The organism is Streptococcus cristatus (assembly GCF_003943505.1).
Lineage (GTDB): Bacteria > Bacillota > Bacilli > Lactobacillales > Streptococcaceae > Streptococcus > Streptococcus cristatus_E.
On record NZ_RJPS01000002.1, the window covers coordinates 114,381 to 229,723 of the forward strand.

General features: G+C 41.8%; 115 protein-coding genes, 1 tRNA gene, 5 pseudogenes and 1 other annotated feature (2 of these 122 cut by a window edge). Of the genes and pseudogenes, 68 read left to right on the forward strand and 53 right to left on the reverse strand.

The genetic code is table 11. The features are described 5' to 3' along the window. From D8792_RS02620 to D8792_RS02665, 9 genes are all read left to right on the forward strand, one after another. Positions 1-290 carry the 3' portion of a PoNe immunity protein domain-containing protein gene (locus D8792_RS02620; RefSeq protein WP_125372771.1) on the forward strand. It extends 376 nt beyond the left edge of the window, so the window shows 290 of its 666 coding nt (coding positions 377-666); the start codon falls outside the window, past its left edge; its stop codon occupies positions 288-290. Positions 291-344: 54 nt separating this feature from the next. Continuing rightward, positions 345-815 carry a hypothetical protein gene (locus tag D8792_RS02625; protein ID WP_125372772.1) on the forward strand — a complete coding sequence of 157 codons (471 nt, stop codon included), beginning with the start codon at positions 345-347 and terminating at the stop codon, positions 813-815. 520 nt (positions 816-1,335) lie between these two features. Then, positions 1,336-1,782, forward strand: a complete 447-nt coding sequence (locus D8792_RS02635; protein ID WP_125372774.1) for a hypothetical protein — start codon at positions 1,336-1,338, stop codon at positions 1,780-1,782. Positions 1,783-1,791: 9 nt separating this feature from the next. Then, complete coding sequence (locus D8792_RS02640; RefSeq protein WP_125372775.1) at positions 1,792-2,238, forward strand: hypothetical protein; 447 nt, start codon at positions 1,792-1,794, stop codon at positions 2,236-2,238. Between the two features lie 288 nt (positions 2,239-2,526). Next, positions 2,527-3,951 carry a hypothetical protein gene (locus tag D8792_RS02645; RefSeq protein WP_260470172.1) on the forward strand — a complete coding sequence of 475 codons (1,425 nt, stop codon included), beginning with the start codon at positions 2,527-2,529 and terminating at the stop codon, positions 3,949-3,951. A gap of 220 nt (positions 3,952-4,171) precedes the next feature. Then, a complete protein-coding gene (locus tag D8792_RS02650) occupies positions 4,172-4,777 on the forward strand; it encodes a nitroreductase family protein (protein ID WP_015605041.1) in 606 nt (201 codons plus the stop codon). A 75-nt stretch (positions 4,778-4,852) separates the two neighbouring features. After that, a complete protein-coding gene (pepV, locus tag D8792_RS02655; protein WP_125372777.1) occupies positions 4,853-6,253 on the forward strand; it encodes a dipeptidase PepV in 1,401 nt (466 codons plus the stop codon). 55 nt (positions 6,254-6,308) lie between these two features. Then, positions 6,309-6,893 (forward strand): uracil-DNA glycosylase family protein, encoded by a 585-nt coding sequence (locus tag D8792_RS02660; RefSeq protein WP_048763270.1) that lies wholly within the window; start codon positions 6,309-6,311, stop codon positions 6,891-6,893. Between the two features lie 12 nt (positions 6,894-6,905). Continuing rightward, the gene (locus D8792_RS02665; RefSeq protein ID WP_125372778.1) at positions 6,906-7,394 is read left to right on the forward strand and encodes a prolyl-tRNA synthetase associated domain-containing protein; all 489 of its coding nucleotides are present in this window, start codon (positions 6,906-6,908) and stop codon (positions 7,392-7,394) included. A 172-nt stretch (positions 7,395-7,566) separates the two neighbouring features. Here the strand turns inward: D8792_RS02665 and D8792_RS02670 are convergent, their stop codons facing one another. Together D8792_RS02670 and D8792_RS02675 are read right to left on the reverse strand one after the other, a co-directional pair. Continuing rightward, positions 7,567-7,986, reverse strand: coding sequence for a DUF6556 family protein (locus D8792_RS02670; RefSeq protein WP_125372779.1), 420 nt, complete (start codon positions 7,984-7,986; stop codon positions 7,567-7,569). A gap of 166 nt (positions 7,987-8,152) precedes the next feature. Then, positions 8,153-8,431: pseudogene (locus D8792_RS02675) on the reverse strand (putative PEP-binding protein); the annotation flags it as partial. 9 nt (positions 8,432-8,440) lie between these two features. On the opposite strand from D8792_RS02675, the pseudogene D8792_RS02680 reads away from it, so the two are divergent. The 10 genes and pseudogenes from D8792_RS02680 to D8792_RS02725 form a co-directional block, all read left to right on the forward strand. Continuing rightward, positions 8,441-8,539 (forward strand): annotated as a pseudogene (locus tag D8792_RS02680) (phosphoenolpyruvate synthase regulatory protein); the annotation flags it as partial. 120 nt (positions 8,540-8,659) lie between these two features. Next, positions 8,660-9,802 carry a cysteine desulfurase family protein gene (locus D8792_RS02685; RefSeq protein WP_125372780.1) on the forward strand — a complete coding sequence of 381 codons (1,143 nt, stop codon included), beginning with the start codon at positions 8,660-8,662 and terminating at the stop codon, positions 9,800-9,802. A 3-nt stretch (positions 9,803-9,805) separates the two neighbouring features. After that, entirely contained in the window at positions 9,806-11,020 is a 1,215-nt protein-coding gene (gene thiI, locus D8792_RS02690) for a tRNA uracil 4-sulfurtransferase ThiI (protein WP_125372781.1), read from the forward strand. Positions 11,021-11,129: 109 nt separating this feature from the next. After that, positions 11,130-11,696: a hypothetical protein gene (locus D8792_RS02695; protein ID WP_260470190.1), complete on the forward strand. Its 567-nt coding sequence runs from the start codon at positions 11,130-11,132 to the stop codon at positions 11,694-11,696. Between the two features lie 105 nt (positions 11,697-11,801). Then, positions 11,802-11,889 (forward strand) — a sequence feature (ribosomal protein L21 leader region). Positions 11,890-11,925: 36 nt separating this feature from the next. After that, on the forward strand, positions 11,926-12,240 hold the full coding sequence (gene rplU / locus D8792_RS02700; protein WP_125372783.1) for a 50S ribosomal protein L21: 315 nt from the start codon (positions 11,926-11,928) through the stop codon (positions 12,238-12,240). Between the two features lie 15 nt (positions 12,241-12,255). After that, entirely contained in the window at positions 12,256-12,600 is a 345-nt protein-coding gene (locus tag D8792_RS02705) for a ribosomal-processing cysteine protease Prp (RefSeq protein WP_005590407.1), read from the forward strand. A 17-nt stretch (positions 12,601-12,617) separates the two neighbouring features. Further along, positions 12,618-12,911: a 50S ribosomal protein L27 gene (gene rpmA / locus D8792_RS02710; protein ID WP_005590406.1), complete on the forward strand. Its 294-nt coding sequence runs from the start codon at positions 12,618-12,620 to the stop codon at positions 12,909-12,911. Positions 12,912-13,040: 129 nt separating this feature from the next. After that, positions 13,041-13,346: a rhodanese-like domain-containing protein gene (locus D8792_RS02715; RefSeq protein ID WP_125372784.1), complete on the forward strand. Its 306-nt coding sequence runs from the start codon at positions 13,041-13,043 to the stop codon at positions 13,344-13,346. Between the two features lie 17 nt (positions 13,347-13,363). Further along, positions 13,364-15,016 carry an FAD-dependent oxidoreductase gene (locus tag D8792_RS02720; RefSeq protein WP_125372785.1) on the forward strand — a complete coding sequence of 551 codons (1,653 nt, stop codon included), beginning with the start codon at positions 13,364-13,366 and terminating at the stop codon, positions 15,014-15,016. After that, positions 15,013-15,306, forward strand: coding sequence for a rhodanese-like domain-containing protein (locus D8792_RS02725; protein ID WP_125372786.1), 294 nt, complete (start codon positions 15,013-15,015; stop codon positions 15,304-15,306). The genes D8792_RS02720 and D8792_RS02725 overlap by 4 nt, the downstream gene beginning before the upstream one ends. Positions 15,307-15,506: 200 nt before the next feature. Here D8792_RS02725 and D8792_RS02735 read toward each other — a convergent pair whose 3' ends face one another. Next, complete coding sequence (locus tag D8792_RS02735) at positions 15,507-15,761, reverse strand: metal-sensitive transcriptional regulator (RefSeq protein ID WP_015605027.1); 255 nt, start codon at positions 15,759-15,761, stop codon at positions 15,507-15,509. A 269-nt stretch (positions 15,762-16,030) separates the two neighbouring features. Between D8792_RS02735 and D8792_RS02740 the strand changes: the two genes are divergently transcribed. From D8792_RS02740 to D8792_RS02755, 3 genes are all read left to right on the forward strand, one after another. Then, positions 16,031-17,995, forward strand: coding sequence for a peptide ABC transporter substrate-binding protein (locus D8792_RS02740; RefSeq protein WP_125372787.1), 1,965 nt, complete (start codon positions 16,031-16,033; stop codon positions 17,993-17,995). 272 nt (positions 17,996-18,267) lie between these two features. Further along, a tRNA-Arg gene (locus D8792_RS02750) sits at positions 18,268-18,339 on the forward strand. A gap of 58 nt (positions 18,340-18,397) precedes the next feature. Beyond that, a complete protein-coding gene (locus D8792_RS02755; RefSeq protein ID WP_125372788.1) occupies positions 18,398-18,754 on the forward strand; it encodes an NUDIX hydrolase in 357 nt (118 codons plus the stop codon). A 104-nt stretch (positions 18,755-18,858) separates the two neighbouring features. Here the strand turns inward: D8792_RS02755 and D8792_RS02760 are convergent, their stop codons facing one another. Then, on the reverse strand, positions 18,859-19,845 hold the full coding sequence (locus D8792_RS02760) for an L-lactate dehydrogenase (RefSeq protein ID WP_005591942.1): 987 nt from the start codon (positions 19,843-19,845) through the stop codon (positions 18,859-18,861). Between the two features lie 206 nt (positions 19,846-20,051). On the opposite strand from D8792_RS02760, the gene gyrA reads away from it, so the two are divergent. The 3 genes from gyrA (at position 20,052) to radC (ending at position 24,093) form a co-directional block, all read left to right on the forward strand. Then, complete coding sequence (gene gyrA, locus D8792_RS02765) at positions 20,052-22,502, forward strand: DNA gyrase subunit A (RefSeq protein WP_221763067.1); 2,451 nt, start codon at positions 20,052-20,054, stop codon at positions 22,500-22,502. Between the two features lie 7 nt (positions 22,503-22,509). Further along, entirely contained in the window at positions 22,510-23,256 is a 747-nt protein-coding gene (locus D8792_RS02770) for a class A sortase (RefSeq protein WP_125372790.1), read from the forward strand. Between the two features lie 153 nt (positions 23,257-23,409). Further along, positions 23,410-24,093 carry a RadC family protein gene (radC, locus tag D8792_RS02775; protein ID WP_125372902.1) on the forward strand — a complete coding sequence of 228 codons (684 nt, stop codon included), beginning with the start codon at positions 23,410-23,412 and terminating at the stop codon, positions 24,091-24,093. Here radC and D8792_RS02780 read toward each other — a convergent pair. The 6 genes from D8792_RS02780 to D8792_RS02805 all read right to left on the reverse strand — a co-directional run bounded on the left by D8792_RS02780 (position 24,090) and on the right by D8792_RS02805 (position 28,656). Then, positions 24,090-24,782 (reverse strand): gamma-glutamyl-gamma-aminobutyrate hydrolase family protein, encoded by a 693-nt coding sequence (locus D8792_RS02780; protein ID WP_125372791.1) that lies wholly within the window; start codon positions 24,780-24,782, stop codon positions 24,090-24,092. The two genes, radC and D8792_RS02780, sit on opposite strands and share 4 nt — an antisense overlap. 24 nt (positions 24,783-24,806) lie before the next feature. After that, a complete protein-coding gene (locus D8792_RS02785; protein WP_062005325.1) occupies positions 24,807-25,454 on the reverse strand; it encodes a redox-sensing transcriptional repressor Rex in 648 nt (215 codons plus the stop codon). A 133-nt stretch (positions 25,455-25,587) separates the two neighbouring features. Further along, positions 25,588-25,935 (reverse strand): DUF1831 domain-containing protein, encoded by a 348-nt coding sequence (locus D8792_RS02790; RefSeq protein WP_125372792.1) that lies wholly within the window; start codon positions 25,933-25,935, stop codon positions 25,588-25,590. 1 nt (position 25,936) lies between these two features. Continuing rightward, positions 25,937-27,049, reverse strand: a complete 1,113-nt coding sequence (locus D8792_RS02795; protein WP_125372793.1) for a cysteine desulfurase family protein — start codon at positions 27,047-27,049, stop codon at positions 25,937-25,939. 11 nt (positions 27,050-27,060) lie between these two features. Then, positions 27,061-28,017 carry a ribose-phosphate diphosphokinase gene (locus D8792_RS02800; protein ID WP_081105361.1) on the reverse strand — a complete coding sequence of 319 codons (957 nt, stop codon included), beginning with the start codon at positions 28,015-28,017 and terminating at the stop codon, positions 27,061-27,063. A 78-nt stretch (positions 28,018-28,095) separates the two neighbouring features. Further along, positions 28,096-28,656 (reverse strand): CYTH domain-containing protein, encoded by a 561-nt coding sequence (locus D8792_RS02805; RefSeq protein ID WP_125372794.1) that lies wholly within the window; start codon positions 28,654-28,656, stop codon positions 28,096-28,098. A 95-nt stretch (positions 28,657-28,751) separates the two neighbouring features. Here D8792_RS02805 and yjbM point away from each other — a divergent pair, with 95 nt between their 5' ends. The 5 genes from yjbM to mutY all read left to right on the forward strand — a co-directional run bounded on the left by yjbM (position 28,752) and on the right by mutY (position 33,487). Beyond that, on the forward strand, positions 28,752-29,423 hold the full coding sequence (yjbM, locus tag D8792_RS02810; protein ID WP_125372903.1) for a GTP diphosphokinase: 672 nt from the start codon (positions 28,752-28,754) through the stop codon (positions 29,421-29,423). Next, positions 29,407-30,225, forward strand: a complete 819-nt coding sequence (locus D8792_RS02815) for an NAD kinase (protein WP_185758386.1) — start codon at positions 29,407-29,409, stop codon at positions 30,223-30,225. Before yjbM ends, D8792_RS02815 begins: the two co-directional genes overlap by 17 nt. Beyond that, positions 30,222-31,115, forward strand: a complete 894-nt coding sequence (locus D8792_RS02820) for an RluA family pseudouridine synthase (RefSeq protein ID WP_125372796.1) — start codon at positions 30,222-30,224, stop codon at positions 31,113-31,115. The genes D8792_RS02815 and D8792_RS02820 overlap by 4 nt, the downstream gene beginning before the upstream one ends. Positions 31,116-31,134: 19 nt before the next feature. Continuing rightward, positions 31,135-32,109 carry a phosphate acetyltransferase gene (pta, locus tag D8792_RS02825; protein WP_125372797.1) on the forward strand — a complete coding sequence of 325 codons (975 nt, stop codon included), beginning with the start codon at positions 31,135-31,137 and terminating at the stop codon, positions 32,107-32,109. 214 nt (positions 32,110-32,323) lie between these two features. Beyond that, positions 32,324-33,487, forward strand: coding sequence for an A/G-specific adenine glycosylase (mutY, locus tag D8792_RS02835; RefSeq protein WP_125372798.1), 1,164 nt, complete (start codon positions 32,324-32,326; stop codon positions 33,485-33,487). A 790-nt stretch (positions 33,488-34,277) separates the two neighbouring features. Here the strand turns inward: mutY and D8792_RS02845 are convergent. From D8792_RS02845 to D8792_RS02865, 5 genes are all read right to left on the reverse strand, one after another. Continuing rightward, complete coding sequence (locus D8792_RS02845) at positions 34,278-34,625, reverse strand: DUF6568 family protein (protein WP_125372800.1); 348 nt, start codon at positions 34,623-34,625, stop codon at positions 34,278-34,280. 111 nt (positions 34,626-34,736) lie between these two features. Further along, entirely contained in the window at positions 34,737-36,455 is a 1,719-nt protein-coding gene (locus D8792_RS02850; RefSeq protein ID WP_125372801.1) for a phospho-sugar mutase, read from the reverse strand. Positions 36,456-36,649: 194 nt separating this feature from the next. Then, the gene (locus tag D8792_RS02855; protein WP_125372802.1) at positions 36,650-37,213 is read right to left on the reverse strand and encodes an ECF transporter S component; all 564 of its coding nucleotides are present in this window, start codon (positions 37,211-37,213) and stop codon (positions 36,650-36,652) included. After that, positions 37,197-37,748 carry a phosphopantothenoylcysteine decarboxylase gene (coaC, locus tag D8792_RS02860; protein ID WP_125372803.1) on the reverse strand — a complete coding sequence of 184 codons (552 nt, stop codon included), beginning with the start codon at positions 37,746-37,748 and terminating at the stop codon, positions 37,197-37,199. Before coaC ends, D8792_RS02855 begins: the two co-directional genes overlap by 17 nt. Next, complete coding sequence (locus D8792_RS02865) at positions 37,745-38,437, reverse strand: phosphopantothenate--cysteine ligase (RefSeq protein ID WP_125372804.1); 693 nt, start codon at positions 38,435-38,437, stop codon at positions 37,745-37,747. Before D8792_RS02865 ends, coaC begins: the two co-directional genes overlap by 4 nt. A 207-nt stretch (positions 38,438-38,644) precedes the next feature. Here D8792_RS02865 and D8792_RS02870 point away from each other — a divergent pair, with 207 nt between their 5' ends. From D8792_RS02870 to D8792_RS03045, 35 genes and pseudogenes are all read left to right on the forward strand, one after another. Next, entirely contained in the window at positions 38,645-40,315 is a 1,671-nt protein-coding gene (locus D8792_RS02870) for a formate--tetrahydrofolate ligase (RefSeq protein ID WP_125372805.1), read from the forward strand. 133 nt (positions 40,316-40,448) lie between these two features. Next, on the forward strand, positions 40,449-40,991 hold the full coding sequence (locus D8792_RS02875) for a hypothetical protein (RefSeq protein ID WP_125372806.1): 543 nt from the start codon (positions 40,449-40,451) through the stop codon (positions 40,989-40,991). Beyond that, positions 40,991-41,599, forward strand: a complete 609-nt coding sequence (locus D8792_RS02880) for a DUF5052 family protein (RefSeq protein WP_185758387.1) — start codon at positions 40,991-40,993, stop codon at positions 41,597-41,599. Before D8792_RS02875 ends, D8792_RS02880 begins: the two co-directional genes overlap by 1 nt. A gap of 3 nt (positions 41,600-41,602) precedes the next feature. Continuing rightward, positions 41,603-42,256, forward strand: a pseudogene (locus tag D8792_RS02885) (DNA alkylation repair protein). A 391-nt stretch (positions 42,257-42,647) separates the two neighbouring features. Beyond that, the gene (locus D8792_RS02895; protein ID WP_125372809.1) at positions 42,648-43,724 is read left to right on the forward strand and encodes an aspartate-semialdehyde dehydrogenase; all 1,077 of its coding nucleotides are present in this window, start codon (positions 42,648-42,650) and stop codon (positions 43,722-43,724) included. Between the two features lie 79 nt (positions 43,725-43,803). Continuing rightward, positions 43,804-44,739 carry a 4-hydroxy-tetrahydrodipicolinate synthase gene (dapA, locus tag D8792_RS02900; protein ID WP_125372810.1) on the forward strand — a complete coding sequence of 312 codons (936 nt, stop codon included), beginning with the start codon at positions 43,804-43,806 and terminating at the stop codon, positions 44,737-44,739. A 53-nt stretch (positions 44,740-44,792) separates the two neighbouring features. Beyond that, on the forward strand, positions 44,793-45,392 hold the full coding sequence (locus tag D8792_RS02905; protein WP_125372811.1) for a hypothetical protein: 600 nt from the start codon (positions 44,793-44,795) through the stop codon (positions 45,390-45,392). A gap of 91 nt (positions 45,393-45,483) precedes the next feature. Beyond that, the gene (locus tag D8792_RS02910) at positions 45,484-45,984 is read left to right on the forward strand and encodes a GNAT family N-acetyltransferase (RefSeq protein WP_125372812.1); all 501 of its coding nucleotides are present in this window, start codon (positions 45,484-45,486) and stop codon (positions 45,982-45,984) included. 15 nt (positions 45,985-45,999) lie between these two features. Continuing rightward, positions 46,000-46,338, forward strand: a complete 339-nt coding sequence (locus tag D8792_RS02915; RefSeq protein WP_005590355.1) for an ATP cone domain-containing protein — start codon at positions 46,000-46,002, stop codon at positions 46,336-46,338. Between the two features lie 302 nt (positions 46,339-46,640). Continuing rightward, positions 46,641-47,849: an acyl-CoA dehydrogenase FadE gene (gene fadE / locus D8792_RS02920; protein ID WP_005590354.1), complete on the forward strand. Its 1,209-nt coding sequence runs from the start codon at positions 46,641-46,643 to the stop codon at positions 47,847-47,849. A 94-nt stretch (positions 47,850-47,943) separates the two neighbouring features. Continuing rightward, a complete protein-coding gene (locus D8792_RS02925) occupies positions 47,944-48,792 on the forward strand; it encodes a 3-hydroxybutyryl-CoA dehydrogenase (protein ID WP_125372813.1) in 849 nt (282 codons plus the stop codon). Between the two features lie 17 nt (positions 48,793-48,809). Then, positions 48,810-49,988, forward strand: coding sequence for an acetyl-CoA C-acetyltransferase (locus D8792_RS02930; RefSeq protein ID WP_125372814.1), 1,179 nt, complete (start codon positions 48,810-48,812; stop codon positions 49,986-49,988). Positions 49,989-50,271: 283 nt separating this feature from the next. Beyond that, on the forward strand, positions 50,272-51,051 hold the full coding sequence (locus tag D8792_RS02935) for an enoyl-CoA hydratase/isomerase family protein (protein ID WP_005590351.1): 780 nt from the start codon (positions 50,272-50,274) through the stop codon (positions 51,049-51,051). 16 nt (positions 51,052-51,067) lie between these two features. Then, a complete protein-coding gene (locus D8792_RS02940; protein WP_005590349.1) occupies positions 51,068-51,793 on the forward strand; it encodes a CoA transferase subunit A in 726 nt (241 codons plus the stop codon). A 1-nt stretch (position 51,794) separates the two neighbouring features. Continuing rightward, on the forward strand, positions 51,795-52,448 hold the full coding sequence (locus D8792_RS02945) for a 3-oxoacid CoA-transferase subunit B (RefSeq protein ID WP_061422823.1): 654 nt from the start codon (positions 51,795-51,797) through the stop codon (positions 52,446-52,448). 184 nt (positions 52,449-52,632) lie between these two features. Then, a complete protein-coding gene (locus tag D8792_RS02950; protein ID WP_185758388.1) occupies positions 52,633-53,547 on the forward strand; it encodes a LysR family transcriptional regulator in 915 nt (304 codons plus the stop codon). Between the two features lie 12 nt (positions 53,548-53,559). Further along, positions 53,560-54,672 carry an acyl-CoA dehydrogenase family protein gene (locus D8792_RS02955; protein ID WP_125372816.1) on the forward strand — a complete coding sequence of 371 codons (1,113 nt, stop codon included), beginning with the start codon at positions 53,560-53,562 and terminating at the stop codon, positions 54,670-54,672. A 3-nt stretch (positions 54,673-54,675) separates the two neighbouring features. Then, positions 54,676-55,590 (forward strand): MBL fold metallo-hydrolase, encoded by a 915-nt coding sequence (locus tag D8792_RS02960; RefSeq protein WP_125372817.1) that lies wholly within the window; start codon positions 54,676-54,678, stop codon positions 55,588-55,590. Positions 55,591-55,695: 105 nt separating this feature from the next. Next, positions 55,696-56,547: a ribosome biogenesis GTPase YlqF gene (ylqF, locus tag D8792_RS02965; protein WP_125372818.1), complete on the forward strand. Its 852-nt coding sequence runs from the start codon at positions 55,696-55,698 to the stop codon at positions 56,545-56,547. Next, positions 56,534-57,298 (forward strand): ribonuclease HII, encoded by a 765-nt coding sequence (gene rnhB / locus D8792_RS02970; RefSeq protein WP_125372819.1) that lies wholly within the window; start codon positions 56,534-56,536, stop codon positions 57,296-57,298. The genes ylqF and rnhB overlap by 14 nt, the downstream gene beginning before the upstream one ends. 19 nt (positions 57,299-57,317) lie before the next feature. After that, positions 57,318-57,881, forward strand: a complete 564-nt coding sequence (locus tag D8792_RS02975; protein ID WP_125372820.1) for a sugar O-acetyltransferase — start codon at positions 57,318-57,320, stop codon at positions 57,879-57,881. Between the two features lie 261 nt (positions 57,882-58,142). Beyond that, on the forward strand, positions 58,143-58,985 hold the full coding sequence (gene dprA, locus D8792_RS02980) for a DNA-processing protein DprA (protein WP_125372821.1): 843 nt from the start codon (positions 58,143-58,145) through the stop codon (positions 58,983-58,985). Between the two features lie 84 nt (positions 58,986-59,069). Next, positions 59,070-61,163 (forward strand): type I DNA topoisomerase, encoded by a 2,094-nt coding sequence (gene topA, locus D8792_RS02985; RefSeq protein ID WP_125372822.1) that lies wholly within the window; start codon positions 59,070-59,072, stop codon positions 61,161-61,163. A gap of 38 nt (positions 61,164-61,201) precedes the next feature. Continuing rightward, complete coding sequence (locus D8792_RS02990; RefSeq protein ID WP_125372823.1) at positions 61,202-61,696, forward strand: phosphoribosylanthranilate isomerase; 495 nt, start codon at positions 61,202-61,204, stop codon at positions 61,694-61,696. Positions 61,697-61,789: 93 nt separating this feature from the next. After that, on the forward strand, positions 61,790-63,124 hold the full coding sequence (gene trmFO / locus D8792_RS02995; protein ID WP_125372824.1) for a methylenetetrahydrofolate--tRNA-(uracil(54)-C(5))-methyltransferase (FADH(2)-oxidizing) TrmFO: 1,335 nt from the start codon (positions 61,790-61,792) through the stop codon (positions 63,122-63,124). 115 nt (positions 63,125-63,239) lie between these two features. Beyond that, positions 63,240-64,064: an alpha/beta hydrolase gene (locus D8792_RS03000; protein ID WP_062123128.1), complete on the forward strand. Its 825-nt coding sequence runs from the start codon at positions 63,240-63,242 to the stop codon at positions 64,062-64,064. A gap of 26 nt (positions 64,065-64,090) precedes the next feature. Beyond that, positions 64,091-64,831, forward strand: coding sequence for an esterase family protein (locus tag D8792_RS03005; protein ID WP_125372825.1), 741 nt, complete (start codon positions 64,091-64,093; stop codon positions 64,829-64,831). Between the two features lie 27 nt (positions 64,832-64,858). Next, the gene (locus D8792_RS03010; protein WP_125372826.1) at positions 64,859-66,064 is read left to right on the forward strand and encodes an ATP-grasp domain-containing protein; all 1,206 of its coding nucleotides are present in this window, start codon (positions 64,859-64,861) and stop codon (positions 66,062-66,064) included. A 327-nt stretch (positions 66,065-66,391) separates the two neighbouring features. Beyond that, positions 66,392-67,360: a thiamine pyrophosphate-dependent dehydrogenase E1 component subunit alpha gene (locus D8792_RS03015; RefSeq protein ID WP_125372827.1), complete on the forward strand. Its 969-nt coding sequence runs from the start codon at positions 66,392-66,394 to the stop codon at positions 67,358-67,360. A gap of 18 nt (positions 67,361-67,378) precedes the next feature. Continuing rightward, positions 67,379-68,371 (forward strand): alpha-ketoacid dehydrogenase subunit beta, encoded by a 993-nt coding sequence (locus tag D8792_RS03020; protein ID WP_125372828.1) that lies wholly within the window; start codon positions 67,379-67,381, stop codon positions 68,369-68,371. A 329-nt stretch (positions 68,372-68,700) separates the two neighbouring features. Then, the gene (locus tag D8792_RS03025; protein ID WP_125372829.1) at positions 68,701-69,744 is read left to right on the forward strand and encodes a dihydrolipoamide acetyltransferase; all 1,044 of its coding nucleotides are present in this window, start codon (positions 68,701-68,703) and stop codon (positions 69,742-69,744) included. A 72-nt stretch (positions 69,745-69,816) separates the two neighbouring features. Further along, positions 69,817-71,520 (forward strand): dihydrolipoyl dehydrogenase, encoded by a 1,704-nt coding sequence (gene lpdA, locus D8792_RS03030; protein ID WP_125372830.1) that lies wholly within the window; start codon positions 69,817-69,819, stop codon positions 71,518-71,520. 14 nt (positions 71,521-71,534) lie between these two features. After that, entirely contained in the window at positions 71,535-72,524 is a 990-nt protein-coding gene (lplA, locus tag D8792_RS03035) for a lipoate--protein ligase (protein ID WP_125372831.1), read from the forward strand. Between the two features lie 159 nt (positions 72,525-72,683). Further along, on the forward strand, positions 72,684-74,693 hold the full coding sequence (locus D8792_RS03040) for a DUF1430 domain-containing protein (protein WP_125372832.1): 2,010 nt from the start codon (positions 72,684-72,686) through the stop codon (positions 74,691-74,693). A 1-nt stretch (position 74,694) separates the two neighbouring features. Beyond that, a complete protein-coding gene (locus D8792_RS03045) occupies positions 74,695-75,327 on the forward strand; it encodes an ABC transporter ATP-binding protein (RefSeq protein ID WP_125372833.1) in 633 nt (210 codons plus the stop codon). 77 nt (positions 75,328-75,404) lie between these two features. On the opposite strand, the gene xerS is transcribed toward D8792_RS03045, so the two are convergent. The 6 genes from xerS to D8792_RS03075 form a co-directional block, all read right to left on the reverse strand. Continuing rightward, complete coding sequence (gene xerS, locus D8792_RS03050) at positions 75,405-76,475, reverse strand: tyrosine recombinase XerS (protein WP_125372834.1); 1,071 nt, start codon at positions 76,473-76,475, stop codon at positions 75,405-75,407. 189 nt (positions 76,476-76,664) lie between these two features. After that, positions 76,665-77,108: a MepB family protein gene (locus tag D8792_RS03055; protein WP_125372835.1), complete on the reverse strand. Its 444-nt coding sequence runs from the start codon at positions 77,106-77,108 to the stop codon at positions 76,665-76,667. A gap of 53 nt (positions 77,109-77,161) precedes the next feature. Beyond that, positions 77,162-77,950: an alpha/beta hydrolase gene (locus D8792_RS03060; protein WP_125372836.1), complete on the reverse strand. Its 789-nt coding sequence runs from the start codon at positions 77,948-77,950 to the stop codon at positions 77,162-77,164. Between the two features lie 60 nt (positions 77,951-78,010). Further along, positions 78,011-79,579 carry a signal recognition particle protein gene (ffh, locus tag D8792_RS03065; RefSeq protein ID WP_125372837.1) on the reverse strand — a complete coding sequence of 523 codons (1,569 nt, stop codon included), beginning with the start codon at positions 79,577-79,579 and terminating at the stop codon, positions 78,011-78,013. Between the two features lie 55 nt (positions 79,580-79,634). Continuing rightward, the gene (locus tag D8792_RS03070; RefSeq protein WP_005590307.1) at positions 79,635-79,967 is read right to left on the reverse strand and encodes a putative DNA-binding protein; all 333 of its coding nucleotides are present in this window, start codon (positions 79,965-79,967) and stop codon (positions 79,635-79,637) included. Between the two features lie 116 nt (positions 79,968-80,083). Next, the gene (locus D8792_RS03075) at positions 80,084-80,782 is read right to left on the reverse strand and encodes a GntR family transcriptional regulator (protein ID WP_125372838.1); all 699 of its coding nucleotides are present in this window, start codon (positions 80,780-80,782) and stop codon (positions 80,084-80,086) included. A 241-nt stretch (positions 80,783-81,023) separates the two neighbouring features. Here D8792_RS03075 and guaA point away from each other — a divergent pair, with 241 nt between their 5' ends. Continuing rightward, entirely contained in the window at positions 81,024-82,583 is a 1,560-nt protein-coding gene (gene guaA / locus D8792_RS03080; RefSeq protein ID WP_125372839.1) for a glutamine-hydrolyzing GMP synthase, read from the forward strand. 60 nt (positions 82,584-82,643) lie between these two features. Here guaA and D8792_RS03085 read toward each other — a convergent pair whose 3' ends face one another. The 18 genes and pseudogenes from D8792_RS03085 to udk all read right to left on the reverse strand — a co-directional run bounded on the left by D8792_RS03085 (position 82,644) and on the right by udk (position 98,667). Next, positions 82,644-83,624 (reverse strand): DUF1002 domain-containing protein, encoded by a 981-nt coding sequence (locus D8792_RS03085; RefSeq protein ID WP_125372840.1) that lies wholly within the window; start codon positions 83,622-83,624, stop codon positions 82,644-82,646. Between the two features lie 169 nt (positions 83,625-83,793). Continuing rightward, positions 83,794-84,645: an alpha/beta hydrolase gene (locus D8792_RS03090; RefSeq protein ID WP_125372841.1), complete on the reverse strand. Its 852-nt coding sequence runs from the start codon at positions 84,643-84,645 to the stop codon at positions 83,794-83,796. Between the two features lie 208 nt (positions 84,646-84,853). Continuing rightward, positions 84,854-85,435 carry a GrpB family protein gene (locus tag D8792_RS03095; protein WP_125372842.1) on the reverse strand — a complete coding sequence of 194 codons (582 nt, stop codon included), beginning with the start codon at positions 85,433-85,435 and terminating at the stop codon, positions 84,854-84,856. Positions 85,436-85,508: 73 nt separating this feature from the next. Next, a pseudogene (locus tag D8792_RS03100) lies at positions 85,509-86,245 on the reverse strand (DUF3307 domain-containing protein). Then, positions 86,242-86,909 (reverse strand): annotated as a pseudogene (locus tag D8792_RS03105) (SatD family protein). The pseudogenes D8792_RS03100 and D8792_RS03105 overlap by 4 nt, the downstream one beginning before the upstream one ends. 69 nt (positions 86,910-86,978) lie before the next feature. Next, positions 86,979-87,296 carry a TfoX/Sxy family protein gene (locus D8792_RS03110; RefSeq protein WP_125372843.1) on the reverse strand — a complete coding sequence of 106 codons (318 nt, stop codon included), beginning with the start codon at positions 87,294-87,296 and terminating at the stop codon, positions 86,979-86,981. 150 nt (positions 87,297-87,446) lie between these two features. Then, entirely contained in the window at positions 87,447-88,967 is a 1,521-nt protein-coding gene (locus tag D8792_RS03115; protein ID WP_125372844.1) for an ABC transporter permease/substrate-binding protein, read from the reverse strand. Then, positions 88,960-89,688, reverse strand: a complete 729-nt coding sequence (locus tag D8792_RS03120; protein WP_125372845.1) for an ABC transporter ATP-binding protein — start codon at positions 89,686-89,688, stop codon at positions 88,960-88,962. The genes D8792_RS03115 and D8792_RS03120 overlap by 8 nt, the downstream gene beginning before the upstream one ends. A gap of 14 nt (positions 89,689-89,702) precedes the next feature. After that, the gene (locus D8792_RS03125) at positions 89,703-90,467 is read right to left on the reverse strand and encodes a nuclear transport factor 2 family protein (RefSeq protein ID WP_125372846.1); all 765 of its coding nucleotides are present in this window, start codon (positions 90,465-90,467) and stop codon (positions 89,703-89,705) included. Positions 90,468-90,470: 3 nt separating this feature from the next. Continuing rightward, the gene (locus tag D8792_RS03130; protein WP_125372847.1) at positions 90,471-90,908 is read right to left on the reverse strand and encodes a MarR family winged helix-turn-helix transcriptional regulator; all 438 of its coding nucleotides are present in this window, start codon (positions 90,906-90,908) and stop codon (positions 90,471-90,473) included. A gap of 189 nt (positions 90,909-91,097) precedes the next feature. Then, on the reverse strand, positions 91,098-91,877 hold the full coding sequence (locus D8792_RS03135; protein WP_125372848.1) for an L-threonylcarbamoyladenylate synthase: 780 nt from the start codon (positions 91,875-91,877) through the stop codon (positions 91,098-91,100). Positions 91,878-91,976: 99 nt separating this feature from the next. Further along, positions 91,977-92,567 (reverse strand): 3-isopropylmalate dehydratase small subunit, encoded by a 591-nt coding sequence (leuD, locus tag D8792_RS03140; protein ID WP_002909937.1) that lies wholly within the window; start codon positions 92,565-92,567, stop codon positions 91,977-91,979. A gap of 9 nt (positions 92,568-92,576) precedes the next feature. Continuing rightward, positions 92,577-93,959 carry a 3-isopropylmalate dehydratase large subunit gene (gene leuC / locus D8792_RS03145; RefSeq protein ID WP_125372849.1) on the reverse strand — a complete coding sequence of 461 codons (1,383 nt, stop codon included), beginning with the start codon at positions 93,957-93,959 and terminating at the stop codon, positions 92,577-92,579. Position 93,960: 1 nt separating this feature from the next. Then, entirely contained in the window at positions 93,961-94,227 is a 267-nt protein-coding gene (locus D8792_RS03150) for a DUF1294 domain-containing protein (protein WP_002904327.1), read from the reverse strand. Continuing rightward, positions 94,224-95,261, reverse strand: coding sequence for a 3-isopropylmalate dehydrogenase (gene leuB, locus D8792_RS03155; protein ID WP_125372850.1), 1,038 nt, complete (start codon positions 95,259-95,261; stop codon positions 94,224-94,226). Before leuB ends, D8792_RS03150 begins: the two co-directional genes overlap by 4 nt. Positions 95,262-95,273: 12 nt before the next feature. After that, positions 95,274-96,839, reverse strand: coding sequence for a 2-isopropylmalate synthase (locus D8792_RS03160; RefSeq protein WP_125372851.1), 1,566 nt, complete (start codon positions 96,837-96,839; stop codon positions 95,274-95,276). A 483-nt stretch (positions 96,840-97,322) separates the two neighbouring features. Further along, positions 97,323-97,991, reverse strand: a complete 669-nt coding sequence (locus D8792_RS03165; protein WP_125372852.1) for a YoaK family protein — start codon at positions 97,989-97,991, stop codon at positions 97,323-97,325. A 40-nt stretch (positions 97,992-98,031) separates the two neighbouring features. After that, positions 98,032-98,667 carry a uridine kinase gene (gene udk / locus D8792_RS03170; RefSeq protein ID WP_185758389.1) on the reverse strand — a complete coding sequence of 212 codons (636 nt, stop codon included), beginning with the start codon at positions 98,665-98,667 and terminating at the stop codon, positions 98,032-98,034. Positions 98,668-98,771: 104 nt separating this feature from the next. Between udk and D8792_RS03175 the strand changes: the two genes are divergently transcribed. Both D8792_RS03175 and D8792_RS03180 read left to right on the forward strand, forming a co-directional pair. After that, a complete protein-coding gene (locus D8792_RS03175; protein ID WP_125372853.1) occupies positions 98,772-99,752 on the forward strand; it encodes a Gfo/Idh/MocA family protein in 981 nt (326 codons plus the stop codon). Beyond that, the gene (locus D8792_RS03180) at positions 99,745-100,833 is read left to right on the forward strand and encodes a DEAD/DEAH box helicase (protein ID WP_312023813.1); all 1,089 of its coding nucleotides are present in this window, start codon (positions 99,745-99,747) and stop codon (positions 100,831-100,833) included. Before D8792_RS03175 ends, D8792_RS03180 begins: the two co-directional genes overlap by 8 nt. A gap of 82 nt (positions 100,834-100,915) precedes the next feature. On the opposite strand, the gene D8792_RS03185 is transcribed toward D8792_RS03180, so the two are convergent. The 14 genes from D8792_RS03185 to D8792_RS03250 form a co-directional block, all read right to left on the reverse strand. Continuing rightward, a complete protein-coding gene (locus tag D8792_RS03185) occupies positions 100,916-102,313 on the reverse strand; it encodes a polysaccharide deacetylase family protein (RefSeq protein WP_125372855.1) in 1,398 nt (465 codons plus the stop codon). An 89-nt stretch (positions 102,314-102,402) separates the two neighbouring features. Then, on the reverse strand, positions 102,403-102,789 hold the full coding sequence (gloA, locus tag D8792_RS03190) for a lactoylglutathione lyase (RefSeq protein ID WP_125372856.1): 387 nt from the start codon (positions 102,787-102,789) through the stop codon (positions 102,403-102,405). Between the two features lie 74 nt (positions 102,790-102,863). Continuing rightward, the gene (locus tag D8792_RS03195) at positions 102,864-104,243 is read right to left on the reverse strand and encodes a sensor histidine kinase (RefSeq protein ID WP_125372857.1); all 1,380 of its coding nucleotides are present in this window, start codon (positions 104,241-104,243) and stop codon (positions 102,864-102,866) included. Next, positions 104,233-104,907: a response regulator transcription factor gene (locus D8792_RS03200; RefSeq protein WP_045497279.1), complete on the reverse strand. Its 675-nt coding sequence runs from the start codon at positions 104,905-104,907 to the stop codon at positions 104,233-104,235. Before D8792_RS03200 ends, D8792_RS03195 begins: the two co-directional genes overlap by 11 nt. A gap of 120 nt (positions 104,908-105,027) precedes the next feature. After that, a complete protein-coding gene (locus D8792_RS03205; RefSeq protein WP_125372858.1) occupies positions 105,028-105,465 on the reverse strand; it encodes a hypothetical protein in 438 nt (145 codons plus the stop codon). 217 nt (positions 105,466-105,682) lie between these two features. After that, positions 105,683-108,226: a M1 family metallopeptidase gene (locus D8792_RS03210; RefSeq protein ID WP_125372859.1), complete on the reverse strand. Its 2,544-nt coding sequence runs from the start codon at positions 108,224-108,226 to the stop codon at positions 105,683-105,685. Positions 108,227-108,450: 224 nt separating this feature from the next. Then, on the reverse strand, positions 108,451-109,104 hold the full coding sequence (phoU, locus tag D8792_RS03215; RefSeq protein ID WP_125372904.1) for a phosphate signaling complex protein PhoU: 654 nt from the start codon (positions 109,102-109,104) through the stop codon (positions 108,451-108,453). Between the two features lie 11 nt (positions 109,105-109,115). Next, a complete protein-coding gene (gene pstB, locus D8792_RS03220; protein ID WP_045497249.1) occupies positions 109,116-109,874 on the reverse strand; it encodes a phosphate ABC transporter ATP-binding protein PstB in 759 nt (252 codons plus the stop codon). 27 nt (positions 109,875-109,901) lie between these two features. After that, complete coding sequence (pstB, locus tag D8792_RS03225) at positions 109,902-110,705, reverse strand: phosphate ABC transporter ATP-binding protein PstB (RefSeq protein WP_045497247.1); 804 nt, start codon at positions 110,703-110,705, stop codon at positions 109,902-109,904. A gap of 10 nt (positions 110,706-110,715) precedes the next feature. Further along, the gene (gene pstA / locus D8792_RS03230; protein ID WP_125372860.1) at positions 110,716-111,600 is read right to left on the reverse strand and encodes a phosphate ABC transporter permease PstA; all 885 of its coding nucleotides are present in this window, start codon (positions 111,598-111,600) and stop codon (positions 110,716-110,718) included. Beyond that, positions 111,590-112,507, reverse strand: coding sequence for a phosphate ABC transporter permease subunit PstC (pstC, locus tag D8792_RS03235; protein ID WP_125372861.1), 918 nt, complete (start codon positions 112,505-112,507; stop codon positions 111,590-111,592). Before pstC ends, pstA begins: the two co-directional genes overlap by 11 nt. Continuing rightward, positions 112,504-113,382 carry a phosphate ABC transporter substrate-binding protein PstS family protein gene (locus D8792_RS03240; RefSeq protein ID WP_125372862.1) on the reverse strand — a complete coding sequence of 293 codons (879 nt, stop codon included), beginning with the start codon at positions 113,380-113,382 and terminating at the stop codon, positions 112,504-112,506. Before D8792_RS03240 ends, pstC begins: the two co-directional genes overlap by 4 nt. Positions 113,383-113,479: 97 nt before the next feature. After that, positions 113,480-114,793 carry an RsmF rRNA methyltransferase first C-terminal domain-containing protein gene (locus tag D8792_RS03245; RefSeq protein ID WP_125372863.1) on the reverse strand — a complete coding sequence of 438 codons (1,314 nt, stop codon included), beginning with the start codon at positions 114,791-114,793 and terminating at the stop codon, positions 113,480-113,482. Position 114,794: 1 nt separating this feature from the next. Further along, positions 114,795-115,343, reverse strand: the 3' portion of a protein-coding gene (locus tag D8792_RS03250) for an inositol monophosphatase family protein (protein WP_125372864.1). The gene runs 222 nt beyond the window's last position; only the last 549 of its 771 coding nucleotides appear in the window; the start codon falls outside the window, past its right edge; the stop codon is at positions 114,795-114,797.

Consider the following 115,343-nt stretch of genomic DNA (forward strand, 5'->3'; position numbering starts at 1 on the left):
AATACTACATGGTTTATCTATTCCATGATAAGATAGTCCCTTTCCATTCGATTTTAGAGTATCAAAATATGATTGAGGACACTTATGAGAGTGTAGCCAAGGCGCAGGAGTTCTGGTATTATAGTCATTCTGATGAACCTTGGTATGGAACACATAAGTATGACAATAGAGGTTATGATGGCTACTGGAGTTTTGACACCGCCGCAACCTGCAAAATCAAAGGGATTTTCGACGAACGCTTGAAGGATTTGGAATATTTTCCCTATGATTTGTTGGTGCAGGGAGAATAGAAAACGAAGCTTTTTATCTGAAAGAATAGCTTGATTGCTAGAAAGGGGATAAAGATGAAGATCCATTCAGATGTAATAAATGAATTAATAAATATAGACTTTTTGAAGGAAGAAAGAGAAACAAGTCTACCGATTACTCAGTTAAAGACAGTAAAAGAAGCAGAAAAGAACATTAATAGTTTAAAATGGGAGAATTTTGTCTTAGAAAAAGATGGTGACTTTAGTGTTTATCTTTTTAAAAATCATAGTGACATTTATAAGCACTGGAATGAACTGGCAAATAATGCAAAAGAGGAAATCATTCCTGAAATTGAAGCACGATTAGACAACCTGATTGCGGAAAGTAAACTGGTAGTATCCATGAAAGATCAGATTAAATTTGATATCATTAGCTTGGCCATCTACTTGACCATCAAAAAAGAGCTTCCTCAAGCTGAGTCAACATTTTTCGATGATTTGTATGCTTTATACCAAGCGGGCTACATTCCTTGTGGTTTTGCTAAGGGATGCTATAAGGTTTTATAAGGGTATTTTTTCCATAGAAGATGGAATGTTCAAGAATGAAATGAATCTTTTGAGAGAAAAAGATATAAAAGTGAGGATTTTTAGGAATATTTGGAGTCCTTAGAAATGAGCGAACAATACTTACCAATAAGAGATAGTTTAGGTTATCAGAATGTCAAGCAAGCTTTAGAGAAAATTTTTTCGATTNATCTTGATACGATTNCNATTNATGAAGGAGAAGATGAAAATTTTAATTTTCCGTTCGTGTATAATGGTTATCATATGACAATAGGTATTTCATCAACAGGTAACAATACGCAATTGGAAGCGGGAGAGGGTGGATTATTTAACATTTGGTTTACTCAAACTGATGGAGAGAAATTTTCAGTCACATTTTTATCCAAGCTTATTGATGATAAGAGTATAAGAAGAGTGTATGGTTGTAATAAAGATTCTATTGAACATACTTTGCATATACTGAAAGATTTTCTAAACTCAGACAAAGCGGAAGTTTTATTGAAAATATAAAAGGAATGTAACAATGACACAATTTGAAGATAAATTTATGGAAGTTCAGGCTAGTATGATTTCACTAGCAATGGAATATGTGCAAAATCAAGCAGAAAAAGCATATATTTATTGCATTTCTGAAGAAGCATTACTTTCTTTTGATGTTTTTTACAAAATTAATGGAGTTTTTGTTAAATTACACAGAGTCAACACTGTTTTGGATACTAAAGTAGATGATTCTGATAATATGATGTTTTCAGTATTACGATATGGTCTTGAAGATATACAGACAATGCTTGATATTTACCAAGAATATGACCGCGAACATCCAACTGAAATGTGGTTGATTTATGATGCTCAGAAAAATAGTCTTGATAGTCGCTATAGCTATGAAGGGCGTTATGACAAGGATGAAGAATTGCTTCCACGTTTAGAGTTTGAAAAATGGTTTGAGGAAGTGAAAAGCAAGCAACTGTAGGAGAATAAGATGACACAATTTGAAGATAAATTTATGGAAATCCAGATTGATATGGTTTCATTAGCTATGGAATATGTCCAAAATCAGGCAGATAAAATTTTTATTTATTGTGTTGCTGAAGGTTTTTATAGCTTTGATGTATTTTTTAAAACGAATAATCATTATCTGGATAGAGATGAGATTGCTGCTTTCCTTCCTAATGAAATAGATAGTTCAGATGAAATTCAGTTTAGTCTATTAACAATAGGGGCACAAGATATAGAAAGAATGGTTAAGCTGTGCCGAGAATACAATCGTGAACACCCAACTGAAATGTGGTTGATTTATGATGCACAGAAAAACAGCCTTGATAGTCGCTATAGTTATGAAGGACGTTATGACAAGGATGAAGAGTTGCTTCCACGTCTAGAGTTCGAAAAATGGTTTGAGGAAGCGAAGAACAGTACTCAAGCTTAATGCTTGCGACAATCTCTAGTTGAATGATAGAAAAGCAGAGGCAAAAAGCTTTCCATGCGACCAAGTGTGTGGCGGGACTGTTTTTGAAAAGTAAAACAAAAAGAAAGTTGAAGACATATGGGGCTGAATTTTGACAAGCATAAAGAACATTTGGAGAAGGATATCCGTGCAGAGCTCCAGAAAAAATTTGGAACTGCTTTTGAAATAGAAGGAATCTCTGATATTGTCTTGAGTTCATATTGTCCGACTTTTCTCTTTAAAATCAATCTAGAAAATTATAAAGAAAAGTTGGATATTTTAGTAGACGGCAGCGATTTACACTTGAAGTGGGGTGAAAAACCTACATACGGGATACAATACAAGTATCTGCCAGAAACCTTGGAGGAAGGACTGGGAAGAATAAAAACCTACCTAGATCAGCCAGAACAGATTTTTCTTGAACCTCTTACTCCCGAAAATGATTATCTTAAGATACGAGCTATTGAAGCAATGATTGAAAATATTTTCGATGGGAAAACGGAAACGGATAAGTGGGAAAAACCTGTCGAAAAGGGCGAAAATTATCGAATCATTATTACAAGCATAATACCTAGCTACAAAGCTTCTTTTACTCTGGAGCTGCTAGAACAAGATTTCATTGTGAGAGATATTGTCCCCTTAGATGCTAGTGCAGGAAGTCAAGAATTGCTGCTTGATTGTCCAGTCCAGTTAAATTCCTCTAATTTATCCTCTTTTCTAAGCAAGTGTAAGACTTATTTAGAAGAACATTTAGAAAAAGACAAAACTGGCATGAGTCTTTCTACGGCTTCTATGTCTGATTTGGAGCTGATTTTAAAGGCTCCTCTGAGTCTGGATACGGTTGATACAAAGGTTTTAGAAATACAGAAAATTATAGAAGAGCTGTTTTTAGGTAAGATTGAATTTGACAAAACGACGAAGGAAATGGATGGCGACTACCTTTATAGGGCCTATTTCTTTGTAAGATCTAGATTTTATCGGGTTTCTTTCACGATTACGTTGATTGGACAGCACTTTTACATCATGGTGTCACTTCCAGATCATCCAGAACTAAGAAAGAAATGGCCGTTACGCGGGTATCCCTACAAACTAACCGAAGCAAATCTGAGGCTAGTCTTAAAAGAAGTGGTGGCGTATGGTCTAAAACATAAGCCACAGACTGAAAATGAGGTGGTTCAGGAGATTCAAGCAAGTCAAGAAGTAACTGAACCTACAGCAAAAATTCAGACTCAAGAGAGAGAAGCTAAAGACGGTGGCAAAGAGCAGGCAGATAAACGGGCTTACTTAGGATTGAGAAAGCTCTGGAAACTGCAGGTCTTTATTTTCTTTATCTTGATGATTATAGCTTTTGGCTTAGAGGTTTATATGGCTGGAGCAGGTTATAAAGCCTTTAAAATGAGGATTCAGTTTAGTTGGGTATCTATGCATAGTTTTTCGTTTCTCTTTCTTACCATGTATGGTTTTTTGACACTCTATCCCAATGGGATGAAGATAAATGAATTTTTGCAGCAGTATCCTCGTTGGAAAGGTTTCCCAACCAAAGGAGTCCCTCTTCCAGAAAAAGAGACTTTGTGGACGATATTTGTCTTGTTGCTGGTTCTACTGTTTGCAGCTATTGATTTTTCCGTGCGGAAACCTGAACCAAAAGTTGAAATTCATAAGTTAAATCAAGAACTATATAGAGACTTTGAGTAGTAAAGAAACTCAAGTTGTAGTGATTTGATCAAGTGTTGCAGAGACTCAAGTAGTCAGAATGGAGAAAGTGAAACTTCTACCAGGGAATAATCTTATCAAGTGGCAAGGACAGAAAGCTTTATTTGATAGAGAATGAAAAAATCCTTTGTGAAAAACCTCTGCAAGCTCTTTCAATTTGTGGTAAAATAAGAGTAACAGAAATTAGAAAAGGAAATCAATTATGAAATTTCTTGAATTAAACAAAAAGCGTCATGCGACTAAGCATTTCAATGACAAACCGGTAGATCCTAAGGATGTCCGTACAGCTATTGAGATTGCGACCTTAGCACCAAGTGCTCATAATAGTCAGCCTTGGAAGTTTGTAGTAGTGCGTGAGCGAAATGAAGCTTTAGCGGGCATTGCTTTTGGCTCCAACCAAGATCAAATCAAGGAAGCTCCAGTGACAATTGCCCTCTTTACAGATACGGATTTGGCTAAGCGGGCACGAAAAATTGCGCGTGTCGCTGGGGTAAGAAATTTTTCTGATGAACAGCTTCAGTTTTACATGCAGAATTTGCCAGCTGAGTTTGCTCGCTATAATGACCAACAAAAGAGTGATTACTTGGCCCTTAATGCTGGCTTAGTAGCTATGAACCTTGTTTTGGCCCTGACTGACCAAGGTATTGGCTCAAATATCATCCTGGGATTTGATAAATCAAAAGTTAACGAAGTTTTGGAGATTGATGAGCGTTTCCGTCCGGAACTCTTGATTACCGTTGGTTATACAGATGACAAGCTAGAGCCTAGCTATCGTTTACCAGTTGACGAGATTATTGAAAAGCGTTAATAAAGTAAGATTTCAATACTTTGATTTAATTCAAATTATTACTTTTAAATCAAAGTGTTTTATAGAGGTGAGAAAATGACAATTGATTTTAAAGCAGAAGTTGAAAAACGTAGAGAAGCTCTGTTGGCGGACCTGTTCAGCCTTTTAGAAATTAATTCAGAGCGGGATGATTCTAGAGCAGATAAGGAGCATCCTTTTGGACCTGGTCCGGTAAAGGCCTTGCATAAGTTCTTGGAAATTGCTGAACGTGATGGTTACCCGACTCAAAATGTGGACAATTATGCTGGTCACTTTACTTTTGGTCAAGGAGAAGAAGAACTGGGTATCTTTGCCCATATGGATGTGGTACCTGCTGGAAGTGGTTGGGATACAGACCCTTATACACCGACGATTAAGGATGGCCGCCTCTATGCCCGTGGTTCTAGTGATGACAAAGGACCAACTATGGCATGTTACTACGGCTTGAAAATTATCAAAGACTTAGGCTTGCCGGTTTCTAAGCGCGTGCGCTTTGTGGTGGGGACAGATGAAGAGTCTGGCTGGAAAGATATGGAGTATTACTTTGCTCATGTAGGTCTGCCTGAGCCGGATTTCGGCTTCTCGCCAGACGCTGAATTTCCGATTATCAATGGTGAGAAAGGTAATATCACAGAGTACTTGCATTTTGCTGGTGAAAATGCTGGCGTAGCACGCCTGCATAGCTTTACTGGTGGCTTGCGGGAGAACATGGTGCCTGAGTCTGGCACAGCTGTCTTGTCAGGTCACTTGCCAAATCTAGTTGATAAATTGGAGCAGTTTGCTAAGGAAAATGGGCTTGACTTTACTTATGAAGAACTAGCTAGTGGCCAAGTCACTGTGACCATTATCGGTAAGTCTGCGCACGGTGCTTCTCCTCAGTCTGGTGTCAATGGTGCAACTTATTTAGCCAAATTCCTAACGCAGTTTGACTTTGCTGGCCCAGCTAAGGATTATCTAGATGTGGCTGGAAATATTCTCCTAAATGACCATGAGGGTAGGAACTTGAAGATTGCTCATGTGGATGAGAAGATGGGAGCTCTGTCAATGAATGCGGGCGTTTTCCGTTTTGACGAAAACAAAGCTGATAATACAATTGCCCTCAATATTCGCTATCCTAAGGGAACTAGTCCAGAAGCCATTCAAAATATTTTAGAGCAGTTGCCAGTGACCAAAGTGACCTTGTCTGAGCATGGACATACTCCTCACTATGTACCGATGGAAGATCCGCTAGTACAGACCTTACTAGCTGTTTATGAAAAACAAACTGGACTTAAAGGTCATGAGCAAGTTATCGGTGGTGGTACTTTTGGACGCCTCTTGAAACGTGGTGTTGCTTATGGCGCGATGTTCCCAGACTATATCGACACTATGCACCAAGCCAATGAATTTATCGATGTTGAAGATCTCTTTCGCGCGGCTGCAATTTATGCTGAAGCCATTTACGAATTGATCAAATAAAATAAGAACTCATTTGGCTATGCCAGGTGAGTTTCTTTTCAAGGGAGGAAATATGATGCAGACAATAGAAGATATTACCAAGGCCATTATAGCTGACCCACAGAATAAAGCTTTCACAGAACAGGGGATCACTCCACTCTTTGCGGCGCCTAAGAATGCTCGGATTAATATTGTCGGTCAAGCGCCGGGGCTGAAAACCCAGCAGGCGGGGCTTTACTGGAAGGACAAGAGTGGTGACCGGCTGAGAGAATGGTTGGGTGTTGATGAAGAAACTTTCTATCAGTCTGGATATTTTGCGGTTCTGCCCATGGATTTTTATTTCCCAGGGCATGGTAAGTCTGGAGATTTACCGCCTCGTAAGGGCTTTGCTGAGAAATGGCATCAGCCGATTTTAGAGCTCCTACCAGATATTGAGTTGACTATCTTGATTGGCCAGTATGCTCAAAAATATTATCTGCATCAAAAAGGTACTGTCAAGCTGACCGAGACGGTTCAGCATTATCAAGACTATCTGCCAGACTTTTTTCCATTGGTACATCCATCGCCCCGCAACCAAATTTGGATGGCGAAAAATCCTTGGTTTGAGGCAGAAGTGGTGCCAGAATTGCAAGCATTGGTACAAAAGATTATCCATCAATAAAGGAGGAAAACTATGGATGCTTATCAACAAGTAGCTAACAAGTTGCAAGAGTTGGGGATCACCTTTGATGTGGTGGAGCACCCACCTGCATTTACGACAGAGCAGGCAGATGGCTATATTGAAGGCATGGAAGGTGTTCGGACTAAGTCTATGTTTTTGACCAATAAGAAGAAAACTCAGTATTATCTGTTGATTATGGATGACAAGAAAAGTCTGGATATGGACTTGTTTAAAGACTTGGTCTCAGCCAACCGCATTCGCATGGCTTCAGCGGAATCCCTCTTTGAAAAAATGCAGCTGCCACCAGGAACGGTATCACCTTTTGGTTTGTTAAATAATGAAGAAAAAGACATTCTAGTTTATTTTGATAAGGACATTGTATCAGAGGATATCATGACTTTCCATCCCAATACCAATGAAAAGACGATTTTTGTCGCAACCCAAGATATTTTTAAGTTCTTGACTCATCTGGGTTATGATTATCAAATTTTGGAACTTTGATTCTGGAAAAGCCGTGGGTTTTCTTAACCTCACAGTTTTTTTGGGCTCCAAAAATTAGAGAAAGGCCCAGAATTTTTCTCAAATAGTAAAAGAAGGCTGGCAATGAAAAAAGCCTGAGTGACATTCAGGCTTTTTTGGACAGATTGGATAAGGGTCACTCTTCCAAATGTCTCTAGTTGGATGCTTGAGTGCTGGACTCTGTTGTTGTATGCTGATCTTGGCTTGTCGAACTGCTATCAGTGGAAGGAGTTGTATGGCTCGTATTCGTTTCTGCGCTTGAGGAGCTTGATGATGTTTCGGTCTCAGTAGCAGCAGAAGTTTCTGTTGGAGTCGAGCTAACAGATGTAGACTCTTTTTCTACCTCTTTGATGATGGTAGTAGTTGTTGTCGAGCTACCTGTGTCAGTTTTTGATTTTGAGTCATTGTTGTTCATGAGGTTCATGATGGTAAAGCAAGCAATGACGATTGAAAGAAGACTGGCAATTGTAGCAATAGTCTTTTGTAGGGCAGAAAAGCCAGTTTTAATATGCTGACTAGCTGGTTTTCGATTTGAAGTGCTGTTATTTTTTTCTTTGCGAGAATAGTTTTCCATGTAAAAGTCGCTCCTTTTCGTTCTTAATTTATTATACGTCTTTTATTTAGAAAAGTCTTCCAAAAATCTGAATTTTTTAAATGAAAACGCACACAAAAGAATGAAGAACAACAGCTCTAAAAGGCGGAGAGATAAGCCTCTTAGAGCTGTTTGTTTTATTAAAATGTTAGAGCTGCTTTGGTGTCCTTTCAGAGTTAAGGGCAGCTTGGGCCACAGCTAGCCGAGCTGCTGGGACTCGATAAGGGGAGCAGGAGACATAAGTGACTCCTATTTCTTGTAAGAAAGGAATGGAAGTCGGATCACCTCCAACTTCGCCACAAACTCCGATGGACAAGGTTGGATCTACTTGGCGAGCTTTTTCAATGGCCAATTTCATCAATTGGCCGACACCTTTCTGGTCAAGGCTTTGGAAGGGATCCTGCGTCAGCAACTTTTTCTCTTTATAATCTATCAGACGGAGGTCATCAATATTACAGATAAATCAATTGAAGAGACAGCTTTCCTGATTGAAGATTATTTCAAAAAATTAGATATGATTGGCGAGGCGAAGTAATCGTCTTCAGGGCTGGTTCCTAAATTTATCAGGTAGGAACTGCGCCCTTTTCTTGTTCCTAGGCTCGTTTCGTGTTACAATAGGAGTATTGATTTTTACTGATAAATACAGAGGAAAAAGATGATTTATTTAGATAATTCAGCGACAACCAAGCCTTATCCAGAGGCGCTGGCTACCTATACAGAAGTGGCTTCTAAAATCTGGGGTAATCCTTCTAGCCTGCATAGTTTGGGCAGCCAGGCAACCCGTCTCTTAGAGGCTTCTCGCCGTCAAATAGCAGAGCTTTTAGGCAAGTCTTCGTCGGAGATTTTCTTTACGTCTGGAGGGACAGAAGGGGACAACTGGGTGCTTAAGGGAGTTGCTTTTGAAAAGATTCCTTTTGGCAAACACATTATCGTATCTAACATCGAGCATCCAGCGGTTAAAGAATCAGCCCTCTGGTTGCAGAGTCAGGGATTTGAAGTCGATTTTGTTCCAGTTGATAAGGCAGGCTTTGTTGAGGTAGACAAACTAGCGGAGCTGATTCGATCAGACACCACTCTGATCTCCATCATGGCTGTCAATAATGAAATCGGCAGCATTCAGCCCATTCGGAAAATATCCGAACTGCTAGCAGACAAGCCGACCATTTCCTTTCATGTGGATGCTGTGCAGGCTGTTACGAAGATTCCGACAGCTGCTTATCTGACGGATCGTGTGGATTTTGCGACATTTTCCAGTCATAAATTTCACGGTCTTCGGGGCGTAGGATTTGTCTATATCAAGTCTGGCAAGAAAATTAGTCCACTTTTGACCGGTGGTGGCCAGGAGTCGGACAAGCGCTCCACGACGGAAAATCTAGCAGGTATTGCAGCGACAGCCAAAGCTCTGCGATTGTCCATGGAAAAGCAAGAAGTATTTGTCCAGCGGACGGCTCAGATGAAGCAAATTCTCCTTGAAGAGCTGCAGAAGTATCTAGAGGTGATGATTTTCTCAGACATGGAAAATTTTGCGCCCCATATACTAACCTTTGGTATCAAGGGAGTACGAGGTGAAGTCGTTGTCCATGCATTTGAAGACTACGAGATCTATATCTCGACGACCAGCGCTTGCTCTTCTAAGGCCGGTAAGCCAGCAGGTACGTTGATTGCTATGGGGGTCGAAAAGTCTCTCGCTCAAACTGCTGTCCGTATCAGTTTGGATCTTGACAACGATATGAGCCAGATGGAGCAGTTTTTAACAACTTTTAAAATTATTTACGAAAAAACCAGAAAAGTAAGGTAAACAATGCAATATTCAGAAATTATGGTGCGCTATGGTGAGCTGTCTACTAAGGGCAAGAACCGCATGCGCTTTATCAACAAACTCAAACGCAATATTCAGGCCGTTTTGTCAGTCTACCCACAAGTCCATGTCAAGGCTGATCGTGACCGAACTCATGTCTATTTGCATGGAACAGACTATCAGCCTGTCGCTGAGTCACTCAAGCAGATTTTTGGGATTCAGAATTTTTCACCGTCTTACAAAATCGAAAAGTCTGTACCAGCCCTAATCGAAGCTGTCCAAACCATCATGAAGGAAGTCTATCAAGAAGGTATGACCTTTAAGATTTCCAGCAAACGCAGTGACCACAGCTTTGAATTGGATAGCCGCGAGCTGAACCAGACGCTTGGAGATGCTGTCTTTAAGGCCATTCCAAATGTTCAGGTCAAGATGAAAGCGCCAGATATTGACCTACGTGTCGAAATTCGTGAAGAAGCAGCTTATATCTCTTATGAGACCATTCGTGGTGCTGGGGGACTGCCAGTCGGAACTTCAGGCAAGGGCATGCTCATGCTGTCTGGTGGGATTGACTCACCGGTGGCTGGTTATCTGGCTCTCAAGCGTGGTGTAGACATCGAGGCGGTTCACTTTGCTAGTCCGCCTTATACTAGCCCAGGTGCGTTGAAAAAAGCTCAAGATTTGACGCGAAAATTGACCAAGTTTGGCGGCAATATCCAGTTTATCGAAGTGCCTTTTACAGAGATTCAGGAGGAAATCAAGGCCAAGGCTCCAGAAGCATATCTGATGACACTGACTCGTCGCTTTATGATGCGCATTACAGACCGGATTCGAGAGGAGCGGGGCGGTCAAGTCATTATCAATGGAGAAAGTCTTGGTCAGGTGGCGAGTCAAACCATCGAGAGTATGCAGGCTATCAACGCTGTAACCAATACACCGGTTATCCGTCCTGTCGTGACGATGGATAAGCTGGAAATCATCGATATTGCAGAAAAAATCGATACTTTCCAAATCTCTATCCAGCCATTTGAAGACTGCTGTACTATTTTTGCGCCTGATCGGCCTAAAACCAATCCAAAAATCAATAATGCTGAGCAGTATGAAGCTCGCTTAGATGTTGAAGGTTTAGTAGAGCGTGCCGTTACAGGCATCATGATTACAGAAATCAGACCACAAGCAGAGACTGATGAAGTTGATGAGCTGATTGAGGACTTGTTATAAGAGTTTACGGAGTATCTTTCTGCTAAAAGAATCTGGAAGCTATTTCCATTGATGCTGAAGATAAAAGGGGATATTTATGAACGAGTGGGATTATTTCTTGAGTGGGCTCATGCGAGCATTGTCTTGGAAAGATGGACAAGATAATGCTTTGCTGTTTGGAATTCCCAGTTGGACTTATTTTATTGGTCTCTTAGTTCATTTCCAGATTTTCCTAAGCTTGTATGCTCTCTTATTTTGGGGATATCATAAAGATATTAAGGAAGCTGGCTCTGTCAAGAAGGCCATGAGAAATAAATGGAATACCATACGTCAAAGCCAAAAAAGTACGGGCAGAGCTATTTTTGTCACAATAATTGGCGTTCTTCTTATGCTTTTTATCTTTCCTGCTTATGAAGGCTATCGAATGAGCAATGGTATTTGGCGCTATCATTATTTTACTAATCAGATAACCGAGCTAAAAACGGCTTTAGTGACTGGTGTTGATACCGAGACCGGAGGAAGCAAGTCTACCTATTCTCGCATTACCTTTACTATTAATGTTGATGGAAAAGAGCGAGAGGTCAATGTTTCAGATAGTAATAAAAGTCTTGCCAGATCAGCAAAAAAACATTTGAAGCCTCCGAAAGCTATTGAGGTTTATGTCAATCAAGAAGGGCAGATTGTATATTTTAAATAAATGGAAGTACAGAATGAGGATATTTAGTGGAAAATCCGTTTTCATTAAATAAAATTACTTGCAAAAGGTTAGTAGAAGTGCTATACTAAGAATGTTGACTATGCACGGCCTGTGCAACCGCTCGAACATCGTTGCTCACATAGTGAGTATTAAGTGGTTCGTCCCACGATGCTAGGCGAGTCTTCACAAAAATACGGGGAAATCCCAAAAAAATCATAGGAGGTGCATAATGAGCACATACGCAATCGTTAAAACTGGCGGAAAACAAGTTAAAGTTGAAGTTGGTCAAGCTATCTACGTTGAAAAATTAGATGTTGAAGCTGGTCAAGAAGTGACTTTTAACGAAGTTGTTCTTGTTGGTGGTGATAAAACTGTTGTCGGAACTCCACTTGTTTCTGGAGCTACTGTAGTTGGAACTGTTGAAAAACAAGGAAAACAAAAGAAAGTNGTTACTTTCAAGTACAAACCTAAAAAAGGTAGCCACCGCAAACAAGGTCACCGTCAACCTTACACTAAAGTTGTCATCAACGCAATCAACGCTTAATTTATAGGAGAACACATGATACAGGCAGTCTTTGAGAAAGCCGAAGATGGCGAGCTGAGGAGTGCGGAAATTACTGGACACGCCGGAAGTGGCGAATACGGCTTTGATGTCGTGTGTGCATCGGTTTCTACGCTTGCCATAAATTTCATCAATTCAATTGAAAAATTTGCAGGCTACGAACCAATCCTAGAATTAAACGAAGAAGAAGGCGGATATTTACGAGTAGAGATCCCTATGGATATTCCGCCACATCAGAGAGAAATGACGCAGCTTTTCTTTGAATCATTTTTCTTGGGAATGGCAAACTTATCGGAGAACTCTTCTGAGTTCGTCCAAACCAGAGTTATCACAGAAAACTAACACGGAGGAAAAACACTATGTTAAAAATGAATCTTGCAAGCTTGCAACTTTTCGCCCACAAAAAAGGTGGAGGTTCAACGTCAAACGGACGTGATTCACAAGCAAAACGTCTTGGAGCTAAAGCAGCTGACGGACAAACTGTAACTGGAGGATCTATCCTTTACCGTCAACGCGGTACACACATCTACCCAGGTGTTAACGTTGGCCGCGGTGGAGACGATACATTGTTCGCAAAAGTTGAAGGCGTAGTACGCTTTGAACGTAAAGGTCGCGATAAGAAACAAGTATCAGTTTACCCAATTGCGAAATAATTCATTATTGATAAAAATCCCTATCTCAAGATTGGGATTTTTATTTTTGGGAAAAATTGAAATCGTTTCCTTGACATTTTCTCTTCTTAGTGCTTTAATATACCCTATAGGGGTATAAAGGAGAAAAATATGTTTCATTTTTTTACAAAAATAGATAGTATTTCAACAGATGAGTTGGAGAAGCGGTTGAAGTCCAATATCCAACTAATTGATGTACGGACACCATCCGAATTTCGTAGAGGCCATATCAAAGAGGCCCAGAATGTTCCTTTGAGCCAAATTGGTCAATTTGCTCCAGCAAAAAAGGAGACGATTTACGTTATTTGCCATTCAGGCGTGCGGAGCAAGATGGCAGCGAAAAAGCTGAAGAAAAAGGGCTATGATGTTGTCAATGTCCGCGGTGGTATGAGCGCTTGGATAGGGAAAACTATTTAAGTAGAAAGGGTTAAACAATGAAAATTATTATCATTGGTGGAGTTGCAGGAGGTATGTCTGCGGCAACGCGTTTAAGACGGCTGATGGAAGATGCCGAAATTGTGATTTTTGAAAAAGGTCCTTTTGTATCTTTTGCGAACTGCGGCCTGCCTTATTATATTTCTGGTGAAATTGCTGAGCGAGATGCTCTTTTGGTTCAAACACCTGAAAGTCTCAAGGCGCGCTTTAACTTGGATGTGCGGCCTTTTCATGAGGTGGTGAAAATTTTTCCTGAAGAGCACACGGTGACGGTGGCTCATGACGGTTCAGAGTTCACAGAGCAGTATGACAAGCTGATTCTTTCACCGGGAGCGAAGCCTTTTATTCCTGAGATTGAAGGTCTTTCAGAGGCAACTAATGTATTCACTTTGCGCAATGTACCGGACTTGGATCAGATCATGTTAGCCTTGGATGAAGAGCCGCAAGAGGCTGTTGTCATCGGTGCTGGATTTATCGGCTTGGAAACGGCTGAAAATCTGCGCAAGCGTGGCTTGAATGTGACGATTGTAGAAAAAGCACCGCATGTTTTGCCACCACTGGATGAGGAAATGGCTGCTTTTGTCCAAGCTGAACTAGTAGATAAGGGAGTAAAGATCATCACCTCCCAGTCGGCTACTCGCTTTGAAGAAAATGGTAAAGTGATCGTCTTGGAAAATGGACAAAAATTGTCTTCGGATTTGACGATTCTCTCTGTCGGAGTCCAGCCTGAAAATAGCTTGGCTAAGGCAGCAGGGATTGAAACTGGTCTTCGTGGTGGCATCTTGGTCGACGAGCATTATGAGACGAGCCAGAAAGATATTTTTGCAGTCGGCGATGCTATCCTTGTCAAGCAGGAAATCACTGGTGAAGATGCCCTGATTGCCCTCGCTTCGCCTGCTAATCGACAAGGACGTCAGGTGGCAGATGTGCTTGCTGGCTTGGAGCGGAAGAATAAGGGAAGCATTGGCACAGCTATTGTGCGTATCTTTGACATGACAGCCGCTTCAACAGGCCTGAACGAGCGTTTCCTTCAGCAAAATCACTTGCCTTATCAAGCGATTCATGTCAGCGGTAAGAATCATGCAGGCTACTTTCCAGGTGCGACTGACTTGACCTTGAAATTGCTCTTTGAGCCAAAAACTGGAAAAATCTACGGTGCTCAAGGTGTGGGTAAAAAAGGAGTTGACAAGCGGATTGATATTTTGGCGACAGCTATCAAGGGAAATCTGACGATTTTTGATTTGCCAGAGCTGGAGTTTACCTATGCACCACCTTTTGGCTCAGCCAAGGATACAGTCAATATGCTGGGCTATGCAGCTATGAATCTAGCAGAAGGCTTGAGTGAAAATATCCAATGGCACCAGCTGGAAGACGAGTTGGCTAGCGGGAAAGTCTTTTTAGATGTTCGGATGCTCAATGAATTTAAGCAAGGACGCCTGAAGACAGATAAGACAGTCCATATTCCGCTGAATGAACTCAGAGAACGCTTGGATGAGTTGGATAAAGAAGCAGAATATATCGTGAGCTGTCACAGCGGTCTGCGCAGCTATATTGCCGAGCGAATCTTAAAACAAGCAGGATTTGTAGTAAAAAATCTAGACGGAGCTTATGCTTTGTACAAAATGGTAAAACCAGAAGGAGTAGAAAAATGAAAACTATATCAGCAGCTGACCTAGAAAAGCAGTATCAATCTGAAAAATTGGCCATCGTAGATGTGCGCGAAAGACATGAATTTCAAGCGGGTCATATCCCAAATGCTGGAAATCTTCCACTCAGTGAGTTGGAAACTGACTATAAAAAGCTGAATCCTGACTACAAATACTATGTCATTTGCCAAGGAGGAGCGCGTTCAGCGACTGCTTGCCAATTTCTTGCCATGCAGGGCTTCGATGTGACCAACGTATCAGGAGGCATGAACGCTTGGTCTGGAGAGACGGAATAAAAGATAAAAGAGAGTGGGACAGAAATCGGTAATTCGTTAGAATTCGATTTCGTCGTCCCACCTCCGCACAGTTGAGTAGGGCTGTAAAAGCTGATGAAATCAGCGTAGTAGAGCCCACTCAACCACTGCGTCTTGCTCGACAATCAAAAGACAATTGAGAGGCTAGGACTTTTGTCCCAGCCTCTTTTTTCCTGTTCTTCTTATTTTCGATTTACCAGAAAATGAATAGCTTTCTCTATTCTTTCCCTTTGTTTTTTCGGATCATCAGATGGATTTTCTAGGCAATCCGTTAAATTCTCAGTAATAACCATCTCAATAACACGGTCAACGCTGGAGCGAACGGCTAATAACTGTGTTAGAATATCTGAACATTCCCTGTCCTCTTCAATCATTTTTTGAATGCCTCTTAACTGACCTTCAGAGCGCTTGAGGCGGGTAATATAATTAGAATTCACGGTGATTTCCTCGTTTGTTTACATTGAGTTTATTATATGCTTAATCTGCATATTTGTCAATTGGATTGGTTGGAGGCAGTTTTCAGAAATTTTCCATAATCACTCTATGATTCCTCTATTTACTTTTTATCAGAATTCTGGTATAATAGCTTATGTTATAAAATGTAACATAGAAATTGGACTAAGATTAATATTGGATCAAATAAAGGAATGGCTTTATTTTTACTTTTCTTATTCTTAGACTTCTCTCGATTTTTGGAGGTGTATTTATGAAAGTATCAAAAATGCTTTTAGCTACTGGAGTGGTACTTAGTGCAGGAGTATTCTTGTCAGCATGTGGCAAATCCTCATCCAGCACAACCACATATTCTTATGTTTATGCCAGCGATCCAGATAGCTTGAACTACCTGACCACTAACCGTGCAACTACATCAGACGTTATTACAAACCTTGTAGATGGTCTTTTGGAAAATGATGAATATGGAAATCTAGTTCCTTCTCTTGCAGAATCATGGACAGTTTCTCAAGACGGCCTGACTTACACATATAAGCTTCGTAAGGATGCTAAGTGGTTCAATGTTGATGGCGAAGAAGTTGCAAGTGTGAAAGCTCAAGACTTTGTGACTGGACTTAAATATGTGGCTGATCAGAAGTCTGAAGCTCTTTACCTAATTCAGGACTCGATTAGTGGCTTGGATGCCTATGTCAAAGGCGACGAAAAAGACTTTTCAAAAGTCGGAGTGAAGGCAGTAGATGATTATACTGTTCAATACACGCTGACACGCCCAGAGCCTTATTGGAACTCTAAAACTACGAATAATATCTTGTTCCCTGTCAATGAAGAATTTTTGAAGTCTAAAGGAAAAGATTTTGGTTCTGTTGATCCATCAAGTATTCTTTACAATGGTCCTTTTCTTTTGAAATCTTTGACTTCTAAATCGTCTATGGAATTCGTTAAGAATCCAAATTATTACGATAAAGACAAGGTCAGTCTAGAACATGTCAAATTAACCTACTATGATGGATCAGACCAAGAATCTTTGATTCGCAACTTCAGCGATGGAGCTTATAGTGGTGCACGTCTCTATCCGAATACTTCAGGATTTGCGGCAGTTAAAAAGAAATATGCGGACAATATCCTTTATAGTCCACAGGATGCGACCTCATATTACTTTAATTTCAACTTCAACCGTCAATCATACAATCACACTTCCAAAACAAGTGATGATCAAAAGAATGCAACAAAAGAAGCGGTTTTAAATAAAGACTTCCGTCAGGCTGTCAATTTTGCCCTTGACCGGACTGCCTATGGTGCACAAAGTAATGGTGAAGACGGAGCTACCAAGCAGTTGAGAAATACGCTTGTCCCTCCAACATTTGTTCAAATTGGCGATCAAACCTTTGGCCAAGTTGTTGCTTCTAAATTAGTGAATTATGGTACAGAATGGGTAAATATTGATCTGACAGATGCTCAGGATGCTTATTATAATCCAGAAAAAGCTAAAGCAAGATTTGCTAAAGCCAAGGAAGCTTTAGAGTCTAAGGGAGTTCAATTCCCAATTCATTTGGACCTTCCTGTAGACCAGGCTGACAAGGTGAGTATCCAATGGGCAAGTTCAGTAAAACAATCGATTGAATCAACCTTGGGTGCAGAAAATGTAGTGATTGACCTGCAGAAGATTAGTGTGGATGATTTGAACAACATCACCTATTTTGCAAATACTGCAGCTCAAAAGGATTATGATTTCTATACAGGGGGCTGGTCAGCTGACTATCAAGACCCATCTACCTACTTAGATACTCTAAATGTAAATAATGGCGCTAGCTTGCAAAATTTTGGCTTTGAGCCAGGCCAAGATATGGACAAGATGAAAGAGTTGGGCTTGGACACTTATACTAAGATGTTGGAAGAGGCAAATGCTGAAACAACAGATGTTAAAGTTCGCTATGAAAAATATGCGGATGCACAAGCTTGGTTGCTGGATAGTGGGATTATCATGCCGACCATTTCAGGAGGCGGTAGTCCTTCTGTAAGTAAGTCCAAACCTTTCAGTCGTGCCTATTCACTCGTTGGAATCAAAGGATCTGGCTTTAACTTTAAATATACCAAGCTCAGAAGCGAGATTGTAACGACCAAAGAATATGAAGAAGCTAAGAAGAAATGGCAAGAAAAAACCTTAGAATCTAACAAAAAAGCCCAAGAAGAACTAGCGGATCATATTGAAAAGAAATAAAATATATAAAGAGGGTGGGACAAAAGTCCTAGCCTCTCAATTGTCTTTGGATTGTCGAGCAAGACGCAGTGGCTGAGTGGGCTCTACTACGCTGATTTCATCAGCTTTTACAGCCCTACTCAACTGTGCGGAGGTGGGACGACTAAATCGAATTCTAACGAATTATCGATTTCTGTCCCACTCTCTTTTGATTTGACCTAGATTATAAATTTCATAAAAGGAGCCATTTAGACTTGTTTTTTTGTGAAAAATTGGTTATAATAAATAAGTTACCACCCTTAGTGTAATGGATATCACGTAAGATTCCGGTTCTTGAGATGGGAGTTCGATTCTCTCAGGGTGGATGACTGAAGTTTGGACTCGCAAGAGTCCTTTTTTGTTGTTTAAAAGGAGGAGACAGCTATGGTGGTGAAGATAATCGCTCATACCTTGATTGAGAAGAATGGGCAGTATTTGCTGATCAAACGCTCTAAAATAAAGCGCGGCCTTCCTAATGTCTATCCATGCTATTGGGATATTCCTGGCGGAAGCGTAGAAGAGAACGAACTACCCAGAGAAGCAGCTCTACGCGAGGCTATAGAAGAGGTTAATCAAAAGATTCGAATTGATAAGATTATCCATGAAGATAGTCAGTTTGACTCAAGAAAAAATGCTGTTTTTACACGCTTGGTTTATGAGGCTAGGATTATAGAGCAGCGCGATATCCTATTGGATCCAGAGGAGCATACAGACTTTATTTGGCTTTCTTCTTTGGAGTAGTTAGAGGGAGAGCTGATTGTTCCTTATTTGATTGATATTTTTGCTGATAGATCCACATAAAACAACAAAAAAACATCCCCTTTTATCAGGAGATGTTTTTCTGATTAGTTTTTAGATGCTTCTTGGAATTCTGGATTTTTCCAAGCTTCGTCAATAATTGCTTGCAATTCTTTAGCAGATGCTTGCATTTTTTGAGTTTCTGCATCGTTCAATGGAATATTTACTGGACGAACGATACCGTGTGCACCAACAACTGCTGGTTGACCGATGAAGACGTCTTTCACACCGTATTGGCCTTCTTGGAAGACTGAAAGTGGAAGTACAGCATTTTCATCGTCAAGGATAGCTTTTGTGATACGAGCAAGGGCTACAGCGATACCGTAGTATGTAGCACCTTTCTTGTTGATGATTGTGTAAGCAGCATCACGAACGCCTTCGAACAATTCGATTAGTTCAGACTCTTGAACATTTTGAGTATCTTTGAGGAATTCTTCAAGGTTTACACCTGCGATGTTTGCATGTGACCAAACAGCGAATTCTGAATCGCCATGCTCACCCATGATGTAGGCGTGAACTGAACGAGCATCAACATCCAATTTTTCAGCAAGTGCTTGACGGAAACGAGCTGAGTCAAGTGAAGTACCTGAACCGATAACGCGTTCTTTAGGGAAGCCTGAGAATTTCCAAGTTGAATAAGTCAAAACGTCAACTGGGTTAGCAGCAACAAGGAAGATACCATCGAAACCTGATTCAACAACTTGTGTTACGATTGATTTATTGATGGCAAGGTTTTTACCAACGAGGTCAAGACGAGTTTCACCTGGTTTTTGAGGCGCACCCGCAGTGATAACAACTAGGTCAGCGTCCGCACAGTCAGAGTATTGAGCTGCGTAGATCTTTTTAGGTGAAGTGAAGGCAAGGGCGTGGCTAAGGTCAAGCGCATCACCTACAGCTTTTTCATGTAATTGTGGAATTTCGATAATTCCAAGCTCTTGTGCAATTCCTTGGTTAACAAGCGCGAAAGCGTAAGATGAACCTACGGCACCGTCACCGACAAGGATGACTTTTTTATGTTGTTTAGTAGCAGTCATTTCTAAACATCTCCTTATTATTTTTGGGGTTTTCCCCATACAATTACATTCTACCACTTTTGATACAGTTTGTCACGGCTCACCGTGGAATTTTGACCTCTAAAAGGCTATGTAAACGTTTTTATATTTGGTTTTAAATACTGAAAATATAGCTAAAATGTGGTATAATGAGATAGTGATTTAATATTGAAACGAGGCATTTTTTAATGCAAGATAGAAACTTAGTAAATGTCAATTTGACCAGTGAAATGAAGACCAGTTTCATCGATTACGCAATGAGTGTAATCGTGGCTCGGGCGCTTCCAGATGTTCGCGATGGTCTTAAGCCGGTTCATCGCCGGATTCTTTATGGCATGAATGAGCTGGGTGTTACGCCTGATAAGCCTCATAAGAAATCAGCTCGTATCACAGGGGATGTCATGGGTAAGTATCACCCGCATGGCGACTCCTCTATTTATGAAGCGATGGTGCGGATGGCTCAATGGTGGAGCTATCGTTACATGCTGGTAGACGGTCATGGAAACTTCGGTTCGATGGACGGAGACGGTGCCGCTGCCCAGCGTTATACAGAAGCACGTATGAGCAAGATCGCTCTTGAGATGCTTCGTGATATTAACAAGAATACTGTTGATTATATTGATAACTATGATGCCAGCGAGAGAGAGCCTGTCGTTCTTCCTGCTCGCTTCCCTAACTTGCTTGTAAACGGTGCGACAGGGATTGCAGTTGGGATGGCGACTAATATCCCACCACATAATCTTGGTGAGTCTATTGATGCAGTTAAGCTTGTTATGGACAATTCGGAAGCAACAACTCGCGACATCATGGAAGTCCTGCCTGGACCAGATTTTCCGACAGGTGCACTGGTTATGGGCAAGTCTGGTATTCATCGGGCTTATGAAACAGGGAAAGGTTCGATTGTTCTTCGTTCTCGCACTGAAATCGAAGAGATGAAAAATGGCCGTGAGCGAATTGTCGTAACCGAGTTTCCTTACATGGTTAATAAGACTAAGGTTCATGAGCATATTGTTCGTCTGGTGCAGGAAAAACGCATTGACGGTATCACAGCTGTTCGCGATGAGTCCAACCGAGAAGGAGTGCGTTTTGTTATTGAGGTTCGTCGTGATGCCTCTGCTCATGTCATTCTAAATAACCTTTTCAAGCTGACTCAGATGCAGACCAATTTCAGCTTCAATATGCTGGCTATTCAAAATGGTGTGCCGAAGATTCTATCTCTGCGAGAGATTTTGTTGGCTTATATTGAGCACCAAAAGGAAGTGGTGACTCGACGGACTGCCTTCGATAAAGAAAAGGCAGAAGCGCGAGCTCACATCTTGGCTGGTTTGCTGATTGCGCTTGATCACATTGATGAAGTGATTCGCATTATCCGTAATAGCGAGACAGACGCAGAAGCACAGGCTGAATTGATGGCTAAGTTTGAGCTGTCTGAGCGCCAGAGTCAGGCTATCCTTGACATGCGTCTGCGCCGTCTGACTGGTTTGGAACGTGATAAGATTCAGTCAGAATATGACGAACTGATTGCTTTGATTGCGGACTTAGCTGATATCTTGGCTAAGCCAGAGCGCGTTATCGCTATTATCAAGGAAGAGTTAGACGAGGTCAAGCGTAAATATGCTGATGACCGCCGAACTGAGCTGATGGTGGGAGAAGTTCTTTCTCTTGAAGATGAAGATTTGATTGAGGAAGCGGATGTTTTGATTACCTTGTCTAATAAAGGCTATATCAAACGTCTGAATCAGGCTGAATTTACCGCTCAGAAACGTGGTGGCCGCGGTGTCCAAGGAACTGGTGTTAAAGACGATGACTTCGTCAAAGAGCTGGTTTCAACGAGCACCCACGACAGATTGCTCTTCTTCACTAATAAAGGCCGAGTTTATCGTCTTAGAGGATATGAAATACCTGAGTACGGCCGAACAGCCAAGGGGTTGCCAGTGGTAAATCTCTTGAAGCTTGATGAAGGAGAGACCATTCAGACCATTATTAATGTCCAGCAGGACAGTAGCGATCATTCCTACCTCTTCTTTACAACCCGTTTGGGTGTGGTTAAACGAACCAGCGTAACAGAGTTTGCTAATATCCGTCAGAACGGTCTCAAGGCCTTGAATTTGAAGGATGAAGACGAGCTTATCAACGTCTTTCTGACGGACGGTGCTGCAGACGTTATCATTGGTACTAAGTTTGGTTATTCTGTCCGCTTCAATGAGACAGCTGTTCGGAATATGAGCCGTAGTGCGACTGGTGTTCGCGGAGTTAATCTGCGTGACGGCGACCAAGTTGTTGGAGCCGGTGTGATTACTGAGGGTGATGAGGTGCTTGTCATTACCGAAAAAGGATATGGTAAGCGAACTCTTGCTAGTGAATATCCAACCAAGGGTCGTGGTGGTAAAGGGATTAAAACAGCCAATATCACTGATAAGAACGGACCTCTTGCTGGTCTGATGACAGTCACTGGCGAGGAAGATTTGATGATTATCACTAATACAGGTGTCATCATTCGAACTAGCGTGGCTAATATTTCTCAGACAGGTCGTTCAACCATGGGAGTTAAGGTTATGCGTCTGGATCAAAATGCCCAGATTGTCACCTTTACAACGGTTGCGCCTGACGCAAAAGACGATGAGGAAGAAGTAGAGTAAGAGGAGGATGAATGTGAAGAAATCTAAGAAGAAATTCAAGCTCAGGAATTTCATCATTAACTGTGCAGTTTTCCTTTTATTTCTGGTTGCCTTAGCGCTGATTTTCAACTCTTCTATCCGAAATATGATTATGGTTTGGCACACGAATCAATACCAGGTTAGCAAGGTTTCCAAGGAAGAAATCAAGCAAAATAAGGCAGTCGAGTCGAGTTTTGAGTTTAGCGAAGTCCAATCTCTTTCAACAGAAGCGGTCATCAATGCTCAGTGGCAGGCTCAAAAACTACCAGTTATCGGTGGTATTTCGATTCCTGAAGTGTCGATGAATCTGCCAATTTTCAAGGGATTAGATAATGTTGGACTCTACTATGGTGCTGGAACCATGAAAGAAGATCAACAGATGGGACAAGGGAATTACGCCTTAGCTAGCCATCACGTCTTTGGAATTACTGGAGCCAGTGACATGCTCTTTTCACCGCTAGATCGGGCCAAAATAGGGATGAAAATCTATATCACGGATAAGGAAAAGATTTATACCTATACGATTTCTAGTATAGAAAGTGTCGCACCAGAGCGCGTGGATGTCATCAATGATACAGAGGGAGTTGCTGAAATTACTTTAGTCACATGTGAAGATGCAGCTGCAACCAGTCGAACCATTGTCAAAGGTACGCTTGAAAGTACGATTGACTATGACAAGGCACCAAAAGACATTTTAGATGCTTTCAGTCAATCTTACAATCAAATGCAGCTATAATGCAAATATTATCAAAACGAAGTAACAAGAGTTACTTCGTTTTTGGATTGATAAGAGCTGCAAATTTCTTTCATAAAATTTAATGTTTGAGATACTGTGCAAGAATTTAATCTTTTTTTACTTAATCTCGAATTAATAAGTAAGGAGGTTGATATGTATCGTATTTCATTGCAGGATGACATAAGCATGATGCCACGTGAACGGCTAATAAGAGAAGGAGCGGATAAACTTAGTAATCAGGAATTGCTATCTATATTTTTGCGAACAGGCAGCAAAAAAGAAACTGTTTTTCAAGTTTCTCAAAGGATTTTATCATCGATTTCTAGTTTGAATGATTTGAAATATTTGACTTTGCAAGAATTGCAGACAATTTCAGGAATTGGGCCTGTGAAGGCTGTTGAGTTGCAAGCCGTTATTGAGCTCGGCTGTCGTATCAACAAAGCTGAAATGCTGGAGAGGGAGCAAATTCTTGGAAGTCAAAAACTAGCTCGCAAAATGCAGGTCGAATTGGGAGATAAAAAGCAGGAATGTTTGGTTGCTATTTATCTCAATAGTCAGAACCAGATCATCCATCAGCAGACAATCTTTGTAGGAACGGTAACTAGAAGTATGGCTGAGCCGCGCGAAATTTTGCATTATGCGCTCAAACACTTGGCGACATCTATTATACTTGTGCACAATCATCCTTCTGGAGTGACTCTACCAAGTAAGAATGACGACGAGGTCACCAAACACATGAAAGAAGCTTGTGAGCTAATGGGGTTGGTTCTTTTAGATCATTTAATTGTTTCAAAAAATAATTATTATAGCTATCGTGAAAAAACGGATTTGATCTAAAGTTTGTGAACCACATAATCAAACAAGGCTAAATCCCCTGTTCTTGTGGGAAATAGAAATTCTGGATGCCACTGCACACCAAGAAATGGACTCCCATCAGTCGAGGTAACAGCCTCAATGATCTTGTCACGAGGATCGTAGGCTATAACTTCTAGATTTTTCGCTAGGTCCTTGATACTTTGGTGATGGAATGAGTTGATTTGGCAAGTAGGTCCGTATAATTCATGGAGGATGGAGCCGTTTTTAGTGACCATAGTCTGTGTAGTATATTGAGCAGTGCTATCTTGCCAGTGATTCTCGATGTCTTGGTGAAGTGTGCCACCCATAGCAACATTGTAGAGTTGAGTGCCACGACAGACACCAAAAATAGGCTTGTTTTGTTTTCGTGCTTCTCGGATGAGAGCTAGTTCAAAGAGATCCCTTTGAAGCAGATAATCATCACTTTCGATAGTCTGTTCTTCGCCGTAGAAATGAGGCTGGACATTTTGTCCACCGGTAAGGATCAGTTTATCGATCATAGTGATATAGGTGTGAGCCAAGGCTTCATCACCAATTGGCAAGATAATTGGGATTCCTCCAACTTTATTGACTCCCTCGATAAAGCCAGTTGAAGTATAACTGATATGGATAAATTGATCGTTGGGAATATCCCTTTGGTTTCCTGTTATACCGATAATCGGTTTTTTCATAAAGTGTCTGTTTCCTTTCTTACCTTACTCATCATCTTTTCTCATGAAGTAGAGTAAGGTTTGGAGTTCGCTGGTTAGGTCTACATATTGTACAACAACATCTTTGGGGACAGATAGGTGCACTGGGGAGAAGCAAAGAATTCCCTTGATACCAGCATCAACCAAGACGGATGCAACTTCTTGTGCCTTAACGCTCGGCACTGTCAGAATGGCTGTCTTTACGTTTCCTTCTTGAATCTTTTCTTTAATTTGAGAAATTCCATAAATAGGAATTCCATCATTTGTGGTGGTCCCGACGTCAGAATAATCATCTGTATCAAAGGCCATTACAATCTTCATTTTATTCCGTTCATGAAAGCGGTAGTGTAAAAGAGCACGGCCCATATTTCCGACACCAACGATCATGACATTTGTAATCGAGTTGTCGTTGAGAAGATTAGCAAAGAAATTCATTAGTTTCTTGACATCGTAGCCAAAACCTCTACGACCTAACTCGCCGAAGTAAGAAAAGTCACGCCGAACAGTCGCAGAGTCGATTCCAATCGCCTCTGCGATTTGTTTTGAATTGGCTTTTTCAATATTTTCCGCGTTAAATCGCTTGAAAATCCGGTAGTAGAGGGAGAGCCGTTTAGCAGTAGCACGTGGAATAGAATTACTTTTTTCAGTTTTCACAAAATCACGACCTTTCTATCTTCTATTCTATAGAAAGCTTGTGAAAAAATCAACTAATTTGATGAACAAAATATTATTATACTAATAAAGATAGATAAAATAATAGAAATAAGCAAAATTCTTAGAATTTCGCTTATTGAGGTGCTTTTTCAAAAATGTCTCTTTCAACTAAACTATCCATCAAGAAATAAAATTTTTGCTGAATAATATGGTGTTTTTCTGATTTGAAGATATTAACTATTCTTAAACCAGACTTGTCCGTAATATTGATTTTAACTCCGCTTAGATCCTTATTAACGATAATCTTAAGCAAGAAACCATCGCCACTATTGGGAACAGCTTCNAGTAAACGAGAAAGCTCNTAATTACCAACTTTTGTTTCAGCAAATGTATTGTCCCGNAAGGTAAATTTCTTAACATTTGGATGGAGCGAATAGGTGAAGTCGCAGTTAGCTAAGCTAACAGATGTTTGAAAAGCCATCTTATCCTCCTAGTATTTCTTTTAGTTTTTGGCTGAATAATTTGATTTCTTGGATGCTAGTTTGGTCTGACACACTGATGCGAATGGATTCTTTTAAGCGTTCAGAGTTTGGACCATATAAGGCTTGAAGGACATGACTGGGCTGAACAGCACCAGCGGTACAAGCAGAGCCAGTCGAGATTGAAAAGCCATTAAGGTCCATTTGAAGCAAGATAAGATCATTCTTTTGGTTTGGAAATCCAATATTGACAACATAAGGCAGGCTAGGCTGACTCTCGTTTAGGTAGTAGTCTATATCCGTTAGGTTGTCCAGTAAAGTATCTTTTAACTGCTGGGCATGCTCAAGATTTTCCTCTAAATGGGCAAAATTTTCAGAAAGTGCAGTTGCCATCCCGACAATGGAAACGAGGTTTTCTGTGCCCGCCCGATGCTTGTTTTCTTGATCGCCGCCATGCATGAAATTATCAAAGTCCATCTGGTCGGCATAGAGAAATCCAACTCCTTTTGGACCGTGGAATTTATGACCTGATGCACTCAGGAAATTGATTCCCCATTCTTCAGGATAGATGGGGAACTTGCCGACGGCTTGGACTGCATCGACATGAAAGGCAGCAGGATGATCCTTTAGTAGTTGACCAATTTCTTGAATCGGCAAAATGTAGCCTGTTTCGTTATTGACAGCCATGACTGAGACAAGGATAGTATCTGGTCTGAGAGCATTCTTGATATCTTCAGTTCGGATTTGCCCATCCACTGGCTGAATAATAGTGGCTTCAAAACCGAAGTTCTCTACTAAGTATTCAACAGGCTCTAAAACAGCATGGTGCTCAATGGCCGTAGTGATAATATGCTTGCCTTGATTCTGATGGCGTAGGGCATATCCCTTGATTGCGGTGTTATTACTTTCAGTACCACCTGATGTAAAGAGGATATTTTTGCTCTGTGTGTGTAGAACTTTAGCAATATCTTCGCGAGCTTGTCGGAGCAGTTTTTTAGCTTCTCGTCCGTGGCTGTGGGTACTGGATGGATTGCCGAAGACTGTCATTGCCTGAGTCATGGACTCAATCGCAGCAGGCGATAAGGCAGTCGTAGCAGCATTATCTAAATAAATCACAAATTTATCCCTTATTTCTTTTGAAAAGCAAAAAGTGGGCTGACTGGTTTTCTTTCTTGAATACGCACGATAGCATCGCCAATCAACTCGCTAGCAGTGATATAGTGAACATTCTTCGGAGTCTTTTCTTTAGTATCAACAGAGTCAGTCACCAAGATTTCTCGGATAGGAACACTGTCTAGTAAGTCTGCAGCTTCATCTGCAAATAAACCATGACTTGAGACAGCATAGATTTCGACAGCTCCTTCACGTTCAACGATTTTAGCAGCTTCTGAGAAGGTACGACCGGTATTTAAGATATCGTCAATCAAAATTGCTTTTTTGCCTTCAACCTCACCGATGATATATCCTTCGGAGCGTCCTGCTTCATCTTCGCCATAGTCGATGATGGCGATTGGAGCGTCAAGATATTCTGCCAAGCTACGAGCACGTTTCACGCCAGAATTTTTCGGGCTAACGACGACAACATCCTCGCCAGTCAATCCCATATTGCAATAATGTTCGGCAAACAACGGAATGGTGAAGAGATTGTCAACAGGAATATCAAAGAATCCTTGTACTTGGACAGCGTGAAGGTCAAGTGAGATGACTCTATCTACGCCAGCCCCAACGAGCATATTAGCCACGAGTTTTGCAGTAATTGGCTCGCGAGGAGCCGCTGTCCGATCTTGGCGAGCATAACCAAAATAGGGCATAACCACAGTTACTGTATTGGCACTTGCTCGTTTACAAGCATCAACCATAATCAATAACTCCATCAAGTGATTATTGACTGGGAAGCTGGTAGACTGAATGATATAGATATCATAGCCACGAACACTCTCCTCAATGTTGATTTGAATCTCGCCATCAGAAAATTGGCGGGAAGAAAGTTTGCCTAAAGGTACTCCGGCAGCTTCAGCAATCTTCTCAGCAATTGAATGATTGGAATTGAGGGAGAAAAGCTTCATATTTTTTTTGTCTGACATTAGAATGACCATCCTCTTTTTGTCTCTTTAGATTTATAAATATTATTTTACCAAAAAAATGAGATTATTTCAGCATTTTTACAAGTTTTCGGCAAATCTGGCAATCTTACTTTTACCAGGCTTGTATTGGATTTGATTTTCGTTTAAAAAGTCTTTGAACTTTTGCTCCCCCTTTTCAATATCATTGATCTCTAATTCTAATTCGAAATCTTTTTTACCAAAGTAACGACTTTCGTCTAAGGCAAAAAGGCCGATTGCATCTTGTTTTTCGTATCGAATATTTTCAAGGGTTCCGAGTATTGTTAGTTTGTCAACTGGGATTTTTTTCTCTTGAAGTTTGTCTAGGATTTCTCCCTGAGGGAATTGCAATTTTTCTGTAATTTTCTTAAATTCATCTTTGGACAAGGCTTGGTTATACTCGAAATTTCCGAGTTTTTGAGGAATTTTCAGAGTGAACTCAGCAGCGTCAGGAGTGGTTCGGACTCGCAGAGCCATACGAGCTTCACGGAGAGCAAAGTCGGCCGAATCAATATAATAGTTGACTTGGAAAATTGGCTGGACATGATCAAAGAAGGTCAGAAGTCGTTTATGTTCGTCTTCTGTTAACATTGTTTTGTATTCTATTTCTAAATGGTTCATTTTTAAATCCTTTTCTTTATCTGAAAGCGATTTTATGTTATAATAACAACTGTGTTTATTTTATACAAAAAACGAATAGATGACAAGGTATGTATATGACAATAGATTGGGAAGATTTTCTGGATCCATATATTCAGGCAGTTGGTGAGTTGAAAATCAAGCTTCGCGGTATTCGTAAACAGTATCGCAAACAGCAACGCCATTCACCAATTGAGTTTGTAACTGGTCGCGTAAAACATATTGAAAGCATCAAGGAGAAAATGGAGCTTCGCGGGATAACTGAGGAAAACTTAGCCCAAGAGATGCAGGATATTGCTGGTTTGCGTGTCATGGTCCAATTTGTAGACGATGTGGACGAAGTTTTAGAAGTTTTGCGAAATCGGACCGATATGCGTATCGTCCAAGAGCGTGATTACATCAAAAACAAAAAAGCCAGTGGATATCGTAGCTACCATGCCATTGTTGAATATCCAGTAGATACAATTAATGGGAACAAAGTTATCTTGGCAGAGATTCAGATTCGTACCTTGTCCATGAACTTTTGGGCAACGATTGAGCACTCTTTAAACTATAAGTATAAAGGAGAATTTCCAGAGGAGATCAAGAAACGCTTGGAGATAACGGCCAATCTGGCCTACCAACTAGACGAAGAGATGGGAGCCATTCGTGATGCCATCCAAGAAGCACAAGCGCTCTTTGATCCTCTGCACCGCAAGTTAAATGACGGTGTTGGAAATAGTGACGATACAGATGAAGAATACAGGTAAAAAAATTGCGATTATCCGCAATCGCAAAAGGCAGAGTGAGGAAGTATTTCAAACTCTGATGCAAAAATTGCGGAAAGCAGGCTTTATCCTGACACCCAAAAATCCAGATATCGTGATTTCTGTTGGTGGTGATGGGATGCTGCTATCAGCCTTCCACAAGTATGAAGATCAGCTGGATAAGGTTCGCTTTGTTGGTGTCCATACAGGACATTTAGGATTTTATACGGATTATCGAGACTTTGAGATCGACAAATTAGTGGAAAATCTGAAATTGGACACAGGTGCCAAGGTCTCTTATCCGATTTTAAATGTCAAGCTGACCTTTGAAAATGGCGAAACGCGGACTATTCGAGCGCTTAATGAAGCAACCATTAAACGCTCCGACAGAACCATGGTTGTTGATGTGGTCATCAATAATGTTCACTTTGAGAGATTCAGAGGCGATGGGATTTCTGTCTCAACGCCGACTGGTAGCACGGCCTACAATAAATCTTTAGGAGGAGCAGTCCTACACCCAACGATTGAAGCCTTGCAAGTGACAGAGATTGCGAGTCTCAATAACCGTGTGTATCGTACTTTAGGTTCCTCGGTTATCGTTCCGAAAAAAGATAAGATTGAGCTGTTGCCGACACGTAATGATTACTATACCATAGCGGTCGATAATCAAACATTTTCTTGTAAAAATATTGTCCGTCTTGAGTACCAGATCGATAATCATAAGATCAACTTTGTGGCTTCGCCCAGCCATACCAGCTTTTGGAATCGTGTGAGAGACTCCTTTATCGAGGAGTGCCAAGAATGAGATTTGAGTTTATTGCAGATGAGCATGTCAAAGTCAAAACATTTTTGAAAAAGCATGAAATTTCGAAAGGGCTTTTGGCCAAGGTGAAGTTTGCAGGGGGTAATATTCTTGTCAATAATCAGCCTCAAAACGCTATTTACTTACTGGATATTGGCGATAAGGTGACAGTAGATATCCCTTCTGAGAAGGGATTTGAAAGCTTAGAAGCCGTGGATCGTGATTTATCGATCGTATATGAAGATGAGCATTTTCTAGTTTTAGATAAGCCTGCTGGGGTGGCCAGTATCCCTAGTGTCAACCATTCTAATACGATGGCAAACTTTGTCAAGGCTTACTATATTCGGCAAGATTATGAAAATCAGCAGGTTCACATTGTGACGAGATTGGATCGCGATACCAGTGGACTCATGCTCTTTGCAAAACATGGCTATGCCCATGCAAGACTGGATAAGCAACTGCAGAAAAAAAAGATTGAGAAGCGCTATTACGCACTCGTTCAGGGGAGCGGTGAGCTTAAACCAGAGGGGGACATTATTGCGCCAATTGGGCGCGACCCTGATAGCATCATCACCAGATGTGTGACAAAGGATGGCAAATATGCTCATACCAGCTACAAGGTTGTAGAGCAGTTTGGCGATATCTATTTGGTAGATATTCACTTGCACACTGGACGAACCCATCAAATTCGTGTGCACTTTGCCCATCTTGGCTTTCCGCTCCTCGGAGATGATCTCTATGGTGGGACTTTGGAAGCGGGAATTACACGTCAGGCCTTGCATTGCCACTCTTTATCTTTTTATAATCCATTTTTGGAAAAGCAGATCCAATTGGAATCCCAGTTGCCGATTGATTTCCAAAACATCATTACATCGTTAACAAAAAATAATTAAAATTTTAAAGGAGAAACTCATGGAAGTTTTTGAAAATCTAAGAGAATCAGTTGTTGGTAAAAATGTTCGTATCGTATTACCGGAAGGGCAAGAACCGCGTATTCTTCAAGCGGTTAAACGCATAGTAAAAGAATCAGAAGTTACACCAGTTCTTTTGGGAAATCCAGATAGGATCCGTATTTACTTGGAAATCGAAAATATTATGGACGGATATGAAGTCATAGATCCTAAAAACTATGACAGAATGGAAGAAATGGTAGCTGCTCTTGTGGAACGTCGTAAGGGCAAAATCAGCGAAGAAGAAGCTCTTGAGCTTTTAAGAACAGATGTTAACTATTTTGGGGTGATGCTGGTCTACCTCGGTATCGTAGATGGTATGGTTTCTGGCTCTATCCACTCTACAGCTGCTACAGTGCGTCCAGCCTTGCAAATCATTAAAACGCGTCCAAATGTAACAAGAACTTCAGGTGCCTTCCTCATGGTGCGTGGTTCAGAACGTTATCTTTTCAGTGACTGTGCCATTAACATCAATCCTGACTCAGAAGCCTTGGCAGAAATTGCGATTAACTCAGCAGTGACAGCCAAAATGTTTGGTATTGATCCTAAGATTGCTATGCTTAGCTATTCAACTAAAGGTTCTGGTTTCGGAGAAAGCGTTGATAAAGTGGTTCATGCGACTAAATTGGTTCATGACTTGCGCCCAGACCTAGAAGTTGACGGGGAATTGCAATTTGACGCTGCCTTTGTACCAAGCACAGCAGCCCTGAAAGCTCCAGGAAGCAAGGTTGCAGGTAAAGCAACTGTCTTTGTCTTCCCAAGCATTGAAGCAGGAAATATCGGTTATAAAATGGCAGAGCGTTTAGGTGGATTCTCAGCAGTCGGTCCAGTTCTTCAAGGATTGAATAAGCCAGTAAACGACCTTTCTCGCGGATGTAATTCAGATGACGTTTATAACTTAACATTGATTACAGCTGCACAAAGTGTTGACCAATAAAATAATTAAAAAGAGTCTGGGACAAAACTCCTAGCCTCTCAATTGTCTTTGGAGTGTCGAGCAAGACGCAGTGGTTGAGTGGGCTCTACTACGCTGATTTCATCAACTTTTACAGCCCTACTCAACTGTGCGGAGGTGGGACGACGAAATCGAATTTTAACGAATTACCGATTTCTGTCCCACTCTCTTTTTTGTCTGCTTAAGTATAAGAAAAATGTTAGATTTAAAAAATTTTGGAATTGAAATGTGGGAAGAGGAAAAAATTGCCTCTTTTCGCGAGAAATTATTGACTTGGTATGATGAACATAAACGTGATTTGCCTTGGCGTAGGTCCAATAATCCTTATCATATCTGGGTTTCTGAGATTATGTTGCAGCAAACACGTGTGGATACGGTGATTCCTTACTATGAGCGTTTTCTTGATTGGTTTCCAACTGTAGCTGACTTAGCGCAGGCTCCAGAGGATAGATTGCTCAAAGCTTGGGAAGGTTTGGGCTATTATTCGCGGGTGCGAAATATGCAAAAAGCAGCCCAGCAGATAATGACGGATTTTGCTGGAAAATTTCCTGATAGCTATGAAGGAATTGCTAGCCTCCAAGGGATTGGACCTTATACGGCTGGTGCCATTGCTAGCATTGCCTTTGGTCTTCCTGAACCCGCGGTAGATGGAAATGTCATGCGGGTGCTGAGTCGATTATTTGAGGTTGATTTAGATATTGGGCAGCCCAGCAATCGTAAGGTCTTTCAGGCTATGATGGAGATTCTGATTGATCCAGACAGACCTGGAGATTTTAATCAGGCGCTGATGGATCTGGGGTCAGATATCGAAGCTCCTGTTAATCCTCATCCAGAAGACAGCCCTGTAAAAGAGTTCAGCGCAGCCTATTTACACGGAACTATGAATAAATATCCAATCAAAGCACCTAAAAAGAAGCCAGTTCCGGTCTATTTGCAGGGCTTGATTATTGAAAACGAACAGGGACAATTCTTGCTTGAAAAGAATGAGGCTGCGGGCTTGTTATCTGGATTTTGGCATTTTCCCTTGATTGAAGTCGAGGAATTTCAAACTGAAAATCAGATCTCTCTATTTGAAGTGGCTGAAAATCAGCCTAGTCTGGATCTGTCTCCTCAAGAAAGCTTTGAGCAGGATTATGATTTGACTGTTGATTGGCAGCAGCAGTCCTATTCAAAAGTGCAGCATGTCTTCAGTCATCGTAAGTGGCATATCCAGCTGGCTTATGGCCGAGTTAAAGATAGCCAGCACGCAGCTGACGGAGAGGTCTTGTGGCTACATCCAGAGGAATTTGAGAAGTACCCTTTTGCCAAGCCTCAGCAGAAGATGTGGGAGGCTTTTAGGAACGTAAAAGATGGAAACTAAAGTCAATAGTCTGTTGTACCCGATTAAATTTACGAAGAATAGGAAATCATTAAAATATGTACCATACCTCTAGTCCTCCAGATAAAACTTTTATTGGACGTCGTAGCAAACTTGCCTGTGTCATTTATTTTATATTAGGTGCTTTGAATTTCTTACATTGCCTTCTTTATTTTCAGTGGATATTTTCCCCAACTGCGAGAACTGACTTCATCATTATTCTAACTTTTATAGGTTTAAATATTTATTTTTTGACTCGCGAGTTCATCTATAAATGCTTCCATTGGTGTGGCTATCATGCCTTAGCTGAGTTAGTCAAGTTCGGGAGCGGACGCTATTCCTTTCACTTGCCTGTCTTCGAAAGACATACCGAAAACTATAAAATCTATTACAGTAACAGATCAAAGAAACATCAATTTCTCTTCTTTGTAAGCTATATTTTATATGTGAATTTAATTTTAGGAGTTCTTTTGCTCTTCTCATGTGTATACTGGGATATGTTCATTGAGAGTTCATCGGAATTTCAAGATTGGCACGCTCTTCTATTTATTTTTTCAATAATCATCCTGTATTTCTGTATTGAAGCTTTATTTAAAAAATATAAACTTTGGTTTAAAAATTATTTTAAACTAGATGATAAAATAGTAGAACACGGCTTTCCGATATATACTTTGAAAGAAAAATAAAAGACAAACAATATAGTTTGTCTTTTTTGTTTTTAAAATAACTTATAGTCCTTCTTGCTCTGTAAAGAGAGAGGCAAATAAACTATCCTTTAGATGGAGACTTGTGCTTAAATCCCAGCAAAAGCTTTAATTTCATCTGCAGTCATAGAAGAATCACAACGAACAGATACTTGGCCGTCTTGAACATGAACAAAACCAGGAACCGTCGGGATGCTGTATTCTGAACGGAAGGCTTGCAGTTTCTCTAATTCGCTGGCTTCTTCACTGTTAATGAAGAAAATATGCGCCTTGGTATCAGCGACAACGCCAGCAAGAGTAGCAGCGAATTTACGGCAGTAAGGGCAAGTTTTGCGACCAACGAAGAAAGTTGCTGTCTCTTTGTCGGCAATCGCTTGACGAGCACGGTCAACAGTTGTGACTTCCAAGTCTTTAATATTTCGAGCAAATTGTTCCATAAATAATCCTCATTTCTTTTGATAAAACTAGTATGCCATAAAGTTTCTAAAATTGCTTAGATTTGATACGAAAAAAAGATGAGATTGGTTCGTCTCATCTTTTATAATTGCTTATTTTACAAAAGCATTGATTTCCGCTTCAATATTTGCAATCTTAGCTTGAGAATCCTCATTGTTATCGCCGACAACAGCAATGTAGAACTTGATTTTTGGCTCTGTTCCAGATGGGCGAACAGCAATCCATGAACCATCAGCCAAGGTGTATTTCAGCACATCGCTTGGAGGAGTTGTCAAGTTTGTAACAGTACCATCTGCAGCAGTAGCAGTTTGAGCCTTAAAGTCTTCTACAACAGTGATAGCTGTTGCATTCCATTCTTTTGGAGCATTATTACGGAACTTAGCCATGATAGCCTTGATTTGCTCAGCACCGTCAACACCAGAGAGGGTTACAGAAATAGTCTTTTCAGCAAAGTAACCATACTCTTTGTAGATTTCTTCGATACCATCAGCCAGTGTTAAGCCACGTGAACGGTAGTAAGCAGCAAGCTCAGCTACAACCAAGACTGCTTGGATAGCGTCTTTATCACGTACGAATGGTTTAATCAAGTAACCGAAGCTCTCTTCAAATCCCATCATGTAGGTGTGGTTGTGTTTTTCTTCAAATTCTTGAATCTTTTCAGCGATAAATTTGAAACCAGTCAAGACGTTGAACATGGTTGCACCGTAACTTTCAGCAATCTTAGTCACCAAGTCAGTAGAAACGATAGACTTACAGAGAGCTGCGTTAGCTGGCAGAGTTCCAGCACTCTTATGAGCTTCCAAGATGTACTTAGCCATGATAGCCCCAATTTGGTTACCTGAAAGGTTTAGGTAGCTGCCGTCTTTTTGCAGAACTTCTACACCAACACGGTCAGCATCTGGGTCAGTTGCGACCAAGACATCTGCACCAACTTTACGACCAAGTTCTTCAGCAAGGGCAAAGGCTGCTTGGCTTTCAGGGTTTGGAGACTTAACAGTAGAGAAGTCAGGATCAGCTACAGCTTGAGCTTCAACAACTTCAACAGAATCAAATCCAGCTTGAGCTAAAGCGCGACGAGCCAGCATTTCACCAGTACCGTGCAGAGGGGTATAGACAATCTTCATGTCCTTGCCGTATTCATCAATTAGTTTTTGATTGATATTGACATCCTTAACTTCCTTGAGGTATTTAGCATCAATAGCATCGCCAATCACTTCAATCAAGCTAGAAGCTTTTTCAGCTTCAACATCAGCGACCTCAATAGCAAAAGGATTTTCAATAGCACGGATGTAGTTAGTCAATGCATCTGCATCATACGGAGGCATTTGTCCGCCGTCTTCACCATATACCTTGTAGCCGTTAAATGGAGCAGGGTTGTGGCTGGCCGTAATCATGATACCAGCAAAAGTTCCCAAATGACGTACCGCAAATGAAAGTTCCGGAGTTGGGCGCAGACTTTCAAAGACATAGGACTTGATACCGTGTTTAGCTAAGACTGCAGCAGATTCAAAAGCAAACTCTGGTGAGAAGTGGCGAGAGTCGTAGGCGATTGCTACACCACGTTTTTTGAACTCATCTCCTTTTTCGTCAATCAAACGAGCCAAACCTTCCGTTGCCTGACGGACAACATAAATATTGATACGGTTAGTACCAGCACCAATCAGACCGCGCATACCAGCAGTACCGAATTCTAGGTTTGTATAAAAGGCATCTTCCTTAGTTTTTTCGTCCATACCTTCTAAATCTTTCCGAAGATAATCAGGAAGTTCAGCAAAATCAAGCCATTTTTGGAAGTTATCTTGATAGGTCATAGGTAGAGTCTCCTTTATATTTAAGATAGAAAATCACTGTGTGTTTTTAAGAAAGGGCACAAGATTTCCTTGTTTGTTCAATCGCTTTCATTGTAACATATTTTCATATTTTTTGAAAGTACCGACCTAAAAAATAGTGAAATACTTTGAAAAAATGAACATGCTTGGATCAAAAAAATAATCACGCTAGGTGATTATTTTTTAAGTTTTTCAAGTGCTGGAACGATTGCAACTGTAAGGATAGCAGAAATAACCATTTCTGAGATTGCATTAGCTGAAAAAATCAATGCAAGCATGGCTTTGATATCTCCATTGTAAACAGATGAAAATAGAATGAAAATTCCTCCGAGAACGAAGATTGTGTTGGTCATTGAGCCTACGGCACCAGCTAAAACCAAGCCTGGCTTAGTTTTCATCCATTTGTAGACAAAATACGGAGTGATTCCGATTAGAATACGTGGAACCATAGCGATCATCAATGAATTGATGCTACCGTTTTCTACAAAAGGACTGAAGAGGTAGCTAGTTGGCAGCAGGACAACGGTGTTGGTCACCACACTGATTACCCCCATCAGAGCTCCAAGAACAGCTCCAATTCGTGGTCCGTAGATAATACTAGCGATAATGACTGGAATATGAATAATGGTCGGTTTAATCGGAACCGGTAGTAGGTTGAAAATAACAGAGCTCAGCAGATGGAGCACTAACATAATAGCAAAAAAGATAGCAATTTGCGCGATACTAGATTGTTTTCTCATTTATAATTTCCTTTACTTTTTCTATAATAATATTGACATCAGCTAGAGCGCCAGTCCCATGATCTCCGCAAGCTAGAACAGCTTCACGCGGTTCGATAATCTCCCAGCCAAATTTTTTTAATCTTTCCAAATTGTGCTGAGTTAGTGGATTTTCATACATCTTGGTATTCATGGCTGGCGCGATGGCTTTTTTGACATGAGATGGGAGAGCAAGAGCTGTAGCGGTTACCATATTGTCTGCCAGACCATTAGCCAGTTTGGCGATGGTATTGGCTGTAGCAGGAGCGACTAAGAAAAGATTTGTTTCTTTGCCGATTTCAATATGGTTGACCTTGTCTGGCCTTGGCTCGTCCATAAGGTCAAGGGAAACAGGATTTTTTGATAAAACCTGTAAGGTAAGCGGAGTGATAAAATGACTAGCAGCTTCCGTCATGAGAACAGATACACCATAGCCTAGCTTGCCCAGCTGGCTCGTAATATCTGCTGTCTTATAGGCCGAAATACTGCCCGTGACAGCGAGAGTAACATGGGTCATGAACTGTCTCCTTTCTGGATATGGCTTAACAATTGTTCAGCAATTTCTTCCTTGGAGAAAGCTTCTGTGACAGTGTTTGCTCCTAGGAGATAGGCGTGGTGTTGCCCGCTAGAAATTTCAGTCAAATCGTTGGCTACAATTAGTTCTGCTTGATTTTTTTCAAGGCTGGCTCTAGCAGTAGCCAGTAGCTCTTCTTTAGAGACGCCTACTAGGAGCTTAAAGCCAATCAATCGAATATTGGGATTCCATTCCTTGACCTTGCCGATGATTTTAGGATTTTTATTGAGGAAAAGAACCTGATAATCATCCGCAGATGAAATCTTACTTTCAGAATTACTTTTTTCCAGAAACTCTGCCAAATCTGAACTAGCAAGAACCTCCTCAAATCCTGCCATATACACTGGTTTATAGTCAGAAACAGCCATTGAATGAATGAGCACATCATGAGCTGGTACCAGCTCTTCCATGGCTATCAGGAGCTGCTCCGTATCTTCGATAATCTTAATCGTTAGGTTTTCATGCGGTGCAGGTTTGACAGCTTTAGCCGTTGTAAGCAGAGTCACCGAAGCACCCTCGGCCAAGCAATGCTCAGCTATCATTTTTCCAAGTCGACCAGTCGAATGATTGGTGATAGAGCGGACTTGGTCGATTTTTTCACTCGTTCCGCCAGAGGTAATCAATATATTCATAGCTTTATTCTACAAGAAAAAACGAATTTAGTAAAATAAAATTAACTTAATACTCAATTTAGCCAAACTTATTTTTTTACTAGAAAAGATGCATCATGCAAAAATATTTAAAGTAATTACCGAACATTATGTTGCTATTGGAGTTTAAATGTGCAGTTTTGTATCATATTTGTTATAATAGTTTTATCAAATTAGAGGAGTTCCTTAATGAAAACAGATATCGAAATTGCTCAGAGTGTTGAATTACAGCCTATTGTGGATGTAGTAAAAAAGATTGGCATTGATTATGACGATTTGGAGCTGTACGGAAAGTACAAGGCCAAGCTCAGTTTTGACAAAATTCGTGAGGTAGCGAAAAATCCTGTCGGCAAGCTGATTTTGGTAACAGCAATCAATCCAACGCCAGCAGGAGAAGGTAAGTCTACCATTACCATTGGACTAGCTGATGCACTCAACAAAATTGGCAAGAAAACGATGATTGCCATTCGCGAACCGTCCTTGGGACCAGTGATGGGGATCAAAGGAGGAGCAGCTGGTGGCGGTCACGCGCAAGTCCTACCGATGGAAGATATTAACTTACATTTTACTGGTGACATGCACGCCATTACGACTGCTAATAATGCCTTGTCTGCTCTCATTGACAATCATCTTCATCAGGGAAATGCTCTGGGAATCGATCAACGTCGCATTATCTGGAAACGGGTGGTTGACCTGAATGACCGGGCCCTTCGCCATGTAACGATTGGATTAGGAAGTCCAGTTAACGGTATTCCACGCGAAGATGGTTTTGATATCACGGTTGCTTCTGAAATCATGGCGATTCTTTGCTTAGCTACTGATATTGAAGATTTGAAAAATCGCTTGGCAAACATTGTTATCGGTTATCGTTATGACCGCACACCAGTCTATGTTCGTGATCTTGAAGTAGAAGGGGCCCTGGCTTTGGTCTTAAAAGATGCGATTAAGCCAAATCTGGTACAGACTATTTATGGAACACCAGCCTTTGTTCATGGTGGACCGTTTGCCAATATCGCCCATGGATGTAACTCTGTTTTGGCGACTAGCACAGCGCTACGCTTGGCTGATTATACAGTGACAGAGGCTGGCTTCGGTGCAGACCTTGGCGCTGAGAAATTCCTCGATATCAAGACTCCAAACTTACCAACTTCTCCAGATGCAGTGGTAATTGTCGCAACACTTCGTGCTCTTAAGATGAATGGTGGCGTGGCTAAGGATGCACTTACAGAAGAAAATGTAGAAGCAGTTCGTGCAGGTTTTGCTAACCTTAAACGCCACGTTGAAAATATCCGTAAGTTCGGTATTCCAGCAGTCGTAGCTATCAATGAATTTGTCTCTGATACAGAAGCTGAAATTGCTGCGCTTAAGGAACTCTGTGCAGAAATCGGGGTACCTGTTGAGCTTGCCAGTGTCTGGGCTGATGGCGCTGAAGGCGGTGTGGCTCTGGCTGAAACTGTTGTCAAAACTATTGACGAAAAACCAGCACACTACACTCGTCTTTATGATAATGACTCAACTATCGAAGAGAAGATCGAGAAAATTGTCACTGAAATCTATCGCGGTTCAAAAGTAAACTTTGAGAAAAAAGCGCAAACTCAGATTCGAGAAATTGTCAAGAATGGCTGGGACAAGCTGCCAATCTGTATGGCCAAAACACAGTATAGCTTCTCAGACAATCCTGCTGCTTTGGGCGCGCCAGAAAACTTTGAAATTACCATTCGTGAATTGGTACCAAAACTTGGGGCAGGCTTTATCGTGGCTTTGACAGGAGATGTCATGACCATGCCAGGTCTACCAAAACGTCCTGCAGCACTCAATATGGATGTGGCAGCCGATGGTACAGCGATTGGTTTGTTCTAATTGAATTTAAGATATAAGAAGAGGTTGGGCTAAATAGCGCTGGGCCTCTCTTTTTTAGACTTAAATTCCAGATGTTTTGATATAATAAAGCCATATTCCCATCACCTATTTTTTGCTCATAGGAGGATGAACATTGAAAAAAAGAAGTCTCAAACAGGAATTAATTTATTTGGCCTCAGGGGAATCGATAAGTGTCGTGTTGTTCTGTATCGTGTATGTTCTGTATACGAAACCAGAGACTCGATTTGCTACATCCAGCGCCGTCCTTTATTTTCCACTGTTAATTCTTAATCTGATATTGGTTCAAGGTTCCCTCTATTGGCTTAACTGTTTAAGACGAATCCAAAAGAAGAAGGCCTTGGAAACTCAACTACTTGCACCTCTTTATAAAGGATTAAAAATGCTGGATTTTATGCTGCTGCTTGCATATATACCGATTTGGATCTGGTCTTTTAGAGTGAGTAATAGCAGTAATATCATTATTGGAGTTTTACTTTGGTTGTTTGCCATCATTGAATTTGTTAATTATTTTTACTATCGCCTATCTTACTATACAATGGGTGGCCTAGGACTGCAAGTGATGAGGCCTATCAAATTATTGTTGATGGGAAAAGCTGCCAAATCGCAAATTGCAAAAGAAATTTCCTTATACGAAAAAAATATGGAGCATAAATAATGAAAAAGAAATACCTAATAACTCTTCTTATAGGCATTGCCCTTTTGACCTTGACCGGTTGTCAGTCTGTTGAAAAGTGGTTCAAAAATGCCAAGGAGGAATGGTTGGGGTTGGAGATGACGGTTCGCACCTATGATGAGAATTCCCAACTTATAGACCAAATGTCGGGCAAGTCCCTATCCATCTCGCGTAACGAGGAGTTTGACTCAGTTGATGCGGAAGGGAATTCCAAGGAAGATTCTTCTGTGCTAAAAATAACCTTGGGTAAGTATGAGATTGACCATGTGGGCTCTTCCTTGATTGCAGAAGAAAAGGGGTTGAAAGATGTCTTTGCCCAATATCAAAAGACTGCAGATGTTGAGGAGAATAGCCATTCTGTCCCTGTTTTAAATCGTATGATTTCTGCTTTTAAAAACGACTTTAACGGCAAGAAGAAGGTCATTCTGATTCGCTCTCAAAACGGGACTCCGTTGGCTGCCTATGCTGGCGACCGTGTTTCTCTAGATAAATCCGATGCACCCAAAACTTCTGAGTTGCTGATTGACGGCAAGCGCCTAGTGATTTACCGCTGCGACTACACTATTTATGACCGTGAATTGCTGGAGTAAGCTATGGATGTAGAAGAATTGGCAAAAGAGTTAAAAGCTGTAGCTAACTCTGATGATGCAGTAGCTATGCGAGCCTATATGAAAAATAAATTTGAATTTTTAGGAATCAAGACTCCGGCTAGGAGGAAACTCGCAAAGATTTTTATCAAACAGTAGACTGACCCTGTTATTGACTGGAATTTTATAAATGAAGCTTGGAATAATCCCTATCGAGAATTGCAGTATGCTGCACTAGATTATCTGGAAATTCGCAAGAAGCTCTTGACCCCATCTGACTTGCCACGTTTGAAGAAACTAGCTCAAACTAAGTCTTGGTGGGATACCATTGACTTTTTGGACCGCTTGGTCGGATCTATCATTGCCCGATTTCCAGAAACCAAAGAGATTATTTTATCCTGGAGTTGCGATAAAGATTTTTGGTTGCGGCGATTAGCCATTGATCATCAGCTATTGCGAAAAGAGAAAACAGACACAGAGTTGCTCGAGAAAATTTTAGTGAATAATCTAAGCCAAACAGAATTTTTTATTAACAAGGCCATCGGATGGGCGCTGAGAGATTATTCAAAAACCAATCCAGACTGGGTCAGAGATTTTATAGAACGGCATCGAGCAGAAATGGCTGCACTTAGTCTTCGAGAAGGAAGTAAGTATCTGTGATGGTTGACTAATCTTTATAGCTTGACATTTTCTACGCTATAGCTTATGATAAATAGGTGCGATGAGTCGATATGCAGATTTTCTGCAAATTGAAGCATGGGAGGTCATAAACGCAGGAGCGGACCTTGATCAGTTGTGTGAACCTGCTGATCACACGAAAGTGCCCTTATCCCCAGTCTACGGATTGGGGATTTTTCTATGTCTCTTAGATTGGCGAGACCATTGGTCGAAGTTGATCTAAGAGACATTGATACTGAGACGGTCAGTATTGTGAGCGCTGAGCATTGCAACAAAATAAGTCCATAATTCTTTAGAAATATTTGCATTTTTCCTTAAAAATAGTATAATACTAGAATATACAAAATTTTTAGAAAATTCAGAGGTGGATTGTATGGGATATACAGTTGCTGTAGTCGGCGCGACAGGTGCTGTTGGCGCTCAAATGATTAAAATGCTGGAAGAATCAACACTTCCAATTGATAAGATCCGTTATTTGGCTTCTGCTCGTTCAGCTGGTAAGGTTCTTCAGTTCAAGGGACAAGATGTTACGATCGAAGAAACAACAGAAACTGCCTTTGAAGGTGTAGACATCGCTCTTTTCTCAGCGGGTGGCTCTACTTCAGCAAAATATGCTCCCTATGCAGTTAAAGCTGGTGCAGTCGTAGTGGACAACACCTCATATTTCCGCCAAAATCCTGATGTGCCTCTGGTTGTTCCAGAAGTAAACGCTCATGCACTAGATCAGCATAAAGGGATTATCGCTTGTCCTAATTGCTCAACTATTCAGATGATGGTGGCGCTTGAGCCGGTCCGCCAAAAATGGGGTTTGGAGCGTATCATCGTTTCAACTTACCAAGCAGTCTCTGGTGCTGGTATGGGTGCGATTCTTGAAACACAACGTGAACTTCGTGAAGTGTTGAATGACGGTGTGACCCCACGTGATTTGCATGCGGAAATCCTACCTTCTGGTGGTGATAAGAAACATTATCCAATTGCCTTCAATGCTCTTCCACAAATCGATGTCTTCACTGACAATGACTACACTTATGAAGAGATGAAGATGACCAAGGAAACTAAGAAAATCATGGAAGACGATAGTATTGCAGTTTCAGCAACGTGTGTACGTATTCCAGTCTTGTCAGCTCACTCTGAGTCTGTTTACATCGAAACGAAAGAAGTGGCTCCGATTGAAGAAGTCAAAGCAGCCATTGCAGCTTTTCCAGGAGCCGTTCTTGAGGATGATGTAGCTCATCAAATCTATCCTCAAGCTATCAACGCTGTTGGATCACGTGATACCTTTGTTGGTCGTATCCGTAAAGACTTGGATGCAGAAAAAGGAATCCACATGTGGGTTGTTTCAGACAACCTTCTTAAAGGAGCGGCATGGAATTCTGTCCAAATCGCTGAAACTCTTCATGAGCGTGGCTTGGTTCGTCCAACAGAAGAAGTTGTTTTTGAATTAAAATAAACTGTCTGAAAATACGTGACAGGTCGAGGATTGAATATCTGTCATTCAATCCTCTTTTCATACAAAGAGAGGTAAGTCTATGGCATACGCAGATTTGAAGAATTGTAAAATTATCACCGCTTTCATTACGCCTTTTCATGAAGATGGCTCCATCAATTTTGAGGCCATTCCGGACTTGATTGAGCACCTTTTGGCTCATCATACGGATGGGATTTTGCTAGCTGGAACGACTGCAGAGAGTCCAACCCTGACTCACGATGAAGAGTTGGAGCTATTTGCGGCTGTTCAAGAGGTTGTCAAGGGGCGCGTTCCTTTGATAGCTGGTGTTGGTACCAACGAAACGCGTGACTCCATTGAATTTGTCAAAGAAGTAGATGCGTTTGGTGGTTTTGCGGCTGGTTTGGGCATTGTTCCCTACTACAATAAACCGTCTCAAGAGGGTATGTATCAGCACTTTAAAGCCATTGCGGATGCTTCAAACCTGCCTATCATCATCTATAATATCCCAGGACGGGTAGTAGTCGAGATGACACCTGAGACTATGTTGAGGCTGGCAGAACACCCAAATATTATCGGCGTGAAAGAATGTACCAGTCTGGCAAATATGGCCTACCTGATTGAACATCGTCCAGAGGAGTTCCTGATTTATACCGGTGAGGATGGCGATGCCTTTCATGCTATGAATCTGGGGGCTGATGGAGTTATTTCAGTTGCTTCTCACACAAACGGTGATGAAATGTTTGAAATGCTGGATGCTATTGAGCACAATGATATCAAAAAAGCAGCAGCTATCCAACGGAAATTCATCCCTAAAGTCAATGCCCTGTTCTCTTATCCAAGCCCAGCCCCAGTCAAGGCCGTTCTCAATTACATGGGCTTTGCAGCAGGTCCAACCCGCTTACCGCTTGTGCCAGCTCCTGAAGAAGATGCTAAGCGTATTATCAAGGTTGTAGTTGATGGCGACTATGAAGCGACTAAAGAGACTGTTAAAGGGGTTCTAAGACCAGATTATTGATCGGCAATTTTGGTTTAGATTTTATATAGATAAGTAAGGTGTGATTAAATAATATGACAGAAGAGCATAGTAAACGAATCGAAGAGTACAAGGCAAAGCGCAGTCTGGAAAAACTTGAGGGGAAGAGAGTTTACGACAAGCCAATTATTCGAACTGGTGATAAGGCAAGTTTTTATGGCGCAGGTCTAACTTTGTTAGGATTTGGTCTGGGGGCTCTTTATCTACTTCTTAACCTTATAACAGATTGGGATTTAAAACTTTTCTCTCTTATCTGGGAAACGCTTGCTGGATTAGGGATTGTTGTCAGTCTGTTCGGGGCTTTTAAAATCGGTCGGTTAGAGTTACATACTGTGTCAATGATAGCAGACAAAGAGAAGAATTTTGACATTAAAAGAGCTTTCAATCTTTATAATGTCATCCACAAACCGACTAAGAAAGTTTTACTTCAATACGATAGTGAGGATGAAAGTTTAATTTCTCTAAACGCTGGTGGTGACTTATTAGTTGAACTCCTAAGGAAAGTTGAGGAAGAGAAATTACCTTTTAATAAGATTAACAAAACTCTAAAATTAGAAGAAGTGTCTGAAAATCATTGGAAAATGCAATATCGTTACAAGAAACAAGATATTGTATCAGAGCAAAATGGTATATAGTTTATGCCTGATTAGTTAGTCCTATCTTTTTGAAAAAAACAAGAAAAAATTGTATAATGATAGGGTAAGTTCTAGCTTGAGAGGTGATGAAATGCAGGTTCGTAAGGCAAGCAAGGATGATTGGCAACTAATCCAAAAAATATGTAGAGAAACTTGGCTGACTACCTATAAAGATATTTATTCCTCTTCCTACATAGAACGAGTGTTTGACATTTTTTATAGCCAAGAACGTTTGCATAAGGACTTGACTGAACTTTCTACCGAATGGAACGGCTATTGGCTGGCAGAAAGGAATAGGCAGGTGCTTGGTTGTATTGGTGGTGGAATGAGCGAGGACGGCAGAGCCAATGTCTACGTTCTCTATGTCTTGCCGCAGGCTCAACGTTTGGGAATCGGTCATGAGTTACTGGAGACCTTGACAAGTTATCAAAAATCACAATATCAAGCAAGAGAACAAGCCGTCACAGTAACCGAAGGAAATGCTATCGGTCTTCCATTTTATGAAAAAGAGGGTTTTGTCTTTGAGTCTGCCACTGAAAATTGGATTGATAGCAGTCAAGCCAGAGATTTACACTATATCAGAAATATATAAATAAAGGAGTATTTTATGAAAGTTATTAAACGCAGTGGGGAAGTCGTTGATTTTGACCCAGATAAAATCTATCAAGCGGTATTAAAAGCAGCTCAAACTGTTTATGTCTTGACAGATGACCTCCGTCAAAATCTAGCCTTGGTGACAAAAAAAGTCGCGTTAGATTTGGAAGAAGCTAAGGTTGAGCGGGCCACTATCAGTATGATTCAGTCTATGGTTGAAAACCGTCTCTTGGGAGCAGGTTATATCACCATTGCTGAGCATTATATTTCTTACCGCTTGCAGCGTGATTTGGAGCGCAGTGGTTACGGTGATCATATCGCTGTCCATTTGCATTTTGAGCAAATCCGATAACAATGCTGAAAAGCCCACATGGGCTTTTTCTTTTTCAAAACTCAATTTATAAAGTCACTTCAAAGTAGATTTTTCTTTAGGATTTGTAACCGTATTCAAAGATTTTTCCTAGTTTTTATTAGAAAAAGACCTTTCAAAGCCAGTAAAATCAATATGTATAATCTAAACTTATGGTCTTATTAATCTTTCTTAAGTAGACATCATAACATATTAGATATAAAATGAAAGCGTCAACAAATACTGAGCTGCAAAATGAAAGCGCTATTATTGCAAATAAAAACTATACAAAAGGAGTCAATAAAATGGCAACTAAAGAAGAAATTTTACGTGAACTATACCCTGAGGATCTTTTCCACTATGCCGATGGCTTGACATTGGGAGAAGCGGAAGTATTGCAAGAAACTCGTCGTTTGATTGAAAAACATCTTCGTCCAGTCATTAATGAATATTGGGAAGCACCTGATTTCCCATTTGAAGAATTCTATGCAGTTGCTAAAGGCGCTCAAATCATGAACAACCCTAAATTGTTCGAAGGACGCGAAGGCAACTACAAACCATCAGAACTTTACATTGCATTCTTGTATTTGGAATTAGGCCGTTTCGATGCGTCTATAGCGACTTTCTTCACAGTTCATGGTGGACTTTGCTACAACACAGTCTTGCTTGGTGGTGACGAGCGTCAACAAAAAGAGTTCCTTCCTAAGTTAGCTGCATTTGACTGGCAAGGATGTTTCGCTTTGACTGAGCCATTGTCAGGTTCTGACATTGCTGGAGGGCTTGCAACAACAGCTGAGCGTGTTGGCGATAAATGGATCTTGAATGGAGAAAAACGTTGGATCGGTGGATCAGATACAGCTGATGTTGTTCCAGTATTCGCTCGTGACGTTGAAGATGGGAAAGTGAAATGTTTCATCGTTCGTAAAGGTGCTCCTGGCTATCATGCAGAACCAATCCCTCACAAAACTGCTCTTCGTTGCGTACGTAATGGCCACATTACTATGAAGAACGTTGAAGTTCCAGATTCAGACCGTTTGGTAAACATCAATGGATTTGGCGATGTAGCTCGTATCTTGACATTCACTCGTGCTGACGTTGCTCACATTGCAACTGCTATCACTTGTGGTTCATACGTAGCAGCCCTTAAGTATGCTAAAGATCGTCAACAATTCAAACGTCCAATTGCTGCATTCCAAATCGTACAAGAAAAATTAGCTAGAATGCAAGCTAACGCAGTGGCAGTACTTTCATATTCAGCTCGTATTGCAGAAATGCAAGAAGCAGGTAACGAATTGATGCTGAACTCTGCACTTGCTAAGATGCACAACTCATTGGTAATGCGCGAAACAGTTGCACTTGCACGTGAAACATGTGGTGGTAACGGAATCACTCTTGAAACTGATGTAGCTCGCTTCTTTGCAGATGCTGAAGCAATCTACACCTATGAAGGTTCTCATGAAGTGAATGCTTTGATCGTAGGCCGTGAAATTACTGGTATTGGAGCATTTGTATAATAATGAATTTGGAACGATTGCTCAGCAACTGCTAGTAATCGTTCCGATTCTTTCTTTTTGAAGTTTATATTTTGATAGTAAATAGGAGAAAAAAATGAGTATTTCAAAAGTGATGATCATTGGATCAGGTCAAATGGGAAGCGGTATTGCACAAGTCTTTGCTCAATCAGGTTTCACAGTTTATCTCAATGATATCAAGGAAGAGTTTGTTCAAAGAGGACTAGATGGTATCGCTAAGCAATTGTCTCGTTCTGTTGAAAAAGGTCGTTTGTCAGCAGAAGATAAAGACAGCATTTTGGCAAATCTAATTCCTTCTACATCTTATGAAGATGCTAAACATGCTCAATTAGTTATTGAAGCTGCCACTGAGAATCGCGACATCAAATTGAGCATCTTTAAACAGTTGGATGAGTTGACTGATCCTCAAACTATTTTGGCTTCAAACACTTCATCTCTATCTATTACTGATATTGCGGCTGCGACAGTTCACCAGGAACGCGTTATTGGTATGCACTTCTTCAACCCAGCACCAGTTATGAAGTTGGTTGAAGTTATTCGTGCGCTTCAAACATCAGATGAAGTTGTGAAAGCTGTTCGTGAATTGACTGAAAAAATCGGTAAAACAGCTGTAGATGTGAAAGATTCTTATGGTTTTGTTGTGAACCGTGTCTTGATTCCAATGATCAATGAGGCTATTTTCATCTTAGGAGAAGGAATTGCTTCAGCAGAAGAAATTGACGAAGCAATGAAACTAGGTGCTAATCACCCAATTGGCCCATTGGCATTGGCTGACTTGATCGGACTTGATGTCTGCTTGGCTATCATGGGAGTATTAAACAATGGATTTGGAGATCCTAAGTATCGTCCTGCTCCACTTCTGAAGAAGATGGTTGAAGCTGGTAAGCTTGGTCGCAAGACTAAAGAAGGATTCTTTAAATACTAAGATATAAGGAGCGAGAAATGAAAGAAGCAGTTATTGTAGCAGCAGTCCGCACACCTTTAGGTTCTTTTGGTGGAACTTTAAAAAATGTTTCGGCTGTTGATCTAGGTAGTTTGGTTATTAAAAGTGCTATTGAACGAGCAAATTTGAAACCCGAACAAGTTGATGAAGTTATCATGGGGAATGTTCTGGGTGCAGGTCTTGGTCAAAACGTAGCTCGTCAAATGAGTGTTAACGCAGGCGTCCCAGTAGCTTCTCCAGCTTTCACTATTAACAAAGTTTGTGGCTCTGGTTTGAAAGCAGTTCAATTGGCGGCTCAAGCTGTATTGTGTGGTGATGCTGATATCGTTGTAGCCGGTGGGGCTGAAAACATGAGCCAAGCTCCTTATGTCCTTCAAAACCAACGTTGGGGCGCTCGTATGGGAGACTCTCAAGTAGTAGACACTATGCTCCGCGATGGCTTGACAGATGCCTTTGAATCCTTCCATATGGGAATTACAGCTGAAAACGTTGCTGAACAATATGGCATTACACGTGAAGACCAAGATAACTTTGCTGTGCAATCTCAAAAACGTGCAGTTGCAGCGATCGAAGCTGGTCGTTTCAAAGAAGAAATTGTTCCTGTTGAAATTCCGCAACGTAAAGGCGATCCTATCGTATTTGATACAGATGAATTCCCAAGAAAAGACGCTTCACTTGAAGGTTTGGGTAAATTGCGTCCAGTGTTCAAAAAAGATGGTACTGTAACTGCTGGTAATGCTTCAGGTATTAACGACGGTGCGGCAGCAGTAGTTGTTATGAGTGCTGATAAGGCTAAAGAATTGGGCGTTCCAGTTTTGGCAACGATCAAATCTTACGCAAGCGCTGGACTAGATCCAAAAATTATGGGTTGTGGCCCGATTTACGCATCTCGCAAAGCCCTTGAAAAAGGCGGATTTACAGTGGAAGATTTAGATTTGGTTGAATCCAATGAAGCATTTGCAGCGCAAGCATGTGCCGTTGGTAAAGAACTGAATCTTGATCCTGAAAAAGTCAATGTAAATGGTGGTGCGATTGCTCTTGGTCACCCAATCGGTGCTTCAGGCTGCCGTATTTTGGTAACACTTTTGCACGAAATGCAAAAACGTGATGTTAAACGTGGCCTTGCTACCCTTTGTATCGGTGGCGGTATGGGTACAGCGGTCATCGTAGAACGCTAGAATCTAGTTCATTTTTGAAGTTTTCCATTTGCTTCTACTATATAAACAAGTCCTATCGATGAGCTGTTTTTTGCAAACAAGCCTTGATAGGGCTTGTTTTATTTTCCGAAAAATTAATTTGAACATCAAAACTATAAGCTTAGCTTATCGATGTATAAATGATGATTAAGTAGACGAAGTGTGAGAAATGGTATATCATAAGAATGTAAGCTCTTACATTTGTAGTTTAAGTATTTGTTGACAGCATACTTAGTCATTCAATTTTATAAGTAGGAGCATAAAAATGAGTAAAACTGTTTTATTAGAAGTTAAAAACGGGATTGGATATATCACTATCAACCGTCCTGAAGCTTTGAACGCCTTGAGTTCTCAAGTTTTGGCTGATTTGAATGAAGTTCTTGATCAAGTTGAGAAAAGCGAGGAAATTCGCGTTGTCATCGTAACTGGAGCAGGAGAAAAAGCATTCGTCGCCGGAGCAGATATCAAGGAAATGGATTTAATGTCACCTATTCAAGCCTTTGAATACATGACATTTGCAAATGATACATTTACTCGCCTTTCAGATTTACGCCAACCAACGATTGCAGTCATCAATGGTTATGCACTCGGTGGTGGTATGGAGCTAGCACTTTCAACAGATATCCGTATTGGATTTGAAAAAACAGTGGTTGGCTTCCCAGAAGTTGGCTTGGGTATTATTCCAGGATTTGCCGGTACTCAGCGGATGTCTCGCTTGATTGGAACTAGCCGTGCCAAAGAGCTTATCTTCACTGCTCGTACAGTGAAAGGTCAAGAAGCCTATGACTTAGGTATTCTTAACAAACTGGTTCCTGCTGAAGAATTGTTGTCTTCAGCTGAAGAATTAGCCGCAGCCATCATGAAGAATGCACCGTTAGCTGTTGAAAAAGCAAAACATGTCATCCAAGTTGGTGCGGAACTTCCTCTTAAAAATGCAATCCGTCTGGAAACAGAAGCAGAAGCCTTGCTCTTCTCTACAGAAGACAAACTAGAAGGAATGCGTGCTTTTGTTGAAAAACGCAAAGCTGTTTTCAATCGTAAGTAAAAGAGGAGGTATCAGCATGAAATCAGTTGTATCATTATCAGACGCTATTTCTAAGGTCAAATCGGGTGATATCGTTGGAATTTCTGGATTCCTCGGTGTCGGTGAACCTTTTGAATTGATTGAAGAATTAGTAAAACAAAACCAGCAAGACTTGACTTTGGTATCGGTGGTAACATCTCATCCTGGTAAAGAAGTTGGGGTTGGACGACTTTGTGAAAATCACCAAGTGAAAAAATATATTGCAGCCCACGTAGGAACATCTGCAGCAGCTCAACGTGAGTATTTTGAAAAGAAGATGGAAGTCGAATTTACACCGATGGGAACTGTTGTCGAGCGTCTCCATGCAGCTGGAGCTGGCTTAGGAGCTGTCTTGACCCCGACAGGAGTCGGAACAATCTTAGAAAAAGATTATGAAAAAGTAGAGCGTAATGGCCGTGAATACTTGGTCTATGATCCACTTAAAATTGATGTTGCCTTAATCAAAGCGACTAAAGCTGACAAATACGGCAACTTGTATATCGATGGCACTACCAAAAACATTTCCTTGCAATTAGCTCTCGCAGCAGATACTGTTATCGTTGAAGCGAATGAAATTGTTGAAGCTGGCGAAATTCATCCGAATGATATTTATATTCCGGGCATCCTTGTTGACTATGTCGTCCAAAGCTTGACTCCAGAAGAACACCATAAGATGATGGGTGATCTTTGGACTGAGACTAAAAAATTGGCGGGGGTGAACTAATATGAAAGCAAAAGAAATTATTGCAAGACGTGTTGCACAAGAATTTAAAGATGGAGATGTTGTCAATCTAGGATTTGGTATTCCAAACGCATCTGCTGACTATATTCCTGAGGGAGTAAACGTTATTCTTCAGGCTGAAAATGGAGCGCTTCGCTTTGGTGAAACACCAACGAAAGATACTTACAATCCAAACTTAGCAAACTCTGGAGGAGCGCCAATCACTCTCTTACCTGGAGCAGCATTGTTTGACTTGCAGACTTCCTTCGCGATCATCCGTGGTGGACACGTTGATGCGACCGTGCTAGGAGCTTTGGAAGTAAGTCAAGATGGTAGTATCGCTAACTGGATTATTCCAGGTAAGTTTGCACCAGGAATGGGTGGAGCGATGGACTTGTTGGTTGGAGCGAAACGTGTTATCGGTGCAATCCAGCATACTACTTCAGACGGTGAATCTAAACTCTTGCCAGAGTGCACTTTGCCACTTTCTGCTAAAGGAGTTCTTGATTTAGTCATTACAGAGTTGGCTGTCTTTGGTTTCCAAGATGGTAAGTTCCTCTTGAAAGAGCTTGCTCCCGGTGTTACCCTAGAGGAAGTTCTTGAAAAGACAGCAGGAGAAGTAATTGTTTCAGAAGACTTGAAAACGATGTCAATATAATAAAGTTAGTAAGCAATTAATCTCCTCTTTATCTGAAAGTGTGTTACTATGTGTTTATGACAACTTGAGTGATGATTAGTTTTTAATCAGAATACTAGCAACTGGTCATCATGGTTTCGAGGGCCAGTTGCTGTTTTATTTATGGCAAATTACCTCGTGAAATTTGAAAGATGGGAGACGAAAAGTGGATATAATTCAAATGACTTACTTTATCAATATCGTCGAATGTGGATGCAATCTTTCTATCGCAGCTAAGAAAATTCATATCAGCCAGTCAGCCTTGAGTCAGTTTGTCACAAATTTTGAATCAACGGAAGGAGTCCAGCTCTTCAATCGCAGAAATGGAAGATTAGAGAGTCTGACGGAAGCTGGTGGTAAGATTTACCGCTTTGCCACAGAGATTGTCAACCGGCATGAAGAGATGCAATCAATGATTCATATGGAAGCCCTCAAACAAAAAGGCACCTTTAACTTGGGCATTCCATCATTGATTTTACGTGTATATTTTTCTAGTATTTTACCAAAATTTTTACAAGACAATCCGCAAGTTAACATTCAAGTTACTGAGGATGGAAGTAATGAATTGCGCCAAAAGCTGGTTGCGGGCGATCTGAATTTTGCGGTAGTGATTGAACCTACCAACTTAGATCCCAAGAAATATGAACAGTATATCATCCAAGTTGATGAATACGTGGCCTATATGGATAAGAATCATCCCTTGGCGGACAAAGAATTATTGGAGTGGAAAGATATAGCTCAGTACGGTTTAGCGACCTTTAATAAATCATTTACAACCTACGATTTAATCACTGAAAAATTAAAGAGTAAAAAGATAAAAGCAAATTTTGCCTATTTATCATCGACATGGGATTTCTTGATAGAGTCAACTTATCAAAACGATATGATTGCACTGTTACCTCGTCCTTTAGAATATTTTGTCGATAAGAATAAATTCAAGGTTGTGCGCTTTAAGGACCCGGTGCCTTTCAATATTTGGTTCTGCCGGCCTTATAAAGCAAGCTACAATGAGGTAGAAGCATACGTATATGAAGAGCTTTTAAAAGGTTATTATCAGCCTCTTTCTGAGCCACATCCATAGGGGGGAGAATTGATGATGAAGTCCAGTACCAAAACAGCAGCATTGAGTTCATATGTAAATACAGCCATTAGAGACTACATGAAAAATCATGATGAGTCAGTCGACTTTCCTCAGGAGATTTGGGAAGTAATGACGACGGATTTGGATATTTTTTCACCGATTTTGTCAGAAGGCGATCAGGCTTTGGCTTCTGATTTTATCAGCTCTATTCGAATGATTTCGAATGAGTTTCCAGCTCTTTCAACTATATTGCTGACCCAAGGTTGTTATGGTGTTTATCCGATTTTGAAGTTTGGTACGGGGCAACAGAAAGAGCGTTATCTGGACAAGTTGGTAAAGGGAACTTGTAAAGCAGGTCTTGGATTTTCTGAGTCTAAGCATCTAAATAGTTTAGCAGATTTGGAGACCTATGCGATTAAGACAGAGACAGGTTGGCAACTTTCGGGAGAAAAAGCTAAGGTGTCAAATAGCAGCATTGCGGACATTCTCTTGGTATTAGCTAAAGTAAGAGAGGCTGGAAAGCCTGATTCTTACGGCTTCTTCATTGTGGAGACGAATGCTTCGGGTGTGCTCATTGGTGAGCAGATAGAAAAGCAAGGTTTACTAGGACTTCCACTAAGTTCTGTTACCTTGGACAAGGTAAACCTGCCTGAAACTGCCTTATTAGGCGGAGTCTTGGCTGGAAATGAGCAATTTAATGATATCATAAAGAATATGCAACTTGGCTTGAGTGCGGTTGCTTTAGGAGTTGCCGAAGGTGCTTTTCATAAGGGTCTTGAGTTTGCACGTGTAAAAAGAGGATTCGGCAAGCGACTGATGGATGTTGAGTTGCATCAGTACAAGTTCGCAGATCTGTACAATAAAATTTGTGCTGCAGATGCTTATTTCTCATCCTATCCTAATCAAATAGAAGAAGATTCCAAGTTTGTTGCACGGATAAAGCTATATATGACTAAGGTAGCGCTAGAGGTTACAGATGAAATTCTCCGTCTTATCGGGCCTCTACAAAAATTTGATCATGTGAATATCAAACGCTATTTTAAAGATGCTGAAATTATTGAAAATTATGGACGGTCAGGAAATTCGATCAGAAAAGAAATCGCAGAGAGATGGTTAAAGGAGTAAAAGATGACAGAACTCAAATTACAAGAGTATCAGTTTGGGGAAATGAAGCTGACTTGGTTGCGTGGAGCGGATAAGCTCACAGATGCAGGCACCTTGTTTGGCCCGGTACCAAAGGTTGTTTGGTCACGTTATTATCCAACAACAGAAGAAAATATGATGGCTGAACTAACAGATCCGATTTTGATTCAATACAAGGGGCAGAATTATTTAATTGATGCGAGTTTTGATACGGCTAAGCTTTCTGATAAACAACGTCGCAATCTCGGTATTCTTTCTGAGAGCCGTGTTGAAGAAAGCTTGGCTCTCTTGGGATTAAAAACAGAAGATATTTCCCATATTTTAATGACGCACATGCACCATGATCACTCTGGCGGTTTGACTAGACTAGATGAAAACAATCAGCTTGTTTCAAAATTCCCAAATGCAAAGATTTTTGTAAATGAGGTGGAATGGTACGAAATGCGAAATCCTAATAGTCGGACAAGGGGAACTTATCTGAAGGAAAATTGGGAGCCAATCCAAGATCAAGTTGAAACCTTTACTGAATATCTGAACGTTATTCCAGAAATTCAAATGGTTCATACAGGCGGTCATAGTAATGGTCACAGCATCATCTTACTGAAACAGGGCGAGGAAACCATGATTCATATGGCTGACTTGGTGCTGACTCATGCTCATCGCAAACCTCTATGGGTTGCTGCGGTAGATGATTATCCAATGCGCTCAATCGTTGCCAAAGACAAATGGCTCAAAGAAGCTTTTGAAAACCACTATAAGTTTTTCTTTTACCACGATCAATTTTTCGCAGTTGCTGAGTTTGATCAGACTGGCGAGAAGTTTGTTGATTATGTGACTAGAATCCGTGAACCACGAGTTCCATTCACAGATAAACAAGATCGTAAACCGTCATTTTTATAAGAATAGAGAATCGCTTCTGACAGTTTGAGGGAGCGATTTTACTATTTTATTCTCTATTTTTTTGGTATAATGAGATACTAGAAGATTGTAAGAAAGAGGTTTTTAATGGCAACGATTCAATGGTTTCCAGGGCACATGTCCAAGGCTCGGAGACAGGTTCAAGAAAGTATTAAATTTGTAGATTTTGTGACGATTTTGGTGGATGCGAGGTTGCCTCTATCCAGTCAAAATCCTATGTTGACTAAAATTGTTGGGGACAAGCCCAAGTTATTGATTTTAAACAAGGCCGACCTAGCGGATCCAAACTTAACCAAGGAATGGCAAGCCTATTTTGAAAGTCAGGGAATCAAAACCTTGGCTATTAACTCTAAGGAGCAATCTGCAGTCAAAAAAGTGACCGAAGCAGCTAAGAAATTAATGGCTGATAAACTAGCTCGCCAGCGGGAAAGAGGAATTCAAATCGAGACTCTGCGGACCATGATTATCGGGATTCCCAATGCTGGAAAGTCAACGCTGATGAACAGGCTGGCTGGTAAGAAGATCGCTATAGTCGGCAATAAACCAGGGGTCACCAAAGGTCAGCAGTGGCTCAAGTCCAATAAGGATTTGGAAATTCTAGATACACCGGGGATTCTTTGGCCAAAATTTGAAGATGAAATGGTGGCATTAAAACTCGCTTTGACGGGTGCTATCAAGGACAATTTGCTGCCAATGGATGAAGTTACTATTTTCGGACTCAATTATTTCAAAGAGCATTATCCTAAGGCACTGCAGGAGCGTTTTAAGCAGCTGGATTTAGAGCTGGAAGCGCCAGAGATGATTATGGATATGACCCAGAAATTAGGCTTCAGAGAGGACTACGATCGTTTTTACAGTCTCTTTGTCAAGGAAGTGCGTGATGGCCGTTTAGGTCGCTATACACTGGATACATTGGAGGAATTGGATGGCCACGATTAAGGAAATCCAAGAGCAGTTGGCTCAAGTATCTGACTTGCAGGACCCGCTTTTTCAGGCTTTAAAGCAGGATGAGCGGAGCGGTGTTCAAAAACTCTTACTCAAGCGCCAAAAAGAAATCCAAGCAGAGCTAGATGAAGACCTGCGTCTGGAGTTTATGCTGCGCTATGAAAAAGAACTCTACAGTCAAGGATTCCAAGCCCTTGCTGGCATTGATGAAGTCGGACGAGGTCCCTTAGCTGGTCCAGTAGTCGCAGCAGCAGTCATTCTGCCTCCTAACTGCAAAATCAAAGGTCTGAATGACAGTAAAAAGATTCCCAAGAAAAAGCATGAGGAAATTTATCAAGCGGTGCTAGATCAGGCCTTAGCCGTTGGTTTGGGCATTATGGACAATCAAATGATTGACCGAGTCAATATCTATGAAGCAACCAAGCTAGCCATGGCAGAAGCTGTGGCCCAGCTCAAGATAAAGCCGGATTGCCTCTTGATTGATGCGATGAAGTTAGACTTACCCTTGCCTCAGCAGTCCATTATTAAGGGCGATGCCAATTCCTTGTCCATCGCTGCGGCTTCTATCGTAGCCAAGGTGACGAGGGACAAGATGATGGCGGATTTTGACCAGATTTATCCAGGCTATGACTTTGCTCAGAATGCTGGTTATGGCACTAAGAGTCATTTGCAGGGATTAGAGCGACACGGCGTAACTCCGATTCATCGCAAGACATTTGAACCCGTAAAATCAATGTGTGAATAAGCATGAAAAGGAGGATGCCATGCGAAGCGAATACGAAAAAATGATTGCTGGAGAGATTTACCGACCACAAGATGAAGATTTAAGAAAAATTAGAGCCCGCTCCAAAGAATTTCAATATCGTTTCAACCACGAGCAAGACAGTGACAAGCGTACGGCCATTATCAAGGAATGGTTTGGCAGTACGGGAAATAATCTTGCTATGAAGCCAGATTTGGTTTGCGACTACGGAATTAACATTCATTTAGGAGAAAATTTTTGTTCTAACTGGAACCTGACTATGCTGGATGTCTGTCCTATTACCATTGGAAAGAATGCCATGCTGGGTCCCAATTGCCAGTTTCTGACGCCGCTACATCCGCTTGACCCAGTGGAAAGAAATTCCGGCATTGAATACGGGGCACCCATTAAGATTGGTGACAATTTCTGGGCTGGCGGTGGTGTAACCATTCTGCCAGGAGTGACTCTAGGAGATAATGTGGTAGTCGGAGCAGGTGCAGTTGTGACTAAATCATTCGGCGATAATGTAGTCCTAGCCGGCAATCCTGCTAAGATTATTAAAGAAATTCCTGTTCATAAAGAATAGAAGAACTCAACCATTTTCTCAATAATTAATCGAATAAGAAACAGTGAGTGGGATAGAAATCGGTAATTCGTTAGAATTCGATTTCGTCGTCCCACCTCCGCACAGTTGAGTAGGGCTATAAAAGCTGATGAAATCAGCGTAGTAGAGCCCACTCAACCACTGCGTCTTGCTCGACAATCCAAAGACAATTGAGAGGCTAGGACTTTTGTCCCAGCCTCTTTTTTTGAACTTTTTTACGAATAAGAAAGTGAGGTGATAAGAATGAATAATTTTGAAATTTATAAAATGAAAAAAGCTGGCTTAACCAATCAACAGGTCTTAAATATTTTGAGATATGCAGAAAATAAAGAGGGAGAGCTATCTTTGCGAGATAAGGCCGTCGTCTCTGAGTGCCGCAATCCCGCACTCTTTATGGAAAAGTACAAGCGACTTGATTTACCAGCTTTGAAAGAAGAGTTTGAACGTTTTCCGTCTTTTTCAATCTTGGATGATGTGTATCCTTGGGACTTATGTGAAATTTACGATGCACCGACTTTGCTATTTTATCAAGGAAATTTAAATTTGCTAGAAATGCCTAAGATAGCCATTGTCGGTAGTCGAGACAGTAGTAAGCAGGGCAATGCTGCTGTGCAGAAAATCATTAAGGAGTTGAATAATGAGCTGGTTATCGTCAGCGGGCTGGCTCGTGGGATTGATACCGTGTCCCACATGGCTGCCCTGCAAAATGGTGGCCAAACTATTGCTGTCATTGGGACGGGGCTAGATGTCTTCTATCCCAAGGCCAATCAAAAACTGCAGGCTTATATTGGCAAAAATCATTTATTGCTGACGGAGTATGGGCCGGGTGAGCAACCCTTGAAATTTCATTTTCCAGAGCGAAATCGTATCATCGCTGGTCTCTGTCGAGGAGTCATTGTGGCGGAAGCCAAGATGCGCTCAGGCAGTCTGATTACTTGTGAGCGGGCAATGGAAGAGGGGCGGGATGTCTTTGCCATTCCAGGGGCTATTTTGGATGGAAAATCTGACGGTTGTCATCATTTGATCCAAGAGGGTGCAAAGTGCATCACATCAGGCTCTGACGTCTTGTCTGAGTTCCAATTCTAAAACAAGTTTTCCTATAGAAATAGTTACGAGTTGACATCTATCAAAAAATAGTTTACACTCTATGAGATTTATTTCTTATAGAAGGTGTCTAATTTGGTAACAAAAACAAAGAAAAAGTCTGCGGTCAAGAAGAATCTTGTCATCGTAGAGTCGCCTGCCAAGGCAAAAACAATAGAAAAATATCTTGGACGAAACTATAAGGTTTTGGCCAGTGTCGGGCATATTCGTGACCTGAAAAAGTCTACCATGTCCATCGATTTTGAGAACAACTATGAGCCGCAATACATCAATATTCGGGGTAAGGGTCCTTTGATTAATGACCTGAAAAAGGAAGCCAAGAAAGCTAAGCAAGTCTTTCTGGCAAGTGACCCGGACCGCGAAGGAGAAGCTATTTCTTGGCATTTGGCCCACATTCTCAATCTAGATGAGAAAGAGAAAAACCGTGTCGTCTTCAATGAAATCACCAAGGATGCGGTCAAGAATGCTTTTAAAGAGCCGCGTCAGATTGATATGGATTTGGTCAATGCTCAGCAGGCTCGTCGGGTTCTGGACCGCTTGGTTGGTTATTCCATTTCACCTATTCTTTGGAAGAAAGTCAAAAAAGGACTGTCAGCTGGTCGGGTGCAGTCTGTCGCCCTCAAGCTGATTATCGATCGGGAAAATGAAATTAATGTCTTCAAACCAGAAGAATATTGGACAATTGACGGAACCTTCAAGAAAGGGACTCGTCAATTCCAAGCTAGCTTTTATGGTATGAATGGTAAGAAGATGAAGCTGACCAATAACGACGATGTCAAAGAAGTCTTGTCTCATCTTAAGGGAGATGACTTTACAGTCGACAGCGTTGAAAAGAAAGAGCGTCGACGCAATGCTCCGCTGCCCTACACGACTTCCTCTATGCAGCAGGATGCCGCTAACAAGATTAATTTCCGGACTCGTAAGACTATGATGGTAGCTCAGCAGCTTTATGAAGGTATTAATATCGGCTCTGGTGTACAAGGTCTCATTACCTATATGCGTACCGACTCGACTCGTATCAGCCCAGTAGCGCAGAATGAAGCGGCAAGCTTTATTACGGATAAATTTGGTGCTAAATATTCTAAACATGGCAGTAAGGTAAAAAATGCTTCAGGAGCTCAAGATGCTCACGAGGCCATTCGCCCTTCCAGTGTCTTCAATACACCAGAAAGCATTGCAAAATATCTGGATAAGGATCAGCTTAAGCTTTATACGCTGATTTGGAACCGTTTTGTAGCCAGCCAAATGACAGCAGCGATCTTTGATACTATGAATGTCAAATTAGAGCAAAACGGTGTCCAATTTGCAGCTAATGGTAGTCAGGTCAAGTTTGATGGATATCTGGCTATCTATAATGACTCTGACAAGAATAAAATGCTGCCAGATATGGAAAAGGGTGATACCGTCAAGCGTGTCAATACCAATCCAGAACAGCACTTTACGCAGCCACCTGCTCGCTATTCTGAAGCAACGCTCATCAAGACTTTGGAAGAAAATGGCGTTGGTCGTCCATCTACCTATGCACCGACCATTGAGACCATTCAGAAACGTTATTATGTCAAATTGGTTTCCAAGCGTTTTGAGCCAACGGAATTAGGTGAGATTGTCAATGCGCTGATTGTCGAATTCTTCCCAGGCATCGTAAATGTGAAATTCACAGCCGAAATGGAAGCAAAACTGGATGATGTAGAAGTTGGCAAAGAGCAGTGGCAGAAGGTTATTGACGAGTTTTACAAGCCTTTTGAAAAGGAAGTGGCTAAAGCTGAGTCTGAAATGGAAAAAATCCAAATTAAGGATGAACCGGCTGGTTTTGATTGTGAGGTCTGTGGCAGTCCAATGGTCATCAAGTTGGGTCGATTTGGCAAGTTCTATGCCTGCAGCAATTTCCCAGATTGTCGTCACACCCAAGCTATTGTCAAGGAAATCGGCGTGACCTGCCCACAGTGCCAAAAAGGTCAAGTTATCGAGCGTAAGACTAAGCGAAATCGCATTTTCTATGGCTGTGATCGTTATCCAGACTGTGATTTCACATCTTGGGACAAGCCAGTCGGTCGGAACTGTCCAAAATGTGACCACTATCTAGTTGAAAAGAAAGTTCGTGGCGGCGGTAAGCAAGTGGTCTGCAGCAATGGCGACTACCAAGAAGAAAAAGTGAAATAGTTAGTTCAGTAAATTTTTTATAAAAGGTAGGTACCTTTATGACAGATAAATTTACAGAGTTTCTTAAAATCGCGTCTCAGCTGAACAAGATGGGAATTGTTCCACTGCTGATGGGCTCTCTGGGACTGGAGCAGGTTACTGGACAGGACTGGCAGGCGCGGGATATTGATATTCATGTTCACGGTGATGAACGTGGTTGGGAAGCACCAGATGAAGAGCGAATTTATGATATTGATAAGATTGAACCCATGATGGAGCGCTTGGGCTATCGCTTGGTCGATTTGCACGAGCATGAATTTCAAAAAGAAGATCTATCTATTGAGTTTGGTGTCATGGAAACCTTGGAGGCTTTTTCAGGTGTACCAATAGTGGAGCTGACTCGAAAAGAAGTTGAAGGTGTTCAGTTTCTACTTCCGACTCCAGAGCAATTTCTGGAGATCTACCGTGCCTCTTCCCAAGATTCTTACCGAAATGATAATAACAATCATAAAGATTTTGCTAAGATTGCTTATTTGGAAAAAATGATAGAATAAGAGACATTCAGGAATTCTCCTGTCTGTCTTTTTTACTTTCTTTTTGTTATAATGATCAGAGTGAAAAACTAGAAATATCCAAGGGAGAGTATCATGTCATCATCCTATATCAATGTTATCGGTGCTGGTCTTGCTGGCAGCGAAGCGGCTTACCAGATCGCTAAGCGTGGAATTCCCGTCAAACTTTATGAAATGCGAGGTGTCAAGTCGACGCCTCAACACAAAACTTCTGACTTTGCAGAATTGGTCTGCTCTAACTCTCTAAGAGGAGATGCGCTGACCAATGCAGTTGGCCTCCTCAAGGAAGAAATGCGGCGGTTGGACTCGGTCATTTTAAGAGCTGCAGAAGCGACTCGGGTGCCGGCTGGTGGCGCTCTAGCGGTTGATAGAGAAGGATTTTCTCAGATGGTGACTGAGCTAGTATCCAATCATCCACTGATTGAAGTCATGCGCGAGGAAATCACCGAAATTCCAGAAGATGCCATTACAGTCATTGCGACAGGTCCGCTGACTAGCGATGCTTTGGCAGAAAAAATCCACGCGCTCAATGGAGGCGACGGTTTTTATTTCTACGACGCAGCAGCGCCGATTGTTGATGTCAATACTATTGATATGACCAAGGTCTATCTCAAATCCCGCTATGATAAGGGAGAAGCAGCCTATCTCAACGCACCCATGACCAAGCAAGAATTTATGGATTTCCATGAGGCTTTGGTCAATGCGGAGGAAGCACCGCTTAATTCCTTTGAGAAGGAAAAATACTTTGAAGGCTGCATGCCTATTGAAGTTATGGCTAAGCGAGGCATTAAAACCATGCTTTATGGACCGATGAAGCCGGTTGGCTTGGAATATCCAGATGATTACCAAGGTCCTCGGGATGGTGAATATAAGACTCCATACGCTGTGGTGCAGCTTCGTCAGGACAATGCAGCGGGCAGTCTTTACAATATTGTCGGTTTCCAAACTCATCTCAAATGGGGCGAGCAAAAACGAGTCTTTCAGATGATTCCTGGCCTTGAAAATGCAGAATTTGTCCGCTATGGTGTCATGCACCGTAACTCCTATATGGACTCTCCAAATCTGCTAGAGCAGACTTTCCGCTCTAAGAGACAGACAAACCTTTTCTTTGCAGGGCAAATGACGGGTGTCGAAGGATATGTCGAATCAGCAGCTTCTGGTCTAGTTGCTGGTATCAATGCCGCTCGACTCTTCAAGGGAGAAGAAGCACTTGTTTTTCCAGAAACAACAGCAATCGGCAGTCTGCCGCATTATATCACTCACGCTGATAGCAAGCACTTCCAACCGATGAATGTCAATTTCGGTATTATCAAAGAGCTAGATGGCCCTCGGATTCGTGATAAGAAAGAGCGCTATGAGAAGATTGCTGAACGCGCCTTGAAGGATTTACAGCCTTATTTGGATAAATAATCTATTTTCTATCATTATCTAATAAAAATCATTAAAAAGTTAGGAAATTCCTAACTTTTTTGCTTAATTTGTGTTATAATAAATAAAAATTTTGAAAATAGAAAGTTTTCTGAAAATGAATAAATCCTATTTCTATCTTGATATGAAAACTCATGAGTTGGTGGTTCCTTACACCAAACAAAAACGGCGCGTGCGAGTGCTGCTCCCTAAAAATTATGAACAAGATACTAAAAAGACCTATCCCGTCGTCTATTTTCACGATGGACAAAATGTCCTCTATAGCAAGGAGTCTTTCAGTGGACATTCTTGGAAAGTGATTCCAACAATCAAGCGTAATCCTGATATTGAAAAAATGATAGTCGTAGCAATTGACAATGATGGACCACGACGGATGGATGAGTATTCCGCTTGGAAGTTTCAGGAGTCCAATATTCCTGGTGTCCAGTTTGGCGGCAAGGGCACAGAGTACGCAGAGTTTGTCATGGATGTCGTCAAACCTTTTATTGATGAAAATTATCGGACTAAGGCTGATCGCCAACATACGGCTATGATTGGTTCTTCATTGGGGGGCAATATTACCCAATTTATCGGCATTGAATATCAGGATCAGGTCGGCTGTCTAGGTGTTTTTTCATCGGCCAACTGGCTCCACCAAGAAGCTTTTGACCGTTACATAGAGCGTCAGAAGTTGCATCCAGACCAGCGAGTTTTCATCTATGTTGGAACAGAGGAAGCTGATGATACAGATAAGACCCTCATGGCAGGCAATATCAAACAAGCCTATATTGATTCTTCGCTCAGTTATTACCGCCAGCTGATTGCTGCTGGTGTGGAGCTGGACAATCTGCACATCAAAATCCAATCTGGAGCGATTCACAATGAAGTGGACTGGGCGGAAAATCTACCTGACTGTTTCCGCTTTATCAGTGAAAAGTGGTAAGAAAAGAAGCTAAAAGGAGAAAAGAAATGCATATAGAATTTTTAAGTCATTGGAGCGGTCATTTGAACCGTGAAATGTATGTCAATCGTTACGGTCATGATGGCATTCCAGTGGTAGTATTTGCCTCGTCAGGCGGGTCTCACAATGAATATGCTGACTTCGGCATGATTGAAGCCTGCTCTTGGTTCATCGAGACAGGAAAGGTGCAATTTTTTACCTTGAGCAGCGTAGATAGCGAAAGCTGGCTGGCGGACTGGAAACATCCCCATGACCGCGCTGAGATGCACCGTGCTTATGAGCGTTATGTTATTGAAGAGGCGATTCCTTTTATCAAACACAAGACAGGCTGGTTTGATCCAATGATGACGACAGGCTGCTCTATGGGCGCTTATCATGCTGTCAATTTCTTCCTCCAGCATCCAGATGTTTTCAATAAAGTGATTGCTCTCAGTGGTGTCTATGACGCACGCTTCTTTGTTGGTGACAATTTGAACGACGAAGCCATTTATCAAAACTCACCAGCTGACTACATCTGGAACCAAAATGATGGTTGGTTTATTGACCGTTATCGCCAGGCTGATATTATCGTTTGTACCGGTTTGGGCGACTGGGAGCAGGATGGCCTTCCTTCATTTTACACACTGAAAGAAGCCTGCGAACACAAAAATATCCCAGCCTGGTTTGCTGAATGGGGACATGATGTGTCTCATGATTGGATTTGGTGGCGCAAGCAGATGCCTTATTTCTTGAGCCAGTTAAACCTCTAAAATGTTAAGTAGAAAGGAAGTCTTACTATGAATTATATTGTTATTTCACCTTATTATCCAGAAAATTTCCAGCAGTTTACCATTGAGCTGGCTAACAAGGGCATTACAGTGCTTGGTATCGGACAGGAGCCCTATGAGCAGTTAGGTCCAAGCCTCCAGAACGCCTTGACCGAGTATTTCCGTGTTGACAATTTGGAAAATCTGGACGAAGTGAAACGTGCGGTAGCCTTCCTTTTCTACAAACATGGACCGATTGACCGCATCGAATCCCACAATGAATACTGGCTGGAGCAAGATGCCCAATTGCGGGAACAATTTAACGTTTTTGGAGCTAAGCCAAATGACCTGAAAAAGACTAAATTCAAGTCTGAAATGAAGAAACTCTTCCAGAAAGCTGGTGTGCCAGTCGTTCCAGGTCAGGTTGTCAGAAAACTATCGGATGTGGATCAAGCTGTCAAAAAAATCGGTCTGCCTCTGATTGCCAAGCCAGACAATGGGGTAGGAGCTGCAGCCACGTTTAAAATTGAAACAGCTGCAGATGTTGAGCATTTCAAGGCTGAGTGGGATCAGGAAACCGTCTATTTCTTTGAAAAATTTGTGACTTCTAGTGAGATTTGTACGTTTGATGGCCTGATTGATTCAGAGGGAAATATAGTCTTTTCAACGACTTTTGACTACGCCTATACACCGCTAGACCTCATGCTTTATAAAATGGATAATTCTTACTATGTCCTCAAGGAGATGGATCCAAAACTTCGTGCTTATGGCGAGGCTATTGTCCAAGCATTTGGCATGAAAGAGCGCTTTTTCCATATCGAGTTTTTCCGTCAAGACGATGATTATATAGCTATCGAATACAATAATCGTCCAGCAGGCGGCTTTACCATCGATGTTTATAACTATGCTCATTCGATTGACCTCTATCGTGGATACGCGAATATTGTGGTGGGTGAGCCCTTCCCTGAGTCAGACATGGAGCCGTTATTCTGCTTGGCAACATCTCGTCGCGCAAGCTCACATTATACCTATTCAGAGGCGGAGTTGTTAGAGAAATATCGTGATAACTTTAAAGTCAAAAAAGATATGCCAGCGGCCTTCGCAGAGTTGCAAGGTGACTACCTTTACATGCTGACCACTCCAAGTCGAGAGCAGATGGAAGAAATGATTGCTGACTTTGGAAAGAANGCAGAATNATNTTTTATAGTAGCCAAGCTTCTTTATAACGATGAATAAGTGTTTCAAAAATATAATGAGAATATAGTTTTGAATCATTCAAAAAAATGAAGAATGGTAGTTTGTGAAATTGTTATTTTTATTTCATCAATCAGCGTATCCATGCGATATGCTGATTTTTTCTTTGTGAAAAAATTTGAGCAAAAACTTTGACAGTGCTTTCAATATTCGCTAGAATAGAGGGGAAATAAATAATGCTTATACCCTGTATTATTCGGAATGATAGGACAGTTAGAACTCTCAGGATATTCATAATATCCTAGTACAACTTAAACAGTTGCAGCTGCCTGTACATACGATTGAATGGGGTTTTAGAAAGGCAAAGAAATGGCAACCTTAGATAAATCTCTCTTACTAGAGATGTTCCGTAAAATGGAAGAGATCCGTCGCATGGACTTGAAAATTGCGCAACTTGTAAAAAAAGGAAAAGTTCCAGGCATGACTCACTTTTCAGTTGGTGAGGAAGCAGCAAACGTTGGTGCAATGTTAGCTTTGAATCCAGATGATTTAATCACTTCTAATCACCGTGGACACGGTCAAGCCATTGCCAAAGGCATTGACCTGAATGGTATGATGGCTGAAATCCTTGGTAAGTATAATGGTACTTGTAAAGGAAAAGGCGGCTCTATGCATATTGCCGATCTGGATGCTGGAAACCTTGGTGCTAATGGTATCGTAGGTGGCGGTATGGGGATTGCTGTCGGAGCAGCTCTGACCCAGCAAATGAAAAAGACAGGCAAGATTGTTGTCTGCTTCTTTGGTGACGGTGCGACTAATGAAGGTGTCTTCCACGAAGCAGTCAACATGGCTTCTATCTGGAATCTTCCAGTTATTTTCTATTGTATTAACAACGGTTATGGAATATCTGCGGATATCAAGAAAATGACCAATGTGGAACATATCCATCAACGCAGCGCAGCTTATGGCATTCCAGGTATGTTTATCGAAGATGGCAATAATGTTCTGGATGTCTATGAAGGATTCCAAAAAGCTGTAGAGCATGTTCGCAGTGGTAAAGGACCTGTCTTAATCGAGAGTGTGACCTATCGTTGGTTGGGACACTCGTCTTCTGACCCAGGTAAATACCGTACTCGTGAAGAAGTGGAAGAATGGAAGAAGAAGGATCCAATCGAAAATCTTCGTAACTACTTGCTGGAAAACAAGATTGCAAGCGAGGAAGAGCTGGAAGCTATCCAAGCTGGAGTCAAAGAAGCAGTAGAAGCATCTGTTAAGTTTGCAGAAGAGAGCCCATTCCCGCCGCTTGAATCTGCATTTGAAGATATTTACGCAGACTAAAGAGAGGAGAAAAAGAAAATGGAAACTAAAACTATGTCTTTTCGTGACACCATTATCCTCGCTATGTCTGAGGAAATGCGTCGCGATGAAAATGTACTCTTGATGGGAGAGGATGTCGGAGTCTTTGGTGGAGATTTCGGAACATCTGTTGGTATGCTGGAAGAATTTGGACCTGAGCGTGTACGTGACTGTCCGATTTCAGAAGCAGCTATTTCTGGAGCAGCAGCTGGAGCAGCTATGACAGGACTCCGTCCAATCGTGGATATGACTTTCATGGACTTCGCTGTGATTGCCATGGATAATATCGTCAACCAAGCGGCTAAAACTCGCTACATGTTTGGAGGAAAAGGCCAAGTTCCGATGACCATTCGTTGTGCGGCTGGTAATGGAGTTGGCTCTGCGGCTCAGCACTCTCAGTCTTTGGAATCTTGGTTTACCCACATTCCAGGCCTCAAGGTAGTAGCACCAGGTACGCCTGCTGATATGAAAGGCCTCCTCAAGGCTTCTATCCGAGACAATAACCCAGTTATTATCTTGGAATATAAGTCTGAATTTAACCAAAAAGGGGAAGTCCCAGTTGATCCAGACTACACAATCCCACTTGGCGTTGGCGAAATCAAACGCGAAGGAACGGATGTAACAGTTGTTACTTACGGTAAAATGCTTCGCCGTGTGGTTCAAGCTGCTGAAGAACTTGCAGAAGAAGGAATTTCAGTTGAAATTGTGGATCCACGTACCCTTGTTCCTCTTGATAAGGATATCATCATTAACTCCGTGAAGAAGACTGGTAAGGTGGTGCTTGTCAACGATGCTCACAAAACAAGTGGCTATATCGGAGAGATTTCAGCAATTATTTCAGAATCAGAAGCATTTGACTATCTAGATGCACCAATTCGCCGTTGTGCGGGTGAAGATGTGCCAATGCCTTATGCACAAAACTTGGAAAACGCGATGATTCCGACTGTTGAAAGCATCAAAGACGCTATTCGGAAGACATATCATAAAGAATAAGGTATAATAAAGAAAAGGCTTTCTTATGGATTAGATTACATAGATTATTTTATGTAATCTAATCTTGTGTAGAGGGTCAAAGATGTTAAAACCTTCGTGATGGCTGCTAGTCGTTACAAATAGCATTAAAATAACTTATAGGGTTAGGACTGGAAGGAATTGAAACTATTTTTTCATTGTCCTCTGCGTCCTTAATATCTTATATTCGAACTCGGGCTAAAAGATCGGAAAAAAGATAAATCTCCTTGGCTTCATCGAAGCCTGCGTAGATTTCCTATTTTTCAGTCGCTTTTTACGCCCTTAGTATCATAATTAGAATTGGAGAGGTCATGGCTGATGATAAGCTAAGAGCGACTCCTGCTGCTAGAAAGTTAGCGGATGATTTGGGAATCAACCTCTATGATGTTTCTGGCTCAGGTGCAAACGGTCGTGTCCACAAAGAAGACGTGGAAACTTATAAAGATACAAACGTGGTGCGGATTTCACCACTGGCAAAACGAATTGCCCAAGAACATAATATCGCTTGGCAAGAAATTCAAGGAACTGGCCATCGTGGCAAGATTATGAAAAAAGACGTCCTTGCCTTTCTGCCTGAAAATATTGAGTCGGATACGATTAAGTCTCCAGCTCAAATCGAGAAAGTGGAAGAAGTTCCAGACAACATCACTCCTTACGGTGAAATTGAGCGGATTCCAATGACGCCAATGCGGAAGGTTATCGCGCAACGGATGGTAGAATCTTACCTAACTGCGCCAACCTTTACCCTCAACTATGATGTTGACATGACAGAAATGTTGGCTCTGCGTAAAAAAGTTCTGGAGCCAATCCTAGAAGCAACTGGTAAGAAAGTAACAGTGACAGATCTGCTTTCGCTTGCTGTTGTCAAGACATTGATGAAGCACCCTTATCTCAACGCTTCATTGACGGATGAAGGTAAGACGATCATCACTCACAATTATGTAAATTTGGCTATGGCGGTCGGTATGGACAATGGCCTGATGACGCCAGTCGTCTACAACGCAGAGAAAATGAGCTTGTCAGAATTGGTTGTAGCCTTTAAAGATGTAATCGGACGTACCTTGGATGGCAAGTTGGCACCGAGCGAACTGCAAAACTCAACCTTCACGATTAGTAACTTGGGAATGTTTGGTGTACAGTCCTTCGGTCCTATCATCAACCAACCAAACTCAGCTATCTTGGGTGTCAGCTCAACGGTTGAAAAACCTGTCGTTGTGAATGGAGAAATCGTTATCCGTCCAATTATGAGCTTGGGCTTGACCATTGACCACCGTGTAGTTGATGGAATGGCAGGAGCTAAGTTCATGAAGGACTTGAAGGCTTTGATTGAAGACCCAATTTCAATGTTGGTATAAGATTTTCTTTGCTAGTCTGAAAAGCAAAGAATCGCTCAGCAAATGAAGAACTAATTAGAAAAGGAAAGAAAAATGGCTTTAGAAGTAATTATGCCAAAAGCCGGCGTGGATATGACAGAAGGACAAATCGTCCAATGGAATAAAAAAGTCGGAGAATTTGTAAAAGAAGGAGAAATCCTTTTGGAAATCATGACTGACAAAGTCAGCATGGAATTGGAAGCCGAAGAAGATGGATACTTGATTGCCATCCTCAAAGGAGATGGTGAAACTGTCCCTGTAACGGAAGTTATCGGTTACCTTGGGGAAGAAGGTGAAAACATCCCAACAGCTGGAGCGGCAGCACCAGAATCGAAACCTGCACCTGCAGCTAGTGCCTCAAACGACGACGGTAAGAGTGATGATGCCTTTGATATCGTTGTGATTGGTGGTGGCCCTGCTGGTTATGTGGCAGCCATTAAAGCAGCCCAACTTGGTGGTAAGGTTGCCCTTGTTGAGAAATCTGAACTCGGTGGAACCTGCTTGAACCGTGGATGTATCCCAACTAAGACCTACCTTCACAATGCTGAAATCATTGAAAACATCGGTCATGCAGCAAACCGTGGTATCGTCATCGAAAATCCAAACTTCACTGTAGATATGAACAAACTTTTAGAAACTAAATCTAAAGTTGTTAATACTCTTGTTGGTGGAGTTGCAGGACTTCTTCGTAGTTATGGAGTTACTGTTCATAAGGGTGTTGGTACAATCACTAAAGACAAGAATGTCTTGGTAAATGGTTCGGAATTGCTTGAAACCAAGAAAATCATCCTTGCTGGTGGTTCAAAAGTCAGCAAGATCAACGTTCCTGGTATGGAATCATCACTTGTGATGACAAGTGATGACATTCTTGAAATGAACGAAGTTCCAGAAAGCCTTGTTATCATCGGTGGTGGGGTCGTTGGTATTGAGCTTGGCCAAGCCTTCATGACCTTTGGTTCAAAAGTTACGGTTGTTGAAATGATGGACCGTATCGTACCAGCTATGGATGCGGAAGTTTCTAAGAACCTTCGCCTCATCTTGGAGCGCAAGGGTATGACAATTCTGACTGAAACTAAGTTGGAAGAAATCATCGAAGAAAACGGCAAACTTCGTATCAAAGTTGAAGGAAAAGACGATATTATTGCAAGCAAAGCTCTTCTTTCAATCGGTCGTGTGCCAGATCTTGAAGGTATTGGCGAAGTTGAGTTCGAATTGGATCGTGGTCGTATCAAAGTCAACGAGTACATGGAAACTTCTGTTCCAGGTATTTACGCACCGGGCGATATCAATGGTACTAAGATGTTGGCTCACGCAGCCTTCCGTATGGGTGAAGTTGCCGCTGAGAATGCTCTTAAAGGAAACCATGTTGTAGCGAAACTCAACTTAACTCCTGCAGCCATTTACACTCTTCCTGAAGTAGCAGCAGTAGGTCTGACTGAAGAACAAGCACGTGAGAAATATGATGTCGCTATCGGTAAATTCAACTTCGCTGCTAACGGTCGTGCCATTGCCTCAGATGCAGCTCAAGGTTTTGTTAAAGTCATCGCTGATAAGAAGTACGGAGAAATCCTTGGTGTTCATATCATCGGTCCTGCAGCTGCAGAATTGATCAACGAGGCATCAAGCATTATCGAAATGGAAATCACTGTTGAAGAAATGCTCAAGACCATCCACGGCCATCCAACTTATTCAGAAGTGATGTATGAAGCGTTTGCGGATGTTTTGGGAATGGCTATCCACTCACCTAAGAAAAAATAAAGGATGTCTCGTCAATGAAATATATCATTAACAATAGCAATGATACCGCCTTTAATATCGCTCTTGAGGAGTATGCTTTTAAGCATCTCCTTGATGAGGATCAAATTTTCCTGCTCTGGATCAATAAGCCATCGATTATTGTCGGACGCCATCAAAACACGATCCAAGAAATTAACCGCGACTATGTGCGGGAACATGGTATCGAAGTTGTGCGCCGCATTAGCGGTGGTGGAGCTGTCTACCACGATCTTAACAATCTCAACTACACGATTATTTCTAAAGAAGATGAGAATAAAGCCTTTGATTTCAAATCTTTCTCAACGCCAGTAATCAATACCTTGGCTCAACTTGGTGTAAAGGCTGAATTCACTGGCCGCAACGACTTGGAAATTGATGGCAAGAAATTCTGTGGCAATGCCCAAGCTTACATCAATGGCCGTATCATGCACCATGGCTGTCTGCTCTTTGATGTGGATTTGTCAGTCTTGGCCAATGCTCTTAAAGTTTCTAAGGATAAGTTTGAATCCAAGGGAGTTCAATCTGTCCGTGCTCGTGTAACCAATATTGTGGACGAGCTGCCAGAGAAAATCACTGTTGAAGAGTTTAAAGATCTTCTCCTGGCTTATATGAAAAAAGAGTACCCTGAGATGACAGAATACGTCTTCTCAGAAGAAGAATTGGCGGAAATCAATCGTATCAAGGATACTAAATTCGGTACTTGGGACTGGAATTACGGTAAATCACCTGAGTTTAACGTCCGTCGTGGAACAAAATTCCCTAGTGGTAAGGTCGAAGTTTTTGCCAATGTTATCGAGTCTAAAATCCAGGACATCAAGATTTATGGTGACTTCTTTGGTATCGAAGACGTCGCAGCAGTAGAAGATGTCCTTCGCGGCGTTCGCTATGAACGTGAAGATGTCCTCAAAGCATTGGAAACAATAGATATTACCCGCTACTTTGCCGGGATCAGCCGTGAGGAAATCGCTGAAGCAGTAGTAGGATAAAAACATGAGAGATTCGCTTTTGCGGATCTCTTTTTTGAACTCATTTTTACCTATAAATAATTTCTAATATATTGCTTTTATGGTATACTATAGATGGATAACGTCATTTGAAAAGCTTGAAGTATCTCTCTTCAATCTCTCTTTAGAAAGTGTGATCTTATGAAACGAGTCTTTATTATCTTTTCTAATCTTTTTGTCACCAGCTTTCTTCTTTGGATTGCCTTCATTTCGCCAAATACGCTTATCCACCGAAGTCTCCCTGTGGTAGGAGTTCTTAAGCAAGAAAGGACTGTCACCTATGAGGAGCTTTCGGCCAACTTAGATCAGTTAGCAAGGGAAAGCAATAGTGTAATCGCTCGCCAGATTCAACAAACGGATGCTGAAGGTCAAGTCAAGTTCTCTTACGATCTCTACGGAGAGGGAGAGATGCCAAAGGGCATCAAAAAAGCAGATAAAGAAGTCGCTTCTAAGAAAAGCTTACTTACCAATTACTATATACTCTCAGGGAAGTTACCACTCGAAAAGTTGGATCAAAAACTACACGAACTTGGTTTCTCAAAGACTTTCATGAATAAGCCTAATCTCTTGCAGAATTTTATGGCATTTTTTGGTTCCGGTTCCCAATCCTTAGCCTTGGTTATTTTTATTCTTAGCTTTAGTGCATTGGCCATTATTCAAAAAACACTTGAATTGAGGAGTGCAGGGATTCGTTATATTGCAGGGATGAGACGGTACCAACTCTTTGGACGTTCTCTCATGGAAGACAGCAGAGAGCTGCTTTTAGGATGTATTGGAGCCAGTGCCTTAGGATCCATTTTGATTTATTGCTTACAATTAACCCCCTTTGCCTATTCCTTCATTATTTCAAGTAGTATCATTTATAATACGCTCTTGCTCATCGTATCTGCTCTCCTGTCCTTTATATTTGCATTCAGCATCCAGACGGTGCACTTGGTTAGCCTTTTAAAAGGGAAAATTCCAGTAAAAAGGATTTTAGTTTTTCTCTTTACCTGTCAATTTCTCGCTGTTGCTCTCATTGGCCTTGCTATCCATCGAGTCAGTATCTATGGTTCTGTCTGGCAGACTTACCAAGAGGGGAAAGTGGCTTGGTCTAAAGAGACGAATTGGGTTCAAATTGGTGTAAATCGGGAGGATTTTTCACAGAGTACAAACAAAGAGACGCAAATTGATAACAGAGCAAAATGGTCTAAGCTCATCGAGTCTGGCATCGAAAAAGGTGGTCTCTTGGTCTATCATCAGCTCGCATCTTTTGATTCAAAAGGCTTCATGAATGATCCTAGAACAGGGAGAGATCTTTCGATCACAGATTACGATCCTCTTGCTAATACCCTGTATGTCACTCCAAATTACCTTGATATGCAAAGAATCTCAGTTTCCCCTGAGGAAAAAGAGCGCTTGAATCACTTGCAAGCTGGAGAATTTGGACTCTTGCTCCCTGAAAAGTTGAAGGGTCAAGAAGAGGAGTTGAAAAAACGTTATGAAGATTATCTGACTCCTAAAGATGAACAAGGAAAGAGTCCGTTGTCCATGAAAGCACGGATGACCTATCTTCCTAACAACCAAGAACGCTTTATTTACAACAATACACCTATGAACTATCAGCAATTCTTGACCGATCCGATTTTGGTTGTTGTCCAACCTAAAAGCTTTGGTGGCTACGACAATCCTTATTTCTCTCAACTCAATTCTTATCTGTATTTTGATGGACTTGAAAAAAGCAAGAAGCTAATAGCTGAGCATGGGCTTGAAAAAAACGTGAGTCAATACGACTATGCAGCGGCTGTCTATCAGCAGATGATGCAATCCATTCAATTAGAGAACCTCATGGCCATTGCTGGCGGTGTCTTCGGAATGGCGACCTCCATTCTACTCTTTAACACCATGAATTTCCTCTATTTTGAAGAGTTTAGAAGACCAATCTTTCTGAAGAAGATTGCGGGTATGGACTTTTTGAAAATTCACAAAAGTATGCTCATATCAGAGATTGCCATGTTGCTATTAGGTAGTGTCCTGATTTTCTTTCTCACACAGGAATGGTGGATCGCTCTCGTCACGCTCTTATTATTTGCGACCAATGCATGGCTGATTCTCCTTTACCGCTCGCATAAAGAGGAGCATTTCTTACCCATTATTCTGAAAGGAGCCTAATATGATCAAAATAGAACACCTGGCAAAATCATTTGGAGAACGGACTGTCTTTCAGGATATCCATCTGCAATTTGCAGCAGGGAAGGTCTACGCCCTAATCGGAAATAGTGGTTGCGGCAAAACAACCCTACTCAATATTCTGGCTAAGCTAGAACCTTATGATAAGGGAAGCATCAGCTACCGAGGGCAAGAGCTTAAGCAAATCAAATCTCATCACTTTTTCAAAAATGAATTAGGCTATCTCTTTCAAAATTTTGGTCTTCTTGAAAACGAGACCGTAGCTGCCAATTTAGAACTTGGATTGATTGGTCAAAAATTGACTAAACAAGAGAAGAAGCAGAGAGAAGAAGAAGTCTTAGAAAAGGTGGGATTGGACTATCTCACGCTCGATCAAAAAATCTATGAATTATCAGGCGGAGAAGCGCAGCGTGTCGCCTTGGCCAAAGTTATCCTAAAGGATCCTCCTTTGATTTTAGCAGATGAATTGACTGCAGCACTCGATCCAGAAACTTCACAAGAAATTATGAACTTGCTTTTATCATTGAAAAAGCCCGACCGCTTGATGATTATTGCAACGCATAACCCAGCGATTTGGGAAAAGGCCGATGAAGTGATTCGGTTAAATACTATTTAAGTCAAGTAAAAATGCTCTATGATTTTTTGTTCATAGAGCATTTACTGCTTCACGCAACATAATTTTAGTTCTGTAAACTATAGCTTATCCAGAGCATTCTTTTGCTCATCATTGACAATATGGGTGTAAAGGTCAGTAACCTGTGTACTAGCATGCCCCAGCTGGTGACTGACGAGAACTTGAGATTTGGTTGCATCATACAAACGTGTAGCAAGTGTATGGCGGAGTTTGTGAGGCGTCACCCGCACCTTGAAGTCTTCAGAATACTTGGCCACCATTTTTTCGACACTAGAAGCATCGATTCGATTAGGAGTGCCGCGGTATTCAGTCAAAAAGAGGGCTGTATCAGTCTTTTCGGCCTTGTATCGCTTGCTCCGAACGCTCAGATACTCTTCTAAATAGGGCTTAGCAAAAGCAGCGACATTGACAGAGTCTCTTTTCCCGCCTTTTCTAGTTACTTCAATGACCATCATTTTGAGATTGATGTCTTTAAGGTCCAGATTGACAGCTTCAGACAGACGAACACCAGAGGCTAGCAGCAAGGCAATGATGGCTAAATCTCGTTCTTTGTTCTTGTTGAAAGAGGACAGAGCGCGATTAGAGAGCTTCTTAGGGTACTCCGTATCGATATACTGGAGAAATTCCTCGGTTTCATCCCCTAAAAAGAGCTTCTGCTTAATATTCTCAGCACGAGCAGCCAGAGTTTCCTTTTTCTTCTTAGTAGCAACCTTTTTCATCACATTTCGATAGAAGTAGGGCTCGCCCTGTTCGTTTTCGACTTCCTCAGTCAAATATTTGTAAAGGCTGGACAAAGCCGAAAGAGTCCGATTGATGGTTGTCTGGGAAACACCGTTTTGGGTCGTATTAGCATTGAGGAGCGGCCGCTCCCGTAAGTATAGAATGAAGGATTCCATATCTTTCTTAGTCATATTTTCCAAGACAGAGAGAGGAATCTCAGCAATCTCTGAAGCGTCAGAAATATCGGAGTCTAAAACCCAGCGAAAAAATCGATCGTATTCTTTGAGATATTCATACAAGGTTGTAAAACTATAAGGCACCGCCAGCTTGGATTGGTAATATTCTAAAACGTACCAGGGCATGATTTGCTTCAGCTTATAAATTCGTTCCAATAAAATCTCGCGTTTCATTCCATCTTCCTCATAATTTTTCTATAAAAGAAGTATAGCATATCTAGATATATTTTTCAAGAAAATTATAGTTTTTCGGAAATATGATGGAGGGGCGGTATATGACCTAACTTTACTACAAAACAGATAATAAAAACAAGACAGAATTGAGAAACTCTAAAACTAAACTCTGTCTTGTTTCACTAAAACTTATTCTTCTAATTTAATTTTTTGAAAATAATCCAGTTGCCATTTTTGTGTTGCCTGAGCTGTTTTATTTAAATGTGTGCACCAGGACGGATAAAACCGCATAGCCATCTTTCCTTTACAATCCTTTGTAGAAAGAATTTTTTTACTGATAGCCACCTCTTTGGGAATGATAAATATACCGCAATGACGGTCGTCGATGACGACAATAACCAGTTCATTACCCAAGTCTTTATCAGTATAAGGAATATTCTTGTTGTCTTGGTCTTTTTTCCAAAAGACTGTAAAGTAGCCTTCTTTTTTAGGTGTTTTCTTTGCCAAACGGCATCTTTTATATTCTTGATCATCCTTTGGCTTAATCAAAATGCTTTCATAGTCTTCATTCCATTTTTCATTTATCAGATCAAAGTCACCATAATACCTATGAAGAATGTCTGTCATTTTCATTCTTTTATCGCCTTTCTAATTTTTTACCAAAATTAAATTATGTAAAATAATTACTAGAATAAAAACCCTTTAATCAAATTAATTACTTGTTCATTTTGTGGTAGAGATGAATGATGGGCAGCCTTACCTGTAATGACGACCTCTCTATGCGAAGCAATCTTTCCTTTATAAATCAAGCTCCCAGCCTCTACACTGCTTCTATGGACAATACCATCGCCATCACGGAAAAAGATTCCTAAAATCGATAGATGCTGAAGTTGATGAGGTAACTTGTCTTGATTAGTCACAAAATCTTCCAACATCGGAACTCGATCACTGACTTCTTTTTTATTCAAATTATAAGGACTGCCAATAGTCAGGAGCTTTTCCATCTCCAATCCAGAATGGTTTGCCAGGTATTGCTGCAGGAATACTGTATAAACCAGTCCGCCATTAGAATGCCCCAAGCCTTTAAAACTGGTAAAAGGGTATTTCTCTCGCAAAACAGTTATGGCAGCGTTAAACATAGCAGCCTGCTTCTTGATATTTTTGTAACCATCGCGATTATTCTGAAAACCAATCACAAAAATGGGGTTTCTGTCCTTTCGCTTCAAATGCCCACGATAAGTCATGCGACCGTCATTCCATACTTTTATACGAATCAGACTATGGTGAGGATGCTGGTCGTGGTTGAGCTTTCTAACCATTTTGTTAAAACGATTCTCTGTCGCTGAACTGCCGGGAATCATGATGATTGGTTCTATATCAACTTTACTCAAGGGTAGATGGCTGATGGGATGGGAAGGGAGTTTGTTTTTTATTTTGATGTAAAGCTGAATCAGGTACTTAATAAACTTTTTCATTTCTTTTTCCTAAATGTATAAAACAAGTTACATAAAATAAATTATGTAACTTGTTTGCGATTACTTCCGTTTTTTCTTGTTTTTCTTCATTTGCTTGGCCATTTTATTCATGCTGCGGCGCATGAGGAATTCTCCAGCTTTTCCTTTGAGGCCACCGCCGAAAAGTTGACTCATATCTGGCATGCCTGCTCCGCCTAAGGCAGATAAATCCGGCATACCGCCTTGTCCCATCATGCCTTCTAAAGCTGACATATCAGGCATGCCGCCCGGCATATTTTTAGGAAGATTGTTAGGGTTGAGCCTCATCTGTTTCATCATTTTGTTCATATCTCCAGATAGGACGCCCTGCATCATCTGTTTGGCTTGGTTAAAGTCCTTGATAAACTTATTGACTTCGACAAAGCTATTACCAGAACCAGCCGCAATTCGACGACGGCGGCTTGGGTTAAGCAGGTCTGGATTTTCCCGCTCAGCTGGTGTCATAGAAGATACGATGGCACGTTTACGGGCAATTTCTTTTTCATCTACTTTGATGTTTTTAAGAGCAGGATTATTGGCCATACCTGGCAACATCTTGAGCAATTCTTCCATAGGCCCCATGTTCTGCACTTGGTCCAGCTGGTCGATGAAATCGTTGAAATCAAAGGTGTTTTCCCGCATTTTTTCAGCCATTTCAAGCGATTTTTTCTCATCGTACTCTTGAGCGGCCTTTTCAATCAGGGTCAGCATATCCCCCATACCGAGGATACGGCCAGACATACGGTCTGGGTGGAAGGTTTCGATATCGGTAATCTTTTCGCCAGTACCAGTGAACTTGATTGGCTTGCCAGTAATCTGACGGACTGACAGAGCTGCACCACCACGAGTATCCCCATCAATCTTGGTCAGGATGACCCCGGTTACTTCGAGTTGATTGTTAAATTCACGGGCTACATTTGCTGCTTCCTGACCAATCATGGCATCGACAACCAGCAGAATTTCATTTGGCTGTGCTAAAGCCTTGACATCAGCTAGCTCCTGCATAAGCTTTTCATCAATTTGTAGGCGACCAGCCGTATCAATCAAGACATAGTCGTTGTGATTAGCCTTGGCTTGCTCCAAACCTTGACGGACAATCTCTACTGCTGGGAACTCGGTACCCAAGGCAAAGACTGGAACATCAATCTGGTGGCCCAGTGTTTTCAGCTGATCAATAGCTGCTGGACGGTAGATATCCGCCGCAATCATCAAAGGACGAGCATTTTCTTCTTTCTTGAGTTTATTGGCCAATTTACCCGCAAAGGTCGTTTTACCAGCCCCTTGCAAACCGACCATCATGATAACAGTCGGAATCTTTGGTGACTTGATAATCTCGGCAGTATCAGAACCCAGAATGGCTGTTAGCTCTTCGTCTACGATTTTGATGATCTGTTGAGCTGGATTAAGCGTGTCAATAACTTCGTGTCCGATAGCTCGCTCACGAATCTTTTTAATAAAGTCTTTAACAACAGGCAGGGCAACGTCAGCCTCCAAGAGAGCAAGACGAATCTCTTTGGTCGCTTCCTGGATATCACTCTCAGAAATTTTTCCCTTTCTGCGTAGGTTTTTAAAGACGTTCTGTAAGCGTTCAGTCAAATTTTCAAAAGCCATAAATATTTCTCCTCTTAATTATCAAATGATGGAAATGGACAGGTTTCTATCCGTTTTATTCTCGGTTATCAATGCTGGACAAAACCGCAAGCTGCTCCTGCAGATAGGGATCGTCAGGGTATTTCTCCATAATCTGATCGAAAATCTGACTTCTGACGATATAGTCAGAGTACATGTGCAGTTTCATTTCGTAGTCTTCCAGAATTTTCTCTGTCCGCTTGATATTGTCATAGACAGCTTGACGGCTCACATTAAACTCCTCGGCAATCTCAGCAAGGCTGTAGTCATCCGCATAGTAGAGCTCAATATAGTTCATTTGCTTGTCGGTCAGCAAAGCTGCATAAAACTCAAACAGAGCGTTCATTCGATTTGTTTTTTCAATTTCCATAAAGAATATTATACCAAATAATCCCTTTAAACTCCACTCTTTCGGTATGTTTGAAAATGGAGAATTATAAAAAAACTGCCGACCGACAGTTTTTTAACATAATTTAAATTATGCAATCATTTGTTTTCTAAATAGAATTCAAATCGTTCGCCGACATACTGGCTTTTTACGTACTCAAAGGCTGTTCCATCATCAAAATAAGAAACTTGTGTCAAGCCTAAAATAGCATGACCACGGGGAATTCCTAGGTATTTAGCGATTTTTTCCTTAGCCAAACGGGCGTAAATAGTCTGTTGGGACTTGCCAATTTTATGGCCATGCTCTTGTAGAGTTTGAAAGAAATGACTAGTCACTTCTTCTTTTTTGAAATTCTTTATAAATTTCTCTGGAATTGAGGCAACTTCATAGACCACGGGGATATCGTCAGCGTAGCGAACCCGTTCCATGCGGATGATGTTCTCTGTCTTATGGATGCCCAGCTTTTCGACTTCTCGCTCGCTTGGCAGTGTCCGACGGTAGGAAATCAGCTGGCTGGACGGTATTTTCCCTTGAGACTTCATAATTTCCGTAAAACTAGTTGTTCCACGCATTTTTTCCTGAACTCGTGTGCTAGCGACATAAGTGCCGCTACCGACTCGACGCTCTAGCACCCCTTCCTCCACCAGAAGCGTAATAGCTTGGCGCAGAGTCATTCTGCTGACCTCGAAAGTTTCAGCAAGATCGCGTTCGCTTGGCAAGCGCTCGCCAATCTCCCAAATACCCTCGTCAATATCTTTTTTTATTTGATCATGTATTTTCACATAAGCAGGTAACATCAATAGCCCTCTTTTCTGATTTTAAGCAGCTTTTTATACATTTATTGTATTATCAATTAGTTTAAAAGTCAAACTAAATATCAATCAATGTAGGGAAATCCTATTTGTTTATCATTTTTTAGACAAAAATGCTCTCATTTTTCAGTTATTTTTACTTGCAGCTAGTCCTATTACCTTGGAAAAATTCGATTTTTGTGATAGAATGAGGGGAAAAGATTACTTCTTTTAAGAAAGGGAAAAGATGACAACTACAACTGAATTGCAAGATGTTGAAAAAATCATCGTGCTTGATTACGGCAGCCAGTACAACCAGCTGATTTCACGTCGTATCCGTGAAATTGGTGTATTTTCTGAACTCAAGAGCCACAAGATTACCGCTGACGAAGTCCGTGCTATCCGTCCTGTCGGGATTATCCTTTCAGGTGGACCTAACTCAGTTTATGAAGAAGGTTCATTTGATATTGACCCAGAGATTTTTGAACTTGGTATTCCAATTTTGGGGATTTGCTATGGTATGCAGCTTTTGACTCATAAATTGGGCGGGAAGGTGGTGCCAGCAGGTGATGCCGGCAATCGTGAATATGGTCAATCAAAACTAACACATACCACTTCTCCTCTCTTTGAAAGCACACCAGAAGAGCAGCTTGTCCTGATGAGCCACGGTGATGCGGTGACGGAGATCCCTGCAGACTTTGTCCGCACTGGTACATCTGCAGACTGTCCTTTTGCATCTATTGAAAATCCTAACAAGAAAATCTACGGAATTCAATTTCACCCTGAGGTTCGTCATTCTGAGTACGGTTACGATATTTTGCGCAATTTCGCTCTCAATATCTGTGGTGCTAAGGGCGACTGGTCTATGGATAATTTCATTGATATGCAGATTCAAAAAATTCGTGAAACAGTCGGTGACAAACGTGTCCTGCTCGGCCTATCAGGTGGTGTTGACTCTTCTGTCGTAGGTGTCCTCTTGCAGAAAGCTATCGGCGATCAATTGATCTGTATCTTTGTAGATCACGGTCTTTTGCGTAAAGGCGAAGCTGATCAAGTTATGGAAATGCTGGGTGGCAAGTTTGGTCTTAATATCGTTAAAGCAGACGCAGCGAAGCGTTTCCTTGATAAACTTGCTGGCGTATCTGATCCTGAGCAAAAACGTAAAATCATCGGAAATGAGTTTGTCTACGTCTTTGACGATGAAGCCAGCAAACTGAAAGATGTGAAATTCTTGGCTCAAGGTACACTTTATACCGATGTTATCGAATCTGGTACTGACACTGCTCAAACTATCAAGTCTCACCACAATGTTGGCGGTCTGCCAGAAGATATGCAGTTTGAGTTGATTGAACCTCTAAATACACTTTACAAGGATGAAGTACGCGCTTTGGGTACAGAGCTTGGCATGCCTGATGAGATTGTCTGGCGTCAGCCATTCCCAGGTCCTGGTCTTGCTATCCGTGTAATGGGAGAAATCACAGAGGAAAAATTGGAAACTGTCCGCGAATCAGACGCTATTCTCCGCGAAGAAATCGCCAAGGCTGGTCTTGACCGCGATATCTGGCAATACTTCACTGTCAACACTGGCGTTCGTTCAGTCGGTGTTATGGGCGATGGCCGGACTTACGACTACACGATTGCCATTCGCGCTATCACTTCTATCGATGGTATGACAGCTGACTTTGCCAAGATCCCTTGGGAAGTTCTGCAAAAAATCTCTGTCCGTATTGTCAACGAAGTAGATCACGTTAATCGTATCGTCTACGATATTACCAGCAAACCACCTGCAACTGTTGAGTGGGAATAAGAAATATGCAAAAACCAGCTAGAATCTAGCTGGTTTTTTGTTATATTTTTAAATATAGTCTTATTGACCTAGCAACCCTTTAAAGAAATTGACGATTGCATTCCAGATATTGCTAAAGAAACTACCGCCATCTTCAAGAAGTCCGTTTGCATCAAAGTTAAGGTTGATATTATTGAATGTGTCACCAGCCTTTGAAACAATACTGTTTTTTAAGTCGGTGAGCGTCTTTGTGAAATCAGAATTTGTGATGACTCCGCTGTTTGAAAGATTGACTGCAAAGTTAATAATCAGATTGATTTGATCAGTTGTGACTGAACTGCTGAGACCGTAGTTTTTCAGTGTTTCTTCAACGATTTTACGGACATCAGCTTCTGTCAAATTGCTGTTATTCTTTTTAGCATTGGCAACAGCTGTTTTTATATCTGTCAGAGCCACATTCAGCTTATCAGCATCGTAACCTTCCTTACCTTGGTTCTCAGCGTTGATATTTGAAAGTGCGGCTAATTCTTCCTGAGCCAAATCTTTATTTTCCTGAGGAACGCTCGCTCCATTTTCCTCCAGCGAGTAATAAATACCAGCTAGGGCACTTTCTCCAGTCACAGGGATAGGTGCTGCGACTGTAATTTCTGCATGCTGTACGCCCAAGGTGACTGCTGCATTGCGATACATATCCTCTGTAACCTTGGTGATGTTTTGCGGCGTAACAATCTTAACTTGAAGCGGCTTCTTGTTGCCCAATTTCTTAATCTTAACAGAAGAATATAACTGCAAACTAGGATCATTTGCCACATTCATAATCTTTGAATAGACATCAGGTGTCATTGTTTTCAGAGGTTTAGAATCACTCGATGCATTGTAGCCTAAAAGCTGGAGCGTTTGCTCTTTTTGGCTGTCATCCAAGGAATAGCCCAAGACATACTCAGGCTGAACATAGGTTTCGTCAATGACTTTTTGAACGTTAGTATCAGCAGTTGCTGTAGATACGGTAAAGAGCGTAGCTACTAGAGCTCCTGCTGTCAATAATGTTTTCTTAAATTTCATTTTACTCCTCAATCTATCTCTAAACAATAAGGTTTTAGAGAAGCTTCGATTATAATCAGCGGATTGCGCTGTCACATTAAATTAGGAAAGGAAAACTTTCCATAGAACAAAATAGTATAAAATGCTTAAAGTTTTCTTATAAACAGAAAATAGCCTGCGTGTCTTAAAATTATTTTCCCCAAAGAAAATCAATCAATAATCTATCTACTTCTGGATTTTCATGCAGCTGGCTATGCTGAGCCAGAGGGCCAGTCACTCTTTCTTCCTGATAGGACTTAGCATTGTCGATTACAAGATACTTGAGACTGCGAGAAGAAACGTTTAAAACAGAACCATCTGATTGATTTTTAAAATCTCCATAGATATTAAGCACATCCACTTGATCTTGCGGATAAATTTCGCGCAAGCCCAGAAGTTTTTGATAGCTATCACTCATGGCGCTAGGCTGCCCTGTATGGTTGTCTAGAATGGTCAAATTAGCTGGCAGATCCATCCCCTCCAAACCATTGACATGATTGGCGATATTTACCTGCTTTTGCAACTGTGGAAGCTCTTCATTCTGAGCGTGCTCTAATAGGTAAAATAAAATAGACATATTTCCCATAGAATGCGCGACAAAATTCATCTTTTTGAAACCATATCTTGCTTGCAACTTTCGAACAACTGCTGCTACATATTCTCCGTCTTGAGCATAATCGGGATTTCGATTGTCTTTGAACTCAACCATGACAATTGGATTGATAGCATCTTTTGGTATATATCCTTTAAAGATTACTTGAGCATGACTATCAACTGTAGCTGTGATGATTGTTTGAGTAACTCCAGCTTGCCTAGCTGCCTCTACCATATGCTTTTCAGCATTAGCACTTGAGCCATAACCATGGAAAAATAAGGTCGGAGTCCTTGACTGAACATATTCACTACTATTTAACTCTCTTGTTTGTAGCTTGGACCCTAGAAATAAAGCGATAAGAACAATAAACAGAAAAGTTGAGAGTGCGATGATAGACCGTATTCTCATTTTCTACCTCCTATCTTGGTATAGACTAGTATTATAACATTTCTAGTATTTGTAAACAAATAAAGGATTTGAGCTTCAATTTAAAATATATCATATTATTTAAATTGAATATTATGATTGAGAATACGTATTATAACGAATCTAGGAAACTGTTCAAACTATTTATTCTAATTAGAACGAAACAAAGTGGGTTTGCGGGAGTTCCTGGTTAGGCCAGCTTGTTGTCATACCTTCTCTTATAAAGCTTTTGGGCTTTTTGCGTATACTGCCTGATGAAACCAGTTTTAGCTTCTGTATAGGCATCACGATTGTGCTCGTACTTTTTCCATAAGATTAATTTTAACTGCTCGTAGTCTTTAGCGACAGCTGGATGATCTTTCAGATAGTCTCGGAAATAGAGTTCATCATGGTCTCCATAGTAGCGCAGATGCAAGTGAAAAACTCGTTTAGCAAAACCTTGCAGTGTATAGCCCTTGTTAAAAGACATGCGGCCTTCTGACTCTGACATAAGCAGGTAGCCATGCTCCAGCAATTCTCTCTTGATGCTATCCATATCTTCAGTTCGAGGAATTTCTAAGAGAATATCAATAATCGGCTTAGCCCATATCCCCTCAATAGATGTGGAACCAATATGATGCATTTTATATAACTGATTTGCTGGCAAAAAACTTTGTATTCTTCTGCTTTCCTCCACATACCAAGCTGTCCAGTCCTTATTGTGCTCCTCTAAGAAAATCGGGAATAGCTGCCATAATTCTTCTAAAGACATATCTTCTAGTTTTTTGGCCATGTGCCTTCTCCTTTCTTTATAGAAAATAAGAATCAAAGTAAAGACTGAGTATCTTATCCCAGTCTTCTTTTTATTACCAATAAAGCAAGCCATAAGTTAGTAAAACACTGATCATGCTAAAGAGTGAACCAATCAGATAGTATTCTGCAAAAGACTGGCTTTCAGAAATTTTATTATAGCGAGCGATAGGCTTAGCCGTGAAGACCAGACCAATCGCTGTGAATTGCCCGAAAATAAGGGAAAGTCCTATAATCAAGCGCTCCAAAATCCCAATCATAGCACCAGCCCCCGCAATAGTTTCTCCACTGTCTTCCCCTGCTTGATACTTGCTGAAGAAGAGTTTAAAGAGGATATTAATTGGCTTACCAGTAAGGGCGAAGAAAAAGAGAGCCTGCAGCATGAGGTAGCGCTCAGACAACCAATTAGGCGCTGAAATTTGCTGCCGTCCTAAGAGAAAATAAAGAGCAAAATACTAATCAAATGCAAGATTTGATCCAGTATAAAGGCAAACTTTTGAGCATGATGCTGGACAATCGATGAATTCAACCTATTCTTTAAGAAGTCAATCAGCGTATGACTGAGCCAGACCAAGGCGAAATATAGCAGATAATTAGGTAAGATGAGCCCCAAGAGCAACAGTGGCAAGAGAACAATTCCCAAGTAGAGAATTAAGAAATTCATCCTACGGCTTTTGAGGTCGGCCATTTTCTGACTTTGAAGCTGAAAATCAGCTAGCACATGGGCCAGCAAAGTCAATACAAGAATCGGATTCTGCATGAAAAATTCTGAAAATCCCATAAAGTTTGTCATTGTTCAGCCTCCTTTGCTGCCTGTAAAATCATTTTCATAGCTAAACGACGATTTCTCAGATAGATCTTCAGCCCAGACGACTTGAGCCGCTTACTAAGCGCACTGGGACTAATCTGCAGCAGCTCTGCTATTTCTCCATGAGAAAAATTCTCATCATAGATATATTCTGTGAGCATCCGCTCCAGAACCTCTCTCTGACTGGTGTTCCACTTGCTCTGGATAAAGGACGCGCAGCCGCCAGCACCGTATTGACCGCCTGACTGAGCTCGTCATCGCCCAAGGATACAGCTATACGGCTACTGCCATAGTCGTTCTTCTCATGAATAGCCTCAATGGCTGCGCGTGCCTTCCAGTAGGCCGGACCGTCCGAGCCAATACTTTGCTCCCGATTGATATCCGTCACAATTTCCCCCAGGCCAAGCCCAAAGCGAATCGGGTGAGGAAAGCCTAAGGCAATCTGATCAATGAGCCGCATGACTTCAGAATTAGGGCGCAACAAAGCCTGAAACTCATCTCCAGTCGTAATGGTAAAAGGCGACACCAGATAATCCTGATAATCCTGATTTAGCACCGCCATCATGTCCTGCAGGTCCTTCTGGGCCTGCTTACGATTTTTTAGCTGTTTGGATTCGATCAAATCTCCAATAAGAGCAATATAAAGCATAGCTGACCAAACCTCCTTTAAGTCTATTATAACGGAAAATTTTAAAAAATATTCATTATAATAGCTTGACTATTTTTTCTTTTTTGGTGCTGGTAAGGCAGGATAGGCAGCTTCAATTAGATTGCAGAGAAAGGAAGCATCTTCTACTTCTTTTATATGAAGCATTGGCTTTGCGCCTGGATAAGGAGTTTCATAGACTGGATTTTCTAAGAGAGCCAGAGCTGGCTGGACCGGCTTGAGCAGTAAGCGGTTGTCATAAATCCCGCCAAATAAGCGCCCTCGATAATAGAGCAAATATTCCCCCATCATCTTGCGAAAACTGATTTCTTGACCTAAGCCTTGCAGCTGCTTCAGGATAAAATCCAAATATTCTTGACTAGATGCCATTGAAACACCTCCATGAATTGATACTTTATTATACCAAAAATGGATGAAGATTTCCTGACTAAGAGATCAACTCATCTCCTTCCATCCTTAGTCTGTCTATTCTCAAGTAAGCAAAAAAGCTAGACCTTACAAGTCTAACTCTTTTACTTATTATTTTTTTAAAAGTCCTTCCTTGACCAGATAATCACGCGCAACAGCTTCGGCTTTTTTGCCTCCGATGCCAACTTGATAATTCATCTGACTCATCTGGCTTTCCGTAATTTTGCCAGATAGCTTATTGAGAATACCTTCCAATTCAGGGTGTTTTTCGAGCAATTCAGCTTTCATGAGAGGTGCTCCTTGATAAGGAGGGAAAAGGTGCTTATCGTCTTCTAAAACTTGTAAATCATAACGCGCAAGTTCTGCGTCAGTCGAATAGGCATCCGTGATTTGAATATCACCCGACTGGATAGCTTGGTAGCGAAGGGCTGGCTCCATGGTCGCTACATTAAGATTAAGGCCATATAGAGATTGCAAACCCTTGTTTCCATCTTCACGATCGTTAAATTCCAAGGTAAACCCTGCCTTGAGCTTGTCTTGAACTGCCTTAAGGTCAGAGATGGTTTTAAGATTGTATTCTTTAGCAACACTCTTAGGTACTGTAATTGCATAGGTATTTTGATAAGCCATGTGATTGAGCAAGACTAGATTGTCCTGTTTTTTGATTCCATCACGTGCTGCTTCAAAAACTTCTTCAGCATCATTACTGACCTTTGGAGCAGGTTGCAAGAGGGTTCCTGTAATCGTACCGGTAAACTCAGGATAGATATCAATATCGCCTTTTTTCAGGGCTTGATAAAGGAAGTCTGTCTTACCAAAGTTCGGTTTGACTGTCACAGTCATATCCGTATTTTCCTCGATGAGAAGTTTATACATATTCATGAGAATTTCTGGCTCTGGACCTAATTTCCCAGCAATAACCAGATGATCCTTCTCCTGCTTGGGAATTAGACTCGGTGTATAAGAAGCGCCTAGTCCGAGGATTAAGACAGCAAAAGCTGTAAATACAGTCCGAAGCTTGGCCTTTTCCATCCATTTAAGGAGACTGTTGAAAAGAATTGCTAAAACTGCGGAGGAAATTGCTCCAATCAAGATCAGACTGGCATTGCGACGGTCAATTCCTAGAAGGATAAAAGAACCTAGTCCACCAGCTCCGACAAGGGCTGCCAGAGTTGCTGTTCCGATAATCATTACCGTTGCCGTCCGAACTCCTGACACGATGACGGGCATTGCTAGAGGCAGTTCAAACTTTTTGAGTCGCTCCCACTTGGTCATCCCAAAGGCGATTCCAGCTTCCTCTAAACTAGGATCAATCCCATTCAAAGCAGTGACAGTATTCTCTAAAATCGGGAAAATAGCGTAGATCACCAGGGCAGTCAGTGCCGGCAGTGTGCCAATCCCCATGAGGGGGATAAAGAGTCCCAGCAAGGCCATTGAAGGAATAGTTTGAAAGATTCCCGCAATTTGCAGCACCCAATTGGCTGCTTTTTTGTGACTATTAAGATAGATAGCGAGTGGAATGGTCAGGAAAATGGCCACTAGTAAGGTCAAAAGAGATAGCTGGAGATGTTGCCCTAAGGCTGCCAACCATTCGCCAAAGCGCTCCTGAAAGGTAGAAAACAAATTAGCCATGTTGAACACCTCCAAACAAATCTGCTACGAAGCTGGTCGCGGGTGCAGATAAGATTTCCTCAGGTGTCGCCACTTGACGAATCTCCCCGTCCTGTAAAACTGCAATCCTATCTCCTAATTTCAAAGCTTCGTCCGTATCGTGAGTGACAAAAATGGTCGTCATCCCAAACTCATTATGCAGTTGCTTGATCAACGTCTGCAATTGTTTTCTGGAAATAGCATCCAGCGCTGAAAAAGGCTCGTCCATGAGTAGGATCTTTGGCTGACCAATCATGGCACGGACAATACCCACACGCTGCTGTTCCCCACCTGACAGCTCACTCGGCAGTCGATGACCATAGTCAGCTACTGGCAAGCCAACTTTTGCCAAGAGCTCTTCTGTTTTCTTAGCAATTTCTTCCTTGCTCCACCCCTTCATCTCAGGAATGAGGGCAATATTTTCTGCCACCGTTAGATTTGGAAAGAGGGCAATCGCCTGTAAGACATATCCTGTAGAAAGGCGCAGCTCACGTTCATCATAGTCTTTGATGCGCTTGCCATCCATGTAAATATTTCCATCAGTTGGTTCCAAAAGACGGTTGATCATCTTGAGCATGGTTGTCTTACCGGACCCAGAAGGACCCACCAAAACCATAAATTCACCATCCTCAATCTGTAAGTTGACATCTCTCAAGACATCTTTTTCTGTATAGCGTAGCGCTACATTTTTATATTCAATCATTGTTTTTCCTCAATTTAAAACTTCCCTCTATTAGTCAAGTCTTCTACCTTAGGCATGACTTCTTTATTGTCCCAATGCTCAACAATCAAGCCATTCATCAAACGGAAGATGTCATACTGGGCATAGGCAACGCCATCAATCTGAGTCTGGCCATAGCTGACCACATAGTTTCCTTGTCCCAAAAGCTGGAAAACAAAGTCGAAAGTAACCTCATGTTCAGCCACATAGTTTTTATAAGCAGCACTTCCTTGTCCAATCTCATGATTATGCTGAATCAAATCGTCTGCCACATAATCACTCCACTGCCCCAGCTCCCCATTTTGGAAAATTTCTGTCAAGAAACGACGAACGGTTTTTTTATTTTCTGCCGTTTTGTCCAAATCCTTGATCTCAAAATCACCAAAAATCTGATCTAATTGGCCATTTTCAGGTGTTCGATAGTAGTCAATCACATCCCAATGCTCCACGATACGACCATTCTCATCAGAACGGAAAGTATCCGTCGTCACCCATTGCGCTTCCCCGCCATTGAGAAATTGATGGACATGGACNAAGACTAGATTGCCNTCNTCAATGGTGCGNACAATNTTCATCTCACGCTCGGGATGACGCTCAAATAAATTTGCAAAGAAAGCCGCAAAGCCTTCTTTCCCATCTGGCACACCTGTCGAGTGTTGAATGTAGGTATCCCCTACAGACTGAGCTTGAGCCTCGGCAACGCGCCCATCTTGAATGGCATGAATATAAAGATTTTGTGCATTTTCAACTTGTTTTGACATGATTTATTCCTCTTTTTCTTTTAAATTTGCTAAGATGCGTTCCTGATAACTTTCAAACTGGCGAATTTCTTCCTCTGAAAATCCTTTATAACAAATAGCATCCAACTCTTGACTGACACGATGGCCAACTTCTTTCTGAGACCAACCTTGCTCCGTCAACTTGACATATTTTTTTCTCTTGTCTGAACCACACTGACTAAAGGTCACCAAACCCTGCTCTTCCAACTTTTTCAGCATAGTCGTCAACGTATTATTGGCAAGTCCTGTCGCCAGCGCAATATCTGTGGCCGTAGCGCAGCCCGTTTCACTATTCCATAAAACTGTGAGAATCTTGCCCTGTTCACTCCGATAAAGAGCTTCAGGCTCCTGGCCCAGTAACTTTTGAAAAATCCGCCCATTCAACAAACGAACATGATAGGCTACCAAATGACTGTCTTTCATACTTCCTCTAATTTATTTCTATATCGAATTGATTTTTTATTTATTGTAACATTTGTTGTTTCATCTATCAAGAATTTTGTTCTATTTNGAAATAANTTTAAACTGAATAAAGATTTTAAACTCAAAGTTTCGAACTAAAAAGCCCAGTGTAAAGAGGAAATCTCCCTCTTACACTGAGCTATTTTTATCTTAGTAATATTCACCCTGACGGTAATCCCATGAGTTGAAAGTATCGGACAGGTGCATCATGATTTTGTCGATATCCAAGCCTTTGCGGATGACCACTGGTGCTGGTGAGATGGAACGTTGNCCACCTTGTTCTGGAATCAGTTTTCCATCNTTNTCNACCATAGAGACCATAACNCCTTGCTCGTAGCGAGTTTCAATGGTCTTNTCTGGCTGGATAGAGGCTACATAGTCATCTGCTTCAATAACCAAATCAACAGCATTTTCGATGCGCTCTCCAATTCCTTCTACCTTGCCGCGGTTTCCTTTACCGGATGGGTTGGCTGAGGAAGCATAAACCATCTTGCCTTCTTCCCAAAGCTTAGCTGCCAGCTGCTCGCCCGCCTTACCAAACTTAATAACAAAACAGCTCGTGCCACGAACATCTGTCATCAGCTCTTCCCGACCGTCGCCATAGGCTTTGAGCTTTTCAAAAGCTTCTGGCTTCCATGGAAGGATACAACCCAAGAGGATATCTTCATCCCAATGCTTTTGATAAAAAGCTTCAATTTCCGGATTTAGCTGCGCTAAAGCACGAAGCTCATCCATACTGCCACAAAGAACCACACCTGGCTTATTACGGTTACGGGCCTTAGCTTCGAACTTACGCTCCAAACCTGCCTTATCACTAGTCATAATGATGTAACCCACCTTGGTCGGGCAAACGATACAGCCGCCATCGCCTTTCAGGATGTCATAGCCTTCTTGTGAAAGAGTTCCATTCCATTGAATGTGTTTTGTCATAAGTTTCTTCCTTTTCTATTAAATTAAGATTTATTTTACCATATATTTTTATCGGAGACAAGATTTTTTCAGAATTTTCTCAATATAGCAAAAATAAGGTTACTGCCAATAAGATGGACGATTTTTTTCATATTCTGTAATCAAATCCTCATACTGAAGCGTAATGCCGATATCATCCAAACCGTTTAGGAGCTTGTGCTTCCATTCTCCATCAATGTCAAAGGAGAATTCTCCCACTGGTGAAAAAATCTTCTGCTGCTCCAAATCCACTGTCACTTGATCCGTCGGCTTCAGATTAGCCAAGGCTTGCCGCACTTCCAGTGGCTGGACAATAGGCAGCATACCGTTATTAAGCTCATTGTTATAGTGAATATCGCCAAAAGATCCAGCAATGACTACCTTGAAGCCATAGTCAGCCAAGGCCCAGGCAGCGTGCTCCCGAGAGGAACCAGCCCCGAAATTATCCCCTGTAATCAGAATAGTCGCCTTGCGGTACTCTGGTCTATTAAAAACGAAATCAGGATCTTCGGTGTACTGATTGTCCAGATAGCGCCATGCGTACATGAGGTACTTGCCAAAACCTTTTTTATCAATCAACTTGAGAAACTGCTTGGGCAAAATTTGGTCTGTATCAATATTATCGTTCATGAGGGGAACCGTTGTCCCCGTATAGATTGTAAATTTTTCCATAAAATTTCCTTACTGGACCTCCGGTAGCTGGCGGACGTCTACGAAGTGCCCGGCAATGGCTGCCGCTGCTGCCATGGCAGGACTGCAAAGATGGGTTTTAGCGCCAAATCCCTGACGATCCTCAAAGTTCCGATTGCTGGTTGAGGCACAGTGGACTCCGTCCGGCACCTTGTCTGGATTCATTCCCAGACACATGGAACAACCCGGATCGCGCCACTCAAAGCCTGCATCCATGAAAATTTTATCCAGTCCCATCTTTTCAGCAGCCCGCTTGACCGGACGAGAGCCTGGTACGACGATAGCTGTTAGATTGGGAGCAATGTGCTTACCAGCGACAAACTTAGCTGCCAGCTGCAAATCGCTGAGTCTGGCATTGGTACAGGACCCGATAAAGATATAACCTAGGTCAATATCTTCTGCTTTCTTACCTGGGGAGAGGTCCATGTAATTGTAGGCCCGCTCGTCGTTCATGTCACGGATTTCAGGGAAAGCCGCGCCGAACTCTACTCCCATAGAAGGATTGGTTCCCCAAGTCACCATAGGTGCCAGCTGGGAGACATCCATCTCAATGACCTTATCATAAACAGCATCGGGGTCACTGACCAGAGTCTTCCAATCAGCCACTGCCGCCTCAAAGTCCTTAGGTGCTCCCGGGCGTCCTTGAACGTAATCATAGGTCTTCTGGTCAGGATTCATAATGCCCATCTTTGAGCCAAACTCTATGGACATATTGCAGATGGTCATGCGCTCTTCCATGGTCAAATGATTAATGGCATCACCGGCATACTCGACCACATAGCCAACACCCGCAGCTACACCGTATTTGGCAATCAGAGCAAGGATGAAGTCTTTAGAATAAACACCTTTAGGTGGCACCCCGGTAAATTTGACCAGCATTTTCTTAGGCTTGACTTGCCAGATCGTTTGTGTGGCAAAGACGTGCTCTACCTCCGAAGTACCAATTCCAAAAGCAATAGCTCCAAAGGCTCCGTGAGTGGCCGTGTGACTGTCGCCACAAACGATAAATTTCCCTGGCTGAGTCTTGCCTGTTTCGGGCCCAACCATATGGACAATCCCTTGCAACTCTGATCCATGAGCCGCATGCTCGATGCCAAAATCCTTGACATTCTCAGAAAGTTTATCAATCTGAGCCTTGGAAATCACATCCCGAATATCATAGATATTGACCGTAGGAACATTATGGTCAAAAGTTCCAAAAGTTAAGTCCGGTCGTCTAACTTTGCGACCCGCATCTCGAAGGCCCTGAAAAGCCTGAGGGCTGGTTACTTCATGAATATAATGCTGATCCACATACATAAGCTGGGGTTGACCTTCTTGGCCTGTTATTACGTGTCTTTCCCAAATCTTATCAAAAATCGATTTTCCAGCCATACTAGCTTCTCCATATGTAATACAAAATTCCGATTTCCACTATTATTCCGCAAATCCAAGCCAACCAGAAATACCATTTTCTGGTCTTGTGGTGAAAGAGGCGACCACCTAATAAAGCGCCCAAACCTCCGGCTACCAAAGCTGACAAGAGCAAAGTCTTCTCTGGAATGCGGTAGTGATTTTTCTTAGCCTTACGCTTATCCCAGCCATAAAGGAGGAAAACGATAAGGTTCCAAAGCAGGCAAATACCTGTTAATATCCATTTCATAAGTTATTGATAATGGCCTCCGTCATTTGAGTTGTTGTCGCCTGACCACCCAGATCTCGCGTTAAAATCTCTTGAGCCAGTGTCTTCTCCACTGCTGCTTCAATCGCTTCTGCAGCTTCAAGCTCTGAAAAACTATCTCGCAGCATCATGGCTACAGAAAGGATCATACTGACAGGATTGGCAATACCTAGCCCTGCAATATCTGGAGCAGAACCATGGATAGGCTCGTAAAGACTTGGCCCAGTAGCCGAATGACTGGCTGATGGCATAACTCCCAGCGTCCCTGACAAGACACTGGACTCATCTGAGAGAATATCCCCAAAAAGATTTTCCGTTACAACAACATCAAACTTAGCAGGATTGGTGATCATGAGCATCGCAGCGCTATCTACCAGTTGGTGCTCCAAGGTCACATCTGGATAATCCTTGGCCACCTCATCTGCTACTCTACGCCAGAGTTTGGATGTCGCTAGTACATTTTGCTTGTCAATACTGGTCACGCGCTTTCTGCGACCACGCGCGATATCAAAGGCCTTACGGACAATTCGTTCCACCTCTTCATAGCTGTAGTCGTTAATATCACGCGCAGATCTGTCCTTCAAAATATGTTCACCAAAGTAAATCCCACCAGTCAGCTCGCGCACGACCACAAAATCCACACCAGCAATTCGCTCTGCTTTCAAAGGCGACAAATGCTTAAGTGCATCGAAGATCTTAACTGGACGGATATTGGCATAAAGTTCAAGCTCCTTGCGCAGAGCGAGCAAGCCTTGCTCCGGCCGAACTGGGGCATTATCGTACTGGGGACTGCCGATAGCTGCAAGGAGAATAGCATCCGCCTCCTTAGCCGCTTCTAGAGTTGACTGAGGCAGAGGATGACCTTCCGCATCAATACCAGCACCCCCAAAAGCTTTCTCCGTGATATGATAAGTAAAACCGAACTTGTCCGCAACAGCAGCCAGTACTTGGAGACCAGCTTCCATGATTTCTGGGCCGATACCGTCACCCGCCAGAGCTACAATTTCTTTTGTCATAGTCGCTTCCTTCTAATTATTTGCAGGCAGATCGCGGTAAGATACCTGATGGCCGATTTCACCAGCATTTTCCTTTTGCACAAAGGTATTAGCATGGATATAGGCAATGGCGCTAGCCTTAAGAACATCAAAGTCAATCCCAGAAGAGTTGAAAATCGTATCTGTATCTGTATTTTCAACAGCTACCAAGACGCGAGCCTGAGAGTCAATACCGTCCGTCACGGCCTCAATGTTATAGGCTAAAAGCTGGACAGATTGGTTAAAGAATTGGTCGATGGCATTAAAGATGGCTTCGACACTTCCCTTGCCTTCTGCCACACAGTTGACTGTCTCTCCGTCGCCATTAACCAGCTGCACATCTGCTGTGATGGTATGATCGTCATTGGTCGTCAGCTGCAGATCATTAAAGTGGAAGCCTTCTGGATTTTCAACTGTCGTTCCAGCAATCAGAGCCCGAATGTCAGCGTCCGTGACTTCGTTTTTCTTATCCGCCAAGACCTTAAACTTAGCAAAGAGATCATTAATTTCAGATTCCTCAAAATCTAGAGCCAGTTCTTTGAGTTTTTCAACAAAGGCGTGGCGGCCAGACAGCTTGCCGAGGGGAAGTGAATTGCTCTTGACTCCAACCAGCTCAGGTGTGATGATTTCATAGGTCAGTGGATTCTTAAGAACACCATCCTGATGGATACCAGACTCATGAGAGAAGGCGTTGCCACCAACAACCGCCTTGTTCTTAGGCACCGGAATACCTGAGAAGCGGGACACCAACTCAGAAGTGTTGATGGTTTCATTAAGGACGATATCTGACTCAACCTGATAATAGTCCTTGCGAATTTCCAAAGCAACTGCTACTTCTTCCAGAGCAGCATTACCAGCACGCTCACCAATACCATTAATAGTGCCTTCCACCCGCCTAGCTCCGTATTTGACTGCGGACAGGCTGTTAGCTACTGCCATTCCCAAATCATCGTGACAGTGAGGACTGTAGATAATCTCACGATCCGTTTGGACATTGTCAATCAGATATTTGAAGATATTGCCAAATTCTTCTGGCGTAGTAAAGCCGACTGTGTCTGGAATGTTGATGTAGCTAGCACCTGCATCAACTGCTGTCTGGACAACTTGAAGCAGAAAATCCAGCTCTGTCCGTGTCGCGTCCTCAGGTGAAAACTCGACAATCTCAAACTTAGAACGAGCATAAGAAACGTGCTCTTTAATGGCTTCTAAAATCTCTTCCTTGGACTTTTTCAGCTTGAACTCTCTGTGGATGGGACTGGTCGCAATAAAGACGTGAATCTGCGGATGTTTGGCATCCTTGAGTGCCTCGCAGCAGGCATCGATGTCCGATTTAACCGAACGCGCCAAGCCAGTGACAGAAGCTTTTGTAATGACTTTGGCAATCGCCTGCACCGCCGCAAATGAATCTGGACTAGCAGCTGGGAAACCAGCTTCAATAGCAGAAATCCCCCATTTTTCTAGTTGCTTAGCAATGGCAACCTTTTCCTTAATAGAGAAGTTCACTCCTGGTGTCTGCTCACCGTCCCGAAGGCTGGTATCTAGAAACTCAACTTTTTGCATAGACTTTCCTCTTTCTTTATCGTTTAAAACAGCTATAAAAATCAATGAGAGATACAACTATGAAATGAACTTTTAGTTCACTTTTCTCAGTATATCCTAGCAAAGATTTTGTGAAGAATAAAATAAAAACATCTCGCTGGAAGCCAAGCGAGATGTTGATTTACTCCCGCTTGGTAAGCCAAACAGGACTAATGCTTTCGCACTAGCCCGAGTAACGCAACAACAAAGCAAAGTTTGAAAATTGAGTTGACTTCATGTTTGACTGACTCCTTTTGAAATGTTATTGATTAGTATTTTAGCACAGTATCATTCAGCTGTCAACATATAATTCGATATTTTCTGAAAATTTTTAATATACTGGATTATTTTGTGGTCTTATTACTATAAATGCGAGAAAGAAGAAGCAGGCCAGCTCCTCCTTCTAGTATTATATTATTTCTCTCATTTCTCTTCTTTTAATAATTTACTAATCATGCTTCGTCTTTATCTTCGTACATACTGAACCAAGCGGAACATCATGAAGGTAAATAGAATTCCTGCAACGATCCAAATGGTTCGCAAGGCGTAAAATTGGAGCAGGTAGGTAGAAATAATGGCTCCGATGACAAAGCTTCCTAACAAAGCAACAAAGAAAATGCCCTCTTTTAAGTATGGTTTTTCCTGCGTTCGCACAAAATTTCCAAAAGCCACCATCGTTTTCTTGATATTTCCTGTCATAAAGGAATTGTTGTAGACTATGCCATCTACTTCGCCAAAAGCTGTCGCAACGACCCCCATACAGAAAGCAATCGGAGGAACGATCAGCATATTTGGTACGGTACTTGGCATAAAGCCTACCAGAGTACAAATGAGCACCATTGGTGAAATGCTACTTACTCGCCATATTGACTGCTCAAAAAAGGGGCGGAAAACTGTTATCAGAAAAATTCCCAGCATAAAGGCTATCATGGTAGCTAGTTTGACTTCAATCTCTCCAGTCTTGTGATGAATCAGCTCAACGGACAAAAAGACGACGTTTCCTGTCTGGCCAGCAACCAATGTACCCCCGCGTTCCATAAAAGTGTAAGCATCCACAAAACCTGCGCAAAAGGTCAGCAAACAGGCAAAAAACTTTGATCGAGAATGGAATTCCCTTTTGACGAACTTTCTCATAATTTACCCAAAAAGTCCAGTGTAACACCAGACTTCCTTTCTATCCTTCTCTAGCTTCCTCCAAAATCTTTTCAATCTTGGTGGTAATCAAATCAATCGCAACTTTGTTCGAAGCGCCCTCTGGAATGATAACATCCGCATAGCGCTTGGTCGGCTCGATAAACTGATGGTACATAGGCTTGACGACACCTAAATACTGCTCAATGACACTATCCAAACTGCGTCCACGCTCCTCCATGTCCCGCTTAATCCGGCGAATAATCCGCACATCATCATCAGTATCGACGAAAATCTTGATGTCCATCAAATCTCGGAGGCGTTGGTCTTCCAAGACCAGAATCCCCTCTACAATGAAGACATCCTGCGGTTCCTGACGATAGGTTTTATTACTGCGCGTGTGCTCCGTATAGTCATAGGTCGGGATGTCCACTGGACGGCCAGCCAAAAGCTCCTTGATCTGCTCAATCATCAAGTCTGTATCAAAAGCAAAAGGATGGTCATAGTTGGTCTTGACCCGCTCCTCAAAGGTCAAATGTGACTGATCCTTGTAGTAAGAATCATGCTCAATCATAGAAATCTTTTCATTTGGAAAATTATCTAAAATCGCCCGAGATACACTGGTTTTTCCCCCACCAGAGCCACCTGTAACACCGATAATAATAGGTCTGTTTTGCATTGTTTTCTCCATTACTTGTTATCTTATCTATTTTACCTTAATTCATGATATAATGAAAGGGTGAATCAAGAAAAATTCAGGAAAATCATTTTAAAGGAGAAAGTATGTTACGACTCGGTATCATCGGTACGGGATCCATTTCCCATGAGTTTATCAAGGCAGCTCAACTAAGTGGTGAGTATGAGTTTACAGCTGTTTACTCAAGAACCTTGAGTGCCGCGGAGCGTTTTGCGCAAGCTTATAAAAACGTCGCACTCTACACCGATATGATTGGATTCTTATCTGCCGACCTAGATGTGGTTTACATCGCCAGTCCCAATAGCCTCCACTTCAACCATGCCAAGGTAGCCATTTTGGCTCGAAAACATGTCATTGTTGAAAAGCCGGCTGTATCAAGGCCTGAAGAATGGCAAGAATTGGTCAAGCTGGCAGCTGAACATCAGGTTTATATCTTTGAGGCAGCCAGAAACTACCACGAAGCAGCCTTTGCAGTCATTCGTGACTTCCTTAAAGACAAGAAGATCTGGGGAGCAAATTTCACTTATGCAAAATACTCCTCCAAGATGGGAGCCCTGCTGAGTGGACAGGAGCCCAATGTTTTTTCTGCTAAATTCTCAGGCGGTGCTCTGATGGATTTGGGAGTTTATACGCTTTATGCTGCTGTCCGACTATTTGGTGCTCCACAAAACACCTGCTATACAGCTCAACAACTGCCAAATAGCGTTGACCTCAACGGTTCAGGCAGTCTGATTTATCCTGATTTTCAGGTTCGTATCCAAGCTGGAAAAAATATTCATAGCCAGCTACCAGCTGAAATCTATACGGACCAAGGCACTCTGACCTTAGACGGTATCGAGTTTATCCGCTCTGCCATTTTCCAAAAGCTCAATGGAGAGACGGAAAGTCTAGCTATCCACCAAGCAGAGCACCAAATGCTAGAAGAGGCTCAGGCTTTTGCTCGTGTCCTTAAAGGCGGCCAGAAAGAGCTTTATAACGACTATCTGCAGGCTGCTACTACTGTGCATGAGTGTCTGTTTTCCATGAGAAAAGATGCTGGCATTAGATTTGAGGTTGACCATGATTAAAGAAACATTTCCAACAGTTTGGCAAGAACAGCTAAATCAGCTCGGTTTTGCTGAACTGACTGCCATCCAAGAAAAGATATTCCAGCCCATTTCTCAGGGACAAACGGTGCTAGGCATCAGTCCGACCGGTACGGGCAAGACATTGGCCTATCTCTTTCCTAGCTTATTGAAATTGAAGCCTAAAAAAGCGCAGCAGCTTTTGATTTTAGCTCCAAATACAGAGCTGGCGGGACAGATTTTTGATGTTTGTAAATCTTGGGCGGAGCCCTTAGGCTTGAGCAGTCAACTCCTCCTCTCTGGTAATAGCCAGAAAAGACAGATTGAGCGGCTCAAGAAAGGTCCTGAGATACTGATTGGTACACCTGGTCGGATTTTTGAGCTCATTAAGCTCAAGAAAATCAAGATGATGAATGTTGATACTATTATCCTAGATGAATTTGACCAGCTTCTCAGTGATTCCCAGTATGCGTTTGTTGATAAGATTCTGCATTATGCACCGCGGGACCACCAGCTGATTTACATGAGTGCTACTGCTAAGTTCGACCAAGAGAAGATCGCTGAAAATACTCTGCGCATCAGCATTGACGACCAGACTTTGGACAATATCCAGCACTTCTATATGCAGGCGGAAAAACGTGACAAGGTCGAACTCTTGCGCAAGCTATCCAATGTAGAAGAATTTCGTGGGCTAGTCTTTTTCAATAGTCTGTCAGATTTGGGTAGCGCCGAAGAAAAGCTTCAATACCGAGGAGCTAGTGCGGTCTCCCTAGCCAGCGATGTTAATGTAAAATTCCGCAAGGTCATTCTTGAGAAATTTAAAGATTACGATATCACGCTCTTGCTGGCGACAGACTTGGTTGCACGTGGCATTGATATTGATTCTTTAGAATGTGTAGTCAACTACGAAGTGCCGCGCGATCTGGAAACCTACACTCACCGTTCCGGCCGAACAGGTCGCATGGGCAAGGAAGGCTATGTCATCACCTTCATCAGTCACCCAGAAGAACTAAAAGCTCTCAAAAAATATGCCTCTGTCCGCGAAATCATCTTGAAAAAACAAGAACTATATATACAGCCTTGAGTGAAAATCACAATAAACGATCGTTTTATCTGATGATAGCAAAGCAAAAAGCATTGGAAATCTTGAATTTCCAATGCTTTTCTTAATTTCTGCTGTAGTAAATTTGATGTGGTTGAAGCTGATTTTCCAGCAGTTCATCAACTGTCACCAGAGTATAGCCGTTATTCTTCAGATAGTCAAGAACGCTTGGCAGAGCATCGATGGACGTCTGATGGATATCGTGCATGAGAATAATAGATCCCGGTTGGGTCTTCACGATCTCCTGCATAATAGCCTTTGTATTACGTGTTTTCCAATCAAGACTGTCCACGCTCCACATGATAAAGGACTGATCGACAGCATTTTGAACCGTAGAGTTGATGGCTCCATAAGGCGGTCTTGTAATCATAGGCCGAATACCAGTCGCCTTATAAATGGCTTCCTGAGTATCTAGGATTTCTTTTTTGACTTGATTTAGAGGCAGCTTGGTCAAATCTGGATGGCTCCAAGTATGGATGCCAAGCTGATGGCCTTCATCAAGGACACGTTTAGCCAGTTCTGGATTGGCCGCAACGTTTTGTCCCACCATAAAGAAGGTTGCTTTGGCATTGTAGCGTTTTAGAATTTCCAAAGCCTGAGGGGTCGTCTTACTGTCGGGACCGTCGTCAAAGGTCAGGGCAACCATTTTCTCATGCCGCTTTGTTTCATACTGCTGGTAAGCCTCCAAATCGGCTCCCTGCAAATATTCCGGACGAATTAGATCATAAAAACTAGATAGAGGCACTGTCACGCTCGACACACCGTTGATTTCTTTAGGCAGACGAATGGAAAATAAACTATCCTCATAGTGAAAATCCCACTGGCTCAGCTCTATTTCACGGAGGACATTCAAAGCTGCTGTTTGCTGACTTTCCTCCACCTGTCTAAAGGTTAGCTGACTGGTCAACTCCTTCAGGAAAATTTCCTTGGCAGCTTCTGGATTTTGAAACAGCTTGTCCAAAGTGACCGCTGCGCCTTCCTGATTGATATAAGTCGAGGCTACTTCTCTTGCCTCTTCAGACTTGATGTCTCTTTTTGAGATGCTGTAATCTTTTCGCTGAATGACTACTTCCTTGGTATTAGCCAGACTAGTAGACTTCTCCTCCGTATAGTAAAAGGTCAAAGCCGTCAAGTTTTCCTTCTGCTTTTTGTCATCTGAAATGCTCTGACTGTCCTGCAACATTTTATCTTTGACACTTTGAAGAGGCTGCCCCTTCATCAGAGGATAAAAAGTTGCCACATAATGGCTACCAATCCTACCAGCCTGCTTCTCAGCATTGTCAGCATGTTTTTGCTCTTCCTTGGCAATCACTTCTGTAATCTTTTTCTGGAATTCCTGCTCCTGAAACATTTCATAGATTCGTAGTCCGCCAAAAATAAGAAGTCCTAAGAAAAGCAGATTCAGAAGACTGAGAATCAGTCTATATTTTCGTCTACGCTTCCTTTTATGTTGTCTTTTCATCTATTATCCCCTAAGCTATTGTCATAAAATTATTCAGATGTTAAAAAACTTGTATCTTACAAGTGCTAAAATACAAGTTTCACCTATTTTTAAAGACTTTTTTCTCGAATCACTTCGACCTTGTAGCCATCAGGATCTTTGATGAAATAATAATTCGGTGGATTTCCAGGCAGCCCTTTTGGCTCAGTCACTTCATAGCCCTTAGCAGCATGCTCAGTGTGCAAACCTTCCAAATCAGGCGTGCTAAGAGCAATATGAGCAAAGCCATCACCGATTACATAAGGTCCGTGGTCATAATTATAAGTCAATTCAAGCTCATAATCATCGCCATCCAAACCAAGATAAACAATGGTAAAAGCATGCTCTGGAAAGTCCTTGCGGCGCAATTCCTTAAAACCAAACGCGTCTTCATAAAAGGCAATCGAAGCCTCTAAATTTTCCACTCGTAAACAAGTATGCAACATTTTTGATGTCATAGTTTTACCTCTCTCATTTCTTTCTTTTATTATACCGCAAAAGCAGTCAAATTTGAAATAATATGAAAAGTTTTTCAGCTTTTGCTGATTCGTTTTCTAATATCTGACCTAAGAGGAACTTTGATTTCAAAAATAGTTCCACGCGGTTTGTTATCTTTGACTGTGATGGTTCCTTTTAAGGCGTCCACGATTTGTTTCGCCAGGGATAGTCCTAGTCCAAATCCACCTTTTTGACGAGTCCGTGCCTTGTCCACCCGATAAAAACGATCGAAGACTTTTTTCTTGTCATCGCCCGCAATCCCTGGACCATTGTCAGAAATCCGCAAGGTTAAGCTCCGATCATTGGCGGAGGCCACGAAATAGATCTCTCCATCTTCTTCTGTGTATTTGATGGCATTATCAAAAAGGATGGTCATGACCTGCTTAAGCAAGACCTTGTCTGTCGTGATTGATTTTGAAACTAGATTTTTGAAATCAAAGACCTTGTCGCTTTCCTCCGCAATAATAGCATAGTTAGAGAAAGCTGTCGTGAAGAAGTCTGGGGTGACTTCACCGTATTCTGGCTTGATACCGTCATCGCGCCGAGCTAGGTTGAGTAAGTTGGTGGTCAACAGACGCATATTTCGCACTTCCTCTAAACTAGATGCGATACTCTCACTAGACTCCATAATCGTGGCCTCAGGCTTGCGGAAGAGAGATTCCAGTCGATTTTGTAGCACAGCCAAAGGCGTACGCAATTCATGGCTGGCATTCTCAACAAAAGACTTCTGCTTCTGCATGCTATCCAAGAGAGGCTTGACACTCATCCGAGCCAGATAGATACTGGCAATCAAAGAAATACCCCAGAAACTAATCATGACAATGGCAATCAGCTTTTCATGCTTTTCGCTAGTCTGCTCCAGCTGGCTGATACTGGTCATGACAACCGCGTATTTGACATTCTCAATTTCATCATTTGGATCAATGTCAAACATGTAAGCTCGATAACTCTCGACCTGTCCATAGCTATTAGTTAGTTGTATTTGCTTGATTTGATTAAGAAAGCGTTTATTAAATTTAATCGCATCAAAGTTTAAAAAGCTATTTTTGGCTGATACATTCTGATAATCATCATTCAAAAGAATAGCTGAAGTATTGGCGCTAACATTTACCCTACCCGGTTCCTCAATCTTGATATCATGAGCTTGCACAGACTCTGAATCTCTGTTCTCTGAATCCTTGTTCTCTGGCTCTTGGTATTGCCGGCCCGTCGTCCGATAGGCTAGATTGGCCACCCAGGCGGGATTTTGACTGAGACTTTTAAGATTATCATCAACGGTCGTGTAAAGGCTAGAGCGCATGACTTGAATAATAATGAGCGTCATGGCCGAGAAAATCAGGGTGAATACACCAAAATAGCGAATGAAATAAGAAAAATCATCCGCATATAAGGCTTTTTTGAGTTTATTCAGCATTCTTTAAAATGTAACCGACACTGCGAAGGGTTTGAAGATTATTCGCAAAAGCCGTTCCTTTCAATTTTTTCCGAATCTTAGATACATAGACTTCCACCACAGAAATCGTTGTATCGCTATCAAAGCCCCACAAACGATCGAAAATCTGAGTCTTAGGCAAAATGACATTTTGATTCTGAAGGAAGTAGACCAACAAATCAAACTCTTTACCCAGTAGCTCAACTTCCTTTCCATCTACCAAGGTCGAATTGGTCGAAAGATTAACCGTCACATCGCCATAAGACAGGGTATTTTCATTAAACTTACCAGAACGTTTGAGCAAGGCTTGAATCCGCATCTTCAGCTCTTCCAGATAAAATGGCTTGGTCAGGTAATCGTCAGCACCGAGTTCAAAACCATGGCCTTTATCATCGATACTTTCCTTGGCAGTCATGATGAGGACAGGAGTGCTCACCCCTTTTTCACGCAATTCTTTGAGTACTTGGAAGCCGTCCTTTTCAGGAAGCATCAAGTCCAGTAGAATCAGGTCATACACGCCGCTTTCTGCTTCGTATAAACCTTCTTCGCCATCAAAGACCTGCATAACATCTGCAAAATCATCTAAAAAATCAAATACTGAATTTGACAGACCGAGGTCATCCTCCACTAATAGAATCTTAATCATCCTGTTCCTCCCTTTCTAGAAAAAGCTTATGCTGTGTAGTTTAAATAAAGACATGGCAAACACTTCTCATTCTATCTTCACTTATCTTTTTCTATTATATCATGACTTGTCGAAAATGCTTTAAGAATTTGTTGTTTTCGAGTTATTTTCGCTATTCTTACCATCTTTTGTTGTGCCGTCAGCGTTTGATGGCTTCTTTTTTGATTGATTTCCTTCTTGGGGTCCTCCTGGTTGACCATTTCCTTGTGGTGGCTGACCTCCACCTCCAGGACCGCCTTGACCATCTTGACCGTTTTGTCCCCCCATCCGTGGTGGCATACCATTTTCATTTCCCTGCCCCTGACCTTGAGGAGGTTGAGCACCTTGACCTGGCATCCTGCCATCTTGCTTGTTTTGCTGAGGCATAGTGGCTTGAACTGAGCCCTGCTGCGGACTTTTCTGTGTCAAGGCACCAATTCCATAGCCACCAATTGCTCCGACAGCTAAGGAGGCACTGGCTACTGCTGTCATCCACCATTTTGTACTCTTTTTAATTACAATCATTTTTTCCATATCCATTTAAAGTTTTCCTCTTTCTAAATTTTGTATTTCATGGATTTTAACACTATGAAGCAATATAAATGTTGATTACACAAGTTCACATCTTTTCACGTGTTAGGGTTATTATAGGGAGTTTTGCTTAAACGGGACTGAATTTTTTCTTAAAGAAGACTGAAATTATGGGATTCTAAACAACAAAAAAGACCAGATGTTATAATCTGATCTTTTCATTAGGCTAAACTGATGCCTTGATGGCATTTTCCACCGCTGCTTTTTCACGGGCAATCAAGTCAACACGCGCTGCGATTTCTTTGATTCCCATGCTGATGTTACGGCTGATTGCCATATCGTCCAACTGTGGCTCAAAGAAGGCCTTGTATTCTGCTAGTCTTTCTGCTGTTTTGAAAGCATTAGCTGGATAAATGACGAATTTGTCGAAGCTCATGTCGCCACCCAGAGTAGCCTTAATCCAATCCCAATTCTCACGCGCCCAAGTCCAAGCAGTGGCTTGAGTAAATTGGTGATTCAAGAGAGGGAAATACCAACTCATGGCCAAATCTTGTGGTTTCACGATATCCTTGTTTTTCAAAGATTCCAATATACGAGCAAGAGTTTCTGCGTCCTTAGTGTAAGCCAAAGCAGCTGCCAATTGTCGTTTGAAGCTACCGTCGACTGTTGAAACATAATCATTCAAGTATTGGTCGGCCAATTCTTTGCTCTCAAAATGCTTGATTTGATTGATGAGAATGTGCAAGCGAATAGCCGCAGGCAATTTCTCTAAATCATCTTGATGAGCAGCAAAAATGCGACTTGCTTCTTGACTTGCTGTTTGGTCATCAGCTGCAATCAGACCTCCTACAACGATCTGGCGAACCAACTCATCCTCATCACTTTCCCCTTCTTTTGCTTCAAAGCCTAGACGATCAAAGTTGAATTTGATAAGTTTAACAACCAATTCGTTATATGCTTTCTCGCACTCGCTTCCTTCGTCCACAAAGAGCTTGAGGCCATTCAGAACGGCTTTAACTCCTGAGACAACCAAATAAGAGGTTTCTTCTGTTAGTTTTTCAATAACTGGAACCAAATCAGCAAATGAAATGCTGCCTGCTTCAGCCAAAAGACGGCGCTCTTGCACCACTTGAAGCTTGCTGGTGCTATCCAAGTCTGTAATGGTATCTAAAATCTGCTCAAGCAAGATACCCTGATAGTCCGTGATATAGTGGGCTGTATTTTCAGTATTAAAGCGCAGGGCACCTTGGTTTTGAGTAGCCAAGGCAGAATAATTTGGAATTTCCAGGATTTCTGTTTCCAGTGTATCTGGCAAACCTTTCCAGTTGCTATTTAAAGGCAAGACCCAAGTACGTTTCTTATCTTCGTGCTCCCCGATAAAGAATTGTTTTTGAGAGAGTTTCAATGTATCGTTTTCTACTGTAGCTGTCAAAACAGGGTAGCCTGGCTGTTCCAACCAAGAGTCCATAAAGGCTGCTACATCGCGACCAGAAGCAGCTCCCAAGGCGTTCCAAAGGTCACGACCGATAGTATTTCCATACTGGTGTTTAGCAAAGTAAGCATTCAAGCCTTTAGCAAAGGCCTCATCACCCAACCAACGACGAAGCATGTGCATAAGGCGGCTTCCCTTAGCGTAAACGATAGCCGGATCAAACAAAGTATTGATTTCGTCAGGGTGCTTCACTTCCACATGGACAGATTGAACTCCGTCTGTCGCATCTCGTTTAAGCGCCAGAGGAACACCTGTTGTTTGGAAATTCTCAAAGATATTCCAGCTTGGTTCAATCGCATTGACACAGACGTACTCCATCATGTTGGCAAAGCTTTCATTGAGCCAAAGGTCATCCCACCACTTCATAGTGACCAAGTTTCCAAACCATTGGTGAGCCAACTCATGGGCAACAACTAACGCTACATCTTGACGGCTGGATACCGTAGAATTTTCATCTACTAAGAGGTAAATCTCACGGTAGGTCACCAGACCCCAGTTTTCCATAGCACCAGATGAAAAGTCCGGCAGGGCTACGTGCAGTGACTGAGGAATCGGATATTTGACACCGTAATATTCTTCGTAAAATTCAATCGAGCGAACCGCAATGTCCAAAGCAAATTCTAAGTTGCTGGCTGGGTGAGCCTTAGTTGCATAAACACCAACCAAAGTACCGTTTTTAGTTTTAGCAGTAATGCCTTGCATATCCCCAGCAGCAAAGGCCAAAAGATAGGAAGACATGCGAGGTGTTCTTTCAAACTTCCAAATGCCAGTCGCTTTCCGGTTTTCAACGTCGATTTCAGGCATGTTAGACAAGGCAAGTTCACCTTCTGCTTGGTCAAATTTCAAGGCCAGATCAAAAGTCGCCTTAGCCTCTGGCTCATCCACGCTAGGAAAGGCTTCACGAGCAAAATGGCTCTCAAACTGCGTAGAAATGATCTCTTTCTTCACTCCATCTACTGTATAGTAAGATGGGTAAATCCCTGTCATATTATCTGTAATCTTACCTGTATAGGTCAAGGTTACTTCCACAGGGCCTGCTGCTTCCAACTCAACACAAAGAGCTTCATTATCATTGTCAAGAGTGAAGGGACGAGCTTGTCCAGCCACTTCTACGGCCTCAATCGTCAAATCCTTTTGGTGCAAGGAAATTTTCTCCATTTTAGCTTCACCGGTAATGGTAACTTTCCCTGAGAAAGTCTTATCTGCACGGTTCAAATCCAAAAAGAGATCATAGTGCTCTGGAACAAAAGTATCAATAAAATGTGCAACTGCTTGCATGTTTTTCTCCTCATCTAATTGAAGGGGCTGGTATTGAACCAACCTCCATTCAAGATTCATCTCTTACTATTTTACCATATTTAGTGACTTTATACTCATTCCAACTGACCCAAAATTGATTTTCATCTTCAGACATAATGTAATCATTTTAAAGCTATCCTGTTATTCTCTTTTCTCCTCCTCAAAGCAAAAAAGACAAGCTTAGCTTATCTCTTTAACATATATTATAATTCAATAATTTTACCCGTTTCAAAGTAAACGACCCATTCGCAGATATTTTTGGCATAATCGCCGATACGTTCCAAGAAAGAAATAACCTGGAAGTAATCACGGCCTGTAACGATAGCTTCAGGATTTTTCTTGATTTCTTCCGTTGCCAGTTCACGAATGCTATCAAAATAATGGTTGATTTTTTCATCCATGGCTGCTACTTCATAGGCCTGATCTACAGAACCATTCAGGTAGAGATCAAGGGCAGCTTCAACGAAATTTTTTACATCGCGACCCATCTTTTTAATTTCTTCCTCAACAGCTGGAATACGCTGCTCGCCCTTCATACGAATGGCTGCTTTTGCAATGGATACTGCATGGTCTCCCATACGCTCTAAGTCTGAAACAGCCTTGAGAACAGTTAAGACTGTACGAAGGTCTTGAGAAACAGGTTGTTGGAGGGCAATCATTTCAAATGATTTCTTTTCCAATTTCACTTCGTATTCATTTACTTCTGCATCATCTTCGATGACTTCCTTTGCCAAGTCACGGTCATGCGTGACAAAAGCACGCACCGTGCGGTTGATTTGTGAGAGCACTTCTTGTCCCATTGCGTAGAACTGATTGTGCAATTTCTCCAAATCTTCTTCAAATTGAGATCGTAACATCATTCAACTCCTTATCCAAATTTTCCTGTAATATAATCTTCTGTTTCCTTATTTTGTGGGTTGAGGAACATCTCCTTAGTATCATTAAACTCCATCAAATCACCACCCAAGAAGAAGCCTGTTTTATCCGAAAGCCGAGAAGCCTGCTGCATGGAGCGCGTCACCAAGAGCATGGTATAGGTGTCCTTAAGTCCATAGAGAGTTTCCTCAATCTTACCAGCAGAGATTGGATCTAGAGCCGATGTAGGCTCATCCAAGAGGATAATTTTCGGACTAGTAGCCAAAACGCGTGCTACACAAATCCGCTGCTGTTGACCACCAGAGAGACCGATAGCCGAATCATGTAGACGGTCTTTCACTTCGTCCCAGATAGAAGCCCCAATCAAGGATCGCTCTACCGCTTCATCTAAAACCTGTTTATCCTTGACACCGTTAATGCGTAGTCCGTAGACAACATTTTCATAAATGGTCATTGGGAAGGGATTAGGCTGCTGGAAAACCATGCCAATCTCCTTGCGCAACTCCACCGTATCTGTCCGAGGACTGTAGATATTGTGGCCGTTATAGATGACTGTGCCAGTCGTTGTTACTTCTGGATTCAAATCGCCCATACGGTTGATAGCCTTGAGCAAGGTAGATTTCCCTGAACCTGACGGTCCAATCAAGGCAGTGATTTCATTAGGCATAAAGTCCAAGGAGACACTATTGAGTGCTTTCTTTTTATTATAATAAACCGACAAGTCCTTGACTTGCAAAATAGGTTCTGTCATAAGTTCATTCCTTTAGTTTCTTCACCTCTAACCAAAATGACCAGAAACATAGTCATTGGTCGACTGCAGTTTGGCATTTTGGAAGATATTGGCGGTCTTGTCGTACTCAATCAAATCTCCCAGATAAAAGAAGCCGGTGTAGTCACTGGCCCGGGCAGCCTGCTGCATATTGTGAGTCACGATGATGATCGTATAGTCTTTCTTGAGCTCAAACATGGTCTCTTCCAGCTGCATGGTCGCAATCGGATCCAGCGCAGATGCCGGCTCGTCCATAAGCAAGATATCTGGCTTGACTGAAATAGCTCGGGCAATACAGAGCCTTTGCTGCTGGCCGCCTGACAAGGTCAAGGCTGATTTATGAAGATCGTCCTTGACTTGGTCCCAAAGTGCGGCTTGTTTGAGCGAAGTTTCAACAAGCTCATCCAAAATCTTTTTATCTTTTACACCAGCTCGTTCATGGGCAAAGGTAATGTTGCGATAAATAGACTTAGCAAATGGATTAGGTCGTTGAAAGACCATGCCGATGTGCTTACGCATTTCGTAAACGTTGATATCAGACCGATTGACGTCTATTCCTTGGTAAAGAATTTGCCCTGTTACCTTGGCAATATCAATCGTGTCATTCATACGATTAAGACTGCGGAGATAAGTAGATTTTCCTGAGCCAGACGGTCCAATCAAGGCAGTTATTTTATTCTTTTCAAACTGCATATCAATACCCTTGATGGATTCTTTTTTACCATAGTAAACATGTAAATCTTTGGTCGAAAGGGCTACCTTTTCTTCAGGAAAAGTAATGATATGTTTTTCATTCCAATTATATTCTGTCATTGCTTCTCCTTTATGCAGAGGTTAATTTCTTGTGCAAGTAAGAACCGAGTTTGCGGGCTCCAAAGTTGAAAATCAAGATAAAAATCAGAAGCACGGCTGCTGATCCTGATGACACTACAGTGCTATCAGGAATGGTCCCTTCACTATTGACCTTCCAGATATGGACGGCCAGTGTTTCCGCCTGCCGGAAAATTGAAATCGGGCTGGTAATGCTGAAAATATTCCAGTTAGACCAATCCAGAGCCGGCGCAGATTGACCGGCAGTGTAAATCAAGGCAGCTGCTTCACCGAAAATCCGACCAGAAGCAAGGACAATCCCTGTCACAATCCCCGGCAGAGCTTCGGGAATAACAACATGTAGCACCGTTTCCCAGCGGGATATTCCCAAAGCTAGACCTGCTTCACGTTGTGTATGGTGAACGTGGCGTAAGCTGTCCTCGACGTTACGAGTCATCTGAGGCAGATTGAAGACAGTCAGCGCCAAGGCACCAGAAATGATAGAAAAACCATACTCAAACTGGACAACGAAGATCAAATAGCCAAAGAGTCCGACTACCACGGACGGCAGTGAGGACAGGATTTCAATACAGGTACGGACAAAGTTGGTCACTGGGCTTTTCTTAGCGTACTCTGACAGATAAACCCCAGCCCCCATAGAGAGAGGAACAGAGATAATCAAAGTTATCACCAACAGGAAGAAGGAATTGTAGAGCTGAATCCCAATACCACCCCCAGCCTGATAGGAAGAAGATTTTCCAGTCAGGAAAGACCAAGAAATATGCGGCAATCCTCTTACTAGAATATAAAGAATCAGAGAGGCAAGGATAGCAACAATGATACCAGCTATCGTGTAGAGGATACCAGTCGCCAATTTATCTAATTTATTAGCGTGCATAGTTTTTCTTACCTCTTTCTTTTGTAATCAGTTTAATGACACTGTTAAAGGCCAAGCTCATCATCAAGAGTACCAGAGCCAGAGACCAGAGGACGTTATTGTCCACTGTTCCCATAACCGTGTTTCCGATTCCCATGGTCAAGACAGAGGTCAGTGTAGCTGCAGGTGTTGTCAAAGAGGTTGGAATCACCGCAGAGTTACCGACAACCATTTGGATAGCCAAGGCTTCACCGAAGGCACGCGCCATTCCAAAGACCACCGCTGTAAAAATACCAGAGCGAGCAGCCTTAAGTGTTACCCGCCAAATGGTCTGCCAACGCGTAGCGCCCATAGCCAGACTAGCTTCACGGTAGTGACGTGGCACAGCACGCAGACTGTCTGTCGTCATAAAGGTTACTGTCGGCAAAATCATGACAAAGAGCACAAAAATACCAGACAAAATCCCAAAACCAGTACCCCCAAAGACTGTACGGACAAAAGGAACAACGACCTGCAAGCCGATGAATCCATACACGACAGACGGAATCCCAACCAAGAGCTCGATTGCAGGTTGGAGAATTTTGGCTCCTTTAGGCGATACTTCAGTCATAAAGACGGCTGCTCCAATAGCAAAGGGCGTTGCGATGAGGGCTGATAAAATCGTTACAATAAAGGAACCCAAAATCATCGGAAGGGCACCGAATTCCTTACCTGACGGATTCCAAGTGGAGCCAAATAAAAATTCAAACACATTAACTCCGTTAACAAAGAAGGTCGATAAGCCTTTTTGTGCTACGAAGATTAAAATCATGGCTACAATCAGGACGATTAAAGCCAGGCAGGCAAAGGTGATATATTTCCCAAATTTTTCCAGACGAGAGTTTTTCGAAGGGGATAGTAATTTTTTTGCTAATTCTTCATTTCTCATTTGCTATCTCCTTTTAAGCTCGTAACATTTCCATCAGCATCCTTGCTAACCTGCATTTCCTTGATGGAAATATAGCCCATTCCTGAGACGATTCCATCTTGAACTTCATCTGACAGCATGTAGTCCAGAAACTCTGCTGCCAAGCCCTTAGGCTGACCAAGAGTGTACATATGCTCATAAGACCAGAGTGGCCAAGCATTGGTCGCAACATTCTTAGCCGTAGGCTCGTAGCCATTGAGCTTCAAAGTCTTGACCGAATCATCCACATAAGCAAAGGCCAGATAAGAAATGGCTCCCGGTGTTTGAGAAACAATGGACTTAACCATCCCATTTGAATCTTGTTCCTGACTTTGAACGGCTGATTTACCAGCCATAATGACACTGTCAAACGTAGCTCGGGAACCAGAGCTTGCCGCACGGTTGATGATGGAAATCTCTAGATTTTTCCCGCCCAGCTGCTTCCAGTTGGTCACTTCACCAGTAAAAATCTTCTGCAGCTGCTCCGCTGTTAAATTATCGACGGATACTTCTTTATTGACAATCACGGCAATTCCAGCGACTGCTACTTTGTGGTCAACAAGGGCTGAAGCATCAATCCCTTCTTTTTCCTCAGCAAACACATCTGAGTTGCCAATTTCAACGGCACCAGACTGAACCTGAGACAAGCCCGTACCTGATCCACCACCTTGAACATTGACCGTTTTTCCAATATTGGCTGAACCAAACTCATCCGCTGCAGCTTCAACGAGCGGCTGAAGGGCTGTCGAACCAACGGCAGTCATGGATTCCCCTCGGTCAATCCAGCTAGAGCAGGCAGAGAGGCTGACCATAACTAGAACCGCTGACAAAATCAGCTTATATTTTTTCTTTACCATTTTTTTCCTCGAAATCTTGAGAATGATAGTGGAATGTCTATTTGAAAGAATCTGAAAATCCCACTATATCCACTATAACATAGAAAGAGGGCTTTGCCTAGTCTTTTGAACGAAAGCGAAGCCCCTTTGGGAAATAATTTTTCAAGGTATTTCCAGTAATTTTTGCAAAACCCAAACCGTTTCCTTGGGCAAGCACTTGATACCAGCCATTTGGACAATTTTGAGAGAGTTGAACCGTCTCGCCTGCTGCATATTTGCTAAAGGCCTCATCATCAATCTCAAGGACTGAGACAACTTCACTAGGCCTCAAAGCTAGGCCTAAGGCAAAGCTCGGTTCAAAGCGATTTTTCTTAAATTCACCCAGATGCAGGCCATTGCGAGCGATTTTCAGCTTGGACATGTCTGGCAGTCCAGCTGGCTGCAGATACAGATTGTCCCCAAAAGTATCTAAATATCCTTCTAGCTCAATGTTTAGATGCTTTTTCTGGAAATCTTGCCAAAGTTTTCTCTGCTCAACTGTCAATTTATTTTTGACTACCTTGATTTTTTTAGCAGACTGACTTCCTGTAAAGCGAAATTTCGCTACAAATTGCCCTTCTCCTTTGAAATGGTGGGGATACATACGCGCCGTTTCTGGGAAATCAATCCCTGCCACCATACCATTGATTTTTGGTATTTCAAGCAATTCCAAAGGAAAATTCTCTAAAAGCCAAGCGACAATTTCTTCATTTTCTTCTGGCGCCCAAGTGCAGGTCGAATAGACCAGCTGCCCGCCTGTCGCCAACATCTTGACAGCGTCCTCTAGAATTTCTCGCTGGAGACGCGCACACTGAGTCGGATATTCTGGGCTCCAATACTGGGTAGCATCTGGCTGCTTGCGAAACATTCCTTCGCCAGAGCAAGGAGCATCCAGAACAATGAGGTCAAAATAGCCCTGATAAACCTTAGCCAATCTATCCGCAGATTCGTTGGTGACAAGAACATTTCGCGCTCCAAAACGCTCAATATTTTCTACCAAAATTTTACTGCGTTTGGCATTGATTTCATTAGAAACCAGCACACCTGTATTTTCTAGATAAGAGAGTAAATGGGTAGATTTTCCGCCTGGTGCAGCCGCTAAGTCCAAAACTTTCATGCCCTTTTGCGGTGCTGCAACTTGGGCAACCATTTGCGCAGCTGGCTCCTGAGAATAAACCAGCCCCGTGACGTGTTCTACTGACCTACCAGATACTTTTCCGTAATAACCCCAGTCTGTGTTCGGGATGGCATTCTCAAAATCTTTCTGATTCTCTTTTAAAGGATTACTTCGAAAGGCTGAAATCGGATCTTGATCAAAAGTCGCAAAAAAAACCTCTGCATCCTGACCCAAGAGCTCCTCATACTTTTCCTTAAAACCTATTGGAAAGTCCATACTAGCCTTTTCCCTTTCGTAAATACTTTTGTAATTCGCCCAACTTGCACTTTGGTGCAATCATAATCGGCTCCTGAGTCTGAAAATTCGGCTGGCCGCCATCTAGGGTCTGAATGACAAAGCCCAGTTTGTCAGCCATCACATAAGCAGCTGCGTAGTCCCATGGCCAATTATAAGAGAAATAGGCCGCCAAACCACCAGACAGAGCCTTGCCAAAACTAATCCCAGCGCTGCCATAGACACGCACGCCTAGGCAAGCACGAGATAAGTCAGCCAGTCCCCAGTGATTATGCTCTAGCATACAGGCATTTGAAGCAATCAAATATTGCTGCAAGGGCTTATCGATAAAAGCAGACAACTTTCTGTCATTGCAGTAAACATCAAAAGCCCCACCTCCATGAAAAAGCTGGTCCCTTGTCACATCGTAAATCAAGCCGAACTTGCCCTGCCCATTTTCAAAATAAGCTAACATAATAGCAAAATCAGCCCGCTGGGTAATGAAATTATTGGTGCCATCAATAGGATCAATCACCCATACATTACCATCCGC

Bases quoted from the DNA above. Each gene is read 5' to 3' on its own strand.
- D8792_RS02625 (WP_125372772.1), top strand. From the start codon at position 345: ATGAAGATCCATTCAGATGTAATAAATGAATTAATAAATATAGACTTT.
- D8792_RS02635 (WP_125372774.1), top strand. From the start codon at position 1,336: ATGACACAATTTGAAGATAAATTTATGGAAGTTCAGGCTAGTATGATT.
- D8792_RS02640 (WP_125372775.1), top strand. From the start codon at position 1,792: ATGACACAATTTGAAGATAAATTTATGGAAATCCAGATTGATATGGTT.
- D8792_RS02650 (WP_015605041.1), top strand. From the start codon at position 4,172: ATGAAATTTCTTGAATTAAACAAAAAGCGTCATGCGACTAAGCATTTC.
- pepV (WP_125372777.1), top strand. From the start codon at position 4,853: ATGACAATTGATTTTAAAGCAGAAGTTGAAAAACGTAGAGAAGCTCTG.
- D8792_RS02660 (WP_048763270.1), top strand. From the start codon at position 6,309: ATGCAGACAATAGAAGATATTACCAAGGCCATTATAGCTGACCCACAG.
- D8792_RS02665 (WP_125372778.1), top strand. From the start codon at position 6,906: ATGGATGCTTATCAACAAGTAGCTAACAAGTTGCAAGAGTTGGGGATC.
- D8792_RS02670 (WP_125372779.1), bottom strand. From the start codon at position 7,986: ATGGAAAACTATTCTCGCAAAGAAAAAAATAACAGCACTTCAAATCGA.
- D8792_RS02685 (WP_125372780.1), top strand. From the start codon at position 8,660: ATGATTTATTTAGATAATTCAGCGACAACCAAGCCTTATCCAGAGGCG.
- thiI (WP_125372781.1), top strand. From the start codon at position 9,806: ATGCAATATTCAGAAATTATGGTGCGCTATGGTGAGCTGTCTACTAAG.
- D8792_RS02695 (WP_260470190.1), top strand. From the start codon at position 11,130: ATGCGAGCATTGTCTTGGAAAGATGGACAAGATAATGCTTTGCTGTTT.
- D8792_RS02705 (WP_005590407.1), top strand. From the start codon at position 12,256: ATGATACAGGCAGTCTTTGAGAAAGCCGAAGATGGCGAGCTGAGGAGT.
- rpmA (WP_005590406.1), top strand. From the start codon at position 12,618: ATGTTAAAAATGAATCTTGCAAGCTTGCAACTTTTCGCCCACAAAAAA.
- D8792_RS02715 (WP_125372784.1), top strand. From the start codon at position 13,041: ATGTTTCATTTTTTTACAAAAATAGATAGTATTTCAACAGATGAGTTG.
- D8792_RS02720 (WP_125372785.1), top strand. From the start codon at position 13,364: ATGAAAATTATTATCATTGGTGGAGTTGCAGGAGGTATGTCTGCGGCA.
- D8792_RS02725 (WP_125372786.1), top strand. From the start codon at position 15,013: ATGAAAACTATATCAGCAGCTGACCTAGAAAAGCAGTATCAATCTGAA.
- D8792_RS02740 (WP_125372787.1), top strand. From the start codon at position 16,031: ATGAAAGTATCAAAAATGCTTTTAGCTACTGGAGTGGTACTTAGTGCA.
- D8792_RS02755 (WP_125372788.1), top strand. From the start codon at position 18,398: ATGGTGGTGAAGATAATCGCTCATACCTTGATTGAGAAGAATGGGCAG.
- D8792_RS02760 (WP_005591942.1), bottom strand. From the start codon at position 19,845: ATGACTGCTACTAAACAACATAAAAAAGTCATCCTTGTCGGTGACGGT.
- gyrA (WP_221763067.1), top strand. From the start codon at position 20,052: ATGCAAGATAGAAACTTAGTAAATGTCAATTTGACCAGTGAAATGAAG.
- D8792_RS02770 (WP_125372790.1), top strand. From the start codon at position 22,510: ATGAATGTGAAGAAATCTAAGAAGAAATTCAAGCTCAGGAATTTCATC.
- radC (WP_125372902.1), top strand. From the start codon at position 23,410: ATGTATCGTATTTCATTGCAGGATGACATAAGCATGATGCCACGTGAA.
- D8792_RS02780 (WP_125372791.1), bottom strand. From the start codon at position 24,782: ATGAAAAAACCGATTATCGGTATAACAGGAAACCAAAGGGATATTCCC.
- D8792_RS02800 (WP_081105361.1), bottom strand. From the start codon at position 28,017: ATGTCAGACAAAAAAAATATGAAGCTTTTCTCCCTCAATTCCAATCAT.
- D8792_RS02805 (WP_125372794.1), bottom strand. From the start codon at position 28,656: ATGAACCATTTAGAAATAGAATACAAAACAATGTTAACAGAAGACGAA.
- yjbM (WP_125372903.1), top strand. From the start codon at position 28,752: ATGACAATAGATTGGGAAGATTTTCTGGATCCATATATTCAGGCAGTT.
- D8792_RS02815 (WP_185758386.1), top strand. From the start codon at position 29,407: ATGAAGAATACAGGTAAAAAAATTGCGATTATCCGCAATCGCAAAAGG.
- D8792_RS02820 (WP_125372796.1), top strand. From the start codon at position 30,222: ATGAGATTTGAGTTTATTGCAGATGAGCATGTCAAAGTCAAAACATTT.
- pta (WP_125372797.1), top strand. From the start codon at position 31,135: ATGGAAGTTTTTGAAAATCTAAGAGAATCAGTTGTTGGTAAAAATGTT.
- mutY (WP_125372798.1), top strand. From the start codon at position 32,324: ATGTTAGATTTAAAAAATTTTGGAATTGAAATGTGGGAAGAGGAAAAA.
- D8792_RS02845 (WP_125372800.1), bottom strand. From the start codon at position 34,625: ATGGAACAATTTGCTCGAAATATTAAAGACTTGGAAGTCACAACTGTT.
- D8792_RS02850 (WP_125372801.1), bottom strand. From the start codon at position 36,455: ATGACCTATCAAGATAACTTCCAAAAATGGCTTGATTTTGCTGAACTT.
- D8792_RS02855 (WP_125372802.1), bottom strand. From the start codon at position 37,213: ATGAGAAAACAATCTAGTATCGCGCAAATTGCTATCTTTTTTGCTATT.
- coaC (WP_125372803.1), bottom strand. From the start codon at position 37,748: ATGACCCATGTTACTCTCGCTGTCACGGGCAGTATTTCGGCCTATAAG.
- D8792_RS02865 (WP_125372804.1), bottom strand. From the start codon at position 38,437: ATGAATATATTGATTACCTCTGGCGGAACGAGTGAAAAAATCGACCAA.
- D8792_RS02870 (WP_125372805.1), top strand. From the start codon at position 38,645: ATGAAAACAGATATCGAAATTGCTCAGAGTGTTGAATTACAGCCTATT.
- D8792_RS02880 (WP_185758387.1), top strand. From the start codon at position 40,991: ATGAAAAAGAAATACCTAATAACTCTTCTTATAGGCATTGCCCTTTTG.
- D8792_RS02895 (WP_125372809.1), top strand. From the start codon at position 42,648: ATGGGATATACAGTTGCTGTAGTCGGCGCGACAGGTGCTGTTGGCGCT.
- dapA (WP_125372810.1), top strand. From the start codon at position 43,804: ATGGCATACGCAGATTTGAAGAATTGTAAAATTATCACCGCTTTCATT.
- D8792_RS02905 (WP_125372811.1), top strand. From the start codon at position 44,793: ATGACAGAAGAGCATAGTAAACGAATCGAAGAGTACAAGGCAAAGCGC.
- D8792_RS02910 (WP_125372812.1), top strand. From the start codon at position 45,484: ATGCAGGTTCGTAAGGCAAGCAAGGATGATTGGCAACTAATCCAAAAA.
- D8792_RS02915 (WP_005590355.1), top strand. From the start codon at position 46,000: ATGAAAGTTATTAAACGCAGTGGGGAAGTCGTTGATTTTGACCCAGAT.
- fadE (WP_005590354.1), top strand. From the start codon at position 46,641: ATGGCAACTAAAGAAGAAATTTTACGTGAACTATACCCTGAGGATCTT.
- D8792_RS02925 (WP_125372813.1), top strand. From the start codon at position 47,944: ATGAGTATTTCAAAAGTGATGATCATTGGATCAGGTCAAATGGGAAGC.
- D8792_RS02930 (WP_125372814.1), top strand. From the start codon at position 48,810: ATGAAAGAAGCAGTTATTGTAGCAGCAGTCCGCACACCTTTAGGTTCT.
- D8792_RS02935 (WP_005590351.1), top strand. From the start codon at position 50,272: ATGAGTAAAACTGTTTTATTAGAAGTTAAAAACGGGATTGGATATATC.
- D8792_RS02940 (WP_005590349.1), top strand. From the start codon at position 51,068: ATGAAATCAGTTGTATCATTATCAGACGCTATTTCTAAGGTCAAATCG.
- D8792_RS02945 (WP_061422823.1), top strand. From the start codon at position 51,795: ATGAAAGCAAAAGAAATTATTGCAAGACGTGTTGCACAAGAATTTAAA.
- D8792_RS02955 (WP_125372816.1), top strand. From the start codon at position 53,560: ATGATGAAGTCCAGTACCAAAACAGCAGCATTGAGTTCATATGTAAAT.
- D8792_RS02960 (WP_125372817.1), top strand. From the start codon at position 54,676: ATGACAGAACTCAAATTACAAGAGTATCAGTTTGGGGAAATGAAGCTG.
- ylqF (WP_125372818.1), top strand. From the start codon at position 55,696: ATGGCAACGATTCAATGGTTTCCAGGGCACATGTCCAAGGCTCGGAGA.
- rnhB (WP_125372819.1), top strand. From the start codon at position 56,534: ATGGCCACGATTAAGGAAATCCAAGAGCAGTTGGCTCAAGTATCTGAC.
- D8792_RS02975 (WP_125372820.1), top strand. From the start codon at position 57,318: ATGCGAAGCGAATACGAAAAAATGATTGCTGGAGAGATTTACCGACCA.
- dprA (WP_125372821.1), top strand. From the start codon at position 58,143: ATGAATAATTTTGAAATTTATAAAATGAAAAAAGCTGGCTTAACCAAT.
- D8792_RS02990 (WP_125372823.1), top strand. From the start codon at position 61,202: ATGACAGATAAATTTACAGAGTTTCTTAAAATCGCGTCTCAGCTGAAC.
- trmFO (WP_125372824.1), top strand. From the start codon at position 61,790: ATGTCATCATCCTATATCAATGTTATCGGTGCTGGTCTTGCTGGCAGC.
- D8792_RS03000 (WP_062123128.1), top strand. From the start codon at position 63,240: ATGAATAAATCCTATTTCTATCTTGATATGAAAACTCATGAGTTGGTG.
- D8792_RS03005 (WP_125372825.1), top strand. From the start codon at position 64,091: ATGCATATAGAATTTTTAAGTCATTGGAGCGGTCATTTGAACCGTGAA.
- D8792_RS03015 (WP_125372827.1), top strand. From the start codon at position 66,392: ATGGCAACCTTAGATAAATCTCTCTTACTAGAGATGTTCCGTAAAATG.
- D8792_RS03020 (WP_125372828.1), top strand. From the start codon at position 67,379: ATGGAAACTAAAACTATGTCTTTTCGTGACACCATTATCCTCGCTATG.
- D8792_RS03025 (WP_125372829.1), top strand. From the start codon at position 68,701: ATGGCTGATGATAAGCTAAGAGCGACTCCTGCTGCTAGAAAGTTAGCG.
- lpdA (WP_125372830.1), top strand. From the start codon at position 69,817: ATGGCTTTAGAAGTAATTATGCCAAAAGCCGGCGTGGATATGACAGAA.
- lplA (WP_125372831.1), top strand. From the start codon at position 71,535: ATGAAATATATCATTAACAATAGCAATGATACCGCCTTTAATATCGCT.
- D8792_RS03040 (WP_125372832.1), top strand. From the start codon at position 72,684: ATGAAACGAGTCTTTATTATCTTTTCTAATCTTTTTGTCACCAGCTTT.
- D8792_RS03045 (WP_125372833.1), top strand. From the start codon at position 74,695: ATGATCAAAATAGAACACCTGGCAAAATCATTTGGAGAACGGACTGTC.
- xerS (WP_125372834.1), bottom strand. From the start codon at position 76,475: ATGAAACGCGAGATTTTATTGGAACGAATTTATAAGCTGAAGCAAATC.
- D8792_RS03055 (WP_125372835.1), bottom strand. From the start codon at position 77,108: ATGAAAATGACAGACATTCTTCATAGGTATTATGGTGACTTTGATCTG.
- D8792_RS03060 (WP_125372836.1), bottom strand. From the start codon at position 77,950: ATGAAAAAGTTTATTAAGTACCTGATTCAGCTTTACATCAAAATAAAA.
- ffh (WP_125372837.1), bottom strand. From the start codon at position 79,579: ATGGCTTTTGAAAATTTGACTGAACGCTTACAGAACGTCTTTAAAAAC.
- D8792_RS03070 (WP_005590307.1), bottom strand. From the start codon at position 79,967: ATGGAAATTGAAAAAACAAATCGAATGAACGCTCTGTTTGAGTTTTAT.
- D8792_RS03075 (WP_125372838.1), bottom strand. From the start codon at position 80,782: ATGTTACCTGCTTATGTGAAAATACATGATCAAATAAAAAAAGATATT.
- guaA (WP_125372839.1), top strand. From the start codon at position 81,024: ATGACAACTACAACTGAATTGCAAGATGTTGAAAAAATCATCGTGCTT.
- D8792_RS03085 (WP_125372840.1), bottom strand. From the start codon at position 83,624: ATGAAATTTAAGAAAACATTATTGACAGCAGGAGCTCTAGTAGCTACG.
- D8792_RS03090 (WP_125372841.1), bottom strand. From the start codon at position 84,645: ATGAGAATACGGTCTATCATCGCACTCTCAACTTTTCTGTTTATTGTT.
- D8792_RS03095 (WP_125372842.1), bottom strand. From the start codon at position 85,435: ATGGCCAAAAAACTAGAAGATATGTCTTTAGAAGAATTATGGCAGCTA.
- D8792_RS03110 (WP_125372843.1), bottom strand. From the start codon at position 87,296: ATGGCATCTAGTCAAGAATATTTGGATTTTATCCTGAAGCAGCTGCAA.
- D8792_RS03115 (WP_125372844.1), bottom strand. From the start codon at position 88,967: ATGGCTAATTTGTTTTCTACCTTTCAGGAGCGCTTTGGCGAATGGTTG.
- D8792_RS03120 (WP_125372845.1), bottom strand. From the start codon at position 89,688: ATGATTGAATATAAAAATGTAGCGCTACGCTATACAGAAAAAGATGTC.
- D8792_RS03130 (WP_125372847.1), bottom strand. From the start codon at position 90,908: ATGAAAGACAGTCATTTGGTAGCCTATCATGTTCGTTTGTTGAATGGG.
- leuD (WP_002909937.1), bottom strand. From the start codon at position 92,567: ATGGAAAAATTTACAATCTATACGGGGACAACGGTTCCCCTCATGAAC.
- leuC (WP_125372849.1), bottom strand. From the start codon at position 93,959: ATGGCTGGAAAATCGATTTTTGATAAGATTTGGGAAAGACACGTAATA.
- D8792_RS03150 (WP_002904327.1), bottom strand. From the start codon at position 94,227: ATGAAATGGATATTAACAGGTATTTGCCTGCTTTGGAACCTTATCGTT.
- leuB (WP_125372850.1), bottom strand. From the start codon at position 95,261: ATGACAAAAGAAATTGTAGCTCTGGCGGGTGACGGTATCGGCCCAGAA.
- D8792_RS03160 (WP_125372851.1), bottom strand. From the start codon at position 96,839: ATGCAAAAAGTTGAGTTTCTAGATACCAGCCTTCGGGACGGTGAGCAG.
- D8792_RS03165 (WP_125372852.1), bottom strand. From the start codon at position 97,991: ATGAGAAAGTTCGTCAAAAGGGAATTCCATTCTCGATCAAAGTTTTTT.
- udk (WP_185758389.1), bottom strand. From the start codon at position 98,667: ATGCAAAACAGACCTATTATTATCGGTGTTACAGGTGGCTCTGGTGGG.
- D8792_RS03175 (WP_125372853.1), top strand. From the start codon at position 98,772: ATGTTACGACTCGGTATCATCGGTACGGGATCCATTTCCCATGAGTTT.
- D8792_RS03180 (WP_312023813.1), top strand. From the start codon at position 99,745: ATGATTAAAGAAACATTTCCAACAGTTTGGCAAGAACAGCTAAATCAG.
- D8792_RS03185 (WP_125372855.1), bottom strand. From the start codon at position 102,313: ATGAAAAGACAACATAAAAGGAAGCGTAGACGAAAATATAGACTGATT.
- gloA (WP_125372856.1), bottom strand. From the start codon at position 102,789: ATGACATCAAAAATGTTGCATACTTGTTTACGAGTGGAAAATTTAGAG.
- D8792_RS03195 (WP_125372857.1), bottom strand. From the start codon at position 104,243: ATGCTGAATAAACTCAAAAAAGCCTTATATGCGGATGATTTTTCTTAT.
- D8792_RS03200 (WP_045497279.1), bottom strand. From the start codon at position 104,907: ATGATTAAGATTCTATTAGTGGAGGATGACCTCGGTCTGTCAAATTCA.
- D8792_RS03205 (WP_125372858.1), bottom strand. From the start codon at position 105,465: ATGGATATGGAAAAAATGATTGTAATTAAAAAGAGTACAAAATGGTGG.
- D8792_RS03210 (WP_125372859.1), bottom strand. From the start codon at position 108,226: ATGCAAGCAGTTGCACATTTTATTGATACTTTTGTTCCAGAGCACTAT.
- phoU (WP_125372904.1), bottom strand. From the start codon at position 109,104: ATGTTACGATCTCAATTTGAAGAAGATTTGGAGAAATTGCACAATCAG.
- pstB (WP_045497249.1), bottom strand. From the start codon at position 109,874: ATGACAGAACCTATTTTGCAAGTCAAGGACTTGTCGGTTTATTATAAT.
- pstB (WP_045497247.1), bottom strand. From the start codon at position 110,705: ATGACAGAATATAATTGGAATGAAAAACATATCATTACTTTTCCTGAA.
- pstA (WP_125372860.1), bottom strand. From the start codon at position 111,600: ATGCACGCTAATAAATTAGATAAATTGGCGACTGGTATCCTCTACACG.
- pstC (WP_125372861.1), bottom strand. From the start codon at position 112,507: ATGAGAAATGAAGAATTAGCAAAAAAATTACTATCCCCTTCGAAAAAC.
- D8792_RS03240 (WP_125372862.1), bottom strand. From the start codon at position 113,382: ATGGTAAAGAAAAAATATAAGCTGATTTTGTCAGCGGTTCTAGTTATG.
- D8792_RS03245 (WP_125372863.1), bottom strand. From the start codon at position 114,793: ATGGACTTTCCAATAGGTTTTAAGGAAAAGTATGAGGAGCTCTTGGGT.